This is a genomic window from Burkholderia sp. Bp8984 (assembly GCF_003853755.1).
Classification (GTDB): domain Bacteria; phylum Pseudomonadota; class Gammaproteobacteria; order Burkholderiales; family Burkholderiaceae; genus Burkholderia.
In genome coordinates, this window is sequence record NZ_QTQN01000010.1 from 110,852 (window position 1) to 198,436 (window position 87,585).

The window sequence follows — 87,585 nt, forward strand, 5'->3', positions numbered from 1 at the left end:
CGATCGGATCGACAAGACGGCCGTGTCGGCGGACCTCGAAGTGCAGATGCGGGCCGGTCGCGGTCCCGGTACTGCCGACCGCGCCCACCCGTTGACCTCGGGCGACCCGCGCACCGGTTCGCAGCGTGGGCTCGAACGCCGACAAGTGCGCGTAGTACGACGCATAGCCACCGTCATGACGGATCACCACATACTTGCCGTAACCGCCCGGCTCGGTGCCGATGAACGTCACGACGCCGCGCTCGGAGGCATGGACGGCGCGCCCTGTCGGCGCGGCGAGATCGACGCCCGAATGCACGTGGCGCGCGCCGGTCACCGGATGCACGCGCGCGCCGAAGCGCGAACTGGTGCGAGTCGACCGGACCGGCATCGCGAACCGGGTGCCGTCGAACGGCATGCCGTCGAGATCGTAATAGGCGCCCGGCACCGCCGCTCCGGGGGCGAACCACACGGCCGCGACGCGCCGGCCGCGAAAGCGGATGTCGAGCGCCGTCACGCGCACGCCGTCCGGCAGTGCCGCATCGTCATCGGATTCGAATGCGACACGGAAGGTGTCGCCGGTCGCGCCGTGCAGCTTCGGGTCGATACGACCGGCCAACATGCGCGTCAGCTGCGCCACGACACCGTCGGGCAATTCGGCGCGCGCCAGCGACGCATGCAGGCTGCCGGTGATCGCACCGGCCCGCGCGCCGCTCTCCCGCTCCGCGAGCACGAACGGTTGCGCGGACGCCAGCTCGACCCGACGCGATGCGAATGCCGAAGGCGTGCCGATCGCGGGAAGATGCGATGCAAAACCATACTCGAAACGCCCTGCGTAACCCCGCTCGATCGCACCCCGTGCCGCATCGCAAAGGACAACGTACGGCGCACAGGCGCCGGCACGCACGACGAACATGCCGGGATAGGCCTCCGCACGCACACGCACCGCCTGCGCATCCGCCACGATGCGCGGAACCACCGTCGACGCAAGCAAGCCGCCCCAGACGGTGCGGGCGGAATTGAAGAAAGGCACGTCGACAAGGTCGGCCGCTTGCGCCGCCACGGGCGCGGACGGCACGGCACCGGAGGATGCCAGCGCCATCGCGCCCTGTGTGCCGGCAAGCCACGCCGCCGCGATGACACCGCGCAGCAGCGCGCGGCGAACGGGAAAGCGGATGGCGCCGCGTTGCGCGGATCGACCTTGTTCGCGTGCGAGACGTAAACACAGGTCGAACCGCATCGCGTCGTCACTCGCTATCCATGAAAATTTGAAATGAACCGGGTATCGCGGAGGAAAGAGCGTCGCGATCCGGTAGCCTGGAGGCGAGTGTACTGGCGCGACCAACATCGCCGAATAGGACCAATCCGATTTGTTCAGATGTTGTCTTAGTACATGAACGAAAGACAAAAGTCGCCGTAAAAATGCGCGGGATGCGCCCCTTCGGTCGCGTGACACCCCGCATGGCTGTACAGTCGAGGGTTGCCCGCGCACGCGCGCATGCCCGCCGGGCCACGGCGGGTGCGCCGCCCGTCGCGCCTTCTGTCCTCAACCCGGAATCCCGTCATGTTTCTCGATCATCTTCATCCGGAACGCTGGACGTTCCTGTGGAACGCGTTGTCCACGCTGTCGCTCAGGCTCTGCGCCGCCCTCGCGCTGCTCGTTGCGGGCTGGTGGCTGTCGAAACGCATCGGCAACTGGCTGAGCCGGCTGCTCGCGAACAAGGAGCGCGTCGACGACACGCTGCGGCCAATCCTCTGCGACGTCGCCGTGTGGGGCATCCGCATCGTCGCGATCGTCGGCGCGCTGTCGCAGCTGGGCATCGAAACCGCGAGCATCGTCGCGGTGCTCGGCGCGGCCGGCCTCGCGATCGGGCTCGCACTGCAGGGCACGATGCAGAACATCGCGGCCGGCATCATGCTGTTGCTGCTGCGGCCGTTCAAGGTGGGCGACTACATCGACGGCGGCTCGAGCGTCGCGGGGACGGTGGACGAAGTCGGCCTCTTCATGACGCGGCTGACGAAGCCGGACGGCATCTGCGAATACGTGCCGAACAGCGCGCTGTGGGGCAGCGCGATCCGCAATTACACGCGCAATCCGACGCGCCGTCTCGATCTCGAGGTGGAAGTGTCGGTGCACGACGACATCGATCGCGCGCTCGACGCGCTGCGCGCGCTGGCCGAAGCCGATCCCGACGTGCTGACGGAACCGGCACCGGACGTGATGGTGATGCGCTTCGACGACAGCACGGCGATCGCGAACATGCGCGTGTGGACGCACACCGACAAGTTCTGGGCGATGCGCTGGCGCCTCGCGCGCCAGGTGCGCAAGACGCTCGCCGATGCGGACTGCGCGTTGCCGATCCGCACGCGCGAACTGCACATCGTGCATGACGCCGAACAGCAGCGCCGGGCCGACCCGCGCCGCGTACAGGCGTCGTAAGACCTCGGGGCGCACGACCGCGCATGGCGCGCTGCGCCGTGCGCCCCGCTCGCATCACATCCTGACGATATCGAGCAGCGCCTTCCTGCCGCTCTTGTAAGTGAATACCGAGATCGCACCGTGCTTCAGGTCGCCCTGCGGCGTGAAGCTCGTTTCGCCGATCACGCCGCGATAGTCGGTCGCCGGCATCGCGGCGAGCACCTTCGCCGGGTCCGTCGAGTTCGCGCGCTTCATCGCGTCGACGATGATGTACACCGCGTCGTACGAGAACGGTGCATACACCTGCATCGGCTGGCGATAGCGCGCCTCGTAACGCTTCACGAACGCCGCGCCGCCCGGCATCTTCTCGAGCGCGATGCCGGCTTCCGAGCACACGACGTTGTCCGATGCCGAGCCCGCGAGCTTCGGCAGGTCGGTCGAGCACACGCCGTCGCCGGCGAGGATCTTCGCGCGCATGCCGAGCTGGCGCGCCTGCTTCGCGAGCGGACCGCCCGTCGCGTCCATCCCGCCGTACATGATCGCGTCGGGGTTCTCGCCCTTGATCTTCGTTAGGATCGCGCGGAAGTCGATCGCCTTGTCGTTGGTCGCATCGCGCGAGACGATCTTCATCCCGGCCGCTTTCGCCGCCTTTTCGAACTCGGTCGCGAGGCCCTGCCCGTACGCGGTCGAATCGTCGACCACGGCGACCGTCCTGATGCCCAGGTGCTTCGCCGCGTACATCGCGAGCGCGGGCCCTTGCTGCGCATCGGTCGCGACGACGCGATAGGTCGTCTTGAAGCCCTGCTGCGTGTAGGTCGGGTTGGTCGCGGCCTGCGAGATCTGCACGACGCCGCCGTCGCGATAGACGCGCGATGCGGGAATCGACGTACCCGAGTTGTGATGGCCGACGACGCCGACCACCTTGTCGTCGACGAGCCGCTGCGCGACCTGCGTCGCGGTGCGCGGGTCGCCCGCGTCGTCCTGCGCGTCGAGCTGCAGCGTGACCTTCCTGCCGCCGATCGCGAGCCCCTTCGCGTTGATTTCCTCGACCGCGAGCCGCGCGCCGTTCTCGCTGTCCTTGCCGAGATGCGCGATCGCGCCGGTCAGCGGCGCGACGTGCCCGATGCGCACGATCTCGTCCGCGTGCGCGGACAGCGCGAATAGTGCACACGCCAGCGCGACCGCGCATGCCGCCTTGTTCCGATGCCGATTCCGATTCATGTTCGTCTCCTTCCTTGTCGCTGTTGGTTCGTGATTCGTACCATCGTCGATTGCAGGCAAAGCGATGCGCTCACGCGCGCCCTTCGAAGCCGAGCAGCACGTTCACCGCGTTGATACCGATTTCCTCGACCATGTAGCCGCCTTCCATCACGAACAGCGTCGGCAGGTTCAGGCGCGCGAGCGCGGCGCCGATCCGCAGGTAGTCGGGCGAGCGCAGCTTGAAATGGCTGATCGGATCGTGCTCGAACGTGTCGACGCCGAGCGACACGACGAGCAGGTCGGGCGCGTGCTTCGCGATCGCGGCAGTGGCCTGGCCGAGCGCCGCCGAGTAGGTGTCCCACTGCGTGCCCTTCGGCAGCGGCAGGTTCAGGTTGAAGCCTTCGCCCGCGCCCGCGCCGCGCTCGTCGGCATGGCCCGAGAAGTACGGATACGACACCGCCGGCTCGCCGTGCAGCGACGCGAACAACACGTCCGAACGCTCGTAGAAGATGTCTTGCGTGCCGTTGCCATGATGGAAGTCGACGTCCAGCACCGCGACGCGCGCCGCACCGCTCGCGATGCCGTGCTGCGCGGCGATCGCCGCGTTGTTCAGGTAGCAGTAGCCGCCCATGTACTCGCGGCCCGCATGGTGGCCGGGCGGACGGCACAGCGCGAACGCCGCGCGCGCGCTGCCGTTCGCCAGCAGGTCGGCGCCGGTGAGCGCCGAGTTCGCGCTCGCGCTCACCGCGTCCCACGTGCCGGCGTTGATCGGCGCACCGGCATCCATCGCGAAGAAGCCGAGCTTGCCGTCGATGAAGTCGGGCAGCGTCGCCGCCGACGGCATCGCGCGCACGGGCCACACGAGCGGCAGCGCCTGGCAGGTGCGGCCGGTCGCGGCCCATTCGCCCCATGCGCCGGCGAGAAAGTCGACATAGCGCGCGCTGTGCGCGCCGGCATAGCTCGAGCGGTCGAACGCGCGCGGCGCGATCACGTCGCCGAGGCCGGCCGCGCGGACCTGCGCGAGCACCGTTTCGGCACGAAGGGGGTTCTCGAACGAATCGGTGATCGCGCCGTCCTTCAGTTCGACGCCGCGGTGCAGATGGTGATCGCTGCTGTAGACCGTGAGCATGGTTGACCGTTGCAGTGAAGGCTGTGAGGGGTGGCAACAGTCTATTGAGGCCAGCCGGCAATAACTTTGCTTTTCAACTCTTCGTTTCGTACAATTTTGAGAAAACCGTCTACGGAGACCCGGAAATGAGCAAAAATCGCGCTTCGGTAGAGCTGGACGGCGTCGATCGCGCGATGCTCCGCCTGCTGCAGGAAGACGGCGCGCTGTCCAACGCGACGCTCGGCGAACGGTTGTCGCTGAGCGTCACGCCGTGCTGGCGGCGGCGCAAGCGGCTAGAAGACGAAGGCGTGATCACCGGCTACCAGGCGAACCTCGACCGCCGCGCGCTCGGCATGAACGTGTTCGCGTTCGTGCAGGTCACGTTCAACATGCATTCGGACCAGGATTCGGATCACTTCGAGGACGTGATGCGGCGTCACGACGAAGTGACGTCGTGCCACAAGATCACCGGCGCGGCCGACTACATCCTGCAGGTCGTCGCCGCCGATCTCGACACGTATGCGGAATTCGTCGAACGCGTGCTGAGAAAGCAGGCTGGCGTGTCGTCGATCCAGTCGAGCCTCGCGCTGCGCGAGGTCAAGTTCTCGTCGCGCGTGCCGGTGCCGGACGCGTGATCGATCAAGCGCCCGCGCACGGGCATCCGCTGTCGACCTTCATCTCATGGAGCGCTACCGCATGAAACATTGCATTCCTTCCGCGCCGCTTGCCGCCGCGATCGCTCTCGCGTTTGCATTGGGCGCGTGCGCGACGCAACCGCCTGCCCCGCTTCCACCCAATGTCGCCGGGCAGGACCCGCAGGGCACGCAGACCGCCCAGGCTACCGAAGCCGCCCCGCCGATGGTCGGCGGCGATCGCGACGCGCACGGCTGCATCGGCTCGGCCGGTTATGCCTGGTGCGACACGACCCGACAATGCGAGCGCCCGTGGGAACTTGCGAAGGCGCATGGCTTCGCGAACTCGGCGCAGGGATACGAGCAGTTCTGCCGGAACGGCGCAGCGAAGTGAAGTAATGCGATGTGACCGGGTCGCGATGCAACGTCGCGCCCCGATGAAGTGCAAGCGCGATGCGCGCGTTTCGCCCCGCTGATCCCGCCGTTTTTCCCGTTCCGCGCACCGTCATTCCGGAAACCCGGACACACAAAAAACCCCACGAAATCAGGGATATTCCGCGCGAGCGACACGGCAATCGAGTTCGGTTATATTACGCGCCCCTTGCCATCCCGCCCCGCGGAACGCATTGCGCGCGGCCGCTTTCGACGCGGTCTGAAACGCCTTCCGGCGAGGCCCGCAGCAAGGGCCTGCGCGCCTGTCGCACGACCGCGAAGCAGCCGATTGCACGCGTACATGAAGCCGATCCGAAGGTGTCCTTCGCAACGGCCTCGCGTGCGCAAATGCAACGGTGAACGCGGTCGGTCCGGAATTCCGGATTCGCGATCCGGATCTCCGGATGCGCGATCCGGTTGCGAATCCGCATCGGCCGGGCGGCATGGCAAACCGATGCATCCAAGTTGAAAAAGGGATCTGCTGTGATCAAAACGTTACGGGTAATACTGTCGGCGCTCGCGCTGTGCGTCGCGACGTCGTCCGCGCATGCCGCCGATACGAAGAAGGTCGACGTCCTGCTGGTGGGCGGCGGCATCATGAGCTCGACGCTCGGCGTGTGGCTCCACGAGCTGCAGCCCGACTGGTCGATGACGATGGTCGAGCGCCTCGACGGCGTCGCACTGGAAAGCTCGAACGGCTGGAACAACGCGGGCACCGGCCACTCGGCGCTCGCCGAGCTGAACTACACGCCGGAGAAGGCGGACGGCAAGATCGACATCTCGAAGGCGATCGAGATCAACGAGTCGTTCCAGATCTCGCGCCAGTTCTGGGCCTGGCAGGTCCGGCAGGGCGTGCTGAAGAACCCGCACTCGTTCATCAACTCGACGCCGCACATGAGCTTCGTGTGGGGCGACGACAACGTCCGCTTCCTGAAGAAGCGCTACGACGCGCTGCAGGCGAGCCCGCTGTTCCGCGGCATGCAGTATTCGGAAGACTACGACCAGATCAAGCAGTGGGTGCCGCTGATGATGGAAGGCCGCGACCGCAACCAGAAGGTCGCGGCAACGTGGACGCCGATCGGCACCGACGTGAACTTCGGCGAGATCACGCGCCAGTTCGTCGGCTACCTGAAGACCCAGCCGAACTTCACGCTGTCGCTGTCGAGCGAAGTGCGCGAGATCTCGCGCAACGCGGATGGCACGTGGCACGTGTCGTGGGTGAAGCTGCATTCGGATGAACCGCCGCAGGCCGTCGACGCGAAGTTCGTGTTCATCGGCGCGGGCGGCGGTGCGCTGCACCTGCTGCAGGCGTCGGGCATCCCCGAGGCGAAGGACTACGGCGCGTTTCCCGTGGGCGGCTCGTTCCTCGTGACCGACAACCCCGAGGTCGTGAAGCGCCACCTCGCGAAGGCGTACGGCAAGGCGTCGGTCGGCTCGCCGCCGATGTCGGTGCCGCACCTCGACACGCGCATCATCGACGGCAAGAAGATCATCCTGTTCGGACCGTTCGCGACGTTCTCGACCAAGTTCCTGAAGAACGGCTCGTACTTCGACCTCGCGAAGAGCACCAACCTGCACAACGTCGCGCCGATGATGCGCGTGGGCGTCGACGAATTCCCGCTCGTCGAGTATCTCGCCGGCCAGCTGATGCTGTCCGACGACGACCGCTTCAACGCGCTGAAGGAGTACTTCCCGGACGCGAAGAAGGAAGACTGGCGCCTGTGGCAGGCCGGCCAGCGCGTGCAGATCATCAAGCGCGACCCGAAGAAGGGCGGCGTGCTGAAGCTCGGCACCGAGATCGTCAGCTCGCAGGACGGCAGCATCGCGGGCCTGCTCGGCGCATCGCCGGGCGCGTCGACGGCCGCGCCGATCATGCTGAGCCTGATGCAGAAGGTGTTCAAGGACAAGGTCGCGACGCCCGAATGGCAGCAGAAGCTCCGCCAGATCGTGCCGAGCTACGGCACGAAGCTGAACGACAGCCCGGCGAAGGTCGTCGAGGAATGGACCTATACGAGCGGCGTGCTGCAGCTGTCGCCGCCGCCGAAGATCGACCTGACGGCGCCGTCGCAGGCGACGGGCACGGCTCCGGCGCGCCCCGCGAAGGCGGCGGCCGACATGGCGCTGTAACGCGTCCGGTCCCGTTTCGCCGCATCGCACGGCCGCCTTCGGGGCGGCCGTTTTTCATCGCGAATGCGGACGGCGCTGCGTGCTGCGTCCTGCGTAGGCTTCACCGGCTGCCATACCGCCCGCCGCACCACGGCCGATCGCCCGCTGCGGGGGCCGTCCGCCACCGGCCCTCCGCCACCGGCCCTCCGCCACCGGCCGACCCGCTGCCGATGACCCCGCTGCGGGCCGCGCGGGGCCGGTCGCCCCAGCCACCGTCCCGCATCCGCTAGAATTGCGGGCACGCGCGACACCGTCGCCACCGATCCACCATCCGCATCGACGCGGTCCACGCGACCGCCGGTGCGGCCCGCGCCCGAGCCGCGCGAGCGCCGCACTTCGTTGCCGCGCCCGCCCGGGCGCGCCACCAACCGAATTCAGCTGGAGAAAGACCGTGTTTACTTGCCGAAACCAGAGCTGCGGCACGCAGTGGGAAACGTCCGACGTCGTCATCAAGGACGAAGGCCAGGGGCTGCTGTTCCGCTGCCCGCTGTGCGGCGCGCGCAACTATCTCGAACGCTTCGAGGACGATGAAGGCAACGTCGCCTACGAACAGATGGAAGGCAAGCCTTACCTCGGAGACCTCGAATGACCCAGCCGACCGCCACGCCCTTCAGCGCGCTGCCGCTGACGCCCGCCACGCTCGCGAACCTCGCGCAGCTCGGCTATGTCGACATGACGCCGATCCAGGCCGCGAGCCTGCCGGTCGCGCTGGCCGGCCAGGACCTGATCGCGCAGGCGAAGACGGGCAGCGGCAAGACCGCCGCGTTTTCGCTCGCGCTGCTGGCGCGCCTCGACGCGCGCCGCTTCGACGTGCAGGCGATGATCCTGTGCCCGACCCGCGAACTCGCCGACCAGGTCGCGCAGGAAGTGCGCCGCCTCGCGCGCGCCGAGGAAAACGTGAAGGTGCTGACGCTGTGCGGCGGCACGCCGATGCGCCCGCAGGCGCAGAGCCTCGAGCACGGTGCGCACATCGTCGTCGGCACGCCGGGCCGCATCATGGATCACCTCGACCGCGGCAACCTGAAGCTCGACGCGCTGAACACGCTCGTGCTCGACGAAGCCGACCGGATGCTCGACATGGGCTTCTTCGACGACATCGCGAAAGTCGCGCGCATGTGCCCGACGACGCGCCAGACGCTGCTGTTCTCGGCGACCTACCCGGACGGCATCGCGAAGCTGAGCCAGCAGTTCCTGCGCAATCCGAAGGAAGTGAAGCTCGAGGAGCGCCACGACGACAGCAAGATCCGCCAGCGCTTCTACGAAGTGACGGAAACCGAGCGGCTGCACGCGGTCGGCCAGTTGCTGAACCACTACCGGCCGGTGAGCACGATCGCGTTCTGCAACACCAAGCAGCAATGCCGCGACCTGCTCGACGTGCTGCACGCGCAGGGCTTCCACGCGCTCGCGCTGCACGGCGAGCTCGAACAGCGCGAACGCGACCAGGTGCTGATCCAGTTCGCGAACCGCAGCTGCTCGGTGCTGGTCGCGACCGACGTGGCCGCGCGCGGGCTCGACATCGCGCAGCTCGAGGCCGTGATCAACGTCGACGTGACGCCCGACCCCGAAGTGCACGTGCACCGCATCGGCCGCACCGGCCGCGCGGACCAGGAAGGCTGGGCGCTGAGCCTCGCCAGCATGGACGAGATGGGCCGCGTCGGCGCGATCGAGCAGGCGCAGAAGCGCGACGTCGAATGGCATCCGCTCGCGGAACTGAAGCCGGCCGGCAACGACACGCTGCTGCCGCCGATGGAAACGCTGCAGATCCTCGGCGGACGCAAGGACAAGATCCGCCCGGGCGACGTGCTCGGCGCGCTGACCGGCGATGCGGGTTTCGACGGCAAGCAGATCGGCAAGATCAACGTGACCGAGTTCTCGACCTATGTCGCGGTCGAGCGCGGCGTCGCGCGCGACGCGCTGCGCAAGCTCAATGCGGGGAAGATCAAGGGCAAGCGAGTCAAGGTCCGGTTGATGGACGAAGAGTGACGCGGTGATGCCGGCGCGCGCCGCGACGCTCATGCCGCGCGCCCGCTCAGCATCGCCAGATACTGCCGTACCGCGCCCCATTCCGCGCCGCTGCGGCTGAGCGCGACGAGTTCGGACCCCGGCACGCTGCCGGCGAGTTTCCGGTACACGACGTTCGGCGCCGCGATCCGGCTGAGCGGCGCCGGCACCAGCGCCACGCCGAGACCGGCGCCCGTCAGCGCCAGCACCGACAGCGTGCTGCTCACCTTGTGCGCGATGTGCGGCGTCTTGCCGAGCACCCGCCGCAGGATCGCCAGCTGCCCTTCGTCGTCGCCGTCGGCGGCATAGAAAATGAACGGTTCGTCCGCGAGCGCCGCGACGCTCACCGAGCGCCGCTTCGCGAGCGCATGCCGGTCGCTCATCATCACGTCCCACGCCCAGCTGCCGATCGTGCGCACGGCCAGCTTCGGATCGAACGCCGTGCCGAAGGCCGGGCAATAGCCGATGTCGAGCCGGCCCGCCAGGATCGCGTCCTGCTGCGCGGCCGGCGCCATTTCGTGCAGGTCGAGCGCCACTTCCGGCCACGCCGCGTGAAACGCGCTCAGGTCGTCGGACAGCCGCCCCGTCGCGACCGCATTGCCGACGAAGCCGATCCGCACCACGCCCGTCTCGCCGCGCGCCGCGCGCTGCACGACCGTCTTCGCGCGCGCGGCCTGCTCGAGCGTGTGCCGCGCTTCGGCCACGAGCAAGCGGCCCGCGTCGGTCAGCAGCACCTTGCGGGTGCTGCGCTCGAACAGCGTCGCGCCCAGTTCCTCCTCGAGCGCGCGGATCTGCGCGCTCAACGCGGGCTGCACGATATGGAGCCGCTCCGCCGCGCGGCCGAAATGCCCTTCTTCGGCAACCGCGAGAAAGTAGCGCAAATGGCGAAGGTCCATACGGTCGATTGATCACCCGAAACGATTAATCTCGAAATTTAATCTATTGGAATGAAAAATCAAGCGCGCGCATCCTGATGGTCATCCGCTGCGTCACAGCCCACCTGCAAGGAGCCCCGTCGTGTCCGACCGCAACCGCATCGATGTTCACCAGCATGTCGTCCCGCCGTTCTGGGCCGCAGCCCTCCCGTCGCACGGCGGCGATCCGTCCGGCTGGGGCAGCCCGACCTGGAGCCCGGAAGCCGCGCTTGCGTTCATGGACTCGCTGGAGATCCAGACCGGCGTGCTGTCGCTGACGGCGCCCGGCGTGCAGGGCTGGAACGGCCAGGCCAAGCGCGACATGGCGCGCCAGGTCAACGAATACGTGGCCGGCCTCGTCGCGCAACGGCCGACCCGCTTCGGCAACTTCGCGACACTGCCGCTGCCCGACGTCGACGGCACGCTCGCCGAGATTGATCACGCGTTCGACACGCTGAAGGCCGACGGCGTCGTGCTGCTCAGCAACTACGGCGGCACCTATCTCGGCGATGCGGCATTCGACGCCGTGTGGGCCGCGCTGGATCGCCGCCACGCGGTGGTGTTCATTCATCCGGCCAAGCCCGCGATCGACGTGCTGCCCGGCATGCCCGGCCCGCTGCTCGACTACCCGTTCGATACGACGCGCACCGCGCTGCAGCTCGTGCTCAACGGCGTGATCGCGCGCTACCCGAACGTGCGCATCATCCTGTCGCACGCCGGCGGCTTCCTGCCGTACACCGCGTACCGCTTTGCCGAACTCGCGCCGGGCGTGCGCAACGACGTGCCGGATCGCGACGGGCTGCTCGACCTGCTGCGCACGTTCTACTTCGACACCGCGCTGTCGTCGCCGTCCGCGCTGCCGAGCCTCACCGCGTTCGCGCAACCGGATCGCGTGCTGTACGGCAGCGACTTCCCGTATGCGCCGCCGGCCGTCGGCACGTCGTTCACCGCCGCGCAGGACGCGTATGCCGCGCTGGGCGCCGACCGGCACGCTGCGCTCAATCGCGCGAACGCGCTGCCGCTGTTCCCGCGCCTCGCCGCACTCGCGCGATAACGCGCGACGCAGTGCCGCGTGACGCCCCATCGCGGCGGCGTCACGCGCGCAACCGCCCGCGGCCGTCCGCGCCGCGCGGCACCGTCAGAACGGAATGACGGCCTTCGCCCAAACGGCCTCGCCGGCCGGCCGGTTGCGCACGAAGAATTCCTTCACGACGCGCGCTTCCAGGCTGACCTTGCCGAACTGGTAACGGACACCGGGGCCGATCGCGAACGTCTGTCCGCGAAAGCCGTCGCCCGCGACCGGCTGGCCGTTCTGCATGTCGTCGGTGGTCTGCTTGACGAAGTAGCCCGACAGCCCGACGCGCGCCTTCGGCGTGACCGCGTAGCTCGCCGAGTAATCGATGTGGAACAGGTTGCCCGAGTGGTAATGGGTGTCGTTGTTCGGCGAGTTGAAGCTGTACGTGATCTTCGCGGACACCTCGATCTTGTCGTTCGGCAGCCACGTCACGCCGAACACCGGCCGCGCGGTGTAGTAGTTCTTGCCGGTATTCAGCGCCGCATGCATGTCGTACTGGCCGGTCGGGAACACGAATTCGATCGCCGCGACGGTGCGCAACGCGCCCGATCCCCACGCGATCAGCGCGGGGCTGACGATCAGGTCGCCGAGATTGGTGCGGTCGAACGACGCGCCGCCCGCATCCAGCGCCAGATGCTCCATCGGCAGCACCGCATACGCACCGTAGCGCCCGCCGAGCACCGACAGGTTCGACATCCACACGACGCGCGGAATCAGCACGTCGGCATCGAGCTTGAATCCTGGCACCGAACCGTTGCCGTGCGAATCGTTGAAGCGCGATGCATGGTAGTGCGTGTAGTACAGCAGCGCGTACAGCCCGGCCGGCGGCAGCGCGCCGGCGAAGAACGCTTCCGCGCCCTCGCCGATCGTGTCGCCGCCGCCCTCCGTTGCAAACGCGCCGGTGCTCAGCGCCATGCCCGCGCACGCGGCGAGCGAAACCAGTCCGAATGCAGCCTTTCGTTTCATCGATGTCTCCAATATTCGTTCTACTGAATTGATTTTTTATGGTCGTCCCGCGCGCCGCCCCCGCCGGCTATTCGTTGAAGTGCTCGATCACGAGCCGGTTGAAGCGCGCCGCGTGCTCGATCTGCGTCCAGTGTCCGCAGCGGCCGAACACGTGCAGCTGCGCATTCGGCAGCAGTTCCAGCAGCCGCGTCGAGCTGTCGAGCGGAATGACGCGGTCCTCGCGGCCGTGCACGATCAGCGTCTCGTGCGGCAGCGCGCGCAGTTTCGCCTCGTCGCTCGCGAGCGCATCGACCCAGCGCTGACGCGGCGCGGGAAACATGTTCGCGAACGCCTCCTGGTAGCCGGGCCGCACACTCGCGGCGTAGCGCAGCTTCGCGAGCTCGTCGTTCACCAGCGTGCGATCGAACGCGAAGATGTCCAGCAGGCCGCGCATGTTCCCGATCGACGGCGTATAGCCCCACACGGCGTCGAGCCCTTCGGTGAGCGTGAAGCGCGTGCCGGCCGCGCCCATCAGCACGAGCCGGCCGACCCGTTCGGGCGCGCGGATCGCCAGCGCGAGCGCGAGCGCGCCGCCGAACGAGTTGCCGATCACGTGCGCGCGCTCGACGTCGAGCGCATCGAGCAGGCCGAGTGCGTGGTCGACCCAGTGGTCCATCGAATACACGTAATCGCGCGGCCGCTCGGTTTCGCCGAAGCCGGCCATGTCCGGCGCGATCACGCGAAACTGCGCGGCAAGCGCGGGCATCGTGAGCCGCCAGTTCGCATAGGCCGTGACGCCCGGCCCCGAGCCGTGGATCAGCAGCACCGGCGGCCCGTCGCCGAGGTCGTGATAGTTGGTGTCGAGACCGGCCGCGACGATCCGGCGGCCCAGTTCGGGATTGCTTGACATGATGCTTCTCCAGTCGGTTTCGGTGGCGCGCGGCGCGTCAGCGCCCGCGTTTCTTCGCGCTCTGCCCGCCGATCCCGAAATGCGCCTTCGGCATCTCGGTGATGATCACGCGCACCGATTCGAGCGGTGCGTCGAGCGAGCGATGGATGGCTTCGGTGACTTCCGCGATCAGACGTTCCTTCTTGTCGTCGTCGCGGCCTTCCAGGATGTACAGATGAGCTACCGGCACGATGGCCTCCCGTTGCGTTCGGAACGTTCAGATGAAGCGCAGGCCGACCGAGCCGATGTCCTGCACGCGCAGCGTCACGTTGTCGCCGGCCGCGACGGCCACCGCCTCCGTGATGCCGCCCGACAGGATCAGGCTGCCCGCCGGGATCGACTCGCCGCGCGCGCCGAGATGGTTCGCGAGCATCGCGATCGCCGCGGCCGGATGCCCGAGCACGGCCGCGCCGGCGCCGAATGCGACCGGCAGCCCGTTCTTCTCGAGCACGATGCCGAGCGTGCGCAGGTCGACGCCGTCCACCGGCAGCGGGCGGCCGCCCGCGACGAAGCGCGCGGCCGACGTGTTGTCGGCCACCACGCTCTTCAGGTCGAACTTGAAATCGCGGTAGCGGCTATCGATCACCTCGATCCCGGCGACGACGAAATCGGTCGCGGCGAGCACCGCGCCGACGTGGCAGCCGGGCCCCTTCAGTTCCGCCTTCGTCACGAACGCGATTTCCGGCTCGACCTTCGGATGGATCAGTGCGGACGTGTCGCACTCGCCGCCGTCGGGCAGGTCGTAGACGTCGGTGAGGAAACCGAACACGGGCGTGTCGACGCCCATCTGCCGCATCTTCGCGTGCGACGTCAGGCCGGCCTTGTAGCCGACGATCCGCGCGCCGCGCGCGAGCTGCCGGCGGCGGATCGCATCCTGCACCGCGTAGGCGTCGTCCCAGTCCATCTCCGGATGACGGTCGGTGATCTTCGGTGTGTCGCATGCTTCACGCATGCAGTCGTCGAGATGCGCGGCGAGCGCCTCGATCGTGTCGGTCGACAGGTTCATGCGGCCTCCCGCTTCGCTTGCGCCGCGCGCGCCTTCGCGAGCGTCAGCGCGGTGTCCTCGATCATGTCCTCCTGGCCGCCGACCATCCCGCGCCGGCCAAGCTCGACGAGGATGTCGCGCGCCGGAATCCCGTATTTGTCGCCCGCCCGCTTCGCGAACAGCAGGAACGACCCATAGACGCCCGCATAGCCGAGCGTCAGCGCGTCGCGGTCGATCCGGATCGGGAAATCCATCATCGGCACGACGAGATCCTCGGCGACGTCCTGGATCTTCCACACGTCGACACCGGTTTCGATGCCCATCCGCTCGCACACGGCGACGAACACTTCGAGCGGCGTGTTGCCGGCGCCGGCGCCGAGCCCCGCCGCCGCGCCGTCGATCCGGTTCGCGCCGGCCTCGATCGCGGCGATCGAGTTCGCGACGCCCATCGCGAGGTTGTGGTGACCGTGAAAGCCCAGCTCCGTGTCGGGCTGCAGCGCGTCGCGCACCGCGCCGAGGCGCGCCTTCACGTCGTCGGGCAGCATGTAGCCCGCCGAGTCGGTGATGTAGATGCAGTTCGCGCCGTACGACTCCATCAGCTTCGCCTGCTTCACCAGCCCTTCCGGGCTGTTCATGTGGCTCATCATCAGGAAGCCGACGGTATCCATGTCGAGCTTGCGCGCCATCGCGATGTGCTGCTCGGAGACGTCCGCCTCGGTGCAGTGCGTCGCGACGCGGATCGTATGCACGCCGAGCGCGTGCGCTTCCTTCAGGTGATCGACGGTGCCGATGCCCGGCAGCAGCAGCGCCGACACCTTCGCGCGCTTCAGCAGCGGGATGACCGCGCCGAGGTATTCCGCGTCGGTATGCGCGGGAAAGCCGTAGTTCACCGACGAGCCGCCGAGGCCGTCGCCGTGCGTGACTTCGATCAGCGGCACGCCGGCCGCGTCGAGCCCGCTCGCGATCGAGCGCATCTGGTCGAGCGTCATCTGGTGACGCTTCGGGTGCATGCCGTCACGCAGCGTCATGTCGTGGACGGTGATTCGCTTGCCTTTGAGATTCATTTCCGTTCCTTTTCGTCCGGTCGTGGAAGTCGCGTCTGCGGGCATCAGGCCGCCTGCGCGGCCGATGCCAGCGCGAGGCGGCCGGCCAGCAGTTCCTCGGCGAACATCTCGGCGGTGCGCGCGGCGGCGGCCGTCATGATGTCGAGGTTGCCCGCGTATTTCGGCAGGTAGTCGCCGAGGCCTTCGACCTCGAGATAGACCGACACGCGATTGCCGTCGAACACCGGCCCGTTGACGAGCCGGTAGCCGGGCACGTAGCGCTGCACGTCGGCGATCATCGCGTGCACCGATTCGACGATGCGCGCTTCTTCGGGCGCGCTCTCCGTCAGGCAGTGCACGGTGTCGCGCATGATCAGCGGCGGGTCGGCCGGGTTGATCACGATGATCGCCTTGCCCGCCTTCGCGCCGCCGACCTGCGCGACCGCCGCGGCCGTCGTGCGCGTGAATTCGTCGATGTTCTTGCGCGTGCCGGGGCCGACCGAGCGCGACGACACGGTCGCGACGATCTCGCCGTACGCGACCGGCTGCACGCGCGAGATCGCGCGCACCATCGGGATCGTCGCCTGGCCGCCGCAGGTGACCATGTTGACGTTCATCTCGCCGGAGCCGATGTGGTCCTTCAGGTTGACCGGCGGCACGCAGTACGGACCGATCGCGGCCGGCGTCAGGTCGATCATCAGCACGCCGAGCGCATTGAGCTTGCGGCTGTTTTCCGCGTGGACGTACGCGCTCGTCGCATCGAACGCGATCTGCACGCCGTCCGCCTGCACGTGCGGCAGCAGGCCGTCGACGCCGTCCGCGGTGGTCTTGAGGCCGAGTTCGCGCGCGCGTTTCAGGCCGTCGGAATCGGGATCGATGCCGACCATCCACACGGGTTCGAGCACGGGGCTGCGCATCAGCTTGGCGAGCAGGTCGGTGCCGATGTTGCCGGGACCGATCAGCGCGCAACGGATCTTTCGGGTCATGGGGAATGCCTCGTTAGCGTGGAAAGGAGAACGGGCGGCGCTCACGCGAACCGCACCGAACACGCGCCGATCCCACCGATCGACACGCGGAAGTTGTCGCCGCGCGCGGCCGGCGCCATCGCGGCGAGCGCGCCGGACAGGATCACTTCGCCGGCCTTCAGCGGAATGCCGAGGCGGCCGAGCGTGTTGGCGAGCCACGCGACCGCGTTCACCGGCGAGCCGAGCGCGGCCGCGCCGGCTCCGGTGCCGATCACGTCGCCGTTCTTCTCGAGCACCATCCCGCAGGTCGACAGGTCGACGCTGCGCGTGCTCACGGCCTTGTCGCCAAGCACGAACACGCCGCACGACGCGTTGTCGGCGACCGTGTCGCCGATGCGGATCTTCCAGTCGCGAATGCGCGAATCGACGATCTCGAAGCACGGCATCACGCATTCGGTCGCCGCCAGCACCATCGCGTTCGTCACGCCGGGGCCGAGCAGGTCGCGCTTCAGCACGAACGCGATCTCGCCTTCGGCCTTCGGCTGGATCAGCGTGTCGAGCGCGATGCACTCGCCGTCGCCGACCACCATGCCCGACAGCAGGTAGCCGAAGTCCGGCTGGTACACGCCGAGCATATCCATCACCGCCCTCGACGTGACGCCGATCTTCTTGCCGATCACGGTCTCGCCCGCATCGAGGCGGCGCTGCAAGAAGCGCTGCTGGATGCGGTACGCGTCGTCGACCGACAGGTCCTCGTGCTGTGACGTCAGCGGCGCGATCGGTTCGCGCGACGTCATCGCGTCGTACAGCCGGTCGCCCAGCGTGGTAATCAACGTGGAGTCCATAAGAGTGTTCCGGTCAGTAACGGTTGGGTCAGAGCTTCACGCAGACGTTGCGCAGCTCCGTGTAGAACTCGAGCGAATGCACGCCGCCCTCGCGGCCGATGCCCGATTGCTTCGCGCCGCCGAACGCGGTGCGCAGGTCGCGCAGGAACCACGAATTGACCCACGCGATGCCGACGTCGATCGACGCCGCGACGCGATGCGCGCGCGACAGGCTGGTCGTCCAGATCGCGGTCGACAGCCCGTACGCATTCGCGTTCGCGCGGCCGATCACTTCGGCTTCCGAATCGAACGGCATCACGAGCGTGCACGGCCCGAAGATCTCGTCGCGCGCGATCGGCGAATCGTCGCCGAGGCCGGTCCAGATCGTCGGCTGCACCCACGCGCCGCCGCGCAGGTCGTCGGGCATGTCGGGCACGCCGCCGCCCGTCACGATCGTCGCGCCGAGTTCGGCCGCCTTGCGGTAATACGACAGCACCTTGTTGCGATGCTCCTGGCTGATCAGCGGGCCGAGGCCGGTCGACGCCGCTTCCGGGCGGCCGGGTTGCAACTGCTCGGCGCCGGCCTTCAGCGCCGCGACGAAGCGCTCGAACAGCGGACGCTCGACATACACGCGCTCGGTGCCGAGGCAGACCTGCCCCGCGTTCGCGAAGCACGAGCGCAACGTGCCTTCGACGGCCGCGTCGAAGTCGCAGTCGGCGAACACGATCGCCGCGTTCTTGCCGCCCATCTCGAGACTGACGGGCCGCGCGCCGTCGGCCGCCGCCTTCATGATGGCCGCGCCGGTGCGCGTCTCGCCGGTGAACGTGATCGCGTTCACGCCCGGATGGGTCGTCAGGAATTCGCCGGCCGAAGCCGGCCCGAAGCCGTGCACGACGTTGTAGACGCCGCGCGGCACGCCCGCCGCGTTCATCACTTCGCCGAGCAGCGCGGCCGTCTGCGGCGTCTCCTCCGACGGCTTCACGACCACCGTGTTGCCGCACGCGAGCGCGGGCCCGACCTTCCACGTCATCAGCAGCAGCGGCAGGTTCCACGGGCAGATCACGCCGACCACGCCGACCGGCCGGCGGATCGCGTAGTTGAGCGCGCCCGCGCCGTCAGGCGTCGCCATCTCGAAGGTTTCGCCGGGCACGTTCTTCACGACGTCGGCGAATACCTTGAAGTTCGCGGCGCCGCGCGGAATGTCGATATGGCTCGCGAGGCTCACCGGCTTGCCGGTGTCGGCCACTTCCGCTTCGAGGAAATCGTCGAAGCGGCGCGTGATGCCGTCGGCCACCGCATACAGCAGCTCGACGCGCTGCGCGACCGTCAGGCTGCCCCACGGGCCGGCCAGCGCCGCGCGGGCGGCCTGCACCGCCGCGTCGACGTCGGCACGGCTCGCTTCGGCCACGCGCGCGATCACCGCGTTGTCGAGCGGCGAGCGCTTGTCGAACCAGCGCTCGCCCGCGCGATAGTCGCCGTCGATGAAGTTGCGGACGCGCCGCGGTTCCGGCTGCCCGCCGGCGGGGCCGCATTTCGCGGCGTTGGGTTCGGTGTCGTACATGATGGAGTTACCGATAGTCGTGAATCCGTGATCCGTGGGTTCGTGAAGCGTGTTCGCGTGCGATGTCGTGCCGTGTCTTGCCGTGTCGCATGCCGCGCGTCACGACCCGCCAAGGCCGGCCGCATCGAGCCCCGCCTGCGCGCATTGCGCGTCCTGTGCCTCGCTGCCGCCCGACACGCCGATGCCGCCGATCAATGCACCGTCGTCGACGATCGGCAGCCCGCCGCCGAATGCGACGAAGCGCGGTCGCAGCACGAGGCCCTGCCGCACGGCGTCCGAGTGCGACGCCAGGGCGGCGTGCCACGCGCCGGTCGGCAGACCGAAGCTCGCGGCCGTGTACGCCTTGTCGATCGCGATGTCGATCGAATGCAGCGGCGCGCCGGGCATGCGCACGAACGCCGCGAGCAGCCCGGCCGCATCGACGACCGCGACGTTCACGCGCACGCCGAGCCGCCCGGCGGCCTCGGCCGCCGCCTGCGCGGCACGCGCGGCGTCAGGCCAGTCGATCGTGCGCAGCTCGACGCTGCGGGTCGTATCGTTTCGGTTCATTGCGCTGCGCTCCTTCGCGGGTCAGGTATAGACGGTCGTGAACGCTTCGTTCAGCTCGCCGGAGTGGAAGAAGATCCCGCGCCCGAGTTCCTCCTCGGTCCACGTGGTGACAGGGCGATCGGGTTGCGCGAGATAGCCGAGCCCCGCGAACGTCTCGTTGCGGTTGCCGCTCGGATCGAAGAAGTAGATCGTGGTGCCGCGCGTGATCCCGTGCCGCGTCGGCGCGACGTCGATCTTCACCTTGTTCTTCGCCATCACGTCGGCCGACTTCAGCACGTCGGCCCAGTCGTCGAGGAAGAACGCGATGTGATGCAGCCCGTTGCGCGGGCCGCCGACGAACGCGATGTCGTGCGGCGTCGTGCTGCGGAACATCCACGTCGCGGCCTGGATCGTGTTGCCCGGGCCGACCATCACCTGTTCCGCCAAGTGGAAGTCGAGACACTCGGCCATGAAGCGCGTGTTCTCCTCGACGCGGTTCACGCCGGCCTCCGGATTCAGCTCGCACATCAGCAGGCAGTGGTCGAGCCAGTGCACGGCCGAGCCCGGCACGTCGTCGGGCCACGGATCGGGGTTCAGCGAGCCGACCGCGGTGCCCACCAGCTCCTTCTTCGCGAACAGGCGCAGCTCGTGCCCGCTCGGCAGCAGGAACCGCAATTGACGCCCGACCGCCGGCAGCGCGCCTTCGGGCAGCATCTCGGTCGCGATTCCGTATGCTTCGATACGCTGCTGCAGCGCGTCCAGATCCGCGTCGTGCTCGACCTTGTACGCGGCATGCTTGAGCCCCGCCTGATCGGACGGCGACAGGATCAGCGAATACTTGTCCCATTCGTCCCAGCATTTCAGGTAGACGTTGCCTGCCGCGTCGCGCATCGTCTCCTGCATGCCGAGCACGCGCACGTAATGACGCAGCGCCGCTTCCATGTCCATCACTTTCAGACTGACATGACCAATACGCATCACACCCATGATGTGTCTCCTCCTGGTTTCCTGATTACTTGTCGATCGCCGGCGCGCCTGCACAGGACGCGCCGCAGAAGAACGGCTTTTTCAACCGGCCGGCCACTTCGAGTTCGACGTCGCCGTCCGGCACGACGCGGCACGCAAGCGCATAGCCGTCGCTTTCCTCCTCCGCGCTCACGTGCGCTCGGCTGATCGGCCCGAGCTTGCGCACCGCGCCGCGCAGCACACGCACCTTGCATACGCCACACCCACCGTTCAGGCAGCCGACCGGAATGCCGCGCCGGCCGAGCTTCGCCATGCCGGCCAGCAGCGACTCGCCGGACACGCACGCATAGCGCTCGTCGGTCTGCGCGATCCGGACCGTCCCGCATACGCGGCCCGCGTCCATGTCACACCCGCCGGAACAGCGGGCTGCGCGTCTGTTGCGCGTCCGCCGCCGAGATGAACTTCTCGTGATAGATGTCGCGCTCGAACAGGCGCCCCTGCATCAGCGTCGTGATGCACGCGTCGATCATCGCGGGCGGTCCGCACAGGTATGCCTGGTGCCCCGAGAAGTCGCCGTCGAAATGCGCCTTCGCGACGTCGTGCACGAACCCTTGCGCGACGTCGCCGCCCGCATCCGGCGCGCCTTCGGACAGCGCCGGCACGTACGTGAAGTTCGGATGGCGTTCGGCGAGCGCGCGGAATTCGTCGTGGTAGTACAGCTCCTTCGCGTTGCGCTGGCCGTAGACCAGCGTGATCGGCGCGGTGACGCCGCTCGCGAGCAGATCGGCGATCATCGAGCGCGGGCTCGACAGCCCCGATCCGCCGGCCATGAAGATCATCGGCCGCGCGGCCGAGCGGCGCACGAAGAAGCGGCCGTACGGGCCCGACAGCCGCACGCGGTCGCCCGTCGCGAGCTGCTCGTGCAGATAACCGGTGCCGAGCCCGCCCGGCACCTGCCGCACGTTCAGCTCGATCTCGCCGGTGGCCGCGACGTCGGCCGGCGCGTTCGCGATCGAGAACGCACGGCTCTGCCCGAGGCCGGGAATCTCGAGCTGCACGTACTGGCCCGCCTGGAAATGGATCGGCTGCGACAGCTTCAGGCGGATCGACTTGATGGTCGGCGTGAGCTGCTCGATGCGCGTGACGTCGGCCGCGAAGTCCTTGACCGGGATGATCTCCGCGTCGGGCTCCTCGTCGACGTCGGCCTCGATCACGGTGTCGGCCTGCAGCGTCGCGCAGCACGCGAGCGCCTTGCCTTCCTCGCGCTCGAAATCCATCAGCGCGAACGGGTTCGCGTCGCCGAGATCGGTTTCGCCGTCGAGCACGGCGACCTTGCAGGTGCCGCAGAGGCCGTGACAGCACGCGTGCGGAATGTAGATGCCCTGGCGCAGCGCGGCGTCGAGCATCGTCTGTCCTTCCTCGACCTCGATCGTCACGCCCAGCGGCTCGATGGTAAGTTGATGGCTCATGATGGTTCGCTCGTCCGCGTGGCGGTCAGAAGCTCGCGCCGCCGAGGCCGTCGAGGCCCGGCGTGCGGAAGCTGATCAGGTCCTTGTGCCCGAGGCCGTTGTCGGCCAGGCTCTTCGCTGCGTCGGGCGTCCACGGCTCGCCGGAGCGAAACCACGCGACGCGATCCCAGTCGATCTTCGCGAAGTCGGGGTGATAGCCATAGACGGGCGGCAGCACCTTGTCGGCTAGCGCGCCGAACGGCAGGTCGGGCGGCAGCGGCAGGCAGAACGGCGCCGGGAACATCAGGTGGTCTTCCCAGCACACGTAGAGCAGCGGCGCCGGAAACTTCCCGATGGCGTCCTTCATCGGGAAGTCGTAGGGTTTGAGCGCGATGACGGCCATGTTTGTCTCCTGTCGGCCCGCGTTCGCGCCGTGGCGCGCGCGGGTCCTGTTCAAGGTTGCGTATCGATTGCGGGTCAGTTGCTGGTGGCCTGGCCGCGCCAGGCCGCGAAGTTCTTCTGGTCTTCCGAGCCGTCGAAATCGAGGTTGTCGCGGCCCATCTGCACTTCGTAGTAGTCGAGCACCGCGGCAAGCGGATCGAAGCCTTCCGCGCTCGGGTCCGCATCGGGCGGGAAGCAGTTGCCCTGATGGATCTGGTGCACCGGCAGCCACGCCTGCACGTATTTCTGCGGCTCGTGGTCGAAGATTTCCTTGCAGTGATCGCTGCAGAAATGGAACTTGTTGCCGAGATAGTTCGACTCGCGCGCGCCGATCTTCTTCGGGTTGCCGGGCTCGGTGAACAGCATCGGGATCTGGCAGGTCTGGCACAGCATCGGCAGCGTCTTCATGTAGAAGCGGTTACCGGCTTTCGCCTGCTCGCCCCAGTAGTCGAAACGCGGGCGGTAGTAACGGTCGAACGAATCGGGATACTTCGCGGACAGCCACGCCATCTCGTCTTCGGTCGGCACCCAGGTGTGGAACGCGGAGGCCGCGTTGAAGCCGTAGAACGTCGACCACGCCTGGTGGCTGATGTGGTCCTTGCCTTCGCACGCGTCCTGCCAGCCCTTCGGCTCGCGAATCCCGTAGCGCGCGAGATCCTTGAACAGCGCGCCGCCGTTCTGCTCCGCGTACATCTCCCACGATTCGCGCCAGCTCATCACGCGCTTCGGCTGCATGTAGTCCATCATCATCGCGACCAGCGTGAGCAGCCGGTAGCCGCGCCAGAACCACTTGTCGATCCAGCGCTGCACGATCGGCACGTTGTCCGGGTCCTGTTCGAGCAGGAACTTGATGCACTCGATGCCGAGCGTCATGTGACGCGATTCGTCCGACTGCGCGGAGAAGCCGAACGTGACGGTCGACATGTCGCCGTTGTACGCGGCGCCCGACATGAACGGCACGAACAGCAGGTTCGTCAGCACGTATTCGAACGAGAAGCTGACCGCGGTCAGGAACTCGAACGGGCCCGACGAGTACGCATCCTCGAAAAACGACTTCGGCACCGACAGATACCAGACGCGATCGAACCAGTGGTTCGAGTGATGGAATCCGTTGAAGAACTTGTTGTACGTCGACATCGCGTGCGTTTCGGTCTGGTAGTGCCGCAGCTCGTCGATCGACTGCATCTGGCATGCGATGCGCGCGCCCTCGCCGGTGAAGTGCCGGCCGACGTGCGCGAAGCCGCGGTGCGCGAGATATTCGAGCGGCGTCACACCCTGGATGAACAGCTTCAGCGCGTTGATGTAGCGGGCATCGGTCACGCCGAGGAACGCGTTGTTCTGCGTGAACGCGTCGATCACCGCGTACAGCTTCTTCTCCTTCTCGCCCTGGTATTTCCAGTACGCATCCATCGTCAGGCGGAACGGGTCGACCCACTTGTCCCAGTCATGGATCTTGATGCCTTCATAGCGGTCGTACGGGAAGACCTTCTCCATCGGCTGGTAGGTCGTCTCCCAGCCGAGACCGCGCGTCATTGCCGCGTAGCGGTCCTTCAGGCCGAGCTTTTTCTTGAGCGTTGGCGTGTCCATGCGTGTCTCCGTGTTGTCGGTGCGCGTAGCGCGGTGTTCAGTGCGACCAGCTCAGCGTGAACTGGTCGTCGTCCTCGTCGATGTGGCCGGACAGCGTGATCAGGTTCACCTGCAGCTGCTGCAGGTCGAAGCGCGTGCCGGTCAGCTCCTCGATCGTGTCGCGGCGGATCGTCAGCCGGTCCGGCGCGTCGATCTTGACCATGCCGGGCGACTCGACCACCACCGCGCGCGGGTTGTCGGCGACGATCGCGTCGACGATCGGTCTGGAGTCCTCATTGGCCTGAAAGGCGATGAATACGTTGGACATGCTGGTTATCCTTGGGATGTGAGGTGAATGCCCGTCGTCAGAGCGCGATGCCGAGCTTCGCGACGCGCGCCTGAAACTGCTCGCGCACTTCGTCGAGCGCGGCCTGGCCGGCGTCCTGCAGCGCGCGTGCGGCGACCGGCGCGAGCGCCGCGTCGGCCCGGGCCGACCAGTCGCGGGTCCAGCGGGCGAGCAGCGCACGGTTGTCGTCGGATTCGGCGGCCATCGTCTTCACGACCGCGTCGATCCAGCGATTCGATTCGGCGTGCCATTCGGGCATGAACGCAGTCAGCATCGCGACCGCCGAGCCGCCCGCGAGCGCGATCCGTTCGTCGACGAAACGGTCGTAGACGAGCGGATACAGCAGGCCGTCGAGCGCGAGGTTCTGCGCGACGAACAGCTCGACCGGGTCGGCCACGACCAGCGTGTCCTCGACGTAGCGGCGCAGCGGCTGCCAGGCGGCGTCGTTCGTCCAGGCCGCCTTGGCCGCATCGAGCACGTCGGGCTCGGCCATCGCGAGCGCGAGGCGCGTCAGGTACTGCGCGACGCCGAGGTTGTCCATCGCATGGAACATCGCGGGCGCCGTGAACGCGGTGCCGTAGCCGAGCGCGCAGATCTGCGCGTTGTTCATGTTCGCGCCCCACGCGACGTGGCGCAGCGGCACCAGCACGTCGAGCGCGTGCGCGGCCACGTCGTCGCGCATCAGGCCGATCATCCGGCGCGACTCGACGAACTCGAAGTTCGACTCCATCGCGTCCTGCTGGCGCGCCCGCGTGGTCGCCCACGACGCGTAGTAGAACTGGCGCGGATCCTTCAGCGCGTACCAGCTCGCCATCCGGATCGCCGAACGCGACGGATCGAAGATCTCGTGGTCCGGATCCCAGGTCGGCCGGTAATGGAAGTTCGCCTGGGGCTGCGCGCCCATCATGCCTTCCTGGTAACGCGTCGCCGTCTTGTCGCCGCCGATGTGCTGCGCGACGTGCGCGAAGGTGTGCCGGAGCGGCTTGATGTCGACTGTCTTCAGCTCGATGGTCACTTCTTGCTCCTCAATGTCATGGGTTCGCTTCGACGTCGAGCCGCGTGACCTGCTGTTCGCGGCAGAACGCATCGAAGGCGGCAGGAGGCAACGTCAGCTCGACGCACAGCTCCGGCGCACCGCCGATCGACAGCTCGAATTCGACGAAGCCGCGCACGTTCGTGCCCGTCACGCGGACGCACTTGCGGCCGGGATCGAGCGGGGAAAGATCGGTCGGATGCTGATTCATGATCGGTGTCGCCTCCATGCCGGACTTCAATGCAGCATCCGTGCCACGTTCGGATCGACCTTCAAAAAATCTCGATAATTCAGGGAAAGCCCTGACGCAAAGTTCGAATTCGCGATCCACAATGGCGGTTAACCAGAACGGCAAACGCACGCCGGCGACCCTGCCGGAACCTATATCCGGCGGCCTTTTTCATCATTTGAGCAACTCGGTCGAGCGCATTTGATGAAATGATCAAATCGATCCGCTCACCGCGGCGCTGCTGGCGAGAACTTTGAAAATCACGAGAAATCTCGACGGAGGAGACATGACGCGGCCCAGCCTGCCCCCTTTGCCGCCGGACACCGACCTGCGCAAGCTGATCCATTTTTCGGCGAGCGACGGTCGCATCTGGCTGGCCGGACAGCGGATGGTGCTGCTGCATGCCGGCGCGCTGGCGACGCTGCGCCAGGAACTGATGGAAAGCGTCGGCCCCGCGCAGACGCGGCGTTTCTTCACGCGGGTCGGCTTCGCGGCCGGCGAACGCGACGCCGCGCTCGCGCGCGAGATCCGCAGCGGCGCGTCGCTGTTCGACATGTTCCACGTCGGCCCGCAACTGCACATGCTCGAAGGTGCCGTGCAGGTCACCCCGTTGCGGTTCGAGGCCGACCCCGCGACGGGTGCGTTCTACTGCGAATACCGCTGGGAACATTCATGGGAAGCCGACGTGCACCGCCGCACGTTCGGGCCGCAGCCCGAACCGGTGTGCTGGATGCTGATCGGTTATGCGACCGGTTATACCAGCGCGTTCATCGGCCGCACGATCCTGTTCAAGGAAACGAGCTGCGTCGGCATGAACGACCCGCACTGCACGATCGTCGGCAAGCCGGCCGACGAATGGCCCGACGCGGAGGAAATCACGTCGTGGTTCAAGGCCGACTCGCTGATCAATACGATCCGCGACCTGCAGACCGAGGTCGAATCGCTGCGCCTCGAGATGACGCCCGACGACGGCCGCACCCGGCTCGTCGGGCGCTCCGATGCGTTCCGCGCGGCCTATGCGCTGCTGGAGACGGCCGCGCCGACCAAGGTCGCCGTGCTGCTCACCGGCGAGACGGGCGTCGGCAAGGAACGCTTCGCGCGTGCGCTACACGGCCTCAGCCCGCGCGCGGCGAAGCCGTTCGTCGCGATCAACTGCGCGGCGATTCCGCATGCGCTGATCGAGTCGGAACTGTTCGGTGCGGAGAAAGGCGCATTTACGGGCTCGCAAACCGCGCGCGCCGGGCGCTTCGAGCGCGCGGACGGCGGCACGTTGTTTCTCGACGAGATCGGCGAGCTGCCGCTCGACGTGCAGGCGAAGCTGCTGCGCGTGCTCCAGGAGGGCGAGGTCGAGCGGCTCGGCGCGACCGACGGCCGGAAGGTGGACGTGCGCGTCGTCGCGGCGACCAACCGCGATCTCGAACAGGCCGTGCGCGACGGCACTTTTCGCGCGGATCTCTACTACCGGATCAACGTTTATCCGGTGCTGATTCCGCCACTGCGCGACCGGCAGGACGACATCGCACCGCTCGCCGACGCGATGCTCGACCGCTTCGCGGCGCTGCACGGCAAGCCGACGCCCACGCTGACCGATTACGCGTACGACGCGCTGCGCGGCTATCGCTGGCCCGGCAACGTGCGCGAGCTCGAGAACCTGATCGAGCGCGCGGTGATCCTGTCGCGGCCGAACCGTCCGGTCGACGCGAAGGACCTGTTCCCCGGCGTCGGCTCACCCGGCGGCGCGACGGTCGACCGGGCCGGGCAGATCCGGCCGGCGGCCGCTATGTCGATCGACTGCGGGTCGATCCTCGACCAGTTGCAAGGCGGCGGCGGGCTCGACGGCCTCGAGCGGGCACTGCTGCATGAAGCCGTCGACCGCGCGAACGGCAACCTGTCGGCCGCCGCACGCCTGCTCGGCCTGACCCGCGCGCAGCTCAGCTATCGGCTCAACCGCAGACAGGACCAGGAGGACGCGTGACATGAACAGCATCCTGCCCGCCGATCCGTTCGACGATCCGCCGCCGGCGCTCGAACCGGCCGCCGCCGACGCCGCCGACGCCGCCGAACCGCATGCCCGCACGCTCAGCGAGCACGCGTATCACCAGCTCCGGCAACACATCATCGAAGGGCATTACCCGCCCGGCGCGAAGCTGCGCGTCGAGCACCTGAAAGACGTGTACGGCGTCGGCGCGGGCACGCTGCGCGAGGCGCTCACGCGGCTCGTCAGCGATGCGCTGGTCGTCGCGGAAGGGCAGCGCGGGTTTCGCGTGACGCCGATGTCGGTCGACGATCTGGAAGCGATCACGCGCCTGCGCATTCATATCGAGGTCGATGCGCTGCGCGACTCCGTGCGGCATGGCGACGATGCCTGGGCGCAGCGTGTTCGGCAGAGCTTCGAGCAGTTGTCGGCGTGGGAGCAGCCGGTGTCGATCGAGCACCGCGCCGCATGGGAAGCGTGTAACCGGCGCTTTCACGAAGCGCTGATCTCGGCGGCCGCGACGCCGTGGACCTATCTGATCCTGCGCATGCTGTCGCAGCAAAGCGAGCGCTACCGGCGCGTGTGCATCGGACTCGGCGATTCGAAGCGCGACGTGCATGCGGAACACACGTGCCTGTTCGAGGCCGCGATGCGCCGCGCCGATGCGCGCGCCGCGCTCGCGCTCGAAGACCATATCGGCACGACACTCGCGGTGGTGCGCAACGCGCCGCCCGGCACGTTGCCGTTCTAGCGCACCGCCGCGCGGACGACGCGATCACGCCAGCTCGGGATACCCGTGCGCGGCCGCGTCCCGCGCGAACCCGGCAATCGTGTCGTACGCGCCCGGCGGCAGGCGCTCGAATCCCTTCAGCCGCAGTGCGCTCGCCCGCGCCGGATCGAGCGCGACCGCGTGATCGAGCGCATCCTGCAACGCCTCCACGAGCCGCCCTTCCAGCGCTTTCGACGCGATCAACGGCAACCCCGGCGCCGACGCCGTCATGCCGATGATCCGGATCTCTTTCAACAATTCGGGCAGCGCGTCACGCACGTACGCGAAGGTCACGCAATCGATCGCCGCGCAATCGGCAACGCCTGCGGCCAGCGCGCGCAGCACGTTCAGGTGCGAGCCGAACGGCACGACCGAACCGAAGAAACGTCCGTCATGCGCATGCGGCGCGACCGCGTGCCGGAATGCGTTCATCCCGCTATGCGAATCCGCACCGTTGAAGGCGGCTCGCAATCCGCGACACGCTGCCAGCGTCGTCGCGCCGCCCGCATGCACGCGCGCCGACGCGACCAGCACGCTGCTGTAGCGCGCGCCGTCACAGCCGGGGGCATCGAAGGCCGGTGTCGCGATCAGGTGCGCGGTATCGCGCAATCCGAGCATCCGGTACGGATATCCGCACGTCTGCGACAACAGCAGGTCGTTGCGGCGCCACAGCGCGTGCAGATCTCCGAACGGCTCGTCAAGCAACGCGACGCCGGCCGGCCCGCCGGCGCGCGCGAACGCATCGAGCGCGTCACGCAGCAGCGCGCGCCACAGCGCGGCGTGGCGCGGCGTCACGTTGTACATCGGCAGTCCGGCGATCCATTGGCTCATGCGCGCATTCTACGCATTGGCGGCGCCCTGGAGAAAGCCCGTCCGCCCGGGCGTCGCCGGGGTCCGGCACGCGGCACGCGGCCGGGGCCGGGGCCGGGGCCGGGGCCGGGGCCGGGGCCGGGGCCGGGGCGGCCAATGCTTATCGGCCGCGCAGCGATAAGCAAATCCGAATTGCTTGGTTGGCCTGACTACGCGGCCCGGTTAGCGTTCCAGTGTCGCGACGCCGCCGCATGCCGCTGTAGCGGCTGACCGCGAGCCACGACGCCGGTCGGCCGACCGCATCGCAGCCCGCACCGGCGCGATCGTCCGCTACCGGTTATCCGAATATCGCCCGCTTTACCGGCTTCACCCGCTTCATCCGCCCCAGCACCATGGCCGAATACTTCGACGTCGACCACGCGCGCGCGATCGCCGCACTCGACGCCCGCTTCACTGCCCGTACCGAGTGGCCGACCTGGCTGCTGGTCGTCGCGATCTACGGCGGCTGGCTCGCCGTGCTGCTGCTCGTGCGTGCCGAGCGCCTGTCGCTCGCGGCCGCGACGCCGCCGCTGATCCTGCTCGGCGCGTGGCACATGTCGCTGCAGCACGAACTGCTGCACGGCCATCCGACGCGCTCCGCGTTCGTGAACCGGCTACTCGGCTATCCGCCGCTGACGATCTGGTACCCGTACACGCTCTATCGCGACACGCATCTCGACCATCACCGCGACGAGGACCTGACCGTGCCGGGCGTCGACCCGGAAACGAACTACGTGTCGCGCGAGCAGTGGGCGCGGCTGCCGCGCTGGCGTCGCGCGCTGACGGTTGCGCGCACCACCTTCGTCGGACGTCTCGTGTTCGGGCCGCCGACGAGCATCGCCGCGATGTTCGCCGACGCGTTCGCCGCGTTCAGACGCGGCGACTTCCGCTATCTGCCGATGTGGGCGACGCACGCCGCCTGCGTGGTCGCGCTGCTCGCCTGGCTGCAGTGGTCGATCGGCGTGCCGTGGTGGTACTACCTGCTGGCGGTCACGTGGCCCGCGCTGTCGCTCGCGATGATCCGTTCGCTGTTCGAGCACCGCGCCGCACGGCATCCGAAGGCGCGCATCGCGATCAACGAGGCCGGTTTCGCGATGCGGCTGCTATACCTGAACAACAACTACCACCTCGTGCATCACGACTTGCCGAAGCTGCCGTGGTTCGACCTGCCGCGCGCGTACCGGATGCGGCGCGACGCCTATGCGGAGAAATGCGGTGGCTTCGTGATCCGCGGCGGGTATCGCGAACTGCTGGCGCGCCATGCGTGGACGCCCACCGACACGCCCGTGCACCCGTTCGACCAGGGCACGGCGTCGCTGTCGACGGGCGGCGGTGCGAAGGTCGCCGCCGTCGACGGATATCTTCAGATCAGTACGTAACGCGCGAGCGGGGCCGCGCTTCGCCGTGAAGCCGCCCGATCCGACGACGCGACGACACGCGCGCAAGGCCGCCCCGGCGCGCATTCATTACAAAAAGCCGACAACGCCGAGCTTCATCGGCGAATTGCCAATTCCACCGGCAATGTCCAGAATGACGGCTCGTCCGGGGTTCCAACAATCATTCGCCCCGGCTCAGCCTCCCGGCCGCGCGCCGCACTCCCCTACGACGATGCAACCGAACACCTCGCCGGGCGCGATCCGCTCGATCGGAAACGACTGGTCCGTCTCCGCGGTCACCGCGGGCTTTCTCGCGGTGCTGATTTCCTACGCGGGCCCGCTCGCGATCTTCTTCCAGGCGTCGCAGGCCGCGCATGCGTCCAACGAGATGGTGGCTTCGTGGGTCTGGGCGATCTCGATCGGCGCGGGCGTGTCGGGGCTGTTCGCGAGCTGGAAACTGAAGGTGCCGGTCGTGACCGCGTGGTCGGCGCCCGGCACCGCGCTGCTCGTCGGCCTCTTTCCGCAACTGACGCTGAACCAGGCCGTCGGCGCGTACATCACGGCCGCGCTGATCATCCTCGTGATCGGCATCACCGGCTATTTCGACCGGCTCGTGCGCCATATTCCGCGCGGCATCGCGTGCGGGATGATGGCCGGCATCCTGCTGCCGTTCGGCATGCACGCATTCTCAGCCGCGACCGCGCAGCCGGTGCTCGGCTTCGGGATGATCGCCGCGTACGTGATCTTCAAGCGCCTGCTGCCGCGCTACAGCATCGTGCTCGTGCTGCTGACCGGCGCCGCGCTCGCGACGCTGCTCGGGATGGCGCATCTCGGCAACGTGTCGCCGAGCATCGCGCGGCCGGTCTTCATCGCCCCCGAATGGACGCTCGGCACGACGCTCAGCCTCGCGCTGCCGCTCGTCGTCGTCAGTCTCACCGGCCAGTTCCTGCCGGGGATGACGATCCTGCGCGTGTCGGGCTACCACACGAGCGCGCGGCCGATCATCACGGCAACCAGCGTGATGTCGCTCGCGGTCGCGTGCTTCGGCGGGATCACGATCGTGGTCGCGGCGATCACCGCGGCGCTATGCACCGGCAAGGACGCGCACGAGGATCCGGACCGGCGTTATATCGCGGGCATCGCGAACGGCGTGATCTACCTGATCGGCGGGCTCTTTGCCGGCACCATCGTCACACTGTTCTTCGCGCTGCCGAAGGCGTTCGTCGCGATCCTCGCGGGGCTCGCGCTGATCGGTGCGATCGGCGCGAACGTACACGGGATCTTCGAGGATGAGGCGCATCGCGAAGCATCGGTGATCACGTTCCTCGCGACCGCTTCGGGGATGACGTGGCTCGGGCTCGGATCGGCGTTCTGGGGGATCGTGATCGGGTCGGTCGCGTATGCGGTGTCCGGCAGGGCGCGGCGGCAGGCGTAACGCGCATCCTTTCTGCCGCCACCCCGCTCACCGCGCGTGCGCGCGCACCAGCGTCGCGAGCGCGTCCGCCAGTGTCGTCGTGCCATACACCCGCTCCGACACGCCGACCTCGACATCGATCTGCCCCGCGTTGTGCACGTCGTACAGATCGACGATCAGTTGCGCATGCCGTTCGCTGAGCCCCGCACGCAACAGCGTCGCGGTCCATGCGTCGCGCGGCAGTTCGCGCGCGACGATCTCGCGGTCGGCCGCCACGCCGAGCGTATCCGCGATGTCCCGCACGCTCACACGCTGCGGCCCCTCGATGCTGACGATACGCGGCCCGTTGCCGGTTTCGGCGGAATCGAGCAGCAACCGCGCCGCCGCGACACCCACATCGGGCGCCCAGACCGTCGTAAACTCCTTGTCGACCGGATGGTGAAAGCTCGGCAGCACACCGGTTGCGAGCGCGACGGGCAACACGCGCGTCCAGTTCTGCACGTGCTCGGCCGAGCGCAGCAGCGTGAGCCGCGTCGGGACCGTCTTCACCGCTTCTTCCAGACGATGAAAGAGCCGCGTGATGCCCGTGTTGCCCTCACGCTCCGCACCGTAGTCCGACAACGCGAGCAGCGCCGGCGGCGGATTCGCGGCGAGTGCGCCGGTCACGATGTCGATCGTCCGCTCCATCGTCGCGGCCGGATCGTTGTCGGCGACGGGCACCGGACACAGCATCTGCACGGCTTGCGCGCCGTCGATCGCCATGGCGATCGCACGTGCGTCCGTCAGGTCGGCGATCGCCACTTCGCAGCCGAGTTGCGCGAAGCGTTCGCGATGGCGTGCGTCGCGCAGCACCGCGCGCACGGGATGGCCTGCGTGGCGCAGGGTCGTCACGGTCGACAAGCCGACGTTGCCTGATGCTCCGAAAATCACGAACACGATCCGCTCCTGGGGGATGAAGGTGATGTGATTGTCGGTGCGCATCGCCAACGTGACGCGCACGGACGGATGACGCGAGCAGGAAAGGATGACGGATCAGGCGCGTGCCGGGTTTGTCCGTTGCATGGCAGGAACCGGACGTTGTACGGCTCGGTGTCGAACGCCAGCGGTCGCGGCTCGCATGGTGCCGCCAGCCACGCTCATGCAGTCGAAACGAAGCAGCGTCCGCGCGTGACGAACCGGGCACGCGCCGATCGTCGTCGCGCACGCGCGGACATTGAGCCACCGCGCTCGATCAACGGTCGTCACCGTCATAAGCGAGCCTCAGCCCACCCCGCCCCCCTGACCGCGCGATCTCCGTCGGCGTCGCGCCCAGCACGCGATTCATCCAGTTCGCCATGTGGCTCTGATGCGCAAACCCGGCTTCGAGCGCGATCTGGCTGATGCTGAGCCGGCCTTCGAGCAGCAACGCCTTCGCACGCTCGACCCGGCGCCGCACCACGTACTGATGCACCGGCATCCCGAGCGTCTCGCGAAACAGCACCTTGAAATGCGGCACGCTGATCGACACGAGCGCCGCGAGTTCGGCGAGCGTCATGCGTCGCTCGAGGTTCGCCTCGACATAGTCGATCACGCGGGCCGCCGCCTTCGGCGCAAGCGTACGCCGGCGCTCGCGGAACACCGGCTGGCTGTCGACCAGCCGCGCGACGAGCGCCGTGCACAGGCTCTCCGCATAGAGCGGGTCCGACGCGTCTTCCGCCTCGAGTTCGGCGGCCATCGCCCACGCGATGTGCTGCAGGCGCGGATCGCGCACCTGCAGCCGCCGGCGGATCTGCGCCTGCGATGGCTTCAGCTCGAGTTACTCGAACGTGCGCCGCACGAACGTGTCGCTGAGCGCGATGTGCAGGATCCGGCAGTCGGCGCTGTCGGTCCACCGGCCCGGCAGGCCGGCGGGAATCACGTCGACGTCGCCGTGCGCCTGGATGCGCGACACGCGTTCGCCGTCGCACACGCAATCCGCGCGCACGGGCGAACCGATATGCACGCCGATACGGTGATGCTCGGCGGCCGGAATCCGGTACGTGCCCGCGCGAATCTCCAGCAACGACGCGCCGAAGCCGCGCCAGCCAAGCCCGCGGCTGGAGCGCAGGCTGACCGGCACGCCGTTGTCGGTCGGCGCGGCAAGAATCGGATCGCTCATGGTTCCCCTCCACCAGATCGGGTGTCGAACGCGCATTGTGACGCTTTTCCGCGGTGCTTGCCGGGCCTGAACGCCCGTTCCCGCAGCGCGCGGAACAAGATCATCCGTTTCTGCTCAAACCGATCCGCGCCTGCGCGCCGGCACGCGCCGACACGCCTACGATCGCCTCATCCGACACCTGCGGAGCCCGTCATGCCCGATTGCCGCCCGTTTCGCGCGACGTTCGCCGCGCCGCCGCCGCCCGGGGCCACCCGCGTTGCTTCCCGCCGCGCTTCCCGCGCTGTTTCCCGTCCTCGTTCCGGCAGTATCCGCGCGACACTCGCCGAACGCTGCCTGCGCATGATCGGCTGGTACCGGCTCGAGCGGCTGCTCGCGTCGATTCCCGACAGCAACGACGACTTCGGGATCGTTTAACCGCCGCGACACAGGGCACACGCGCCGCCCGCGTCGGCCTACTTGCGCCGCCGCTCGTGCGGCGCGACGGTCGCGCCGTCGATCACCGGCGCGCCCTGCTTGATCAGGAAATCGCGAAACAGCCCCGTCACCTGCGAGATCCGCCGGTCGGCGAGCGTGACCACATACCATTCGCGCTCGATCGGGTTGCCCGGAAACGGCAACTGCCCGAGCAGCCCGGTGCGCAACTCGAGTGCACACGCGTGCAACGACAGGAACGCGACGCCGAGCCCCGCTTCGGCCATCTGCTTGATCGCCTCGTTGCTCGACAGCTCGGAGCCCACGTGGAAGCGGTAGCCGGCCGTCTTGAACAGGCTCTCGACCGTGGAACGCGTGCCCGCGCCGCGTTCGCGCACGAGCAGGTGCGCGGATTCGAGATCCTTCAGCGCGACACGCTTGCGCTGCATCAGCGGATGGCCGGGCGCCGCGACGAACACCATCGGATGCTTCGCGAACTCGACCGCGTGCGTGCGCAGCTCCTTCGGCGCGCTGCCCATCACGGCGAGATCGATTTCATGCGTCGCGAGCATGCGGATGATGTCGTCGCGATTGCCGACCTTGAAATAGGTCTTCACGTGCGGCCGCGTCGCGGTGAATTTCACGAGCAGCGGCGGGATCAGGTACTCGGCCGTCGTGATCGCGCCGATCCGCAGCGTGCCGCCGAGATCGCCCGTCAGCGCGGCCACTTCGTCGCCGGCCTCGCTCCACAGATGCAGGATCTCGCGCGCATAGCGCGACACGATTTCACCGGCGGCGGTCAGCTGCACGCCGCGCCCCACCCGCTGCAGCAGCGCGGCGCCCACCGCCTCCTCGAGCAGGCGCACCTGCAGCGACACGGCCGGCTGCGTCAGGTTCAACTCCTCGGCCGCGCGCGACACGCTGCCGAGGCGCGCGATCATGTCCAGCGCCTTCAGCTGCCGGAACGTCGCGGTCTTTCCTATAAGTGAATACATATGAGTCGCTTATAAACATTAAATTGTTCGCGTAGGTTCAAAACTATATCGTCGGTTCTTGAGCAATGTCATCCGAATCGTCATCAGCGGGAGCCACAACATGGACACCATCACGCCTACCCCTGCAACGGATCGCGCACCGCGCGTGCCGCGCATCGTGATCGTCGGCGGCGGCGCCGGCGGCCTGCAGCTCGCCACGCGCCTCGGCGACACGGTCGGCCGCCGCGGGCAAGCCGACGTCGTGCTCGTCGACCGCTATCCGACGCACTTCTGGAAGCCGCTGCTGCACGAAGCCGCGTCCGGCCATCGCGATCCGGCCTCGCACACGATCGAATACGCGGCGCAGGCGAAGCGCCACGGCTTCCGCTTCGTGCAGGGCGCGCTGCAGCGGGTCGACCGCGCGGCACGCACGGCGACGATCGCCGCGGTGCAGGACGCGGACGGCACGGAGATCCTGCCGCAGCGCGAGCTCGGCTACGACGACCTGGTGCTGGCCGTCGGCAGCGTGACGAATTTCTTCAACGTGCCGGGCGCCGCGCGCCACGCGTTGCCGCTCGAAAACCTCGACCAGGCCGAGGACTTCCGCCGCAAGTTCCTCGCCGCGTGCACGAAGGCGAACCACCTGGCCGAGCAGCAGCCGGCGCGGCGCGCCGCGCCGATCTGCATCAACGTGATCGGCGCGGGCGCGACGGGCGTCGAACTGGCCGCCGCGCTGCGCCATGCGATCCAGCAGCTGACGACGTATCGCTTCAAGGCGCTGGTGTCCGCACGCGACGTGCACATCCGGCTGATCGAAGGCGGCCCGCGCATCCTGCCTGCGCTCGACGCAAGGCTGTCGGCCAAGATGCACGCGCAACTGCGCACGCTGAACGTCGACGTGCTGACGGACACGCGCGTCGCGGAAGTCGGCGCGGACGCGGTCACGACCGCGGCCGGCGAGCGGCTCGCGAGCGACATCACGATCTGGGCGGCCGGCGTCGCGGGCCCCGCGATGCTGCGGGAACTCGGCGACATCGCGCTCAACCGGTCGAACCAGGTGATCGTGACCGGCACGCTGCAGACGCCCGACGATCCGCACGTGTACGCGTTCGGCGACTGCGCCGCGTGCCCGTCGGCCGACGCGGGCGGCTTCCTGCCGCCGCGCGCGCAGGTCGCGCACCAGCAGGCCGTGTACCTGGGCGAAGCGCTCGCGCGGCGCCTCGCCGGCAAGCCGGTGGCGGGCTTCACGTTCCGCGACGCGGGCACCGTCGTGTCGCTCGGCCAGGCCGGTGCCGTCTATCAGGCCGACCTCGGCATGCGTTCGCGCTCGCTGATCGTCGACGGGCTCGCCGCGATCGGGCTGTACAAGTTCCTGTACCGCAAGCACCTGTTCAGCGTGCACGGACTGAAGCGCGCGCTGTTCCAGTCGCTGAGCCACTGGCTGCAAAGCCGCAACCAGCCGTCGATCAAGCTGCACTGAGCGTCGACGGCCACGCGGCATCGCAAGACGGCGTATCGGGCGCACCTCGCCCGATACGCCGTTTTTTCATGTGCACACATCCGGTGCATTCATATCGCGCATGCGTCGGGTGCGTCACATCGAACGCCATCGATACGATGCCATTCGTCCCGAACGCATGGATCGCGTGCATCCCGCGCCGGTACTGGCTCGCCGCCCGATTCATCAGTCAAACCCTATGAGTCGGCTATAAATATTAATTGGTTGCAATTTCCGGATCGACGCTAAGGTGTCGGGCATTCCCGTCCGCGAACGGACCGTCACGTCTCAGGAGAGGAATCACCGTGGTCATCGAAGCCATCGTCACCCGTCTCGACGCCGCATTCGCGCAGATCGAAGCGACACCGGATTCGCACGAATCGCGCAACCAGCGCGATGCGATCATCCAGTGGCTCGACAGCGCGTCGGAGCAAGGATATCGACTCGGTCTCGTCACGACGCTGCCGGCCGCCCGCCTCAGCGACATGTTCGAAGGCCAGTTCGGCCGCGCGAACCTCGACCGCTTCTCGGTCGTCGTGACCGACGCCAATCAGCAGGACTCCGTAGCAAATCAGCATCCGTTCGACGTCGCGCTGCAAGCGCTGGGCGTGCCGCCCGAGCGCGCGGTGGCCGTCGCGAGCAGCGAACCGGAACGCCGCGAAGCCGAGACGTTCGGCCTGTCGCGTTGCGTGCGCATCACCGACACGATGCGCTCGATCGCATCGGCAGGCGTGCACTGAGCCGAGCACCGCATACGGGCCGGCTCGCGCCGGCCGGTCGCGAGCCGGCGCGATGCCGGCGATTGCCCGACCGAATTCCGACATTCCGCCGTCAAGGCGGCCTGCAACACTTCCAGGCTCGACCGATCCTGCCCGGCGACCGGATGTCGGCGATGGCCGCGAACATGCGATGGGACGTGTATCGCAATGGCTCGCGGCTCATCGTGAAGATGATGCTTTTACAACGAGCGCGAGATGGAATTCCAGGCGGCGTGCGACGGCGCGAAGATCGCCGCGGGCAGTCACTTCTACGACTACGCGGTACGCGGAATTGAAGCGCCGTTACGGGTGTCCGTGACGCGCCGTCAGTCCACCGGGTAATCGAGATCGTGCCAGCGCTTCGCCGATTTCCCGCCGGAGCCGAGGTGACCGCCGGGGAAGCGCATCACCGCAATTGCGTGCAGCGCTTTCGCGTCGAGCGCGGCGTCGCCGCAACTGCGCCTGACCTTGAGATCGCGGACGCGCCCCTGCTCGTCGAGCCAGACCCGCACGATCACGCGCCTTCTCGACGCGAGAGTCTGCACACCGCGTGACAACAGGCGATCCATCAGCGACATGAAGTTCTCCCCGATCGTCGAATGCTACGGTTATCGCCGTTGTGCGCGCCGCGTCAATGCCGGGCGGCTGTGCTCATGTGTGCCGGCGCCGCCTTCGGCTTCGCGGCGACGTGCGCCTTCGGCTCGGCGCCGGCCGCATGTCGAACCTTGCCGGTCTTCGCGGGGGCCGCGTGTGCGTTCGGCGCAGGTTTCGCGCCGGCATGCGCCGCGACCGGCGCCTTCGACTGCGACTGTGATTGCGAACGAACGGTTTGCCGCCCCGGCTTCACGGCCGCCGCACTGCTCGCCGCCACGGGCGGATGCTTGACCTGCTGCGCGTACGCGTTGACGTCATGATCGCTCATCCACGATTCCGTGTAGGCCGCCGACGCGGGATGAGCCAGGTTGAGATACGCGACCGATGCGACGAGAAAGGCACGAACATGCGTGCGACGATTGAATGCGGTAATGACGAATGCTCCTTTGCGAACTGACTCGACGCCCTGTATCGGCGCCGTCGTGGCGGCACGATAAAGGAGCGCATTCCGCACCGCAAGCGTCTGCCGGAGATCCAAACGATTCTTGACGTTTGAACGATCGATCCGGTGCGGGCGAGGTCGAACCGGCGCGGCAGCCGCGCGGTCGCTTCGGCATGCACATGTCGTCGCGCACGGGGCCGGAACGCTGAAAGCCAATCGCCCCCGACGACGCCGAACTAGGATTCGCCGACGGTGTCGAACGTGCATCGCCGGAGAGTCACATGAAACGCGCCACCCCGTTCGCCCTCCTGATCCTGCTCGCCGCCACCAGCTTGCCGGCACTCGCCGGCAGTGCCGCGTCGCCGGTCCCGCAGCAAGCGAAAAACTGCGTACCGTCCTCCTCCACGTCCGCCGGCACGGCGCCCGGCTCCCGCGCTGCATCAAAAGCGCCGCCGATTCGCGTGTGCGTCGGCGATCCCGACACGCAGCTGAACCTGCCGTGGTTCCTGACCGACGTCCTCACCGCCGTGGACACGCATCAATCTCCCCGCGACCTGCTCCACAAGATGCGCGACGATTTCTGAAGCGCTGCTGTCGCCGATGCACGCGCTGGAACAACCCGCAGCAAGCGGGTTGGGCCTCGTTCAAGGCGCGCCGATGCCTGGATCGCCGGAAGTGACGCGCGATGCAAATATTTCCCCGCAAGCATCAATCAAGAAATTACGCGATTTTTGAATATCAATATTTCGTAATCGAGGGCTGCACGCCTTATACTTGCCGCGCACCATCCTCGTGCCAAGAGACGGTGTCTTCTGTCCCGGCCGCTCACCGATGCGGCCGGTTTTTTTTCGTGTGCGATACCGATATACATGCGTGGTCGGGGTATGTTACGGAGAAGCGCCTCGAATCCAGCGCCCCGCCGCGATGCCGCTTCGTGCGTTTCGCGAGCGTAGAATCGCTTTGCGTCCCGATATCGGCGCGAGCCGCGGTGCCTCGGCCAGGCACGGCGAACGCATCGCGTCTATCCATCGACCGGTTCGATCTGCATTCTCATGCGCACAACAACAAGTACGACCCGAGGACCTGCCGCGCCCGCACTGCCCCCGAAGCCCGCATTCCAGCGCAGCGGCGCGTGGCCGCACGTCGTTTTCCCGCTTGCCCTGATCGTCTGCATCCTCGTGTTCGTGGTCGCGCTCGTCGTTGCCGGGCGCCTGGCGCGCGACGCGATCGCGCAGCACGAACGCGTCGTCGCGAACGACATCGTGATATCGGTCGACCGCATTCTCGACGGAATTCGCTCGCGTCACCCGGCCGAGCTGGACGCGCTGGTCGGGCGACCCTGCATGACGATCTTCAGGACGCTCGCCGAAGTAGGCACTCACCTGCGCTATCTTCGGGCCGTCGGGCTGGCGAACGACGGTCGCGTCACATGCTCGTCGGCACTGGGCGCGATCGACGTCCCGCTCGCCGCATACATTCACGCGCCCGAGCCGGGGATGACGGCCATCACGCTGCTTCGGCAAACGCCGTTTCAGCATCGCGTTCCGGTGCTGGCGGCGTTTCGTGCGACCGCGCCCGAATCCGGCGTCCTCTATGTGGTCGAAGGCGACTATCTGGCGGACATGCTCGCGCACGGCACCCGCTTCGGGGCGGAAACGGCCACGCTGTCGATCGAAGGCGCCGGAAGCATCGATCAGCATGGCGCGTTCGTGCCGCCGTTCGGCGCGGCGCCGCCCACCGGCAGCACGATCGCGTCGGGCGCCTGGCCGTTCACGGTCTCCGTCACCTCGTCGGAACCCTACGTTTCGCAGGTGCAGCGGCGCTACGGACTGATCTGCGTGACGATCGCGCTGCTGGTCAACGGCCTCGTCGCGGCCGCGTACCTGCTCGCGATGGCGCCGCGCCGGCTGTTGCTGAAGGCCGTTCGCAATGCGCTGAAGCGCAACGAGTTTCATGTCGTCTATCAGACTATCGTCGATGTCGAAACGCGCAGGACCGTCGGCGTCGAGGCGCTGCTGCGCTGGCAGCATCCGAAATGGGGGCCCATCAGTCCGGCGGTGTTCGTCCCGCAGGTGGAATCGAGCACGATCCTGCCGAAGGTGACCGAATTCGTGCTGCGCACGGCCATCTCGGAACTGTCCGCGCTCGCGCCGTCGATGCCGCTGCATGTCGCGATCAACGTCGCGCCGAAGGATCTCGAACGCGCGCGCTTCGTGTCCGTCGTCGAAGACGCGATCCGCCGGCTTCCGCCGGGCTGCACGCTGGTGCTCGAAGTCACCGAGCGCATCCTGCTCGAGAAGAATCCGCGCACCACCGAGATGTTCGCCACGCTGCGCGCGAAAGGCGCGAAGTTCGCGATCGACGACTTCGGCACGCACCACAGCAACCTCGACATGCTGTCGCGCTTTCCGTTCGACTACGTGAAGATCGATCGACAGTTCATCTCCCGGCTGACGACGGGCAACGCGAAACTGATCGAAGGGATCGCCGCCGTCGCGCACCACTACGGCCTGAAGATCATTGCCGAGGGCGTGGAGACGGAGGAGCAGCATCGCGCGCTGCATGCGGTCGGGATTCAGTATGCGCAGGGCTATCTGTACCAGCGACCGCAGCGACCGGAAGACCTGAAGCGGGAATTCGCGCCGATGCCGGCCTAGGGCCCGCGCTGCGGCAACACTGCCGCAGTTGCCGGACGACGCGCTCGCGCACTCGACAGACGAATGCGTACCGCCCGAACGTCATCCGGCCTGCGCGCGACGCCGATTGCTTCACGCGGTCGATGCAACGCGCACCACGTGGCGGATCCGGCGCCGCGTCCTGCCACCCGATGCCAGCGGCGCCGCTTCGGCGGGAACCGCGCGAGAAGCGCTAAAATCCGCCGCCTGGGCATCCACGACGAGCAAGTGTCTTGACTGCGTTCGAGCAGGGTTTCATCCTCACCCGCCACTGGCGGGACACCGCGTCCGGCATCGAGATCGAGTTCTGGCTGGCAACCGAACACGGTCCGCGCCGCGTGCGGCTGCGCCCGCAGGAAGCCGTCGCGTTCGTGCCGGCCGAGCAGCGTGCGCTCGCCGAACGCACGCTGGCCGGCGAGCGCGATGCCGAACTGCGCCCGCTCGCGCTGCGCGACTTCCGCCAGCGCGCGGTGGCCGGCCTCTACTGCCGCCGCTACCGCCATTTGTCCGGACTCCAGAAACGCCTCGCCGCGGCCGGCGTCGACGTCTACGAAGCCGACGTGCAGCCGCCCGACCGCTATACGATGGAGCGCTTCATCACGGCGCCCGTGCAGTTTCGCGGCACGGCCGGCCGCGACGGCACGCTGACCGACGGCGAACTGAAGCCCGCGACCGGCTATCGTCCCGCGCTGCGCTGCGTATCGCTCGACATCGAGACGAGCGTCCACGGCGAGCTGTATTCGATCGCGCTCGAAGGCTGCGGGCAGCGGCAGGTCTACATGCTCGGCCCGCCGAACGGCGACGCGCGCGCCGCGGACTTCAAGCTCGACTACTGCGACAGCCGGCCCGACATGCTTGCGCGGCTCAACGACTGGTTCGACGAACACGATCCCGATGCGGTGATCGGCTGGAACCTCGTGCAGTTCGACCTGCGCATCCTGCATGCGCACGCGGAGCAATACGGCGTGCCGCTGAAGCTCGGGCGCGGCGGCAGCGTGCTCGAGTGGCGCGCGCACGGGCAGCAGCCCGACCATTTCTTCGCGGGCGCGGCCGGCCGCCTGATCCTCGACGGCATCGACATGCTGAAATCGGCGACGTGGACGTTCCCGTCGTTCAGCCTCGAATACGTGTCGCAGTCGCTGCTCGGCGAAGGCAAGTCGATCGACAATCCGTATCAGCGGATGGACGAGATCCAGCGCCGCTTCGACCACGACAAGCCCGCGCTCGCGCACTACAACCTGAAGGACTGCGAACTCGTCACGCGCATCTTCGACAAGGCCGACCTGCTGTCCTTCGCGCTCGAACGCGCGACCGTCACGGGCCTCGCGGCCGATCGCACCGGCGGCTCGGTCGCCGCGTTCACGCACCTGTACCTGCCGCGCATGCACCGGCTCGGCTACGTCGCGCCGAACCTCGGCGACGTGACCGGCCAGAACAGCCCCGGCGGCTTCGTGATGGATTCGCGACCCGGCCTGTACGACTCGGTGCTCGTGTTCGACTACAAGAGCCTTTATCCGTCGATCATCCGCACGTTCCTGATCGATCCGGCCGGGCTGATCGAAGGGCTCGCGCATCCGGGCGACGACACGTCGGTGCCCGGCTTTCTCGGCGCGCGCTTCTCGCGCACCGCGCATTGCCTGCCCGACATCGTGCGGCGCGTGTCGGAAGGCCGCGACGAAGCGAAACGCCAGCGCAACGCGCCGTTGTCGCAGGCGCTGAAGATCATCATGAATTCGTTCTACGGCGTGCTCGGCTCGACGGGCTGCCGGTTCTTCGATCCGCGCCTCGCGTCGTCGATCACGATGCGCGGCCACGAGATCATGCACCGCACGCGCGAGCTGATCGAGGCGCAGGGTTACGAAGTCATCTACGGCGATACCGATTCGACCTTCGTGTGGCTCGGACGCGAACACGACGACGACGCGGCCGGCGCGAAGGGCCGCGCGCTCGTCGAGCACGTGAACCGCTGGTGGCAGGCGCACCTGCGCGATCGCTTCGGGCTGGAAAGCGCGCTCGAACTGCAGTACGAGCGGCATTACCGGCGCTTCCTGATGCCGACCGTGCGCGGCGCGGAAGAAGGCAGCAAGAAGCGCTATGCGGGCCTCGCGCGCGCGGCGGACGGCGGCGAGGACCTCGTGTTCAAGGGGCTCGAAACGGTGCGCACCGACTGGACGCCGCTCGCGCAGGCATTCCAGCGCGAACTCTACCGGCGGGTGTTCAAGCGCGAGCCGTACCAGGATTTCATTCGCGACTACGTGCGGCGCACGCTCGCCGGCGAATACGATGCGCAACTGATCTATCGCAAGCGCGTGCGCCGGCCGTTGAGCGAATATCAGCGCAACGTGCCGCCGCACGTGCGTGCCGCGCGGATCGCCGACGAATTCAACCAGGCGCGCGGCCGGCCGCTGCAGTACCAGCGCGGCGGCTGGATCAGCTACGTGATGACGACGGCCGGCCCGGAACCGCTCGAAACGATGCGCTCGCCGATCGACTACGCGTTCTACGTGAGCCGCCAGCTGCAGCCGGTCGCCGATGCGATCCTGCCGTTCCTGCGCGACGATTTCGAACGCGTGATTTCCGGGCAGGGGCAATTGTTCTGAGCGCGATGCGCGGCGAGCGCGGCTGCCCGCGCCGACCGTCTCGCCACCGGACCCGGCGATGACGGCTAAAATACCGGCCTGCCGCGCCTCCCGCCGCGGCCGGAGGACCTTCATCATGACCGCACGTCGCGGTGCCGCGGTCGCCATCGCGCCCGGTCACGAGACAGCCAGCCTGTCCCAAGCCCAGCAAACCTTCAATACGCTCGTCAAGCACATCGAAAAGCGGCGCGAGCGTCTGGGCGCATGGGAAGCCGTCACGCCGGCCTTCCAGAAGAAATTCGTCGACGGGCTGCTGCCGCTCGAACAGGAAGCGACCGCGCTGCGGATCAGGCTGATCCATCTGCTCGACGATGCGTTCCTGCAGAAGGGCCTGAGCAAGGCCGAGCAGCGCATGCTGTCCGACCTGATCGCCGACATGGCGCGCGACTTGCTGAACGTCAGCGACGACGCGGCGCTGAGGGTCATTTACAACCGCCATCGCGCATCCGACGACGCCGGCAGCGCCGTGGCCGATCCCGAGCCGATGAAGCGGGAGCCGCAGCCGATGCCCGCCACGGAGCCGGCCGACGATCTCGACACGCTGTCACCCGACGAGCTCGCCGAGCGGATGCAGGCCGAACTCGACGCCCAGTTCGAGCGAGACATGGCCGCTCACGCGGCCCGCGAGGCCCAGCGCGCGAAGCGCAAGAAGGCGCCGAAGCAGTCGGCCGCGCAGGCGAAGCGCGAGGCCGAGCAGGCCGAATCGAGCAAGTCGATCCGTGAGATCTATCGCAAGCTGGCCAGCGCGCTGCATCCCGATCGCGAAACCGATCCGCAGGAACAGCAGCGCAAGACCGTGCTGATGCAGCGGGTCAACCACGCGTATGCGAAGGGCAATCTGCTGCAACTGCTGGAACTGCAGCTGGAGATCGAACAGATCGACCGACGCGCGATCGACGGCCTGAGCGAAGCACGGCTCACGCGCTACAACGGCATCCTCGAGGAACAGCTGCGCGAGCTCGATCAGGAGATCCGGCACGTCGAGAACGATTTCCGGCGTACTTACGGCATCGCGTCGTCCGTCAAGATCGCGCCCGATACCGTGATCCGCATGCTCGCGCGCGACATCGCCGGCATGCAGCGCGGCAACCAGGACCTGACCGTCGCGCTGCGCGAGTTCGAGGATCCGGACTACGTCAGGGACTGGTTGAAGGACATGAAACGCCGGCCGGTATCGTCGCGCTTCGACGACGATTCGTTTTGAGCGAAGCCGGCGTGGGCCGGCGCGCGGCGCCCACGCTTCGTCGCATCACGGCGACTCGCCGATCCCGCCCATCAGCGTCATCAGCTGCTCTCGCAGCCACTGGCTGCCCTGATCCTGATCGGCGCTGCGATGCCAGTAGCAGAAATATTCGAGCCCCGGCATCTCGAACGGCAGTTCGAGAATCCGCGCGGGGTAGCGCTGCAGCAGCCGCAGCGGCGCCGTCAGCGCGAGGTCGCCGCGCATCGCGATCAGCGGCGCGACCATGTAGTGCTGCACGCGCATCTGGATGTTGCGGCGCAGCCCGAGCCGCGTCAGTTCGGCATCGACGTGCCCGCTGCCCTTGCGGCGGCTCGACACGTGGATGTGCCCCATCGACAGGTAGTCGTCCAGGGTCAGCGTGTCGCCCTTGAACGGGTGGTCGTCGCGGATCATGCACGCGTAGCGGTCGCGCACGAGCAGCGCCTGGTGCAGGTGCGGGTCGCCGATCAGCGGCGCGTCGATCGCGATGTCGACGGAGCCGTTCGCGAGCGCGGTCGCCACTTCGCGGCGGTCCATCGTGTAGCTGCGCACGTGCATGCCGGGCGCATGCGTCTGCAGCAGTTCGCCGAGGGCCGGCAGCAGCAGCGCTTCGGTCAGGTCGCTCATGCTCAACCGGAACACGCGCGCGGACGAAGCGGGGTCGAACACGTCGCCTTCGTGCGCGCTCGAATCGAGCAGCTGCAGCGCTTCGCGCACGCGGCCGACGATGTTCTCGGCCATCGGCGTCGGCATCATCCCGGCCGGCGTGCTGACGAACAGCGGATCGTTCAGCGTCTTGCGCAGCCGCGCCAGCGCGTTGCTGACGGCCGGCTGCGTGAGGTTCAGCACCTCGGCCGCGCGCGTCAGGTTGCGCTTGTTGTAGATCGCCTCGAATACGACGAACAGGTTCAGATCAATCTTCGAAAGGCGCATCGCCGGATCTCCTTGCCGGCATCTTAATACGGCGTGCGTCTCCCGTTCGCCCACGTCGCCGGCTCGCGCGGTGCGCCGCTCAGCCGCGCGGCGGCCGCGTCAGGTACGGTTCGGTCGAGCCGCGCACGGCGTCCTTGATCTCCATGCGCGCGATCGCCTGCAGGTGCACCTCGTCCGGACCGTCGGCGAAGCGCAGCGCGCGGCCCCAGGTCCACAGGTCGGCGAGCGGCGTGTCGGGGCTCAGGCCCGCCGCGCCGAACACCTGCATCGCGCGGTCGCACACGTTCGTATAGACGGTCGGCACGAGCGCCTTGATCATCGAGATTTCCTTGCGCGCCGCCTTCGCGCCGACCTTGTCGATCATCCACGCGGCCTTCAGCACCAGGAGGCGCGCCTGGTCGATCTCGATGCGCGAACGCGCGATCCATTCGCCGATCGTGCCGTGCCGGTTCAGCGGCTTGCCGAACGCCTCGCGCGACTGCGCGCGGTCGATCATCAGTTCCAGCGCGAGCTCGGCCGCGCCGATCGAACGCATGCAGTGGTGGATGCGGCCCGGCCCGAGACGCGCCTGCGCGAGCGCGAAGCCGCTGCCTTCCTCGCCGAGCAGGTTGCGCGCCGGCACGCGCACGTCGTCGAACGTGATCTCGCAGTGCCCTTCGGGCGCGTAGTGATTGACCACCGTGATGTTGCGCACGATAGTCACGCCCGGCGTGTCGCGCGGCACGAGGATCATGCTCTGCTGCTGGTGCGATTCCGCTTCGGGATCGGTCTTGCCCATCACGATGAAGATCTTGCAGTTCGGGTGCGCGGCGTTCGTGATGAACCACTTGCGGCCGTTGATCACGTACTCGTCGCCCACGCGCTCGATGCGTGTCGTGATGTTGGTCGCGTCCGACGATGCGACGTCGGGCTCCGTCATCGCGAACGCCGAACGGATCTCGCCGCGCAAGAGCGGCAGCAGCCACTGTTCGCGCTGCTCGGGCGTCGCGAACATGTGCAGCAATTCCATGTTGCCGGTGTCCGGCGCGTTGCAGTTGAACACCTCCGACGCCCAGCTCACGCGCCCCATGATCTCGGCGAGCGGCGCGTATTCGAGGTTCGTCAGGGCCGTGCCCGGCTCGTCGGCCTTCAGGTGCGGCAGGAACAGGTTCCACAGGCCTTCGGCCTTCGCGCGCTCCTTCAGCGCCTCCATGAACGACACGGGATACTGCCCCGCATGCACTTCTTCGTTCCACTGACGAATGCGCGGCACGATGTGCGCGTCCATGAACGCGCGCACGCGTTCGCGCAATTCTTCCACTTTCGGGGTGTAGCCAAAGTCCATGATCGACTCCTCGAGATTCCGGTTTCCGTTCGTTCGGTTCAGAAGGCCGAGACACCGCCGTCGACGGCGACGGCCTGCCCGGTCAGATAGGTGTTTTCCTTCGCGCACAGCGTGAGCATCGTCGCGACGATTTCCTCGGGCCGGCCGAGCCGCTTCATCGGCGAGCCCTGCGCGAGAAAGTCCTGGCGCGCGCCGAGGTCGCTGTCGGTGACCATCGGCGTCGCGCTGTAGAACGGGCACACCGCGTTCACGCGAATGCCGTGGCGCGCGTATTCGAGCGCGGCCGTCTTCGTGAGCCCGACCACCGCGTGTTTCGACGCCGCATAGGCGGCCAGCTTCGGCGCGCCGCCGAGCCCGGCCATCGACGCGACGTTCAGGATCACGCCTTCGCGCTGCGCGAGCATCTGGCGAATCTGGTGCTTCATCGCGAAGAACACGCCCTTCGCGTTCACCGCGAAGCTCAGGTCGAGATCGGCTTCGTCGGTATCGATCAGCGCCTTCATCGGCGGGGCGATGCCGGCATTGTTGATGCCGACGTCGAGCCGTTCGAAGCCCGCGACCGCCGCCTGGACCAGCAACGCGACGTCGGCTTCGACGCGCACGTCGCAGCGCTGCGCGATCACGTCGGCGCCGGCTGCGCGCAGCCCCGCGGCCACGCGCTCGAGCGCCGCTTCGTTCAGGTCGCCGAGCGCGAGCCGCCCGCCCATCGCGGCCAGTTCGCTCGCGAGCAGCGCACCGAAGCCGCTCGCGGCGCCGGTGATCATCACGGCCTGCCCGGCATAGCTGTCGATTTTCATCGCGCGCTCAGATCGTCAGGCCGCCGTCGACGACGATGCATTCGCCGTTCGTGTAGCTCGCCGCATCGGACACGAGATACAGCACGGTGCCGGCCATCTCGCGCGGCTCCGCGTGGCGGCGCAGCGGGATCTTCGTCATCCAGGTTTCGTAGATGTCCTTGTCGGCGAACAGCGCGCCCGCGAACTTCGTCTTGGTGAGGCCCGGCAGCAGCGCGTTCACGCGGATGCCGAACGGCCCGCACTCCTTCGCGAACGCCTTCGTCATGTTGACGACCGCGGCCTTCGTGATCGAGTAGATGCCTTGCCGGTCGCCCGGCTGCAGCGCATTCACCGACGCGGTGTTGACGATCGCGCCGCCGCCCTGCGCCTTCATCAGCTTGCCGGCCTCGACCGACATGAAGAAGTAGCCGCGGATGTTCACGTCGACGGTCTTTTCGTACGCGGCGAGATCGGTGTCGAGGATGTGCCCGAAATACGGATTCGCGGCCGCGTTGTTCACGAGGATGTCGAGCCGGCCGTGCTTGCCGCGGATCGTCTCGAACGTCGCGGCGATGTCCTCCAGCCGCCCGACGTGGCACGCCAGCGCTTCCGCGCGGCCGCCCGCCGCGACGATTTCGTCCGCCACCGCCTGGCAGTCGTCGAGCTTGCGGCTCGACACGATCACGTGCGCGCCCTGCTGCGCGAGCAGCTTCGCGATTTCCTCGCCGATGCCGCGGCTCGCGCCCGTCACCAGCGCGATCTTGCCCGTCAGGTCGAACAGATTCGTTGCCATGTTGCTGTGCTCCTCCATTGATGTGTTGTCGTGCCGCCGCGCGGCGCTTCCGTCGCGGTCAGCGCTGCGCGTCGATCACGTCGACGGCCATCTCGGCCAGCCGGCCGGCCATCGCGCCGACGCGCAGCGCCTGCTCGCTCGACGCGTTGCCCTGCAGCGCACGCGCCTTCACGCCCTGCGCGATCGCCGCGAGCCGGAAGAAACTGAACGCGAGATAGAAATGCCAGTCGCGGATCGGCTCGATGCCGCGCAGCTCGCAATAGCGCGCGACGATCGCCGCTTCGTCAGGAATGCCGAGTTCCGCACGATCCTGGCCCGCGAGCCCGCGCACCTGGCCGCCCGACGGCAGGCGCAGGCACATGCAGAAATACGCGAGATCGGCGAGCGGGTTGCCGAGCGTCGACAGTTCCCAGTCGAGCACGGCCTGCACGCGATAGCCGTCGCGCGCGAACATCAGGTTGTCGATCCGGAAATCGCCGTGCACCAGCGCGGGCCGGCCGGTGTCCGCCGGGCACGCCTTCGGCAGCCAGTCGATCAGCGTCTCCATCGCGTCGAGGCGCTCGGTTTCCGCCGCGCGATACTGCTTCGTCCAGACGCCGATCTGGCGCTCGAAGTAGTTGCCCGGGCGGCCGTAGTCGGCAAGGCCCACCGCGTCGACGTCCACGTCGTGCAGCGCGGCCATCGTGCGCAGCAGCGCGTCGTAGCAGGTCGCGCGCTCGGCCTTCGGCAGCTCCGGCAGCGCCGGATCCCAGAAGATCCGGCCGTCCTCGAAGCTCATCACGTAGAACAGGCTGCCGATCACGTCGCGGTCTTCGCAGAGGTGATATGGATGCGCGACCGGCACCGCGGTGCCCGACAGCGCACTCAGCACGCGGAATTCGCGATCGACGGCATGCGCGGATTTCAGCAGCTCGCCGGGCGGCTGGCGGCGCAGCACGTAACGGCCGCTCTTCGCGTGCAGCAGGAAGGTCGGGTTCGACTGGCCGCCGGCAAACTTCTCCATGTCGAGCGGGCCTTCGAAACCCGGCACGTGCGCTTCCAGATAGCGCGTGAGGCGGGCTACGTCGAGGGGCTGGGAAGGCTTCGTCATCGTCGCGATCGTTCGTGGGGTCAGCCGTAGGTGCGCCACGTGTGCCGTTCGGGATCCTCGAGATGCGGGATGCCGTTGAACGACGCGAGGTGGAACGCTTCGGCGTTGAAGAAAAACTGCGAAAGACTGCTGTTGCGGATCTGCAGGTTCAGCGCGATCGCGCTCGACGGCGGTGCGGCGAGCACCTGCTGCACGGTCACCGCGATCGGGCCGCCGGAGCTCACCGCGAGCACGCGCTGGCTGCCGCCGCCGCGGATCGCGGCGCGCGCGTCGGCGACGCGCTGCTGGAAATGCGCCCAGGTTTCGGGGGCGGTGTCGCCGAGCCTGTCGTCGGCCCACAGGTGCAGCACCTGCCGCAGCGCGCGAAAGTGCTCCTTCATCGAGCCGGCCGCAAGCCGCGCGATCTCCGGATAGTCGTTCGCCGCCGCCGCGAACAGCCCGTGGAAGTCGTATTCGTTCAGGCCGGGATGGCGGTCGACCGCCACGCCGTCGCGGCCCATTCCGCGCAGGATCGCGGCGACCGTCTGCGCATGCCGGTTCATCGTGCCGCAGATCACGCGATCGAACGTCAGGCCCTGCCCCGCGAAGTATTCGCCGAGCCAGACGCCCTGCTGCTCGCCGGCCGCGGATAGCCGGTCGTAGTCGTCCGTGCCGAACGACGCCTGCCCGTGCCGTACCAGAAAGAGTTCAGCCATTGCCTGCCCGCCTGAGGGGAAACCGAAGGGTCAGCATAGCGACCGGGTCTGCATTTTTGAAATTTATTTTCTGAATCGGACGCTATTCACCCCATGAATTCCCGGTATCCAAACAGTGCGCTTTCGCCGGGTTGCGCCGACGGCCGTGCACTGCGGCACGGGAATTGCGCCACCAGGCACCGTCATGTCGAACAAATTCAGGAGGGGTGCGATGCTCGGTACAATCCTTATCATCGTTCTGATTCTGCTGCTGATCGGGGCATTTCCAGCGTGGCCGCACAGCCGAAGCTGGGGCTACTGGCCATCGGGCTCCCTCGGGCTGATCGTCGTCGTCGTCGTGATACTCGTGCTGCTGGGCCACATCTGAGTGTGACGACGCGTGCCGGTTCAACAGGCACGCGTCGTTCGGTCCGCGCGCCGTGGCTTCTTTACAAACGCCCGCGATGAACGCCAAGCCGGCAATGGCGAGCCGATAGATCGCTCGGCCGCCTGCTTGGTACGCGCCTTCACGAGCGCGTGCGGCGGCCGGACGGCACCAGCCATTCGCGCTTCGCGCCGTAATACCCGGCGATTCCGAGGAACAGCGTCATCACACCAATCACGATGAGCGCGCTGAACGGCGCGTCGAGCATCACGCACACGAACTCGAGCACGAACGCGGCAACCAGCGGCATCAGCAGCAGCCGGAACGAATAGCCGTCGCGGCCGTGCCCCTGGATCCACCATTTCACCGGCTGGAGTTGCCAGAAGCGGTTGTCCCGGTGGCGTGAAAGCCGTTGTTCCATGTCCGTCCATTCCCGACTGTGCGATTGCGCGGCGTCACTGCATCATGACGGCACCGGCGTCGAAACACGTTCGACCCATGCCGTGCGTCGTGTCCGTGCGCGGCCATCCCGCATCATGCCGCAACCGTTCGTGGAAAACCCGCATGGCGCCCCGAGCCGGCACCCGAACGCGGCGAAACCGAACACCGCAGGTTATCAATTGATCGAAAAGATTCAGTAGACGATGCCTCCTCCGGCGCGCGATGCTGGCCCGGCCAGTGAACGCGGCGTCATTGCAACGACGCGCACGAGAATGGAGTGAGACACATGCCGACCGATCACCGTCAACGACGCCATACGCTGTGGCTGCTGTGCGCGCTTTCGTTCATCCTCTACGTCGACCGCGTGAACCTCGCGACCGCGGCCGGCGCGATCAAGGCCGAACTCGGGCTGTCGAACACCGAACTCGGCATCGCGTTCTCCGCGTTCGCGTATTCGTACGCGATCTGCCAGATCTTCGGCGGCTGGATCGCCGACCGCTTCGGCGCCCGCATCACGCTGATCGGCTGCGGGCTGATCTGGGTTGCGTCGACCTTCATGACCGGGCTCGTGCACAGCCTCGCGCTGCTGTTCGCCGCGCGCCTGCTGCTCGGGATCGGCGAAGGCGCGACGCTGCCCGCGCAGGCCCGCGCGATCACGCACTGGTTCACGCGCGAACGGCGCGGCGTCGTGCAGGGCTTCACGCATTCGTTCTCGCGGCTCGGCAACGCGGTCACGCCGCCGATCGTCGCCGCGCTGATGACGTGGCTGTCGTGGCGCGCGGCGTTCTTCGTGATCGGCGCCGTCACGCTGGTGTGGCTCGTCTGGTGGATCGCCGGCTTTCGCGAGTACCCGCTCGGCGACGGCGGCGACAACCGTACGCGCACCGCTGCCGCCGCCCGGCCGGCACCGGCGCCGGGCCCGACGCCGTGGGGCCCGCTGTTCCGCCGGATGGCGCCGACGATCTTCGTGTACTTCTGCTACGGCTGGACCGCCTGGCTGTTCTTCACGTGGCTGCCGACGTTCTTCCTGAACGGCAAGGGCCTCGACCTGAAGTCCACCGCGCTGTTCGCATCCGGCGTGTTCTTCGCGGGCGTCGTCGGCGACACGCTCGGCGGCTGGCTGTGCGACCGCATCTACCGCAAGACCGGCAACCTCGCGCTGTCGCGCCAGAGCGTGATCGTCGCGAGTTTCACCGGCGCGCTCGCCTGCATGCTGCCGCTCGCGTTCGTGCATTCGACGGCCGGCATCGCGCTGTGCCTGTCCGGGTCGTTCCTGTGCCTCGAACTGACGATCGGGCCGATCTGGGCCGTGCCGAGCGATATCGCGCCGACGCACGCGGGCATCGCGAGCGGGATGATGAATGCGGGTTCCGCGATTGCGGGGATCCTGTCGCCGATCCTGTTCGGCTATCTCGTCGACCACACCGGAAGCTGGACGGTGCCGTTCGTCGGGTCGGTCGCGATGCTGCTGATCGGCATCGTCGCCGCGCTGCGGATCCGGCCGGATCGCGCGCTGTCGGCATCGACGCCGTCGCTCGCCGAAGCGCCGGCCGCGCCGTCGGCACGCTGACGCGGGGTGGCGGCGGTTCGCCGCGCGGTATCGGGCTTGGTCCTGCTCGGCGTGGATTGTCCCGACCTGCCCTGATCGCCGTCATCACGCACCGCGAGCGAAGCTCGCCGGTGCGTGACGCCGCAACGTAGCCGCCCCGCCTTCCATCAATCGCCCGCGCCCTGCCCGCCTTCCCGATGGAACAGCGCCAGAAACTGCTGCGCCGGAATGCTCAGCGGCCGATCCCGCCGCACGAGGCTGCCATACGACGGCAGCTTCTGGTCGAGTTCGTAATCGATGATCGCAACCAGCCCGTGCGCCGCGTTGCGCTGCGCGACGGTCAACGGAATCACGCCGAGCATCCGCGAACGGTCGACGAGGTTCATCGTCGTCAGGATCGACCCCGTTTCGACGAGCCCGCGCGGCATCGGCTGGTGACGCGCGCGGAACTCGCGCTCGACCACCTCGCGCGCCGGGCTGCCGGCCGGCTGCAGGATCCACGTGTAATCGAGCAGCGCGTCGAATTCGACCGGCCCCGCGCCCGCGAGCGGATGGTCGCGGCCCGCGATGATCGCGAGCGCCTCGTCGTCCACCACGCGGAAGTCGCAATCGGTGCCGACGTTGCGGCCGATCACCACCTCGAGCACGCCCTCGCGCAACTGCGGCATCAGCCGGTCGCTGGTATCGACCGCGATGTCGATCGCCAGCAGCGGATAGCGCGCCTTCAGCTGCACCAGCGCCTCGGTGAGCCGCCCCGGCGACGCCGCCATGATGCTGCCGATCGCGAGCCGCCCCGCGCTGCCGAGCTGCAGCTCGCCGAGCTCGCGATTGAGCGCCTCCATGCTGCCGCGAATCCCGCGGAAATAGCCGAGCACGCGCTCGCCGGCCGGGTTCAGCACGAGCCCGCGCCCGACACGATCGAAGAGGCGCTGGCCGAGCGCGCTTTCCAGTTCGGCCAGCATCTTCGTCGCGGCCGGCTGAGTGAGGCCGAGCTGCCCGGCCGCCGCGCGCAGCGTCGAGCATTCATCCACCGCGAGCAGCAGCGCGATCTGCCGCATCCGCAGCCGGTTCAGCAATTGGGGAGTCGAGTCTCGTCGATCGATCGAGCCCATTTCGATTACTCCAGGTTATCGATTCATCAAGAGTTTTCAATTTACCGACTCATTCCGTCTACCTAGCATGAACCCCATACACCAACGGCCACACGCCGCCACCGGAGACACCGCATGAACATGCAACCGCCCGCCGCCCGCCACGGAGACGCCGCATGACGACCGCCGCCGCCGTGCCCGCCGCTGCACTGCCCGCCGCTTCACTGCCCGTCGTCGCGCTGACCCTCGGCGACCCCGCCGGCATCGGCGCCGAACTGATCGCGAAACTGCTCGCGCGGCCCGACGCGACGTCCCGCGCGAACCTCGTGCTGATCGGCGACCGCTGGCTGTGGGAAGCCGGCCAGCGCGTCGCCGGCGTGACGGTCGACGTCGAACCCGTCGCGTCGCTCGCCGCCGTGCGCGGCCGGCCGTCCACCGCGCGCGCCGCGTTCGTCGCGCTCGACACGATCGATCGCGCGCAGGTCACCGTCGGCCAGCCCGGCGCGGCCGGCGGCCGCTCGACGTTGACCGTGCTCGACCGGTGCCTCGACGCCGCGCTCGCCGGCGACATCGACGCGATCTGCTTCGCGCCGCTGAACAAGTACGCGATGAAGCTCGGCGGGCTCCGGCACGACGACGAGCTGCACCACTTCGCCGCCGCGCTCGGCGTGACCGGCTACTTCTGCGAATTCAACACGCTCGGCGAGCTGTGGACCGCGCGCATCTCGTCGCATATTCCGCTGAAGGATGCGGCGGCCCAGCTGAGCGTCGCGCGAATCGAACAGGCATCCGAACTGATCTACCGGTCGCTGCTCGCGAACGGCGTCGCGGCGCCGAAGATCGCGATCGCCGCGTTCAACCCGCACGGCGGCGACGGCGGCAGCTGCGGCCGCGAGGAAGTCGACATCATCGAGCCGGCCGTGCGCAAGCTGCAGTCGCGCGACTGGCCGACCGACGCGCCGTTCCACGGCCCGTTCCCCGCCGACACGATCTTCCTGAAGGCGCAGGCCGGCGACTACCAGGCGATCGTCACGATGTACCACGACCAGGGGCAGATCGCGATCAAGCTGCTCGGCTTCTCGCGCGGCGTGACCGTGCAGGGCGGGCTGCCCGTGCCGATCACGACGCCCGCGCACGGCACCGCGTACGACATCGCGGGCCGCGGCACGGCCGACGTCGGCGCGACCTGGCAGGCGCTGCAGATCGCCTGCCGCATGGGCGCCGCGCGCCGCACCTCCACCGTTTCGGCGTGACGCTCGCGCGCCAGCCGCACACGACACACACACGACAACATCGATTCCAGGAGACACCAACATGAAGATCCGCTCCGTGCGCGCCCGCGTATTCCAGTGGAAAGGCAAGACCGTTCCGCCGCAGGGCAACTTCTGCTCGAACGCGATGGACCTGCTGTACGCGCCGCAGGAAACCATGAGCACGTTCCGCTTCCATGCGTGGACGGTCGTGGAAGTCGAGACCGACGACGGCATCGTCGGCCTCGGCAACGTCGCGCTCGCGCCGCACGTCGCGAAGGCGATCATCGACCAGTACCTCGCGCCGCTCGTGATCGGCCAGGACCCGTGGGACTACGAGTACCTGAACCAGCGGATGTACCGCGCGACCCACGCATGGGGCCGCAAGGGCATCGGCATGGCGGCAATCTCGGCGGTCGACATCGCGATCTGGGACATCCTCGGCAAGAGCGTCGGCAAGCCGGTGTTCAAGCTGCTCGGCGGCCGCACCAAGGAGAAGATCCCCTGCTACTACTCGAAGCTCTACCGCACCGACCTGAAGGCGATGCAGGAGGAAGCGCAGCAATACCTGAAGGAAGGCTTCCGCGCGTTCAAGATGCGCTTCGGCTACGGGCCCGCGCACGGCCAGCAGGGCGTGGTGGAGAACCTGAAGTCGGTCGCGGCGATCCGCGAGGTGATCGGCTACGACAACGACCTGATGCTCGAGTGCTACATGGGCTGGAACCTCGAGTATGCGAAGCGCATCCTGCCGAAGCTCGAGAAGTACCAGCCGCGCTGGCTCGAGGAGCCGGTGATCGCCGACGACATCGACGGCTACGCGGAGCTGAACCGGCTGACGAGCATTCCAATCTCGGGCGGCGAGCACGAGTTTTCGCTGTACGGCTTCAAGCAGCTGCTCGACCGCAAGGCCGTGTCGGTCGTGCAGTACGACACGAACCGCGTCGGCGGGATCACGATGGCGCACAAGATCAACGCGCTGTGCGAGGCGTATAGCGTGCCGGTGATTCCGCATGCGGGCCAGATGCACAACTATCACCTGACGATGAGCACGCTCGCATCGCCGATGAGCGAGTACTTCCCGATGTTCGACGTGGAAGTCGGCAACGAGCTGTTCTATTACATCTTCGACGGCGAGCCGGTGGCCGAGAACGGCTTCCTGCAGCTGCGCGACGACGTCCCGGGCCTCGGTCTCACGCTGAAGACCGAGTTCCTCGACCAGTTCGACATCGTCGAGTGAGGCCGCCCATGCACGCACGCTACAAGGGCGTCTTTCCGGTCGCGCCGACGATCTTCGACGCGCACGGCGCGCTCGACCTCGACGGCCAGCGCCGCTGCCTCGACTTCATGATCGATGCCGGCTCGCAAGGCATCTGCATTCACGCGAACTACTCGGAGCAGTTCGCGCTCGGCGACGACGAACGCGACCTCATCACGCGCACGACGCTCGAGCACGTCGCCGGCCGCGTGCCGGTGATCGTCACGACGTCGCACTTCAGCGCGCGGATCTGCGCGGAACGCAACCGCCGCGCACAGGCACTCGGTGCCGCGATGGTGATGGTGATGCCGCCGTATCACGGCGCGACGTTCCGCGTGCCCGACGCATCGATCCGCGCGTTCTTCCGCGAAATCGCCGACGGCCTCGACATTCCGCTGATGATCCAGGACGCGCCCGCGAGCGGCGTCGCGCTGCCGGCGTCGCTGCTCGCGACGCTCGCGCGCGAGATCGACGCCGTGTCGTACTTCAAGATCGAGACGCCCGGCGCGGCGTCGAAGCTGCGCGAGCTGATCGCGCTCGGCGGCGATGCGATCGAAGGGCCGTGGGACGGCGAGGAAGGCATCACGCTGCTCGCCGACCTCGATGCCGGCGCGACCGGCGCGATGACGGGCGGCGGTTATCCGGACGGCATCCGCCGCATCACCGACGCGTATTTCGCCGGACGCCGCGACGAAGCGTGCGAGCAATACGCGCGCTGGCTGCCGCTGATCAACTACGAGAACCGCCAGTCGGGCTTCCTGACCGCGAAGGCGCTGCTGAAGGAAGGCGGCGTGATCGCGTGCGACCGGCCGCGCGCGCCCTGGCCCGAACTGCATCCGCAGGTGCGTGCTGGCCTGCTCGACGCGGCACGGCGGCTCGATCCGCTCGTGCTGCGCTGGGGCCGCTAGCCATCGTTTCGTACCCGCAACGCGCGTTGCGTTGCGCATCGGCGTGACGGCGGCCCGACAGAAGGCCGCCGCCGCTCATCACATGGATCGGAGACACCATGACTCTGCTGAACCCCGCCACCCCGGCCTATGAAGCCGGCGATGCCATTCCGCGCCGCCGCTGGCTGCGCGTGATTCCGCCGCTGCTGCTCGCCTGCATCGTTTCGTACATGGACCGCGTGAACATCGCGTTCGCGATGCCGGGCGGGATGAACGCCGAACTCGGCATGAACGCGACGATGGCCGGCCTCGCCGGCGGCATCTTCTTCTTCGGCTACCTGTTCCTGCAGATTCCGGGCGGCCGGCGCGCCGCGCTCGGCAGCGGCAAGAAGTTCATCGCGTGGTCGCTCGTGAGCTGGGCCGTGCTGTCGGTGCTGACCGGGCTCGTCACCCATACGTGGCAACTTTTGACGCTGCGCTTCCTGCTCGGCGTGGCGGAAGGCGGGATGCTGCCGGTCGTGCTGACGATGGTCAGCCACTGGTTTCCCGACCGCGAACGCGGCCGCGCGAACGCGATGGTCATCATGTTCGTGCCGCTCGCCGGCATGATCACCGCGCCGCTGTCCGGCTTCATCCTCGCTGCATACGACTGGCGTCACCTGTTCTACAGCGCCGGCGCGCTGTCGCTGCTGTGCCTGTTCGCGTGGCTGATGTTCGCCGACGACAGCCCGGAAACCGCGCGCTGGGTGTCGCCGCGCGAGAAGGCGTACATCCTCGACGCGCTGCGCGACGAACAGGCGCGCAAGCAGGCCGCCGGCACGCCGGCCGCCGCGTCGTTCGGCGCGATACTGCGCAACCCGACGATCTGGCTGCTGATCGCGATCAACTTCTGCTATCAGGTCGGCATCTACGGCTATACGATGTGGTTGCCGACGCTGCTGAAAAACCTCACGCACGGCGGAATGGGCAAGGTCGGCCTGCTCGCGATGCTGCCGTATGTCGCGATGGTGATCGGGATGTTCGCCACGTCGTATTTGTCGGACCGGACCGGCAAGCGGCGCCTGTTCGTGCTGCTGCCGCTCGTCGGCTTTGCCGCGTGCCTCGCGCTGTCGGTGCTCACGCATGCGTCGATGATCGTGTCGTTCGCGTTCCTGATCGGCTGCGGCTTCTTCCTGCAGGCGGCGGCCGGCGTGTTCTGGGCGATTCCGCCGAAGCTGTGCAGCGTCGAGACGGCCGGCAGCGCGCGCGGCCTGATCAACGCGCTCGGCAACCTCGGCGGCTTCTGCGGCCCGTATGCGGTCGGCGTGCTGACCCAGCACGTGAGCGCGGCCGCCGGCGTGTACAGCCTCGCCGTCACGCTCGCGGTGGCCGGCCTGCTCGCGCTGACGCTGCCCAGGCGCTGCGAAGACTGACCGGACACGCGAACGAATCAACGGAGACACACCATGAACGACATCCTGTTGCTGGTGCAGAAATGCGCCCACACCTTCAGCTTCTACGACCTCGAGACGAAAGCCGCGCTCAAGCACATCGTGCTGCCGAACTTCCCGCACGAGTTCACCGTCGACGTGAACGACCGCTTCGCGTACGTCGGCATCTTCGGGATCGAGACCGCGTGGTCGCGCGGCCATGAAGGCGATCACCGGATCGCCGAGATCGACCTCGTCGAGCGCACGCACACGCGCATGCTCGACCTGTGGCCGTACTACCGGCCGCACGGGATGGCGGCCGATCGCGACGGCCGGCTGTACGCGATGAGCGAGGCGCACGACATGCTGCTCGTGTTCGACGCGCCGACCCGGCAGGCCGTGCCGAACATGGCCGTACCGTCCGGCGGCGTGAAGACGCACCTCGTGACGCTCACGCGCGATGCGAGCCGCGCGTACGGCGTGCACCTGCTGTCGAACACGGTCACGCAATTCCATCCGCGCGACGCGACCGTCGCGCCGCGTGCGGTGATGCCCGGCCCGCGTCCCGAAGGCAATGCGCTGTCGAGCGACGAGCGCACGCTGTTCGTCGCGAATCGCGGCGACGACACGCTCGTCGAGATCGACACCGACACGATGACCTGCGGCCGCCGCGTGAAGACCCGCAGCGATCCCAACCGCATCTACCGCACCACCGCGCCGGACGGCCGCGACCTGCTGCTGCTGACCAATTCCGGCGAGCGGTCGATCTCGGTGTTCGATGCACGGCAACTTGAGGAAATCGAACGCGTCGCGCTGCCCGCGAACCCGACCGCGCTGTCGTTCCATCCGTCGCGGCGCGTCGCGTACGTGTCGTTCCAGGACGACTACGTGCGCGAACTCGATCTCGATGCGTGGCGGTTCGTCGGTGCATTGCCGACGCTGCGCGAACCGGATGCGTCGTATGTGCTCGCCGGCACGCGCTGAGCGGCGCGACGACGCACCGCCGCCCGACGCGATGCCGGCGGCGCTCGTCGACGCGCATCACCACCTTTGGCAGCTCGGCGCGGGCGCGCACTACCCGTGGCTGCAGGACCGGTACGATCCGGCGCACTTCATGTTCGGCGACTACGCGGCGCTGTGCCGCGATTTCGGCGTGGACGACTACCGGCACGCCGCGCAACGCGCGCCGCTCGTCGCGAGCGTGCACGTCGAGGCCGAACGGGCGCGCGACGAGGCGCTCGCGGAGACACGCTGGCTGCACGAGGTCGCGGCCGCGCACGGGCTGCCGTCGGCCGTCGTCGCGTGGGTCGACCTGCTGGCCGACGACGCGCACGAGCGGCTCGCCGAACAGGCCGCGTGGCCGCGTGTGCGCGGCGTGCGGTTCAAGCCGCGCACCGCTGCGTCGCCGGACGCGGCCGTCGACGGGCCCGCCACGCTGCGCGACCCGCGCTGGCCGGCCGCGCTGGAACGCCTGGCCGCGCATGGCCTGAGCTGGGACCTGCGCGTGCCGTTCTGGCATCTCGGCGACGCGGCCGCGCTGCTGGCCGATGCGCCCGGCGTCGACGTCGTGCTCGAACATGCCGGGCTGCCGTGGGACCGCTCGCGCGCGGGGCTCGCGCGCTGGCGCAGCGGCATGGAAGCGCTCGCAGCCTCGCCGCGCGTGACCGTCAAGATCTCCGAACTCGGCTTGCGCGATGCGGCGTGGAACGACGCGGACAACGCGCGGATCATCCGCGACACGATCGCGATATTCGGCTGGCAGCGCTGCCTGTTCGCGAGCAATTTTCCGGTGGCGGGGTTGCGGGTGTCGTATCCGGCGCTGCTGCGCACGTTCGCTCGCGCGATGGCAGACCTCGACGATGCGGCGCGCCGTGCGATCTGGCATGACAACGCGATGCGTGTGTACCGGATCGCGTGAGCGGGCTTGACGCATCGGCCGGACGGCCGGAATCGTACGTATCCGGTTGACCGCAGGATGATTCGAAAAGTATACGAAAGCATTGCGCTTCGCGCGTCGATGGCCTTTCGAGTCAACCCATCCGGCATGATCAACCGCAACGGAAACACGGCCGGCTTCGCCGCGGCCGGTACACTTGGCGACATGAGCCACTTTCGCATTACCTATGACGGGCCGGCACTCGAATCGTCCGAAATGGACGTGCGGGAACTCGCGCCCGCCCTTCTCGCCGTCGGCGACTTGCTCGAGGCCTCGGCCAAGGCGCTCTGCGGAGACCAGGTTCGGCCACAGGTGAACGTCCGGGGCAGCTTCAAGACCGGCAGCTTCGGCATCGACTTCACGCTCGCGACCTCGCTCCTCGGCAGAATGCGCGACATGCTGAGCGGCAGCGAAGGCGCGGCACTCGCCAATGCCGTCACGATTCTGACCGCGCTCGGCATTGCCGGTCCGAAAGTCGGAAAGGGCCTGTTCGCGGTACTCAAGTGGTTGCGCGGCCGCCCGATCCAGCGCGTCCGGATGAACGAACGCACCGCCGTGCTGCACGTCGATGGCGAAACGCTCGAGATCGAACTGTCCGTCCTCACCCTGCTGCGGGACGTGAGTGTCCGCGAGGCGACCACCCGTGCGCTCATGCCGCTTTCGCGCGACGGCGTGACGATTTTCTCGGCCGGCACCGACACGGACGTGTTCGAGACCGTCACCCGGGACGAGGTCGACTGGTTCCGCGTACCCGAGCAAGCCGACGTACCGATCCTCGACGAGCATCGCAAGATGGCGTTTTCGATCGTGTCGCTCGCGTTCAAGGACGACAACAAATGGCGTCTCTACGACGGTGCCGCCACGATCCACGCCGCGATCACCGATGCGAATTTCCTGAATTGCGTGGACAACAACCAGATCAGCTTCAGCAAGGGCGACGTACTCGTCTGCAGCGTGCGCGTACAGCAGTGGCAGACCGCCGACGGAGCCAAGACCGAATACGAGGTCACGAACGTCCTCGAGCATCGTCCGGCCGCGCGGCAAATCCAGTTGCCCGGCCTTTGACCGGCATGCCGCGCTCGTGAATCATGCGCTGCATGCCATCGAACCCGCTCTCGAACGCGCTCCGACCATGCCCCCTGCGATCCGCCTGCGCCCGGCGTCTGCCGCCGACCTGCCGTTCCTGCTGAGGCTGCGCCAGCTCACGATGACCGAGCATCTGCAACGCGTCGGCGCACCCACCGACGACGCAGCGCACCACCAGCGCATCGCGACGCATTTCGACGATGCGTTGATCGTCTGCGAAGGCACGGATGCCGATGCCGACTCGATCGGCTTGCTGAAGGTGACGCGCGCCGCCGGGGAATGGCAAGTCCACCAGATCCAGATCCTCCCGTCGCGACAGGGTCGAGGCATCGGCGAAGCCGTGCTGCGCGAACTGCTGAGCGAAGCCGCGCGCGAGCCCGTGCCCGTATCGCTCAGCGTTCTGCACGGCAACCCGGCGCTGCGCCTCTACGAGCGGCTCGGGTTCCGGCTCCTGTCCGAAACGGACAGCAGCGCGAACCTGATATGGCACGCATGACGCCGCGCGGCCCGGCCGGCCGCACACGAGGCGCACCGAATGCCGCCGACGCAGCCCCCCGCCGCACGCCTCGCAAAAAAACACGGGCCCTCCCGCCGGGAGGGCCCGCTTGCAGACCGTCCAGCCGGACGATCAGTCGTCGTCGCGGCTCGCCACCTTCTGCGTCACGCCCCTGAGCTTCGGATACGGCTGCGATCCCATCATGCCCTTCCACAACACGCGGTTGAACTGATCCGCCGGCACCTCGTCGGCATCGTCGAAGTCGAACTTCGCCGTCACCTTCGCCCAGTACGCCGCGTCATGCTTCGGCGTGACGTCCGGCCCGGCCGCGTAATGCGGGAGATTCTCGCCCGCCCCGTCGGCCAGGCGCAGCCCGGTGCCCTTCAGCGCCGTCGACGCGACGGCCGTGTAGGTCCACGACGCCGGGCCGTGCACGTCGAACACGTCGGTCATCGGCCGCTGGTACGCGGTATTCAGGTTCATGTGCTGCGTGCCGAGCACGTCCTCGATGGTGCGCAGCGCATTGACCTGGCTGTAGCGCGTCCGGATCACCGCGCCCTGCTTCACGTACGGCCCGACGATGTACGCGGGCCCGCGATGCGAATCCACGTGGTCGGGGCCGTCCTGCACGTCGTCCTCGGTCACGACGATCAGCGTGTCGTTCGCATACGGGCTCTTCGCGACGGCTTCGACCAGCCGGCCGACCGCCAGGTCGTTGTCCGCCTGCTGCGTCTCCGGCGTGTTCACGCCGGCGAGCGCCGTGCCGAACGCCCCCATGTGATCGTGCGACAGGCGCACCAGCGACAGCGTCGGCAGGTTGCCGCCCACGACGTACTGGTCGAACTCGCGTTTCCACTCGTTGAGGCGCCACTGGTCCGGATAGTTCTGGTCGAACCCGCGGAAATACACGTCCGTCATCGACGCGAGCCGCGGGTCGAGCGCCGCAGCCTGGACGACGCCGGCCGCGTGCGGATCGACGATCGGGTTCGCGGCCGTACCGATGCTGCCGACGTTGTTCACGAGGAAGCCGTAGTTGCGTACCGTGCCGCCGCCGGCCAGCACCGCGTCGAAGATGTAGCCGCGCTGGCGGCCGAACGGCGCGTCGGACGACGCATGGTTGCCGGTGCCCGGAAGCAGGTTCGCCGCGCCGCCCGGCAGGGTGGCGGCCGCGTTGCTGTAGTTCGTGGTGCCGGCCGGGCCTGCCGCCGCATCGCGCTGCTGCACCGTCTCCCAGTTCACCGGCACGTTGCGGTTCGTGCCCTCGCTCTCGTACGACAGGCCGCGATTGACCGCCGCGTAGTTGATCTGCTGGGTGATCGTCTCGGTGTTGGTGACGCGCCCCTGCAGCGCCCACGACCAGCCGTCCATGCTGCCGTCGCCCGGGTTCATGAAGTTGTCGAGCGTCACGAACTGGCTCGCCAGGCGATGGAAGTTCGGCGTGATGTTCCGGCCGAACTGGGCGAGCTTCGGATCGCCGTTGGCGCCGTTGCCGATGTCGCCGAGCACCTGGTCGAACGTGCGGTTTTCCTTCACGACGTAGATCACGTGCTTGATGTGGCGGCGCAGGAAGCCCATCACTTCGTTGTCCCTGTCGTTGTCTTCCGGGCGATAGAAGTTGTTGCGCGCGGCCTGCTGCGTCAGCGTCGGCAACTCGTGGGCCGCCGGCACCGGCGCGCTCACGAGCGACGCGCGCTCGAGCTGGAACTGGTATTCGTTCGACGCGCGCGACGCGGCGGCCTGCGCGGGCGTCGCGCCGAACAGGTGGTCCGGGTTCGGGCCGGTGGTGCTCTTGCCGTTCACCACGTACATCCACGTGCCGTCGGCGCTGAACGTCACGTCGTGCGGCTCGAACGCGGTCGGAATCAGGCCGGTGACGCGATACGCGCGCTCCCCGACGAGCGGGATCACGGCAATTTCGTTCGCGCCGGCATTGGTCGCATACAGCGTGCGGCCATCGCGCGACAGCGTGACCGCGTACGTCGCCGCGCCCGTGTGCGCCTGGCCGTGCGCCAGCACGCCGGCCGGCGCGCGCGCGTCGATCCGGGTCACGACCGCGTTGGTGTTCGTGTCGATCACCGCGACCTGGTCGGCGTTGTCCTGCGCGACGAACAGCCTCGATTGCGACGCGTCGAGCGTCATGCCGAGCGCATTGCCGTCCAGCTTGATGCGCTTGAGCAGGCGGCCGCGGGACGGCGACGACACGTCGATCGCGACGATCTCGCGATCGCGATCCGACGACACGTACGCGATGCCGTTGCCCTTCATCGCGACGGCGAACGGGAACGTGCCGCCGGCGTCGCCGCTGCGGCCTTCGTTGCCGGAGAAGAACGGCCGCAGGTCGTGCTCGTAACGCACGTTGCGGGTCGCGGTATCGATCACGCTGATCGAGTCGTTGTAGTTGTTCGCGACGACGAGCGTCTTGCCGTCGGCCGACAGCGCGAGCCCGGCCGCGTTCGGCTGCACGCGGATGCCGACGCCCTTGCCGGCGTGGCCGAGCGCGATCGTCGTCGACAGCGCCCACGCGCCGCCCTGCTGCGCGTAGACGTAGACCGCATCGTCGCTGCCGCCGGTCGCATAGAGCGTGCTCCCGTCATGCGAAAACGCCAGGCCGACGAACGCGTTGGTCTGCTGAAGCACCTGCCTGAGCACCGGGCGCGTCTTGTTCGCGCCCGCGACGTCGTACAGGAAGATGAATTGCGTCGAGGCCGCGGTGTCGACCGAACCGTCCGGCTTGTACAGCGAGTTCTGGCCGGCGGTGATGATCGCCAGCGTCTTGCCGTCCGGGCTCAGTTGCGAGCGCACGGCTTCTCCCGCGACGAAATGCGGATAGGCCGGCAGTCCGGGATTCAGGAATTGCTGGACTGCACCGCGCACGGCGAGCGGCGTGACGAACTGACCGCTCGGCACGCGGGCGGCATCGGCAGCGTCGAAACCGTCCGCATGCGCGTGCGACGCAAGCAACACGGCCGACATGACGGCTCCGAGTCGGAGCGCGCGCTTGACCTGGCTATTTTTCATAGGAATCCTCTGTACTGATGGGGCGATTACCGTCTGACGTGTCCGGCATGATCCTGGCGTTGTCTGCCCATGTCGCACGGCGGCGAGGGCCCTTGCCAGTCGATCGAGTGCATTGCGTCGACGATCGCCGACGTGCCGGCATTACATCGCCGCCCAATGTCAAGCGGATGACCGGCTCCGTTGCGGGCCGGCTTCTTACACATCGTTACAGCGAAGGCATTTCGATGACAGCCATCGCGGTGTCATCGTGGCCGTGAGGGCTCGCTCTCAAGGCGTCCACCGGTAAACGGTGATGCTGTTTCCCTTCACGTTGTTCTTCGTCACCACGTACTCGCCGTTCGCACGACGGTATGCACGCACGCTGTACATCGCATCGATCGCGCTGCTGGTATCCACGGTCGCCGGGCTCGCGTTGACGAGCGTCGTGTCGAGATTGCCGGTGTCGAGATTGAATGCGTCGATGTTCGGCCACAGCGGCCCGCTGCTGCTGAACCAGTAGCCGACGAACAGGTGGTTGCCGGCCGCATCGATCGACTTCGCGCCGCTGTGCGGCAGCGTGATCACCGGGTTCGGCTTCGTCGTGTTGCCCGCGCGCCAGCCGTGATACACCTCGATGCGCGTGCCGATCGACGTCCAGTCGGTACTGCCGACGACGCCCTGCGCGAGCACCATCGTGTCGCTGTCGGCGAGATAGGCGATGCGCGTGAGCGGCTGGATGCTGGCCGGCACCGGCGTCGGCACGCCCGGCCCCCACGACGGCTTGCCGCTCGCATCGAAACCGGTCAGCGGATAGTGATAAATGGCGCCGGTCTTGTCGAGGCCGGCCCATACGCCGCCGTTGCTGTCGAGGCTGAAGCCGGCCGACACGCGCCGGGTCGTGTTGAACGCGGGCCCGGGGATCGATCCGTCCGGAATCGCGACGTAGCCGTTGGCCGCGTTGAAGTGGAAGAAATAATAGACCGGCGGATTCTGCCCCGCCGCGACGAGGATCCGGTTCGCGCCGACCGACGTCAGCAGCCCGAAGTGCTCGTCGCGCTGCGCGTCGCCCATATTGATGCGCGGGTCCGACGGATACGTGAACGGATCGACGGTGTTCGCGACGAAGGCGCCGCCCGCGGTGCCGCTGTAGACGTGCGTGCCGCTGTAGAACAGCGCGCCGTCGGTGACCGGGTCCGGCGCGGCGATGCCTTCGAAGTTCAGCGACTGCAGCGTCCACCGCAGGCTGCCGGTGCTGCCGTACGCGTGAATGTCGGTCGCGCCGTTGCGGCCGAGATCCCAGCTGCCGCCCCACGGGTTGTTGAGCACGTACAGGTTGCCGGCCGTGTCCTTGCCGATGCCGGCCACGCGGGTGAAGCGCTGCGCGCCGACTTGCCCCTTGGTGCCCGTCGTCGTGTCGAGATAGCCGCCGCGCACGCCGAACGTGCCGGCCAGCGCGGGCCGGCCCGCGACGGTATAGCGCTTGATGTTCATGTCGGGGCCTTCGTCGCCGACCATCAGTTGCCCCGTCGCCGCATCGAAACAGAGCGCAGACGGCTGCGACCCGGCGGCCAGCCGGATCGTGTTCAGCAGCGCACCGGCCGGGCTGAATTCGACGACCGCGCCCGCGCTCTTCTGCGCGACCCAGACGTTGCCCGCACCGTCGACGGCGAGCGCGCCCGGCGCCGATACGCCGATGTCGCGCTGCCACACGCCGTCGGTCGTAAACACCCGCACGCGATTGCCGTAGAAGTCGCTCGCATAGAGCAGCGAGCCGGCCGTGGCGAGCCCGGTGACGACGTCGATGCGCGGCTGGTCGGTCGCCGCCGTGACCTGAATCAGCTTGTCGCGGAACCGCGTCGCGCGGTTGTAGCGCCCGACCGCGCCGCTGCCGTACCCGTTGCCGGGCTGCAGCGCGACGAACAGCGACGTCGCGTTGCCCGTGATCGCGCTGCCCTGGAATTCCGAGTGCGTGCCGATCGAGCCGACGCTCTTGCCGTTCTGGTAGATCGCGACGCCGCCCTCGTCCTCGTCCCACATCGACGCGGTGTAGATCACGCCTTCGGGCGCGACCCACATCGAACGCGCGACGTTGCCGACGTGCGCGGCGAGCGTGCCGTAGGTGTTCGCCAGCCAGTCGGTGGTGTTGGCCGCGTATCCGGCCGGCGCAATCGTGGCGATCGCGGCGGCGAGCAGCACGGCCTGAATCGGTTTTCCGGCGACCATGGCTGATGCTCTCCTGAATGGTGGAATCATTCACATGAGGGGGCGGCCGGATGGTTTGAAATCGGCAGTGCGTAAATACTGCCGCTTAAATCATCCGGTGCAGTCGGTATTACATCGCGCGCGCATTCGATAATCGGCTGCAGCGAGAATAGCGTTATATAAATCGAAAAAAATTGCGGACCGCTGGCGCAGACGGCGCGCGCGATTGCGCGAGAGTGAATGACCACTTACGCGCGTACCTTGATATCGAGGAAATCCGGCGTTCGCCGACGGGAATATCACCGCGGGTCGGAATGCGGCGTATCGGGAATGGGAAGGTTTTTCGGCGGATCGGGAAAATCGCCGGAGGCAGGTAAAGGAACAACTGCCGGCGGGTATTGCCGGCAGATGTTGCACCGGCCTGTATCCAGGTCGAATCCAGGCCGGTGCAGATCGTTTCATTTGAAACGGGGAAATCACGCGGACGTTGCCGTCTCCTGCACTTCCGCCTGAGTGATCTCGCCGCCGCCGTCCGGATCCGTGTCGTCGCGCGAATCGCCGAGCTGGCCTTCCCACTTCGCGACCACCGCAGCCGCGATCGAGTTGCCGACCGCGTTGGTCGCCGAGCGCCCCATGTCGAGGAACATGTCGACGCCCATGATCAGCAGCAGTCCGGCTTCCGGCAGATGGAACTGGCCGAGCGTCGCCGCGATCACGACCAGCGATGCGCGCGGCACGCCCGCCATCCCCTTCGACGTCACCATCAGCATCAACAGCATCGTGATCTGCGTGCCGAGCGGCAGGTCGATCCCGTACACCTGCGAGATGAACAGCACCGCGAACGTGCAGTACATCATCGAGCCGTCGAGGTTGAACGAGTACCCGATCGGCAGCACGAAGCTCGAGATCCTGCGATTCACGCCGAACCGGTCGAGCGCGTCGAGCAGCTTCGGATACGCGGCCTCGGAGCTCGCCGTCGCGAACGACAGCAGGAACGGCTCGCGGATCAGGCGGATCAGCGTGAACGCGCGCTTGCCGAGGAACGCCACGCCGGCGAGCGTCAGCACGCCCCACAGCAGCGCCAGCGCCAGGTAGAAGCTCGCCATGAACTTCGCGAACGTGAGCAGGATGCCGAGCCCCTCCGTCGTGATCGTCGACGCCAGCGCCGCGAACACCGCGACCGGCGCGAACCACATCACCGCGCCCGTCACCTTGAGCATGACCTGCGCGAGATCGTCGATCACGCCGGTCAGGCGCTTGCCGGCGTCGCCGAGCGCGGACAGCGCGGTGCCGAAGAAGATCGAGAACACGACGATCTGCAGGATCTCGTTGTTCGCCATCGCCTCGGCGATCGATTTCGGCACCAGGTGGACGACGAAATCCTTCAGCGTGAATGCGCCCGTCTTCAGGTTCAGCGCCGCATCGGCGGCCGGCAGCGGCAGGCTCAGGTGGCTGCCCGGCTTCAGGATCGTCGCGGTGATCAGGCCGAGCAGCAGCGACGTGAACGACGCGATGAAGAACCAGCCGAACGCCTTCACGCCGACGCGGCCGACCGACCCGCTGTCGCCCATCTGCGCGATGCCGACGGTCAGCGTCGCGAACACCAGCGGCGCGATGATCATCTTGATCAGGCGCAGGAACACGTCGGACAGCAGCGACACGTAGCCGGCGACTTCCCTGGCCATTTTCGGGTCGGGAAACGCGCTATGACAGGCGTAGCCCACGGCAATGCCAAGCACCATCGCGATGACGATGTACTTGGTGATGTTGTGCTTCTTCTTCATTAGCAATCCAAATTACAGAACGGGTGTTTCCAACGGCAGGTCGATCGCCGGCATTGAAACGGGATGGAATTCCGCGAGCGCGGTGCGCGCCGTTTTCGAATGCCGGAGCCCGTCCGTGGGCATGGCCACGGCGAACAGGGGAGGCATTCTATCGCAAACGCCGGACAATCTTTCAAATCTGAAAGCTAATGGCGGAAGGCGACGCGGGCAACTAGGCGGAGTGGGCCTTCGCCGGTCTGGGGCTTCGGGCTTCGGGCTTCGGGCTTCGGGCTTCGGGCTTCGGGCTTCGGGCTTCGGGCTTCAGGCTTCAGGCTTCAGGCTTCAGGCACCTGCGCGCCCGTTCGGCCTTGAGCGGGGCGTCGGCGAGCCCCCGGCGTGACGCATCACGCCGGCGACGTGCCGGGTCGCGGCATGAACCGGCACAGGCACAGCGGCACCACGACCAGCGCCGCACCGACGAGAAACGTGGCCGACGCGCCGAACCGCGCCCACAGCGCGCCGGCGATGCTGCTCGCGAGCAGCATGCAGATGCCGCTCACCAGGTTGAACACGCCGAACGCGGTCCCGCGCAACGTGGCCGGCGAGGTTTCCGACACCATCGCGGCGAGGATGCCCTGCGTGAAGCCCATGTGCAGCCCCCACACGGCCACGCCGGCGAACATCGAGAGCGTCGACGTGCCGATGCCGAGCAGCAGGTCGGCCGCGATCAGCAGCACCATGCCGGCCGCGAGCAGTACGCGGCGATCGAGCCGGTCCGACAAAATGCCGACCGGCCAGGCGGACGCCGAATAAGCGACGCTCATCGCGACCATCACGCCCGGAATCCACGCCGCATCGAGCCCAGTCTGCTGCGCACGCAGCACCAGGAATGCCTCGCTGAAGCGCGCGAGCGTAAACGTCGCGCCGGCCGCGACGACGAACCAGTAACCGCGGGGAAACTCGCGCAGCGCGTTCCAGCGCAACGGCGAGCGAAAGCGCCGGTCCGGTTTCGACTGCTCCGGCTCACGTACGCCGAAGACGATCAATGCGATCGCGACGAACGCCGGCACCACGGCGAACCACAGCACGGTCCGGATGCGGTCCTCGAACCAGAGCATCAGCACGATCGCGAGCATCGGCCCGAGAAACGCGCCCACGGTATCCATCGACTGACGCAGGCCGAAGCAGGCGCCGCGGATTTCGGGCGGTGCGACGTCGGCCACCAGCGCGTCGCGCGGCGCGCCGCGAATTCCCTTGCCGACGCGGTCGAGCAGACGGGCCGTCACGACCACGGCCGGCGTGGACGCCAGCGGAAACAATGGCTTGGTCAGCGCCGCGAGGCCATAGCCGATCAGCAGCAGCCCCTTGCGACGCCCGAGCCAGTCGCTGATCGCGCCGGAGAACACCTTGACGATCATCGCCGTCGCTTCGGCCGCCCCTTCGAGCACGCCGAGCGCGGCGACGCTCATGCCCATCGTCGACACCAGATAGATCGGCAACAGCGCATGGATCAGTTCGGACGACAGGTCCATGAAGAGGCTCACGAGACCCAGGGCCCACACGGTCCGCGGAATCGCAGGCTTGCCGGCAATCGGGGTTGGAGCGCTCATGATCGATCTGCATCAAGGTTGCGGGCGGTGCGACTTGCCACGGGGTTCCCTGTCCCGACAGGACAGGCGCGCCGCGGCGCGGGAACACGTCAGCGCCGGTAATCGGCACACCGCGCGGCAGGACTCGCGTGACGGTGCCGATTGCCGGCCGTCCGCCACCTCGACACGCGCCGCGGCCGCTGCCCGTTCCGTCAGGCCGCGCACGCCGGCAGTATCCGACCGCTTCGTGACACCGACCGTGACGAGATGCCACGGCCGCCGGAAGATTTCAGGATACAGCGCGCCATGCCAGACCGGCACGCGCGCCGCCCCGGCGGTCACCACCTCGTAGTCGGATCGACAGACTCGCAACACCGAACGGTTCGATGACCGTGCCGGATCAATCCCGACGAACCTCCCCGCGCGACGCGCCCCGCTGGCGCTTCACCCGCCGTCATTGCCTGGCCGCACGCCGTGCTCGTCCGGATCCGGCACGAACGCATCCTTCGGCGTCAGCAAACATCAGACAAAAACCAGAATCCCGGTTATCGCGCAACACTTGTTGACCCTTACTTCCTTTCAAATGATAATGCGTCGCGTTTCGAGATTACGAATCATTACACATGGCAGGTTGGGAAATGAAACACGTGTTGCACCCGGCGCGACGGGCCATTCTGGCCGCCATCGCATGCCAGCCGATCATGGTCGGCGCGGCCTTCGCACAGGAAAACGCAAGTGCGCCGACCGGCACGGCCACCGACGTGTTGCCGGCCGTATCGGTGAGCGCCAGCGCGCTCCGCGATCCGGGCGAAGGCTACAACCCGACGAACGCGGTCAGCGCCACCAGGATCGACGCGCCGCTGCGCGATATCCCGCAGACGGTGAACGTGGTCACGGCCGAAGTGATGCGCGACCAGCATGCGAACTCGCTGCAGGACGTGCTGAAGAACGTCGCGGGCGTCGGGTTCTCGACCGGCGACGGCCAGCGCGACCAGGTCACCATTCGCGGCTTCTCCGCGATTGCCGATCAGTTCGTCGACGGCATTCGCGACGATGCCCTGTATTTCCGGGATCTCTCGAACGTCGACCGGGTGGAAGTGGTCAAGGGCCCGGCTGCCGTTCTTTACGGCCGCGGATCGTCAGGTGGACTGATCAATCGCGTGACGAAAAAACCCGGGATCGACGTGACCAACTTCGGGATCAGCTACGGTTCGTGGGCCGATCGCCGAGTTGAAGCCGACGTCGGGCGCGTCCTCGCGAACGGCGCGGCCGCCTTCCGGATCACCGGGGCACACGAGGAAGCGAAGAGCTATCGCTCGCAACAGTTCCTGAATCGCACGGCGGTCGCGCCGTCGTTCGAGTTTCGCATCGCGCCGAAGACGACGGTCCTGCTGCAGGCGGACTACCTCGAAGATCGTCGCGTGACGGACTTCGGCATTCCGGCCTATCACGGACGACCGGTCGACGTGCCGGCATCCGCGTATTACGGCGCGGCGAACGCCGGCGACGTGGACTATACGCGATCGCGGGTCTATTCGAGTACCGCGACGATCAAGCACGAGTTCAACGACCAATGGTCGATCCGGAACGCCACCCGCTACTATCACTACTCGCTCGACCGGAACAACACGCTGGTCGGCAGCGTCAACGAGGCGGCCCGGACGTTCACGCTGAATCACGGCAACGTCTATCGCGAGGAACACGGCTGGTTCAACCAGACCGATCTCACGCAGAAGGCCACGCTGTACGGCATGAAGCACGAGTTGCTGTACGGGATGGAATTCGGCCAGCAGAACAAGGATCTCGTCAGCTACTCGGCGCCCGTCACCGGCGCGAACGGCAAGCCGATGAATTTCGACCTGTTCGCGCCCGCCCTTCCGACGCTGCCGCTGCACACGTCGACCACGCCGACGGCCAACAACCTCGGCATCTTCAAGACCCTCGGGTTCTACACGCAGGACCTGATCAGCTTCAACGAGCAGTGGAAGGCGCTGCTCGGCATCCGCTACGATCGCTTCGAGCAGGAGACGCTCGACCGCCGTCCGAAGCAGCCGGGCCTGTCGCGCACCGATACGGCGTGGAGCCCGCGCGTGGGTCTCGTCTGGCAGCCCACCCGAACGCAGTCGTACTACGTGTCGTGGAGCCGCTCGTTCCAGCCTTCCGGCGAAGCGTTCTCGCTGGCGGCCAACAATGCCGAACTCGCTCCGGAAACCACGACCAACACCGAGATCGGCGCGAAGTACGACTGGCTCGGCGGCAAGGCCACCACGACGATCTCGGTGTTCCGGCTCGACCGCAGCAACATCAAGGTCGCCAATGCAAGCAACACGGCGCTGATTCCGATCGGCGAGCAGCGGACCGACGGCGTGGAACTCAGCGGGGCTGCAGAACTCGGCCACGGCTGGCGCGTGCTCGCGGGCTATGCCTACCTCGATGCCACCGTCACCCAGTCGACGGCCGCGTTGCAGGGCAAGCGCGCCACCCTGACCCCGCGCCACTCCGGCAACCTGTGGCTCACCAAGAATCTCGGCAGCGGCTTCGGCGTTGGCGGCGGCCTGAACCTCGTCGGCGCGCGCATGGCCGATCCGCAGAACACGGTGACGCTGCCGGGTTACGTGACGGCCGACATGATGGCCTGGTATGCGCACGGGCCGATGTCGCTCCAGTTGAACCTCTACAACCTGTTCAACAAGGGCTACATCGTGTCGGCCCACGGCTCGAACCCGAACCTCAACATGCCGGGGGCGCCGCGCAGCGTCATGGCGACGTTGCGATACGAGATGTAGAAGCGGCGCAGTCCCGACGAGGCGTGCCGGGCGGATCGACGATCCGTCACCGACCGCCGCCTCGGCAATACCGGATCACGAGCGTCCTGATCCGCGTGACGGCACGCGGACGGCGTACATCGTCCGGCGAACGCGTTCGTCGGGCATGCACCGGCGTGGCGGGACCGGTTGATGCAAGCGACGCGGTCGGCACGCGCATCGCCCCGATCCTCCGTCCCGTCCGCCGCGCGTTCGATCTGCTGCGGCCGTACGCGCGACTTCGCGCATACCTCGACCTCAAGCCCGCGTCAGCTTCGCATGCCGCCGCGCGCGGTCGTTCACGATCTGATGGCGCCGGTGATCCGTCATCTTCTTCCAGTCGCGCGCTTCGTCGCGCGTTCGCAGGCATGCCACGCAATAGCCGGTGCGACCGTCGAACGAACACACGTCGACGCAAGGGGACTTGACCGCCATGCTCATCGCCCTCGCGTCGCGGGCACGACTTCGACGGTCACGTGCGACAGGTTCCTGAACCGCTGCAGCACGCCGTGATAGAAGCGCGCATCGCGCTTCGGATCGTCTGTCACCACCGACACGACCGCGCTCATGTGTCCCGGCCCGAGCCGCCACACATGCAGGTCGCCGACCCGGTCGCCCGTGCCTTCGATCGCACCGCGCACGTTGTCCGTCAGGCGGCGATCCGAATTCATGTCGAGCAGGATCCCGCCCGTATCGCGCATCAGGCCGTACGACCAGTTCGCGATCACCAGCGCGCCGATGATGCCGGCCAGCGGATCCATCCAGACCCAGCCGAACGCCCGCGCGAGCAGCAGCCCGACGATCGTCAGGACGGAGACGGCCGCGTCGGCGATCACGTGGATGTACGCGGAGCGCATGTTGTGATCGCGCGCCGCCGCCGCGGACGTGCCGTGGTCGTGCTCCTCGAACGCCAGTTCGTGCTCGCGGCCGTTCAGCCGGACGATCGCGTTGAATTCATGCGGCTCGGGAATGGCTTCGGTCGACTCCAGATAGCCGCCGCGACTTTGCATCGCGAACGCCTGACGGCTGCCGTCCGGGCGGATCGTCGTCACCGACACCGCGCTCGCATCGACGAGCTTCGTCTCGTGCGTCGCAGGCGCGACGCGGAACACCGGCGGGACGCCTTCCTCGAACACCGACACGACGAATACGCCCTGCCGATCGAAGATCTGGCGCGCTTCCGCTTCGTGGTCGTGCGCGTGATCGTCGTGATCGTCATGACCATGCCCGTGATGATGCCCGTGATGATGACCATGACCGTGGCCATGATGGTCGCCGCTCAGCAGCCACACGCTCGCGATGTTGACGAGCAAGCCGGCAACCGCGATCGGAATCGCCTCGCCGAAATGAATCGGGACCGGTGCGAGCAGGCGTGCGACCGCCTCGTACCCGATCAGCAGCGCGATCATCGCGAGCACGATCGCGCTCGTGAAACCCGCGAGATCGCCGAGCTTGCCCGTGCCGAACACGAAGCGCGGGTCGCGCGCATGCTTGCGCGCATAGGTATAGGCGAGCGCGGCGATCAGCATCGCGCCCGCGTGCGTCGACATGTGCAGGCCGTCCGCGATCAGTGCCAGCGAACCGAACAGTGACCCGCCGACGATCTCCGCCACCATCATCGCCGCGCACAGCGCGATGACCATCCAGGTCCGGCGTTCGTTCTGCTCGTGCGCGGCGCCGAGAAAGATGTGGTCGTGCCCTGCGCCGAATGCGTCGTTGCTGAAGCTGTTCATTCCGCCTCCGGTTACTTGAAGTAGCTGTGCACGACTTCGATCAGCTGTTCGGTCGCGCTGCCTTCGTCGTCGTGACCTTCGGCGTCGACCAGATGGCTGCGGATGTGATCCTCGAGCACGACCGCGAGCAGGCCGTTCATTGCGCCGCGACCGCTCGTGATGAGGCGGAGGATTTCGTTGCAACCGCGCTCGTCCTCGAGCGCGCGTTCGATCGCTTCGACCTGCCCTTTGATCCGGCGGACACGGTTCAGCAGCTTCTGCTTTTCCTGGATGGTGTGGCTCATGGTGGTCCCTTCATATACCGGGGGGGACTATATATCAAATCGCGTTTCCATATAGGGGGAGGGGGTATTTTCCCGGAAAAACCAGACGAATGACGCGCGCCTCGCAGGCCGCCCGGCCGCCAGTCACCGCAGCAGCCGCCAAAGTTAACTTGTAGAACTCGTAACGCATGAGTAGCATTTGCTACATGAATCCACTTACGACATGGTCGCTCCTCGTGCTGACCCTTCCCACGCAGAACGCGACGGCTCGCATGCGGTTCTGGCGCGCGCTCAAGGCAAAAGGCTGCGCGGTGCTGCGCGACGGCGTCTACCTGCTGCCCCAGTCGGAAGCGCATGAACGGATGCTGGGCGAGCTCGCGGACGCGATTGCCGACAGCGGCGGCAGCGCTCACCTGTTGCGCGCGCCGAGTCTCGATGCGTCGCAGGAGCGGGAATTCCGCGCGCTCTTCGATCGCGGGGAAGACGACGCCGCCTTTATCCAGGCCCTTGCGGACGCCCGCAAGACCCTCGCCGGACAGTCGGCCTCCGAACTGACGCGCTTGCTGCGCCGCATGCGCAAGGATTTCGACGCCATCCGTGCGATCGACTATTTCCCGGGCGACTCGGCCACCCGCGCCGAAGTCGCGCTGCAGGATTTCGTCGCGCTGGTCGACACCGTGCTGTCGCCGGGCGAACCGCACGCCGCGGACCGCGCGATCCGGCCGCTGGCGATCGGCGAATTTCTGGGCCGCACCTGGGCGACGCGGCAGCGGATGTGGGTCGATCGCGTCGCCAGTGCCTGGCTGATCCGCCGCTTCATCGACGCACGCGCCCGCTTCGTCTGGCTCGCGTCGCCGGCGGATTGCCCGGCCGACGCGCTGGGCTTCGATTTCGACGGCGCGACGTTTACGCATGTCGGCGAGCGCGTGACGTTCGAGGTGCTGCTGGCGAGTTTCGGGCTCGACAACGACCCCGCGCTGATGCGGCTCGGCGACATCGTGCATGCGCTCGACGTGGGCGGCCCCGCGGCGCCCGAAGCGATCGGCTTCGAGGCCGTGATGGCCGGCACGCGCCAGCAGGCAGAGAACGACGACCGGTTGCTCGAGCAGATGGGCGCCGTGCTCGACGCCCTGTACGCACACTTCACGTCGAACGGCAAAAACCAAACCGCGGCCAGATCATGACCACCTCCATCGCCACCACCGAACCGACCTACACACTTGGCCAGCTGGTCGCCTACATGCTGCGTCTCGGCACGTTCGGCTTCGGCGGGCCGGTCGCGCTCGCAGGCTACATGCGTCGCGACCTGGTCGAGCGTCGCGGCTGGATCACGGAAGCCGACTACAAGGAAGGGCTCACGCTGGCCCAGCTCGCACCGGGGCCGATGGCGGCCCAGCTCGCGATCTATCTGGGCTTCGTGCACTACCGCCTGCTCGGTGCGACGCTCGTCGGCTTCGCGTTCGTGCTGCCGTCGTTCCTGATGGTGGTTGCGCTCGGCTTCGCGTACTCACATTTCGGCGGGCTGTCCTGGATGCAGGCCGTCTTCTACGGCGTCGGCGCCGCGGTGGTCGGCATCATCGCGATGAGCGCCTACAAGCTCACGACGAAAACCGTCGGCCACGACAAGCTGCTCTGGGCGATCTTCGTCACGCTTGCCGCCGTGACCTTCATCACGGAATCGGAAATCGCGTGGCTGTTCGTGGTCGCGGGCCTGATCGGCTGGCTGTGGCGTGCGCCGCCCAAGTGGCTGCAGCGCGGCGGGCTGAACGCGGTTGCCGCCGCCAACCTGCCGGCAGCCAGCGGCATATTGAGCGGCATCGACCTGCCGCAGCTCGTTCAGATCGGCGCGTTCTTCATGAAGGCCGGCGCGTTCGTGTTCGGCTCCGGGCTGGCGATCGTGCCGTTCCTTTATGGCGGCGTCGTCACCGAACATCACTGGCTGAACGACAAGCAGTTCGTGGATGCCGTGGCGGTCGCGATGATCACGCCCGGCCCGGTCGTGATCACGGTCGGCTTCATCGGGTATCTCGTGGCGGGCTTCCCGGGCGCACTCGTCGCCGCACTCGGCACGTTCCTGCCTTGCTATCTGTTCACGGTCATCCCCGCACCTTACGTGAAGAAGTACGGGCACCGTCCGGGCGTCAAGGCGTTCGTCGACGGCATCACCGCCGCAGCCGTCGGGGCGATCACCGGCTCCGTCCTCGTCATCGCGAAACGCTCGATCGTCGACCTGCCGACCGCGCTGCTCGCGGTCGCGACCGTGCTGCTGTTGTGGCGTTTCAAGAAGTTGCAGGAGCCGGTCGTCGTCACGGCTGCCGCGCTCGTCGGGCTCGTGGCCTACCCGCTGCTCCATCATTGAGCCGCATTGCCGGGAGGCGGCCGTGACGCATCGGACGACGTTCGTCCGCCATACAGGAGGCGTGCCGTGAAATGGATTACGCGCGAACGGCCGAAGGTCGACCGCATCGCATGTCCGTGGCTGATTGCGCGGTTCATCGACGATGCGCCGGAATTTCTCTACGTCCCGGGTCCGGACGTCCTGCGACTGGCGGACGAAACGGGCGCGGTGCCCTATGACGTGCCGGGCGTCGAGCTGGGCCATCATGGTGAACGCTGCAGCTTCGATGCGTTTCTCGACCGCTACCGGCTCGACGCCCCGGCGCTGCTCAAGCTCGCCGCGATCGTGCGCGGCGCCGATACCGGACGGCTCGATCTCGCGCCGGAATCGGCCGGGCTGTACGCGATCTCGATCGGCCTGTCCGGACACTTCGCCGACGATCACGAGCAACTGCGGCACGGCATGGTGATGTACGACGCGCTCTACGCGTGGTGCCGGCGTGATGCACGTCCCTAGCAGCCGCCGCGCGTCGACGCTCGCCAGCCGGATGCTGCCGGCGGGCGCGGACGAGGCCGCATGGCTCATCCTCGCCAGCCGCGGCATGCGCGGTTTCTGCGATGGATTCATTGCCGTGCTGCTGCCCGCGTATCTGCTGTCGCTCGGGCTGTCGCAACTGGATGTCGGCCTGATCGGTACCACGACGTTGACGGGTTCCGCCATCGCGACGATCGCGGTCGGCATGCTCGCGAGCCGCTTCACGCAGCGCCGCATGCTGACGCTCGCGGCGGCATTGATGGCGGCGACGGGCATCGGCTTCGCGAGCGTCTCCACATTGTGGCCGCTGTTCGTCATCGCCTTCGCCGGCACGCTCAATCCGAGTTCCGGCGACGTCAGCCTGTTTCTGCCGCTCGAACAGTCGCGCCTGGCGCAAGCCGCCGACGGCGACGCTCGCACGGCGCTGTTCGCCCGCTACAGCCTCGTCGGCGCCGTATCGGCAGCGCTCGGATCCCTCGCGGCCGGCCTGCCGATCGCGGTTGCGTCACATACCGGAATCTCGACGCTGGGCGCGATGCGCGGCATGTTTCTGGTCTATGCGGCCACGGGTGTCGTCGTCTGCATGCTGTATCGGCGGCTGCCGCGCCAGGCAGTTCGCGCGGCGCAGGCAGCGCCGCCGCTCGGCCCGTCACGCCCGATCGTCGTGCGGCTGGCGATGCTGTTCAGCGTCGACGCATTCGCGGGCGGTCTCGTCGTCAACTCGCTGCTGTCGCTGTGGTTGATGCAGCGCTTCGGGCTCTCGATCGCCGCGGCCGGCCAGTTCTTCTTCTGGGCGGGCCTGCTCTCGGCCGGCTCGCAGCTCGCGGCCGCGCCGCTGTCGCGCAGGATCGGCCTGCTGAACACGATGGTGTTCACGCATATTCCGTCGAGCGTCTGCCTGATCGGCGCCGCGCTCGCGCCGTCGTTGCCGCTGACGTTGACACTGTTGCTGATGCGAAGCGCGCTGTCGCAAATGGATGTCCCGACCCGAACCGCCTATGTGATGGCGGTCGTCACGCCAGCGGAGCGACCGGCAGCGGCCAGCTTTACATCCGTCCCGCGCAGCCTCGCGGCCGCTGTCGCGCCGACCTTGGCCGGCGGCCTGTTCGGCCTCGGCTGGCTCGGTGCGCCGCTGGTCGCATGCGGCGCGCTGAAGATCGCGTACGACCTTTCGCTGCTCGCAGCGTTTCGCCACGTCGAACCGGACGACGGCCGGGCACGGTAATCGCGGCCACGGCCGAACAGCGAACGAGCGGGGAACCATGCAAAGCGATGCCGCCGCGCCAATGTGGTGGCGGCCGTCGCGGGAGGCAATCATGAAGGATCCTGGACGCTGGCGCTACGGCCTGCCGCTGCTCGTCGCGCTATTAGGCGGGCTCGGCACGTCGGGCCTGCCGATTCACCGGGTCTTCGCCGCGGGCGAAGGCGCCTCGACCGGCGCCCTGCCGCTGAAGCATGTCGCGGACATCGCGTTGCCGGGCCGCGCGACACGACTCGACTACGCAAGCCTGGACCCGAGCCGCAACCTGCTCTTCATCGCTCACCTCGGCGACGGCGAAGTGATCGTTTTCGATACGCATGCATCGCGCGTGACCGCCCGGATCGCGGACGTATCGTCGGTACATGGCGTGCTTGCCGTGCCGGCGCTGTCGCGCATCTACGCGTCTGCGACCGGCTCCGACGAGATCGTCGCGATCGACGCCGCGACGCTGAAAATCGTCGCGCGCATGCCGGGCGGGCATTATCCCGACGGCATGGCCTATGCGGCCGACCTGCACAAGCTGTACGTATCCGATGAATACGGAAAAACGGAGACGGTCATCGATGTCCGCAGCAACCGGCGCGTCGCGACGATCCCGCTCGACGGCGAGGCCGGCAACACGCAGTACGACCCGGTTTCCCGACACATCTTCGTGAACGTTCAGACGCGGCGCCAGCTCGTCGAAATCGATCCGGCGACGGACCGTGTCGTCGACCGGTTCGACTTGCCGGGTGCGAAAGGCAATCACGGGTTGCTGATCGAGCCGCGCGCCGGCCTCGCCTTCATCGCGTGCGAGGACAACGACGCGCTCCTCGTCTTCGATATGCGCGCACGGCACGTCGTCCGGGCATTCGACATCGGCGGCGGCCCGGATGTGCTCGCGTTCGATTCGGCGTCGGACGTGCTGTATGTTGCCGGTGAAGCCGGCATCGTTTCGATGTTCAGCGTCCGGGGCCGGAACGTTGCCAAGATCGGCGAAGGCCGGCTCGGGCCGAACGCGCACGTCGTCGCTGTCGATCCGGGCACGCATCGCTCGTATTTCCCGCTGAAGGATGTCGGCGGCCGGCCGGTGCTGCGCGTGATGGAAGCCGGGAGCGTGGCAAAACAGGCCGGCACGGTGCCGCCGGGTGCAGGAACGTAACGGGCGAGCATGATCGGCGGCATCCGTCGTCACGCAGTATCTCGTCCGGTTCGATTTGACACGATCGGCAGCCTGTCGGTTGTCGGCGCCGCCGCCGCGCGTCAGGCCGAACCGATTCTCGCCGGCACGCCGCCCACGATCCGGTCGCGGCGTTCTCCGTCGAACGAAAACACGTCGCGCTCGGCCAGGTCGATCGTTGCCCGCCGACGGGACGACGAATCGCCCCGCCGGCCATGCGCTCGCCGGACGCATTCACCCGGCTGCCTGTTACCGGTCGTACTCGAAGGCCTCGGTGAAGAGCGTGTCGACCGGATCGGACCAGCTCAAGTTCACGAACGAGAAGTCCGCGCTGCCCGTCCAGCCGGCCACCGACGGGAACGCGACGCCCTGGTCGCCCGGCACGTTGAGCGTGACCGAGGCGCCCGGCTGGACCGGCGACGCCGATGCCGAACCGTTGACGAACGTCGCCGCCGGCTGCCCGGCCGCGGTTGCGCGAATCTGCACGTTGCCGCGTTTGACGAACGGCAGACCCGATTTCGACGTCCAGCCCAGCGGGAAGGTCGCGCCGCCCGCGAACGTGTTGGCGGAGCCCGGCGTCAGCTTGTCGCGCGTGGACTGCGCCAGATCGTGCCACGCGTACTGGCGCAGCGCGTCGGGCGACGGCGACGGCGTACGCAGCCGGACCGTGTAGTGCCGGGCCGGCGTCGACGTGTTGCCGTTCTGGTAGATGTCGATCGTATAGGCGCTGAACGGCTTGATGTCGGCCAGCTCCGCGGTGCTCAGTTGCGGCTTCGCCCATGCGGTATTGTTGCGCGGCGCGTCGCCGGGCCACGTGAACAGGCCCTGGTTGGCCGGGTCCTGCGCGACGCCGGCCAGACGGAAGTTGTTGCGGCACTGCGGGTTCTTCGCCAGTGCGGCGAGTTGCGCCGGCGTCTGCCCGCTTGCGATCTGCGCGCGGATGTTCAGCGTGTCGCAGGTCCCGCTCGACGGCTGGAGAAACACGCCGTTGCGCAAGCCGGGGCCGTTGACGATCGCGAAGTCCACCGCGGTGCCGGCCGCGTCGACGGCACCCACCTGCAGGTTGAGCGAATCGACGAACGCGTTGGTCCCCGTCGACGGATTGGCCGGATTCAGCCAGTCCCACTTCTGTGCGTTCGCATTGACCTTGCTCAGCACCGCGCGCTGATTGCCGACCACGCGCCAGCCGGTATCGCCGTTCGCGAGACTGCCCGCCCGCACCGCGAGCTGTACATGCTGCTGCATGCCGTCGCGAATCCCGTCGCTGCGCGTCCACGCGAGCTTGACCCACATCGTGTCGCTGGCAACGACGCGGATGACTTCCGGCAAGCTGAAGCTCGCGTTGTTCATCGCATCGTCGGCCACGATGCCCGGCGTGCCGCCTGCCGGCGCGCCGAACTCCTGGTCGACCGACATCCCGTTGTTGAGGTACGCGGAAGGCACGCCTGCATTCAGTGCGCCGGACGCGACGTCGTCGACGAAGATCCGGCCGCATGCCGATACGCTGCCGCCCGTGCGCGCAGCGCCGGTCGAACCGGCGAAGCACTGGTTGAGCGCGCTCTGCAATGCCGCCAGATCGCTGGCGCTCGGCAGGTTCGACACCACCGCGCCATTGATGGTCGCGGCGGCCGGCAGGCTGGCCTTGTCGCTCGCCTGCGGCGCGACGCCGGGCGCGAGCTGAAGCTGCACCGGCGTATCGCTGGACGCGCCCGCCACCGAGCTGATCTGGACGCCGCCATCCGGCAGGACGTTGATCTTGATCTGGTCGAGCAGCCGGTCGAGACCCGGCGCGCCCGCCGTCAACGGGCCGGAAATCAGGTCGACGCCCGCATTGCCGGTGGCGGCCAGCAGGTCGGCCAGCGCCGACGAATAGGCTTGCACCGTGCTGGCGACGGCCTGGGCCGTGACCTTGCTTTGCAGCAAACCGGTATCGGCCAGCAGCTTGGTCGGGTTGTCGCCGACGATCGTGGCGGCAATCGCGTTCGTGATCGGCGTGATGTTGATCGTCTGCGTGCCGGCCGTGGCGCTGAGTGCGATCAGCGTGGCCTGCGAGTCGGCGACGTTGCCGTATGCGGACAACGCGAAAGGCGCGGTCAGGCCGGTCACCGTGCATTGAAACGCGCCGGTCGACGCATCGGCCGGGCAGTCGACCGCTTTGCCGGTCGCATCGACCAGTTTCACGGTGGCGGCCTGCATCGCGGCGCCGGCGGCCGCGACCCCGCTGACCGTCTGCGCGGCGGGCGGTGCGGGTGGCGAGGAGGAATCGCTGCCGCCGCCACAAGCCGACAGGACAAGCACTGCAATACCGGATACGACAGGTGTGAGTTTCATTGCGTTTCCCCCGAGCCCCTTCTGGTTGATGCGTGTCACATACATTGCCCGTGCACGCTGAATGGCGAGGATTCTCGCAAAGACGATTTGCTCGATCATCATTCAGGTGAATGAAAATCGGGAAATAACAGGGCATGAAATGCAAATAACCTGTGTTAGCCTGAAAAAAATTCGGTATTCGAAGCAATATCGTCAGACAAAATCAGAATACGAAGATCGCGAAGCGACGGGGTGAACACATGCAACGAGACCAACTCATCGGGGACCTCTATGAGGCCGCGCTGCATCCGGACGGTTTTCTGGAAGTTTTTCACCGGGTATCCGAATCGCTCGGCGCAGACGTATTTCACATGTTCAGTTGGGACGTCGCGCGCAATGCCCCGAAATTCTCGATCTATTCGCCGCGCGCGGAATTCGACGAGATCATCGCGCTCTACGATCAGTATTACGGCGCGCTCGATCCGCGCCGCGGCTTCGTCGAGAACGCACCGCTCGGCGAATTCGTTTGTTGTCAGGATCACCTGACCGAGCGCGACGTCGAACGCAGCGAGTTCTTCCAGGACTATCAGATTCCGTCTGGATTTCGCTACCTGATGGGGATTCGCTTCGCGCGCCCCGGCAGCGACAACATTCTGCTCGGGTTACTGCGCGCGCACGGCCGCACACCCTATTCTTCAGAAGAACGCGCGACCCTGACCGGTATGGCCGGGCATCTGCAGCGCTCGATCAACCTGTGGCAAGACGCGCGAGTGCTGCATCGCGACGCCACGCTCGGCGCCGAACTGATGGAGGAGCTGGGCCTCGCCGTCTTTGCGCTCGACCGGCACGCGCGCGTCCAGTTCGTCAACCAGGCGGCCGAGTCGATGCTGCGCGCCACCACCTGCCTCAAGCTCGAGAACGGGCACCTGAGCGCGACGAGCGCGCCCCAGAACGAGGCACTCAAGGCGGCGCTGGCGCGCGTCGCGAAGACCCGCAAGAGCGAGAGTCTTGCCCTGTCCGGCACGTTGGCCGCGGCGCACGAGATTTTTCTCGGCATCGCGGCATTGTCCGGACAGGCGCTCCATGCCACGTTCGGCGATGCGACGATACTGATCACGGTCAGGCGACGCAGCGGCGCCCCGCTCGTCGTCGCACAACAGCTGCGGCAATCGTTCGGCTTGTCGAGCGCCGAAGCCGCGGTCGCGGAAGCGTTGATCAGCGGCAAGACGCCCGACGAATGTGCGGCGAGCGCCGGCGTGTCGCTTGCGACGGTTCGCAGCCAGTTGCGTGCGATCTATGAAAAGACCCACTCGCGGAATCAGGCTGAAGCGGTCGGTCGGATGCTGTGGGTCCTACCGCAACACAAGCGCACGGATTGATACCTCGAAAACAGCGAGCGGGGCAGCGGTCAAAACGCCTTTGCATTTTTTAAGCTTGCCGGTGGAGGACATCCGCGTTCCTCGAGCAGGATCTTGGCTGAACCCGATGAGAATTCGTCGGAACTCGGTGGTGCTGCTCAATCATTGGCGGCTATACGATGGACGCGATACTTCCTCGTCCCATGCAATTTGCATGGTTCGTTAGCCCCGGCAAGTTTCACGGCCATTGTCGGGGCCTTTTTTGATTTCAGTTCCTGTCCCATTCGCTCGCCGACGCGGCCATGCCGACCTCTGATCGGCTGTCGCGACGCGCGACGGCGAGATGGCTGGTGTGCACACTCGCTGCACACATGCCGGCCATATTCCCGGTGTTTTCAGGGCTGCTCCAATTGCCCCAATGGCGTCCGCTCCAGCAGGACGACGAACAGATGAGCGCTCGGCCACGGCCAGCACGGCGGCCGGGGTGATTTGGTATGGGAGGTATCCGGAATTTCGTGTGTGAGGCGGGTTAAAACTCAGACTCCGATGCTGAGTCGTTCCGGGCAAAGCAATGCAAGCTGCGGCATCACGCTTCTCCAGGCGTGCCGGGAGCCTGTCCACTTGGCAACGACGTTGCGCAAGGCCAACCGGATCGGCACGAGCGCGTGCCGACATTTGCGCCTGCGGCGGATCCAGGCGTGGTGCGCGAGGCTGAGGGGGCGGACAGCACGTCTGGCGCACGGCTGGATCGGCCCGCGACTCACCATCGAACCGATGGAGCGCTGGCGGCGCCATGGCATGGCGTCGAACGGACCGTGAAATTTCACCTCGTCAATGCAATGCGCAAATTGAATTCGGCCAACAAGACCGAGGCCGCGGTCAAGGCGGCAATGCTGGGGCTCTTGTTCTGACGTCATTTGCTTCGTCGCTCGCTCGCTGAATAGCGAAGCAGCGCGTTGGTCCTGCTCACTGGGGCAAGGCGCGTCACAACCGGTAGCCGACGCCAGGCGTTCGAGAATGTCGAGACCCTTGTCTAGCGCGCGAGCGCGATAGCAGTCGATAGCATCGATCGAATCCGGCAAGTCGCAGCCCGATAGCAGGCTGCGGGTCGTTTGCGTCATCGGGCGAGTACTGAAATTTCCGTCGATCGACTCAGCGAGCCGACAGTGTGACCGCAATCTCGGCGGTCAGCGTTTCAGCGCCCGAGTTCGACTGGATGCAGGTGACCGGCGCGGCGCCGCAAGCGTCGATGCCAGTCGCCAGTTTCACGTAGTGTTCGTCGGGACAGAGATTGTTCGCCGGATCGAAGCCGATCCAACCGAGATGGTCGACGTAGACTTCAGCCCACGCATGATCGATTGCCTGGATTCCGTCGTCGCCTATCAGATAGCCGGAAGTGAAGCGCGCGGGAATGCCGAGCCGACGCGCCACCGCGATGAATACATGAGCATGATCGCGACAGGTCCCGTGGGAACTGATCCACGCAGCTTCTGCATCGGTGGCGTCGTCGCAATTCTCCGGCCCGGGTGCGAGACGATCGTGCACGATGTCCATCAACTCGTGTAGTTGCAGAAGACGGTTTTGCGTGCTCTTCAGGGCGGAGGCAAGCTCCATCAGCGAGTCTCCGGGACGCGTGAGAGGCGACTCGCGCAGGAACAGCCACGGATTCGTACGATCGTCTGCAGTGCCGATCACACCATCCTTGTTGTGCGTCGTCACTTCGCCGCGTGAAACGATGACGATCTCCTTGTGATCGTTTGAGTGACACACAAGGTCGACATGGTTGCCAAATCCGTCGATGTACGACAATGCCGGCTGCATGTCGTTTGCAAGCAATTCCCAGTGCCCGACCGTCTGACCGGGATTCGACGACGGTCGCAGTCGAAGGCGCCGCAATGCCAGCTGCAACGGCTCGTCGACGGTATAACGCAGGGTATGGGTGATCCCGATATGCATTGCAGTGCTCAATCGAAGTTGTAGGCCTGGGCGATTTCGAGCCCCAGTCGCTGGTTGCGCCGAATGAAGCCGGTCAGGAACTCGTGCAGGCCGTTCTTGAAGACTCGTTCGATCGTACTGTCGGAAAGCATCGTGAGCGTCTGTGCGGCGGTGCCGTGGCACGCGTGAGCGATGCCATGTTCTTTCACGAGCAAGTTGAGACTCGACATGACGCGTCCGTAGCAATAGCGCAGCGAGCGCGGCATGCGGCCGTTCAGGACCAGGTAGTCCGCGATGTTCAGCGGCTTGTACTGCACACCGTACACCCAGCGGTACGAGTTGTTCGCCTCGACCGACCGCAGGATCGATTCCCAGTGGTTGGTATCGAGGATCGTGCCTACGTGCGACACCGACGGCAGCAGCAGGTGGTATTTCACGTCGAGGATCCGCGCGGTGTTGTCGGCCCGCTCGACGAA

General features: G+C 67.3%; 82 protein-coding genes and 3 pseudogenes (1 of these 85 running past the window's edge). 39 read left to right on the forward strand and 46 right to left on the reverse strand.

Translation table 11 applies throughout. The features are described from left to right. A protein-coding gene (locus DID98_RS13145; RefSeq protein WP_124521004.1) for a M23 family metallopeptidase crosses the window boundary here: on the reverse strand, positions 1-1,219 show its 5' portion. It extends 152 nt beyond the left edge of the window; 1,219 of the gene's 1,371 nt are visible here — the first part of the coding sequence; its start codon is at positions 1,217-1,219; its stop codon lies beyond the left edge, outside the window. Between the two features lie 324 nt (positions 1,220-1,543). Between DID98_RS13145 and DID98_RS13150 the strand changes: the two genes are divergently transcribed. Continuing rightward, the gene (locus DID98_RS13150) at positions 1,544-2,419 is read left to right on the forward strand and encodes a mechanosensitive ion channel family protein (protein ID WP_124487080.1); all 876 of its coding nucleotides are present in this window, start codon (positions 1,544-1,546) and stop codon (positions 2,417-2,419) included. A gap of 54 nt (positions 2,420-2,473) precedes the next feature. Here DID98_RS13150 and DID98_RS13155 read toward each other — a convergent pair whose 3' ends face one another. Continuing rightward, positions 2,474-3,619 carry a branched-chain amino acid ABC transporter substrate-binding protein gene (locus DID98_RS13155; protein ID WP_124520910.1) on the reverse strand — a complete coding sequence of 382 codons (1,146 nt, stop codon included), beginning with the start codon at positions 3,617-3,619 and terminating at the stop codon, positions 2,474-2,476. A 70-nt stretch (positions 3,620-3,689) separates the two neighbouring features. Continuing rightward, positions 3,690-4,727: a histone deacetylase family protein gene (locus DID98_RS13160; protein WP_124520912.1), complete on the reverse strand. Its 1,038-nt coding sequence runs from the start codon at positions 4,725-4,727 to the stop codon at positions 3,690-3,692. A gap of 125 nt (positions 4,728-4,852) precedes the next feature. On the opposite strand from DID98_RS13160, the gene DID98_RS13165 reads away from it, so the two are divergent. The 5 genes from DID98_RS13165 (at position 4,853) to dbpA (ending at position 9,919) form a co-directional block, all read left to right on the forward strand. Continuing rightward, positions 4,853-5,341: an Lrp/AsnC family transcriptional regulator gene (locus DID98_RS13165; protein ID WP_044845446.1), complete on the forward strand. Its 489-nt coding sequence runs from the start codon at positions 4,853-4,855 to the stop codon at positions 5,339-5,341. Between the two features lie 61 nt (positions 5,342-5,402). Next, the gene (locus DID98_RS13170) at positions 5,403-5,732 is read left to right on the forward strand and encodes a hypothetical protein (protein ID WP_124521005.1); all 330 of its coding nucleotides are present in this window, start codon (positions 5,403-5,405) and stop codon (positions 5,730-5,732) included. A gap of 521 nt (positions 5,733-6,253) precedes the next feature. After that, positions 6,254-7,897: a malate dehydrogenase (quinone) gene (gene mqo / locus DID98_RS13175; protein ID WP_124487085.1), complete on the forward strand. Its 1,644-nt coding sequence runs from the start codon at positions 6,254-6,256 to the stop codon at positions 7,895-7,897. 430 nt (positions 7,898-8,327) lie between these two features. Next, a complete protein-coding gene (locus tag DID98_RS13180; protein ID WP_044845448.1) occupies positions 8,328-8,525 on the forward strand; it encodes a hypothetical protein in 198 nt (65 codons plus the stop codon). Next, positions 8,522-9,919: an ATP-dependent RNA helicase DbpA gene (dbpA, locus tag DID98_RS13185; RefSeq protein ID WP_124520914.1), complete on the forward strand. Its 1,398-nt coding sequence runs from the start codon at positions 8,522-8,524 to the stop codon at positions 9,917-9,919. The genes DID98_RS13180 and dbpA overlap by 4 nt, the downstream gene beginning before the upstream one ends. A gap of 29 nt (positions 9,920-9,948) precedes the next feature. Here the strand turns inward: dbpA and DID98_RS13190 are convergent, their stop codons facing one another. Then, positions 9,949-10,833: a LysR substrate-binding domain-containing protein gene (locus DID98_RS13190; RefSeq protein WP_124520916.1), complete on the reverse strand. Its 885-nt coding sequence runs from the start codon at positions 10,831-10,833 to the stop codon at positions 9,949-9,951. A 121-nt stretch (positions 10,834-10,954) separates the two neighbouring features. On the opposite strand from DID98_RS13190, the gene hndA reads away from it, so the two are divergent. Next, positions 10,955-11,905, forward strand: a complete 951-nt coding sequence (hndA, locus tag DID98_RS13195; protein WP_124520918.1) for a 2-hydroxy-1-naphthoic acid nonoxidative decarboxylase — start codon at positions 10,955-10,957, stop codon at positions 11,903-11,905. Between the two features lie 84 nt (positions 11,906-11,989). On the opposite strand, the gene DID98_RS13200 is transcribed toward hndA, so the two are convergent. The 17 genes from DID98_RS13200 to DID98_RS13280 all read right to left on the reverse strand — a co-directional run bounded on the left by DID98_RS13200 (position 11,990) and on the right by DID98_RS13280 (position 25,737). Beyond that, positions 11,990-12,892, reverse strand: a complete 903-nt coding sequence (locus tag DID98_RS13200) for a transporter (protein WP_124520920.1) — start codon at positions 12,890-12,892, stop codon at positions 11,990-11,992. A 67-nt stretch (positions 12,893-12,959) separates the two neighbouring features. Next, entirely contained in the window at positions 12,960-13,781 is an 822-nt protein-coding gene (locus DID98_RS13205) for an alpha/beta fold hydrolase (protein ID WP_124520922.1), read from the reverse strand. Between the two features lie 37 nt (positions 13,782-13,818). Next, positions 13,819-14,013 (reverse strand): 2-hydroxymuconate tautomerase, encoded by a 195-nt coding sequence (locus tag DID98_RS13210; protein ID WP_257129466.1) that lies wholly within the window; start codon positions 14,011-14,013, stop codon positions 13,819-13,821. A 24-nt stretch (positions 14,014-14,037) separates the two neighbouring features. Continuing rightward, complete coding sequence (dmpH, locus tag DID98_RS13215; RefSeq protein ID WP_044845454.1) at positions 14,038-14,826, reverse strand: 2-oxo-3-hexenedioate decarboxylase; 789 nt, start codon at positions 14,824-14,826, stop codon at positions 14,038-14,040. Further along, entirely contained in the window at positions 14,823-15,869 is a 1,047-nt protein-coding gene (gene dmpG, locus DID98_RS13220; RefSeq protein ID WP_044845455.1) for a 4-hydroxy-2-oxovalerate aldolase, read from the reverse strand. The genes dmpH and dmpG overlap by 4 nt, the downstream gene beginning before the upstream one ends. A gap of 44 nt (positions 15,870-15,913) precedes the next feature. Further along, entirely contained in the window at positions 15,914-16,834 is a 921-nt protein-coding gene (locus DID98_RS13225) for an acetaldehyde dehydrogenase (acetylating) (protein ID WP_124520924.1), read from the reverse strand. Positions 16,835-16,875: 41 nt separating this feature from the next. Beyond that, positions 16,876-17,658 (reverse strand): 2-oxopent-4-enoate hydratase, encoded by a 783-nt coding sequence (gene dmpE, locus DID98_RS13230; protein WP_124520926.1) that lies wholly within the window; start codon positions 17,656-17,658, stop codon positions 16,876-16,878. A 28-nt stretch (positions 17,659-17,686) separates the two neighbouring features. Continuing rightward, positions 17,687-19,198 (reverse strand): 2-hydroxymuconic semialdehyde dehydrogenase, encoded by a 1,512-nt coding sequence (locus tag DID98_RS13235; RefSeq protein ID WP_124520928.1) that lies wholly within the window; start codon positions 19,196-19,198, stop codon positions 17,687-17,689. Between the two features lie 99 nt (positions 19,199-19,297). Then, positions 19,298-19,747 carry a heme-binding protein gene (locus DID98_RS13240; protein ID WP_124520930.1) on the reverse strand — a complete coding sequence of 150 codons (450 nt, stop codon included), beginning with the start codon at positions 19,745-19,747 and terminating at the stop codon, positions 19,298-19,300. A 21-nt stretch (positions 19,748-19,768) separates the two neighbouring features. After that, a complete protein-coding gene (locus DID98_RS13245; RefSeq protein WP_124520933.1) occupies positions 19,769-20,713 on the reverse strand; it encodes a catechol 2,3-dioxygenase in 945 nt (314 codons plus the stop codon). 25 nt (positions 20,714-20,738) lie between these two features. After that, positions 20,739-21,095 (reverse strand): 2Fe-2S iron-sulfur cluster-binding protein, encoded by a 357-nt coding sequence (locus DID98_RS13250; RefSeq protein ID WP_044845461.1) that lies wholly within the window; start codon positions 21,093-21,095, stop codon positions 20,739-20,741. A gap of 1 nt (position 21,096) precedes the next feature. Then, the gene (locus DID98_RS13255) at positions 21,097-22,161 is read right to left on the reverse strand and encodes an NADH:ubiquinone reductase (Na(+)-transporting) subunit F (RefSeq protein WP_124520935.1); all 1,065 of its coding nucleotides are present in this window, start codon (positions 22,159-22,161) and stop codon (positions 21,097-21,099) included. Between the two features lie 25 nt (positions 22,162-22,186). Then, on the reverse strand, positions 22,187-22,543 hold the full coding sequence (locus DID98_RS13260) for a phenol hydroxylase subunit P4 (protein WP_124520936.1): 357 nt from the start codon (positions 22,541-22,543) through the stop codon (positions 22,187-22,189). A 74-nt stretch (positions 22,544-22,617) separates the two neighbouring features. Next, entirely contained in the window at positions 22,618-24,168 is a 1,551-nt protein-coding gene (locus tag DID98_RS13265; RefSeq protein ID WP_124520938.1) for an aromatic/alkene/methane monooxygenase hydroxylase/oxygenase subunit alpha, read from the reverse strand. A gap of 37 nt (positions 24,169-24,205) precedes the next feature. Then, positions 24,206-24,475 carry an MmoB/DmpM family protein gene (locus DID98_RS13270; RefSeq protein ID WP_044845465.1) on the reverse strand — a complete coding sequence of 90 codons (270 nt, stop codon included), beginning with the start codon at positions 24,473-24,475 and terminating at the stop codon, positions 24,206-24,208. 37 nt (positions 24,476-24,512) lie between these two features. Next, on the reverse strand, positions 24,513-25,508 hold the full coding sequence (locus DID98_RS13275) for a phenol hydroxylase (protein ID WP_124487101.1): 996 nt from the start codon (positions 25,506-25,508) through the stop codon (positions 24,513-24,515). Positions 25,509-25,524: 16 nt separating this feature from the next. Further along, on the reverse strand, positions 25,525-25,737 hold the full coding sequence (locus DID98_RS13280; RefSeq protein ID WP_311766337.1) for a phenol hydroxylase subunit: 213 nt from the start codon (positions 25,735-25,737) through the stop codon (positions 25,525-25,527). Here DID98_RS13280 and DID98_RS35805 point away from each other — a divergent pair. The 3 genes from DID98_RS35805 (at position 25,736) to DID98_RS13290 (ending at position 28,481) form a co-directional block, all read left to right on the forward strand. Then, the gene (locus DID98_RS35805) at positions 25,736-25,960 is read left to right on the forward strand and encodes a hypothetical protein (protein WP_185500417.1); all 225 of its coding nucleotides are present in this window, start codon (positions 25,736-25,738) and stop codon (positions 25,958-25,960) included. The two genes, DID98_RS13280 and DID98_RS35805, sit on opposite strands and share 2 nt — an antisense overlap. Before the next feature lie 81 nt (positions 25,961-26,041). After that, the gene (locus DID98_RS13285) at positions 26,042-27,730 is read left to right on the forward strand and encodes a sigma-54-dependent Fis family transcriptional regulator (protein ID WP_124520940.1); all 1,689 of its coding nucleotides are present in this window, start codon (positions 26,042-26,044) and stop codon (positions 27,728-27,730) included. A gap of 1 nt (position 27,731) precedes the next feature. Then, a complete protein-coding gene (locus tag DID98_RS13290) occupies positions 27,732-28,481 on the forward strand; it encodes a GntR family transcriptional regulator (RefSeq protein WP_124520942.1) in 750 nt (249 codons plus the stop codon). 24 nt (positions 28,482-28,505) lie between these two features. On the opposite strand, the gene DID98_RS13295 is transcribed toward DID98_RS13290, so the two are convergent. Further along, a complete protein-coding gene (locus DID98_RS13295) occupies positions 28,506-29,330 on the reverse strand; it encodes a phosphate/phosphite/phosphonate ABC transporter substrate-binding protein (protein WP_044845470.1) in 825 nt (274 codons plus the stop codon). 371 nt (positions 29,331-29,701) lie between these two features. Here DID98_RS13295 and DID98_RS13300 point away from each other — a divergent pair, with 371 nt between their 5' ends. After that, a complete protein-coding gene (locus DID98_RS13300) occupies positions 29,702-30,727 on the forward strand; it encodes a fatty acid desaturase (RefSeq protein WP_124520944.1) in 1,026 nt (341 codons plus the stop codon). A 229-nt stretch (positions 30,728-30,956) separates the two neighbouring features. After that, entirely contained in the window at positions 30,957-32,159 is a 1,203-nt protein-coding gene (locus DID98_RS13305) for a benzoate/H(+) symporter BenE family transporter (protein WP_124520946.1), read from the forward strand. 27 nt (positions 32,160-32,186) lie between these two features. Here the strand turns inward: DID98_RS13305 and DID98_RS13310 are convergent, their stop codons facing one another. Both DID98_RS13310 and DID98_RS13315 read right to left on the reverse strand, forming a co-directional pair. Beyond that, positions 32,187-33,074 (reverse strand): NAD(P)H-binding protein, encoded by an 888-nt coding sequence (locus DID98_RS13310; RefSeq protein WP_124520948.1) that lies wholly within the window; start codon positions 33,072-33,074, stop codon positions 32,187-32,189. Positions 33,075-33,369: 295 nt separating this feature from the next. Further along, positions 33,370-34,275 (reverse strand): annotated as a pseudogene (locus DID98_RS13315) (helix-turn-helix domain-containing protein). A 192-nt stretch (positions 34,276-34,467) separates the two neighbouring features. Between DID98_RS13315 and DID98_RS13320 the strand changes: the two are divergent. Beyond that, positions 34,468-34,689, forward strand: a complete 222-nt coding sequence (locus DID98_RS13320; protein WP_185500432.1) for a hypothetical protein — start codon at positions 34,468-34,470, stop codon at positions 34,687-34,689. A gap of 38 nt (positions 34,690-34,727) precedes the next feature. Here the strand turns inward: DID98_RS13320 and DID98_RS13325 are convergent, their stop codons facing one another. Then, a complete protein-coding gene (locus tag DID98_RS13325) occupies positions 34,728-35,681 on the reverse strand; it encodes a LysR family transcriptional regulator (RefSeq protein ID WP_124487108.1) in 954 nt (317 codons plus the stop codon). Positions 35,682-35,781: 100 nt separating this feature from the next. Here DID98_RS13325 and DID98_RS13330 point away from each other — a divergent pair, with 100 nt between their 5' ends. The 3 genes and pseudogenes from DID98_RS13330 to DID98_RS13340 all read left to right on the forward strand — a co-directional run. Beyond that, a complete protein-coding gene (locus tag DID98_RS13330; RefSeq protein WP_124520950.1) occupies positions 35,782-37,140 on the forward strand; it encodes an NAD(P)/FAD-dependent oxidoreductase in 1,359 nt (452 codons plus the stop codon). Positions 37,141-37,463: 323 nt separating this feature from the next. Then, entirely contained in the window at positions 37,464-37,898 is a 435-nt protein-coding gene (locus DID98_RS13335) for a hypothetical protein (RefSeq protein WP_044845476.1), read from the forward strand. Positions 37,899-38,047: 149 nt separating this feature from the next. Beyond that, positions 38,048-38,258 (forward strand): annotated as a pseudogene (locus DID98_RS13340) (hypothetical protein); the annotation flags it as partial. Here DID98_RS13340 and DID98_RS13345 read toward each other — a convergent pair. Beyond that, a complete protein-coding gene (locus DID98_RS13345; RefSeq protein WP_124520952.1) occupies positions 38,243-38,494 on the reverse strand; it encodes an energy transducer TonB in 252 nt (83 codons plus the stop codon). The pseudogene DID98_RS13340 and the gene DID98_RS13345 sit on opposite strands and share 16 nt — an antisense overlap. Before the next feature lie 53 nt (positions 38,495-38,547). Next, on the reverse strand, positions 38,548-38,838 hold the full coding sequence (locus tag DID98_RS13350; RefSeq protein ID WP_124520954.1) for a transcriptional regulator: 291 nt from the start codon (positions 38,836-38,838) through the stop codon (positions 38,548-38,550). A gap of 395 nt (positions 38,839-39,233) precedes the next feature. Between DID98_RS13350 and DID98_RS13355 the strand changes: the two genes are divergently transcribed. From DID98_RS13355 to DID98_RS13370, 4 genes are all read left to right on the forward strand, one after another. Then, entirely contained in the window at positions 39,234-39,536 is a 303-nt protein-coding gene (locus DID98_RS13355) for a hypothetical protein (RefSeq protein WP_124520956.1), read from the forward strand. Between the two features lie 468 nt (positions 39,537-40,004). Next, entirely contained in the window at positions 40,005-41,609 is a 1,605-nt protein-coding gene (locus DID98_RS13360) for an EAL domain-containing protein (protein WP_124520958.1), read from the forward strand. A gap of 251 nt (positions 41,610-41,860) precedes the next feature. Continuing rightward, positions 41,861-44,227: a DNA polymerase II gene (locus DID98_RS13365; RefSeq protein WP_124487115.1), complete on the forward strand. Its 2,367-nt coding sequence runs from the start codon at positions 41,861-41,863 to the stop codon at positions 44,225-44,227. Between the two features lie 115 nt (positions 44,228-44,342). After that, positions 44,343-45,470, forward strand: a complete 1,128-nt coding sequence (locus tag DID98_RS13370; protein WP_124520960.1) for a molecular chaperone DnaJ — start codon at positions 44,343-44,345, stop codon at positions 45,468-45,470. Positions 45,471-45,515: 45 nt separating this feature from the next. On the opposite strand, the gene DID98_RS13375 is transcribed toward DID98_RS13370, so the two are convergent. The 6 genes from DID98_RS13375 to DID98_RS13400 form a co-directional block, all read right to left on the reverse strand. Next, positions 45,516-46,421, reverse strand: coding sequence for a LysR family transcriptional regulator (locus tag DID98_RS13375; protein WP_124520962.1), 906 nt, complete (start codon positions 46,419-46,421; stop codon positions 45,516-45,518). Positions 46,422-46,500: 79 nt separating this feature from the next. Continuing rightward, entirely contained in the window at positions 46,501-47,745 is a 1,245-nt protein-coding gene (locus tag DID98_RS13380) for an acyl-CoA dehydrogenase family protein (protein WP_124520964.1), read from the reverse strand. A gap of 38 nt (positions 47,746-47,783) precedes the next feature. Beyond that, complete coding sequence (locus DID98_RS13385) at positions 47,784-48,542, reverse strand: SDR family NAD(P)-dependent oxidoreductase (RefSeq protein WP_124520966.1); 759 nt, start codon at positions 48,540-48,542, stop codon at positions 47,784-47,786. 7 nt (positions 48,543-48,549) lie between these two features. Beyond that, the gene (locus tag DID98_RS13390; protein ID WP_044848813.1) at positions 48,550-49,314 is read right to left on the reverse strand and encodes an SDR family oxidoreductase; all 765 of its coding nucleotides are present in this window, start codon (positions 49,312-49,314) and stop codon (positions 48,550-48,552) included. A gap of 58 nt (positions 49,315-49,372) precedes the next feature. Beyond that, positions 49,373-50,404: a phosphotransferase gene (locus DID98_RS13395; RefSeq protein WP_124520968.1), complete on the reverse strand. Its 1,032-nt coding sequence runs from the start codon at positions 50,402-50,404 to the stop codon at positions 49,373-49,375. 20 nt (positions 50,405-50,424) lie between these two features. Further along, positions 50,425-51,099, reverse strand: a complete 675-nt coding sequence (locus DID98_RS13400) for a histidine phosphatase family protein (RefSeq protein ID WP_124520970.1) — start codon at positions 51,097-51,099, stop codon at positions 50,425-50,427. A 211-nt stretch (positions 51,100-51,310) separates the two neighbouring features. Here DID98_RS13400 and DID98_RS13405 point away from each other — a divergent pair, with 211 nt between their 5' ends. Beyond that, positions 51,311-51,466 carry a DUF3309 family protein gene (locus DID98_RS13405; RefSeq protein WP_124520972.1) on the forward strand — a complete coding sequence of 52 codons (156 nt, stop codon included), beginning with the start codon at positions 51,311-51,313 and terminating at the stop codon, positions 51,464-51,466. 139 nt (positions 51,467-51,605) lie between these two features. Here the strand turns inward: DID98_RS13405 and DID98_RS13410 are convergent, their stop codons facing one another. Further along, the gene (locus DID98_RS13410; protein WP_185500433.1) at positions 51,606-51,884 is read right to left on the reverse strand and encodes a hypothetical protein; all 279 of its coding nucleotides are present in this window, start codon (positions 51,882-51,884) and stop codon (positions 51,606-51,608) included. Here DID98_RS13410 and DID98_RS13415 point away from each other — a divergent pair. Beyond that, positions 51,883-52,104 carry a hypothetical protein gene (locus DID98_RS13415; protein ID WP_124520974.1) on the forward strand — a complete coding sequence of 74 codons (222 nt, stop codon included), beginning with the start codon at positions 51,883-51,885 and terminating at the stop codon, positions 52,102-52,104. The genes DID98_RS13410 and DID98_RS13415 overlap by 2 nt on opposite strands. Positions 52,105-52,190: 86 nt before the next feature. After that, positions 52,191-53,474: an MFS transporter gene (locus tag DID98_RS13420; RefSeq protein WP_124520976.1), complete on the forward strand. Its 1,284-nt coding sequence runs from the start codon at positions 52,191-52,193 to the stop codon at positions 53,472-53,474. Between the two features lie 146 nt (positions 53,475-53,620). Here DID98_RS13420 and DID98_RS13425 read toward each other — a convergent pair whose 3' ends face one another. After that, positions 53,621-54,565: a LysR family transcriptional regulator gene (locus tag DID98_RS13425; RefSeq protein ID WP_124487121.1), complete on the reverse strand. Its 945-nt coding sequence runs from the start codon at positions 54,563-54,565 to the stop codon at positions 53,621-53,623. Positions 54,566-54,720: 155 nt separating this feature from the next. Between DID98_RS13425 and DID98_RS13430 the strand changes: the two genes are divergently transcribed. The 8 genes from DID98_RS13430 (at position 54,721) to DID98_RS13465 (ending at position 62,863) form a co-directional block, all read left to right on the forward strand. Further along, a complete protein-coding gene (locus DID98_RS13430) occupies positions 54,721-55,797 on the forward strand; it encodes a 4-hydroxythreonine-4-phosphate dehydrogenase PdxA (protein ID WP_124520978.1) in 1,077 nt (358 codons plus the stop codon). A 61-nt stretch (positions 55,798-55,858) separates the two neighbouring features. Next, complete coding sequence (locus DID98_RS13435) at positions 55,859-57,031, forward strand: L-rhamnonate dehydratase (protein ID WP_124487123.1); 1,173 nt, start codon at positions 55,859-55,861, stop codon at positions 57,029-57,031. A gap of 8 nt (positions 57,032-57,039) precedes the next feature. Further along, positions 57,040-57,957 (forward strand): dihydrodipicolinate synthase family protein, encoded by a 918-nt coding sequence (locus DID98_RS13440; RefSeq protein WP_124520979.1) that lies wholly within the window; start codon positions 57,040-57,042, stop codon positions 57,955-57,957. Positions 57,958-58,055: 98 nt separating this feature from the next. Then, positions 58,056-59,348, forward strand: a complete 1,293-nt coding sequence (locus tag DID98_RS13445) for an MFS transporter (RefSeq protein WP_124487125.1) — start codon at positions 58,056-58,058, stop codon at positions 59,346-59,348. Positions 59,349-59,381: 33 nt separating this feature from the next. Next, the gene (locus tag DID98_RS13450; protein WP_044847506.1) at positions 59,382-60,329 is read left to right on the forward strand and encodes a YncE family protein; all 948 of its coding nucleotides are present in this window, start codon (positions 59,382-59,384) and stop codon (positions 60,327-60,329) included. Next, the gene (locus DID98_RS13455; protein ID WP_124520980.1) at positions 60,307-61,263 is read left to right on the forward strand and encodes an amidohydrolase; all 957 of its coding nucleotides are present in this window, start codon (positions 60,307-60,309) and stop codon (positions 61,261-61,263) included. Before DID98_RS13450 ends, DID98_RS13455 begins: the two co-directional genes overlap by 23 nt. A gap of 126 nt (positions 61,264-61,389) precedes the next feature. After that, positions 61,390-62,346 carry a hypothetical protein gene (locus DID98_RS13460; RefSeq protein WP_124520981.1) on the forward strand — a complete coding sequence of 319 codons (957 nt, stop codon included), beginning with the start codon at positions 61,390-61,392 and terminating at the stop codon, positions 62,344-62,346. Positions 62,347-62,413: 67 nt separating this feature from the next. Continuing rightward, positions 62,414-62,863, forward strand: coding sequence for an N-acetyltransferase (locus DID98_RS13465; protein ID WP_124520982.1), 450 nt, complete (start codon positions 62,414-62,416; stop codon positions 62,861-62,863). Between the two features lie 132 nt (positions 62,864-62,995). Here the strand turns inward: DID98_RS13465 and DID98_RS13470 are convergent, their stop codons facing one another. The 4 genes from DID98_RS13470 to DID98_RS13485 all read right to left on the reverse strand — a co-directional run bounded on the left by DID98_RS13470 (position 62,996) and on the right by DID98_RS13485 (position 71,435). Continuing rightward, on the reverse strand, positions 62,996-65,881 hold the full coding sequence (locus tag DID98_RS13470; protein ID WP_124520983.1) for a beta-propeller fold lactonase family protein: 2,886 nt from the start codon (positions 65,879-65,881) through the stop codon (positions 62,996-62,998). 267 nt (positions 65,882-66,148) lie between these two features. Beyond that, positions 66,149-68,083, reverse strand: coding sequence for an SMP-30/gluconolactonase/LRE family protein (locus DID98_RS13475; protein WP_124520985.1), 1,935 nt, complete (start codon positions 68,081-68,083; stop codon positions 66,149-66,151). Between the two features lie 455 nt (positions 68,084-68,538). Beyond that, positions 68,539-69,846, reverse strand: coding sequence for a dicarboxylate/amino acid:cation symporter (locus DID98_RS13480; RefSeq protein WP_124520987.1), 1,308 nt, complete (start codon positions 69,844-69,846; stop codon positions 68,539-68,541). Positions 69,847-70,229: 383 nt separating this feature from the next. Next, entirely contained in the window at positions 70,230-71,435 is a 1,206-nt protein-coding gene (locus tag DID98_RS13485) for an MFS transporter (RefSeq protein WP_124520988.1), read from the reverse strand. A 617-nt stretch (positions 71,436-72,052) separates the two neighbouring features. On the opposite strand from DID98_RS13485, the gene DID98_RS13490 reads away from it, so the two are divergent. Then, a complete protein-coding gene (locus tag DID98_RS13490) occupies positions 72,053-74,200 on the forward strand; it encodes a TonB-dependent siderophore receptor (protein ID WP_185500434.1) in 2,148 nt (715 codons plus the stop codon). A gap of 276 nt (positions 74,201-74,476) precedes the next feature. On the opposite strand, the gene DID98_RS13495 is transcribed toward DID98_RS13490, so the two are convergent. Genes DID98_RS13495 through DID98_RS13505 form a run of 3 tightly spaced genes read right to left on the reverse strand, consistent with a single transcriptional unit; the run spans position 74,477 to position 76,235 of the window. Next, the gene (locus DID98_RS13495) at positions 74,477-74,653 is read right to left on the reverse strand and encodes a DUF1289 domain-containing protein (protein WP_185500436.1); all 177 of its coding nucleotides are present in this window, start codon (positions 74,651-74,653) and stop codon (positions 74,477-74,479) included. A gap of 2 nt (positions 74,654-74,655) precedes the next feature. Next, positions 74,656-75,951, reverse strand: a complete 1,296-nt coding sequence (dmeF, locus tag DID98_RS13500; RefSeq protein ID WP_124520990.1) for a CDF family Co(II)/Ni(II) efflux transporter DmeF — start codon at positions 75,949-75,951, stop codon at positions 74,656-74,658. 11 nt (positions 75,952-75,962) lie between these two features. Continuing rightward, complete coding sequence (locus DID98_RS13505) at positions 75,963-76,235, reverse strand: metal/formaldehyde-sensitive transcriptional repressor (protein ID WP_044847515.1); 273 nt, start codon at positions 76,233-76,235, stop codon at positions 75,963-75,965. A gap of 185 nt (positions 76,236-76,420) precedes the next feature. Here DID98_RS13505 and DID98_RS13510 point away from each other — a divergent pair, with 185 nt between their 5' ends. From DID98_RS13510 to DID98_RS13530, 5 genes are all read left to right on the forward strand, one after another. Further along, complete coding sequence (locus DID98_RS13510) at positions 76,421-77,398, forward strand: chromate resistance protein ChrB domain-containing protein (protein WP_185500435.1); 978 nt, start codon at positions 76,421-76,423, stop codon at positions 77,396-77,398. Beyond that, a complete protein-coding gene (locus tag DID98_RS13515) occupies positions 77,395-78,573 on the forward strand; it encodes a chromate transporter (RefSeq protein ID WP_124520992.1) in 1,179 nt (392 codons plus the stop codon). The genes DID98_RS13510 and DID98_RS13515 overlap by 4 nt, the downstream gene beginning before the upstream one ends. A gap of 66 nt (positions 78,574-78,639) precedes the next feature. Continuing rightward, a complete protein-coding gene (locus DID98_RS13520) occupies positions 78,640-79,068 on the forward strand; it encodes a chromate resistance protein ChrB domain-containing protein (RefSeq protein ID WP_044847518.1) in 429 nt (142 codons plus the stop codon). After that, positions 79,055-80,311 carry an MFS transporter gene (locus DID98_RS13525; protein WP_124520993.1) on the forward strand — a complete coding sequence of 419 codons (1,257 nt, stop codon included), beginning with the start codon at positions 79,055-79,057 and terminating at the stop codon, positions 80,309-80,311. The genes DID98_RS13520 and DID98_RS13525 overlap by 14 nt, the downstream gene beginning before the upstream one ends. A 91-nt stretch (positions 80,312-80,402) precedes the next feature. Next, entirely contained in the window at positions 80,403-81,488 is a 1,086-nt protein-coding gene (locus DID98_RS13530; protein WP_124520995.1) for a YncE family protein, read from the forward strand. A 267-nt stretch (positions 81,489-81,755) separates the two neighbouring features. Here DID98_RS13530 and DID98_RS13540 read toward each other — a convergent pair whose 3' ends face one another. Continuing rightward, on the reverse strand, positions 81,756-83,837 hold the full coding sequence (locus tag DID98_RS13540; protein ID WP_124487135.1) for a hypothetical protein: 2,082 nt from the start codon (positions 83,835-83,837) through the stop codon (positions 81,756-81,758). 239 nt (positions 83,838-84,076) lie between these two features. On the opposite strand from DID98_RS13540, the gene DID98_RS13545 reads away from it, so the two are divergent. Further along, a complete protein-coding gene (locus DID98_RS13545) occupies positions 84,077-85,195 on the forward strand; it encodes a helix-turn-helix transcriptional regulator (RefSeq protein WP_124520996.1) in 1,119 nt (372 codons plus the stop codon). Between the two features lie 515 nt (positions 85,196-85,710). Here DID98_RS13545 and DID98_RS13550 read toward each other — a convergent pair. After that, positions 85,711-85,839 (reverse strand): annotated as a pseudogene (locus tag DID98_RS13550) (IS256 family transposase); the annotation flags it as partial. 174 nt (positions 85,840-86,013) lie between these two features. Between DID98_RS13550 and DID98_RS13555 the strand changes: the two are divergent. Beyond that, entirely contained in the window at positions 86,014-86,085 is a 72-nt protein-coding gene (locus tag DID98_RS13555; RefSeq protein WP_409333463.1) for a hypothetical protein, read from the forward strand. Between the two features lie 241 nt (positions 86,086-86,326). Here the strand turns inward: DID98_RS13555 and DID98_RS13560 are convergent, their stop codons facing one another. Further along, positions 86,327-87,130 carry a transglutaminase family protein gene (locus DID98_RS13560; RefSeq protein ID WP_124520997.1) on the reverse strand — a complete coding sequence of 268 codons (804 nt, stop codon included), beginning with the start codon at positions 87,128-87,130 and terminating at the stop codon, positions 86,327-86,329. Positions 87,131-87,138: 8 nt separating this feature from the next. Next, on the reverse strand, positions 87,139-87,585 hold a 447-nt coding region (locus DID98_RS13565; protein ID WP_148091654.1), incomplete at its 5' end, for an alpha-E domain-containing protein.

Bases quoted from the DNA above. Each gene is read 5' to 3' on its own strand.
- DID98_RS13150 (WP_124487080.1), top strand. From the start codon at position 1,544: ATGTTTCTCGATCATCTTCATCCGGAACGCTGGACGTTCCTGTGGAAC.
- DID98_RS13155 (WP_124520910.1), bottom strand. From the start codon at position 3,619: ATGAATCGGAATCGGCATCGGAACAAGGCGGCATGCGCGGTCGCGCTG.
- DID98_RS13160 (WP_124520912.1), bottom strand. From the start codon at position 4,727: ATGCTCACGGTCTACAGCAGCGATCACCATCTGCACCGCGGCGTCGAA.
- DID98_RS13165 (WP_044845446.1), top strand. From the start codon at position 4,853: ATGAGCAAAAATCGCGCTTCGGTAGAGCTGGACGGCGTCGATCGCGCG.
- DID98_RS13170 (WP_124521005.1), top strand. From the start codon at position 5,403: ATGAAACATTGCATTCCTTCCGCGCCGCTTGCCGCCGCGATCGCTCTC.
- dbpA (WP_124520914.1), top strand. From the start codon at position 8,522: ATGACCCAGCCGACCGCCACGCCCTTCAGCGCGCTGCCGCTGACGCCC.
- DID98_RS13190 (WP_124520916.1), bottom strand. From the start codon at position 10,833: ATGGACCTTCGCCATTTGCGCTACTTTCTCGCGGTTGCCGAAGAAGGG.
- DID98_RS13200 (WP_124520920.1), bottom strand. From the start codon at position 12,892: ATGAAACGAAAGGCTGCATTCGGACTGGTTTCGCTCGCCGCGTGCGCG.
- DID98_RS13205 (WP_124520922.1), bottom strand. From the start codon at position 13,781: ATGTCAAGCAATCCCGAACTGGGCCGCCGGATCGTCGCGGCCGGTCTC.
- dmpH (WP_044845454.1), bottom strand. From the start codon at position 14,826: ATGAACCTGTCGACCGACACGATCGAGGCGCTCGCCGCGCATCTCGAC.
- dmpG (WP_044845455.1), bottom strand. From the start codon at position 15,869: ATGAATCTCAAAGGCAAGCGAATCACCGTCCACGACATGACGCTGCGT.
- DID98_RS13225 (WP_124520924.1), bottom strand. From the start codon at position 16,834: ATGACCCGAAAGATCCGTTGCGCGCTGATCGGTCCCGGCAACATCGGC.
- dmpE (WP_124520926.1), bottom strand. From the start codon at position 17,658: ATGGACTCCACGTTGATTACCACGCTGGGCGACCGGCTGTACGACGCG.
- DID98_RS13235 (WP_124520928.1), bottom strand. From the start codon at position 19,198: ATGTACGACACCGAACCCAACGCCGCGAAATGCGGCCCCGCCGGCGGG.
- DID98_RS13240 (WP_124520930.1), bottom strand. From the start codon at position 19,747: ATGAACCGAAACGATACGACCCGCAGCGTCGAGCTGCGCACGATCGAC.
- DID98_RS13245 (WP_124520933.1), bottom strand. From the start codon at position 20,713: ATGGGTGTGATGCGTATTGGTCATGTCAGTCTGAAAGTGATGGACATG.
- DID98_RS13250 (WP_044845461.1), bottom strand. From the start codon at position 21,095: ATGGACGCGGGCCGCGTATGCGGGACGGTCCGGATCGCGCAGACCGAC.
- DID98_RS13255 (WP_124520935.1), bottom strand. From the start codon at position 22,161: ATGAGCCATCAACTTACCATCGAGCCGCTGGGCGTGACGATCGAGGTC.
- DID98_RS13260 (WP_124520936.1), bottom strand. From the start codon at position 22,543: ATGGCCGTCATCGCGCTCAAACCCTACGACTTCCCGATGAAGGACGCC.
- DID98_RS13265 (WP_124520938.1), bottom strand. From the start codon at position 24,168: ATGGACACGCCAACGCTCAAGAAAAAGCTCGGCCTGAAGGACCGCTAC.
- DID98_RS13270 (WP_044845465.1), bottom strand. From the start codon at position 24,475: ATGTCCAACGTATTCATCGCCTTTCAGGCCAATGAGGACTCCAGACCG.
- DID98_RS35805 (WP_185500417.1), top strand. From the start codon at position 25,736: ATGATCGGTGTCGCCTCCATGCCGGACTTCAATGCAGCATCCGTGCCA.
- DID98_RS13280 (WP_311766337.1), bottom strand. From the start codon at position 25,737: ATGAATCAGCATCCGACCGATCTTTCCCCGCTCGATCCCGGCCGCAAG.
- DID98_RS13285 (WP_124520940.1), top strand. From the start codon at position 26,042: ATGACGCGGCCCAGCCTGCCCCCTTTGCCGCCGGACACCGACCTGCGC.
- DID98_RS13290 (WP_124520942.1), top strand. From the start codon at position 27,732: ATGAACAGCATCCTGCCCGCCGATCCGTTCGACGATCCGCCGCCGGCG.
- DID98_RS13295 (WP_044845470.1), bottom strand. From the start codon at position 29,330: ATGAGCCAATGGATCGCCGGACTGCCGATGTACAACGTGACGCCGCGC.
- DID98_RS13300 (WP_124520944.1), top strand. From the start codon at position 29,702: ATGGCCGAATACTTCGACGTCGACCACGCGCGCGCGATCGCCGCACTC.
- DID98_RS13305 (WP_124520946.1), top strand. From the start codon at position 30,957: ATGCAACCGAACACCTCGCCGGGCGCGATCCGCTCGATCGGAAACGAC.
- DID98_RS13320 (WP_185500432.1), top strand. From the start codon at position 34,468: ATGCCCGATTGCCGCCCGTTTCGCGCGACGTTCGCCGCGCCGCCGCCG.
- DID98_RS13325 (WP_124487108.1), bottom strand. From the start codon at position 35,681: ATGTATTCACTTATAGGAAAGACCGCGACGTTCCGGCAGCTGAAGGCG.
- DID98_RS13330 (WP_124520950.1), top strand. From the start codon at position 35,782: ATGGACACCATCACGCCTACCCCTGCAACGGATCGCGCACCGCGCGTG.
- DID98_RS13345 (WP_124520952.1), bottom strand. From the start codon at position 38,494: ATGTCGCTGATGGATCGCCTGTTGTCACGCGGTGTGCAGACTCTCGCG.
- DID98_RS13350 (WP_124520954.1), bottom strand. From the start codon at position 38,838: ATGAGCGATCATGACGTCAACGCGTACGCGCAGCAGGTCAAGCATCCG.
- DID98_RS13355 (WP_124520956.1), top strand. From the start codon at position 39,234: ATGAAACGCGCCACCCCGTTCGCCCTCCTGATCCTGCTCGCCGCCACC.
- DID98_RS13360 (WP_124520958.1), top strand. From the start codon at position 40,005: ATGCGCACAACAACAAGTACGACCCGAGGACCTGCCGCGCCCGCACTG.
- DID98_RS13370 (WP_124520960.1), top strand. From the start codon at position 44,343: ATGACCGCACGTCGCGGTGCCGCGGTCGCCATCGCGCCCGGTCACGAG.
- DID98_RS13375 (WP_124520962.1), bottom strand. From the start codon at position 46,421: ATGCGCCTTTCGAAGATTGATCTGAACCTGTTCGTCGTATTCGAGGCG.
- DID98_RS13380 (WP_124520964.1), bottom strand. From the start codon at position 47,745: ATGGACTTTGGCTACACCCCGAAAGTGGAAGAATTGCGCGAACGCGTG.
- DID98_RS13385 (WP_124520966.1), bottom strand. From the start codon at position 48,542: ATGAAAATCGACAGCTATGCCGGGCAGGCCGTGATGATCACCGGCGCC.
- DID98_RS13390 (WP_044848813.1), bottom strand. From the start codon at position 49,314: ATGGCAACGAATCTGTTCGACCTGACGGGCAAGATCGCGCTGGTGACG.
- DID98_RS13395 (WP_124520968.1), bottom strand. From the start codon at position 50,404: ATGACGAAGCCTTCCCAGCCCCTCGACGTAGCCCGCCTCACGCGCTAT.
- DID98_RS13400 (WP_124520970.1), bottom strand. From the start codon at position 51,099: ATGGCTGAACTCTTTCTGGTACGGCACGGGCAGGCGTCGTTCGGCACG.
- DID98_RS13405 (WP_124520972.1), top strand. From the start codon at position 51,311: ATGCTCGGTACAATCCTTATCATCGTTCTGATTCTGCTGCTGATCGGG.
- DID98_RS13415 (WP_124520974.1), top strand. From the start codon at position 51,883: ATGTCCGTCCATTCCCGACTGTGCGATTGCGCGGCGTCACTGCATCAT.
- DID98_RS13410 (WP_185500433.1), bottom strand. From the start codon at position 51,884: ATGGAACAACGGCTTTCACGCCACCGGGACAACCGCTTCTGGCAACTC.
- DID98_RS13420 (WP_124520976.1), top strand. From the start codon at position 52,191: ATGCCGACCGATCACCGTCAACGACGCCATACGCTGTGGCTGCTGTGC.
- DID98_RS13425 (WP_124487121.1), bottom strand. From the start codon at position 54,565: ATGGGCTCGATCGATCGACGAGACTCGACTCCCCAATTGCTGAACCGG.
- DID98_RS13430 (WP_124520978.1), top strand. From the start codon at position 54,721: ATGACGACCGCCGCCGCCGTGCCCGCCGCTGCACTGCCCGCCGCTTCA.
- DID98_RS13435 (WP_124487123.1), top strand. From the start codon at position 55,859: ATGAAGATCCGCTCCGTGCGCGCCCGCGTATTCCAGTGGAAAGGCAAG.
- DID98_RS13440 (WP_124520979.1), top strand. From the start codon at position 57,040: ATGCACGCACGCTACAAGGGCGTCTTTCCGGTCGCGCCGACGATCTTC.
- DID98_RS13445 (WP_124487125.1), top strand. From the start codon at position 58,056: ATGACTCTGCTGAACCCCGCCACCCCGGCCTATGAAGCCGGCGATGCC.
- DID98_RS13450 (WP_044847506.1), top strand. From the start codon at position 59,382: ATGAACGACATCCTGTTGCTGGTGCAGAAATGCGCCCACACCTTCAGC.
- DID98_RS13455 (WP_124520980.1), top strand. From the start codon at position 60,307: ATGTGCTCGCCGGCACGCGCTGAGCGGCGCGACGACGCACCGCCGCCC.
- DID98_RS13460 (WP_124520981.1), top strand. From the start codon at position 61,390: ATGATCAACCGCAACGGAAACACGGCCGGCTTCGCCGCGGCCGGTACA.
- DID98_RS13465 (WP_124520982.1), top strand. From the start codon at position 62,414: ATGCCCCCTGCGATCCGCCTGCGCCCGGCGTCTGCCGCCGACCTGCCG.
- DID98_RS13470 (WP_124520983.1), bottom strand. From the start codon at position 65,881: ATGAAAAATAGCCAGGTCAAGCGCGCGCTCCGACTCGGAGCCGTCATG.
- DID98_RS13475 (WP_124520985.1), bottom strand. From the start codon at position 68,083: ATGGTCGCCGGAAAACCGATTCAGGCCGTGCTGCTCGCCGCCGCGATC.
- DID98_RS13480 (WP_124520987.1), bottom strand. From the start codon at position 69,846: ATGAAGAAGAAGCACAACATCACCAAGTACATCGTCATCGCGATGGTG.
- DID98_RS13485 (WP_124520988.1), bottom strand. From the start codon at position 71,435: ATGAGCGCTCCAACCCCGATTGCCGGCAAGCCTGCGATTCCGCGGACC.
- DID98_RS13490 (WP_185500434.1), top strand. From the start codon at position 72,053: ATGAAACACGTGTTGCACCCGGCGCGACGGGCCATTCTGGCCGCCATC.
- DID98_RS13495 (WP_185500436.1), bottom strand. From the start codon at position 74,653: ATGGCGGTCAAGTCCCCTTGCGTCGACGTGTGTTCGTTCGACGGTCGC.
- dmeF (WP_124520990.1), bottom strand. From the start codon at position 75,951: ATGAACAGCTTCAGCAACGACGCATTCGGCGCAGGGCACGACCACATC.
- DID98_RS13505 (WP_044847515.1), bottom strand. From the start codon at position 76,235: ATGAGCCACACCATCCAGGAAAAGCAGAAGCTGCTGAACCGTGTCCGC.
- DID98_RS13510 (WP_185500435.1), top strand. From the start codon at position 76,421: ATGAATCCACTTACGACATGGTCGCTCCTCGTGCTGACCCTTCCCACG.
- DID98_RS13515 (WP_124520992.1), top strand. From the start codon at position 77,395: ATGACCACCTCCATCGCCACCACCGAACCGACCTACACACTTGGCCAG.
- DID98_RS13525 (WP_124520993.1), top strand. From the start codon at position 79,055: ATGCACGTCCCTAGCAGCCGCCGCGCGTCGACGCTCGCCAGCCGGATG.
- DID98_RS13530 (WP_124520995.1), top strand. From the start codon at position 80,403: ATGAAGGATCCTGGACGCTGGCGCTACGGCCTGCCGCTGCTCGTCGCG.
- DID98_RS13540 (WP_124487135.1), bottom strand. From the start codon at position 83,837: ATGAAACTCACACCTGTCGTATCCGGTATTGCAGTGCTTGTCCTGTCG.
- DID98_RS13545 (WP_124520996.1), top strand. From the start codon at position 84,077: ATGCAACGAGACCAACTCATCGGGGACCTCTATGAGGCCGCGCTGCAT.
- DID98_RS13560 (WP_124520997.1), bottom strand. From the start codon at position 87,130: ATGCATATCGGGATCACCCATACCCTGCGTTATACCGTCGACGAGCCG.